Origin of the sequence: Streptomyces sp. NPDC050560 (assembly GCF_044457285.1) — a bacterium.
Lineage (GTDB): Bacteria > Actinomycetota > Actinomycetes > Streptomycetales > Streptomycetaceae > Streptomyces.
This window is the reverse complement of the sequence record NZ_JBITGT010000001.1, coordinates 682,608-797,413: the sequence shown is the minus strand read 5'-3', so window position 1 is coordinate 797,413 and position 114,806 is coordinate 682,608. Positions and strand designations below refer to the sequence as shown.

Here is a 114,806-nt window from a genome sequence, read left to right as displayed (position 1 = left end):
TTCCTCCGGACGGATCGGCTCCATAGGCTGGGCCATGTCAACGACCACGGCGGGGGATGGGAATTCGCATGCAGGGCCTGCTCCTCGCGGGCCGCTACCGGCTCGGTGAGTCCATCGGGCGGGGCGGCATGGGCCGGGTGTGGCGCGCACACGACGAAGTGCTGAACCGCGCGGTGGCGGTCAAGGAGCTGACCGCGGCACAGTTCGTCTCCGACAGCGACCGCAGCGTCATGCTCGCCCGCACCCAGACCGAGGCGCGCGCCGCCGCCCGGGTCAACCACCCCGCCGTCGTCACCGTCCACGACGTACTGGAGCACGACGACCGCCCCTGGATCGTCATGGAGCTGGTCCAGGGCCGCTCCCTCGCCGACGCGGTCAAGGAGTCGGGCCGTATCGACATCCGCTACGCCGCCCACGCGGGCCTCTGGGTGCTGCGCGCGCTGCGCGCCGCCCACGCCGCGGGGGTGCTGCACCGCGACGTCAAGCCGGGCAACGTCCTGCTCGCCGACGACGGCAGGGTGCTGCTCACCGACTTCGGCATCGCCCAGGTCGAGGGCGACACCACGCTCACCAAGACGGGCGAGGTCGTCGGTTCCGTCGACTACCTGGCCCCGGAGCGGGTACGGGGCGCCGACCCGGGCCCCGCCTCCGACCTCTGGGCGCTCGGCGCGACGCTGTACACCGCCGTCGAGGGCCGCTCGCCGTTCCGCCGCACCACGCCCCTCATCACCATGCAGGCGGTCGTCGACGAGGAGCCCGCGCCGCCCGACGCCGGTGTCCTCACCCCCGTCATCATGGCGCTGCTGCGCAAGGACCCGCTCCAGCGGCCCACCGCCGACGCCGCGGAGCACATGCTCCTTGAGGCCGCGGAGGGCCGGGCGCCGACCGGCGCCGCACCCCACGCGCCCACCGCCACCTACCCGTTCGCCCCCGGCACCCCCGGCTACGGAGGCACCGCCACCCACCCCGCGCCCCCCTACGAGCCGCCCAGGGAACAGCCCTACGGGTCCCCGTACCACCACGCCGCGTACACCCACCCCGCGCAGCACCCGGCCGACACCGCCGCCCCGTCCGGCATCCCCACCGGGGCCACCACCCACGAGCACCGCCGCACCGGGCGCCGTGGGCGCGGGCGCCGCGGGCTCATAGCCGCGATAGCCCTCGCCGCCGCGCTCGTCGGCGGCGGCACCGCGGTCGCGCTCCTGCACTTCACCGCGGACGGCGGCGAATCCAGGTCGAGCGGCCCCACCGACGACCCCACAGCCGACGACCCCACCCGGTCCCCGACCGGGTCGCCCACCCACAAGCCCTCGCCGCGCCCCTCCGACGTGCCCGACGGCTGGCACCGCGTCCACGACGCCACCGGATTCACCCTCGTCGTCCCCAAGGGCTGGAAGCGCCAGGTCAGCGGCTCCCAGGTGGACTACACCCCCGACAACGGCGACCACTTCGTGCGCATAGCCGTCGACAAGTCGCCGGACTGGGACACCCCCAACGAGCACCAACTCGACCTGGAGTCCCAGCTCAAGGACAGGCTCCCCGAATACCGGCGCGTCGGTCTTGAGGCCAACACCTACCGCGACCGCAGCGGCTCCCGCTGGGAGTTCACCTGGACCGCCAAGGGCGGCGACGACGACTTCCCCGGGCCGCGGCGTGCGGTGGAGGAGACGTACTACGACCACAACGGCGCCGAGTACGCGATCTACATGTCGTCCTCGGCGGACGACTGGCCCACCACGCGCGAGCAGTTCGACACCGTGCTGCGCGGCTGGCGGGCCCCCGCCGACTGACCCCGCGCCCCGCCGCCCCCGGCCCTCTCGGCCCGCCGCCACCGCCCCGTCAGACCCGCTTGCCGTCCCGCGCGTTGCCCGAAGGTTACGGATGGTAAGGACAACCGCGGGTTGATGTTTGGACAAAAAACTTGTGTCGGTGCAGAAATGCCCGTTCAGGCGCGGGGCTGAGTGGGAATCAAGGAGGCATGGTTAGTAACGCAGCGTATGGATCGGGTGGGGCCCCGGAGCGCCCCCCGGTGTCGGCGCTGCCCGAGTTTCTCCCGGCCGTGTCGTCCGGTGCCTCCTCGGGGCGCCTCCTGATGGGGCGTTACCACCTTGAGGAGCGGCTCGGGCGCGGTGGCATGGGAATCGTGTGGCGGGCGACCGACCAGCTCCTCGGGCGGCAGGTCGCCGTGAAGGAACTGGACCTCGAAGAGGGCCTGGACAGGGACGAGATCCGGCTCAGGCGGGAGCGGCTGCTCCGCGAGGGGCGGGCCGTCGCCGGGCTCGGGCACCAGCACATCGTCGTGGTGCACGACATCGTGCCCTGGGGCGAGCGGCCGTACATCGTCATGGAGTTGGTGGAGGGAGGCTCGCTCGCCGACCTCATCGCGCGGCGCGGGCCCGTGGAGGTGCGGGAGGCGGCGCGCATCGGGGCCGCGCTGCTCGACGCGTTGCACGCCGCGCACTCGGCCGGGGTGCTGCACCGTGACCTGAAGCCGGCGAACGTCCTGCTGGAGGCGGACACGGGCCGCGTGGTGCTCACCGACTTCGGCATCGCCCAGGTCGCCGGGGCCGCCACGCTGACCGAGACGGGCTCCTTCGTCGGGTCGCCCGAGTACACGGCCCCCGAGCGGATGTCGGGCGAGATCAGCGGCCCCTCGTCCGACCTGTGGTCGCTCGGCGCGCTGCTGTGCGCGGCGACGAGCGGCACGTCCCCCTTCCACCGGGACTCACTCGGCGGGGTGCTGCTCGCCGTCGTCTCCGGCGAGATACGCGTGCCCGAGCAGGCCGCACCGCTGTTCCCCGTGATCCAGGGCCTGCTGGAGCGCGACCCGGCGCGGCGCCTCGGGGCCGAGACCGCGGAGCGGATGTTACGGACCTTCGCCGAGACCGGGCGGATGCCCTCGACCCCCTCGGACCGCACACCCCGCGGCGGGCGCCCAGGAGGCCGGCTGCGCGGCCGGGTGCGGGCGCTGCGCAGGGTGTGCGGGGCCGGGCGCTCCAAGGCCCCCGCGGACACCGGGGCGACCCACCGGCTGCGGGGCGCGCGCCGCCTGGCGGCCCGGCGCCCGGGGCGGTTCGCGGCGCCCGCGGCCTGCGCCTCGTATCCGGTGGGCGCCCTGGCGAGGACCGTCCGCGGGCCCCAGCACGCGCTGCGGCGCGCCGCAGCCCGGCCGGTGCGGGCGGCACTGGTCGCGGGCGCGCTCGTGGTGGCGCTTGTCGCCGCCGGGGTGTCGTCGTCGATGCTGCTGCGCGGCCAGGGCGGCGGCCTGCCGCCCGCCACGCCTGGCGCGGTGACGGTCACGCTGCTTCCCTGAGCCGGAGTTCCTGAAGCAAAGCGGAGAGCAACGGTTCGCGCCGAACTGCTTGGCGCTCGGGGCGAGCCGTCCCCTAGGCTTCCGGGGACAGTTCGGCGTGTCGCGCCGATGCGAGCCGTCAGGGGAGGGCTTTGTCACGGTGTTGCATCCGCTTATGAACGGCTGTGGCAGGCAGGGCCCCAGGTAGCCAGGATGTGAACATGACGAACCACGGGGGAGAGCCTTCCGAACCGACCAGCTACGAGCTGCGGCCGCCGCAGGTGCCGCCGCAGGCGGCCCACGGAGCGCCGGGGCCGAGCGGGTACGGCCCTGCCGAGTCCGCCCAGCCGGCCGCCCCGGGCTCCCAGGGGCAGGGGGCGCCGGAGGGCGGCCGGCACGTGCCGCCGCCCCCGGCGGCCCCTGCCGGCGGCTACGGCCCCCCGTCCCACGCGCCCGCCCCCACCCAGGTGGCGTCCCCCTCGGGGACCGGCGCGGGTGACGGCACGGGACGGGTCGTCGGGGACCGCTACGAGCTGCTGGCACGGCTCGGCCACGGCGGCATGGGCACCGTGTGGCGGGCGAAGGACCGGGTGGTCCAGCGCGAGGTGGCGGTCAAGGAGCCGCGGCTGCCCGAGCATCTGAGCGAAGCCGAGCGGCAGACCGCGTACCAGCGCATGGAGCGCGAGGCGCGGGCCGCCGCGCGGATCGACCACCCCTCGGTGGTGACCGTGCACGACGTGGTCGTCGAGGGCGGCAGGCCCTGGGTGGTGATGGAGCTGGTGCGGGGCCAGTCGCTCGCCGACCGGCTCCAGGAGGGCACGCTCGACCCGCGCGAGGCGGCGGGCATCGGGCTCGCGGTCCTCGGGGCGCTCCAGGCCGCCCACGAGGCGGGGGTGCTGCACCGCGACGTCAAGCCGGACAACGTCCTGCTGGGCCGGAGCGACCGGGTGGTGCTGACGGACTTCGGCATCGCCCAGGTCGAGGGCGAGGCGCAGCTCACGGAGACGGGGGCGTTCGTCGGCTCGCCCGAGTTCATCGCGCCCGAGCGGGTGCTCGGACAGCGCCCGGGCTCGGCCTCCGACCTGTGGTCGCTCGGCGTGGTGCTGTACGCGGCGGTGGAGGGCATGTCGCCGTTCAGGCGCTCGCACACCCCCGCCACCCTCCAGGCCGTGCTGTCGGCGGAGCCCGCGAGCCCCAGCAGGGCCGAGGGCCCGCTGGCCATGGTCATCATGCAACTGCTGCGCAAGGACCCGCTGGCCAGGCCCGGGGTCGCCGAGGTGCGCGACGGGCTCAAGGCGGTGGCGGCGCCGACGGTACCGCGCACGGCCGTGCTGCCCCAGCCGCCGCGCAGCTCCCGCTGGCTGCCGCCCGCGCTCAAGGAGAGCCGCCGCGCCCGGTACGGGACGGGTGCGGGGGTGCTGGTCGTGGTGATCGCGCTGGTGCTGCTGCTGACCGATCCGTTCAGCTCGGAGCCGACGCTGCCGCACGGCTGGGAGACCCACCCCGAGAACGAGGCCGTGTCCGCCTCCCTGGGAATGCCGTCGGACTACCACAGGAGCGCGGACGAGGACAGCGGGATCGTCACCTTCACCGACCCCAGCGGCGTCTTCACCGTCTACCTGTCGCAGACGGACAACGCGGAACTCACCGACGACGACAACCCGGTCGCACCGACCGGCGCGGCGTGGGAGAAGTACTACAACGACGGCGGCGACATGGGCACCGACTTCAACGACGTCACCGCCAAGTCCCACAAGGTCACGCACCAGGGCCACACCGCCTGGGACATCACCGCCGACTACGTGTCCGGCTCCGACACCAGTGACGACAACCCGATCAGGCACCGCGACCACCTGCTGGTGATCCCGAAGGACCCGACGGGCAAGAAGAGCAAGGTGTACTGGAAGCTGGAGGTCGACATGCCCGCGAAGGGCTGGGCCAACAAGGACGGCGAGGAGCTGTTCGAGCACGCCGTCGACAACCTGGAGATCCAGGGCTTCTGACGCGGGCGCGCCGACAGTGCGCCGTGCTGAGCCGGACGGCCCCGTGCCGTCCGGCTCACGCCGTTCCGCGCCCCGCCTGCCCCCGGCCCGCCCGCGCCCCGCGTGCGGGGTGCTCGCGCGGGGTGTGCGGGGGGCGCGGGGGCATCACGGTTCATTCACACGTTCGGGGGAGCTTTCCGCTGCCCCTCGCTCCCCGCAATGTTGGGACAATGCGCTGATCAGCTTATTTGCTGCCAGTGGTCACTGGCGGGGTGTAAGTGGATGGTGAAGTCTGTTACCGCCGGGTACCCAAAAGCCCGGACCGGGCCTACTCTCACGCTCATGACGGACTCGCAGGCCACCGCAGCCGCCCGGGGCGCCACCGCGGGCGCACCCGGCGCACGGGATGTGAAGAGCGCCGCCAGGAATCCCGTCGCGCCCTCCCCCCGGGGCGCCCGTACCGCAGAAGACGTCGTCACGCCAGAACTGCTGGTCAGGCTCTCCCGCGGTGCCACCGGCTCCGAGCGCGTCACGAGCCTCGCCCCGCTCACCGGGGAGCCCCTGGCAGAGCTGCCCGCGGCCACCGCGCGCGACGTCGCGGACGCCTTCGCCGCGGCCCGCGCGGCGCAGCGCCCGTGGGCGGGAAGGACGCTGCGGGAGCGGGCCGCCGTCCTGCTGCGCTTCCACGACCTGGTGCTCGCCCGCCAGGCCGAGGTGCTCGACCTGATCCAACTGGAGACCGGCAAGGCGCGCGCGCACGCGCACGAGGAGGTGCAGGCCGTCGCCGTCACGGCCCGCCACTACGGGCGCTCCGCGGGCGCCTACCTGCGCCCCCGCCGCCGCCTCGGCGCCATCCCGCTGCTCACCCGCGTCACCGAACTGCGCCGTCCCCGCGGCGTGATAGGACAGGTGGCACCCTGGAACTACCCCCTCGAACTGTCCGTCGGCGACGCCCTGCCCGCCCTCGTCGCGGGCAACGCGGTCGTACTGAAGCCGGACAGCCAGACCGCGCTCACGCCCCTGTGGGCCAGGGACCTCCTGGTGGAGGCCGGGCTCCCGGAGGACGCGCTGCGCGTCGTCCTCGGCGAGGGCCCCGTGATCGGCCCCGAACTGCTGCGCCACGCCGACTACATCTCGTTCACCGGCTCCACCCGCACAGGCCGGGAGATCGCCACCGCAGCCGCGGCCAGGCTCACCGGCGTCAGCCTGGAACTGGGCGGGAAGAACGCCATGCTGGTGCTGCGCGACGCCGACCTCGACAAGGCCGCCGCGGGCGCCGTGCGCGCCTGCTTCTCCTCGGCGGGGCAGCTCTGCATCTCCATGGAGCGGCTGTACGTGCACGAGTCGGTCGCCGAGCGCTTCCTGGAGAGGTTCGTCGCACGCACCCGCGCCATGCGGCTCGGCCCCGCCCTCGCCTACGGCGCCGACATGGGCTCCCTCGCCGGGCCCCGGCAGCTCGACGCCGTCGTACGGCACGTGGACGACGCGGTCGCCAAGGGCGCCACGGTGCTCACGGGCGGCGCCGCGCGGCCCGACGTCGGCCCGTACTTCTACGAGCCGACCGTCCTCGACGGCGTCACCGACGCCATGGCGGTCTGCGCCGAGGAGACCTTCGGGCCGGTGGTCTCCGTCTACCGCTTCCGCGACGAGAGCGAGGCCGTCGCGCGCGCGAACGACTCCGCCTACGGGCTCAACGCCTCCGTCTGGTCACGGGACCCGGTACGCGCCCGCGCCGTCGCCACCCGGCTGCGCAGCGGCAGCGTCAACGTCAACGAGGGCTACGCCGCCGCCTACGGCAGCGTGGCGGCCCCGATGGGCGGTATGAAGGACTCCGGGCTCGGCCGCAGGCACGGGGCCGAGGGAATCCTCAAGTACACCGAGACGCAGACCGTGGCGCAGCAGCGGCTCATCCCCCTCGCCCCCGCCTTCGGGCTCGACGACGAGGGGTACGCGGCGTTCATGAGCACGAGTCTGCGCGTGATGAAGTCCCTGCGGCTGCGTTAGACAGGGCGGCGCCCCCGCCGCCGCCCCGCGGGACGGCGGCCCCCGGGGCCCGCCGGGCGGCGCCGTACCGGGTCAAGCACTGCTCAGCACGCCTTCAGCGAGGAGAGAGCCGGTGTCACAGGAGAACTCCGTCCGCAGGGCGCCCGATCGGGAACCCGGCCACCCCGACTACGACGTCATCGTCGTCGGCTCGGGATTCGGCGGCGCGGTGGCGGCGCTGCGCCTGAGCGAGAAGGGCTACCGCGTCGGTGTCCTTGAGGCCGGGCGCCGCTTCGCGCGCGGATCGCTGCCCAGGAACTCCTGGGACACCAAGAACTACCTCTGGGCGCCCTTCCTCGGCCTCTACGGCATGCAGCGCATCCATCTGCTCGGCAAGGTCATGGTGCTCGCGGGCGCGGGCGTCGGCGGCGGCTCGCTGATCTACGCCAACACCCTCTACGTGCCGCCGGCCGCGTTCTTCCAGGACCCGCAGTGGAAGGACATCACCGACTGGCAGGACGAACTCGCGCCCTACTACGACCAGGCACGCCGCATGCTCGGCGCCCGCCTCAACCCCACCATGACCCCCTCCGACGTCCATCTGAAGGCCACGGCGCGCGCGATGGGCGTCGGCGACACGTTCCACATGGCGCCCGTCGGGGTGTTCTTCGGCGACGGCAAGGACTCCGACGGCGCGGCGCGGGCCAAGCCGGGCGCGGAGGCCGACGACCCGTACTTCGGCGGGGCCGGACCCCGCCGCCGCGCCTGCATCGAGTGCGGCGAGTGCATGACAGGCTGCCGGCACGGCGCCAAGAACACCCTCTGCGAGAACTACCTGTACCTCGCCGAGCGCGCGGGCGCCGTCATCCACGCCATGACGTCCGTGGTCGCCGTCACCGAGGACGCCCGCGGCGGCTACGCCGTCAGGACGCTGCCGACCGACGACAAGCGCCGCGGCAGGGGGCGTACGTTCCGCGCCCGCCGGGTCGTCCTCGCGGCCGGCACCTACGGCACCCAGACCCTGCTGCACCGCATGCGCAGCAGCGGGCTGCTGCCGCGGGTCTCCGAGCGCCTGGGGGAGCTGACCCGTACCAACTCGGAGGCGCTGGTCGGCGCGGGCACCAGCGACCGGCGCTACCGCAAGCGGCACGGCGCGCGCCGCGCCGACTTCACCCGGGGCGTCGCGATCACCTCGTCGATACACCCCAACGAGAACACCCATATCGAGCCGGTCCGCTACGGCAAGGGCTCCAACGCGATGGGCGGCCTCACCGCGTCCCAGGTGCCCTACCGGGAGCGGCGCAGGATCGCGGGCTGGCTCGGGCACATCGCGCGGCACCCGTGGGCCGCGGTGCTCGCCCTCTCCAACCGGCGCTGGTCGGAGCGGACGATCATCTTCCTGGTGATGCAGTCCCTCGACAACTCCCTGACGACGTATCTGCGCACCCAAGGACCCGGCAAGGGGCTGCTCACCGCCCGGCAGGGGCACGGGGCGCCCAACCCCGGGCAGATACCCGAGGCCACGAGGGCCGCCACCCTGCTCGCGGAGGAGATCAACGGCTTCGCGGGCTCCAACGTCGGCGAGCTGCTCGGCACCCCGCTCACGGCGCACTTCCTCGGCGGCTGCCCCATCGGGGACTCCCCGCGCACCGGGGTGATCGACCCGTATCTGCGGCTGTACGGGCATCCGGGCATCTCGGTGGTGGACGGCTCAGCGGTGACCGCGAACCTCGGGGTCAACCCGTCGCTGACGATCACCGCCCAGGCGGAGCGGGCGATGGCGCTCTGGCCCAACAAGGGCGACGAGGACCCGCGCCCCCCGCAGGGCACCTACCGTCGGCTGCCGCCGGTGCCGCCCCGTTCCCCCGCGGTCCCCGAGGGCGCCTTCGCGGCCCTGCGGCTCGGCCCGCCGCGCGGGCGCGCCGCGAAGCCTGCGGAGGGCGCGGAGGGCGAAGAGGGCGCGGGCGCGGCGGGCTGACGGGCACGCGCGCATGTCGGCGGATGAGCGCTGCCCTTACAAGGCAGATGTCGGCGGGACGCGCACGCGCGCGTGGCGGCGAACGGCTTCACGCGCGCGTGCGCTTCGGGACGTACGGGGCAGACAGGGGGAGGGACCTGCACCCCCCTCCGAGCGCAGGTCCCTCCGTGTGGCCGCCGCGTCGTGCGCGGCGGGGTCTCAGCCGCGGCGGCGGCGTGCTCCGAACACCGCGGCGCCGCCCAGCGCCACCGCCAGGCCGCCGCAGACGCCCAGGGCGGGCAGCGCCGCCGGAGTGCCGGTCGCGGCGAGGCTGCCGCCGTCGGCGGCGTCGGACAGCGGCACGGGCCCGGCCGCGGACTTCGGGGTCGGGGAGACGGCGCCCGAGGGGCCCGCCGCGCTCGCGCCGCCGCCCTGGTGGCCGGGGGGCTGCTGGGTGCCGGGCCTGCCCACCGCGAAGCCGTGGGTGTCGCCGCCCGCGCGGCAGTCGCCGTCGGCGCCCGCGTACACGGCGCTCGTCAGCACGAACGACGCGCCGGGCGGCGCCTCGGCGGCGACCCTCACCCGCAGTGCCAGGGCCGCGGTGGCGCCCGCGTCGACATGGGGGAGGAACGAGACGAAGGTGCCGGGGAAGGTGTGCCGGTCGCCCCGGTCCTCGTACCAGTCCTGGAACGCGTCGGTCCAGGTGCCGTCGGCGGGGTTCCTGAACTGCATCTCGGCGAGGTCGAGTTGCAGGGACGCGCGCTCGTTCACCCCGTCCTCGTACTCCGTGATCGCCTGTACGTAGACGTCGTCCAGGGCGTGGCCCGTCCTGTTGTGGACGGAGAACGTGAACGGGTGCCAGCCGGAGCCCGCGGCGATGGTGCGCGGCAGCCCCTCGACGGCGACGGACAGCAGCGGGTCGACGGAGATGCCGGTGCAGTCGCCGGTGTCCCACGCGCGCGGGGAGCTGTCCGTTCCCGGGTCGGTCCTGCCGCGGGTGGGCGTGGGCGTGACGGTGACCGTCGGGTCGTCCTCGCCGCCGGGGCCGGGGGACGCCGCGTCCGAGGGCGTGCCCGGGGTGGTGGGGCTCGGGGAGCCGGTGCCCGGCGTGTCCGAGTCCGTGGGTGCCGTGGACGGCGTCGCCGGGGGAGTGTCCCCCGCCCCTTCCGCCTCTTCGCCCGCCCCCGGCCCTGCGTCGCCCTTTCCCGTCGGGAGGCTCGCCGTGCCCGACGCCGTGGGCGCCGCGAGCGCGCCGGGGGCCGTGAAGAGCACGACCGCGCCCAGCACGGACGCCGCCATGGCGGCGGTCGCGGCGCGGCGTGGATTCATCGGGACCTCGGGAATGTCCGGTGTACTGCGGTTGCGCGGTACGGGGATGGCCGTCGGGTGCGTTCTCGGGGTCATGCATGGGTGTGGTTTCGCCATGCATGACCTGCGCTTCCCGGCAATGGTTGCCCTGCACCCGGCACTTTTCGGGTGTGAGGTGCGTCACCTCGATGCGCCGGGGGCCGATCCGGAAATGGCCGAAAACATTCGATGGCCGTGTCGTCGGCGGTGGGGCGGCAGCGCCCGGCGAGCGCACGCGCGGGTGCCCTTCGGCGCCGACACGTGTGCGTGGAGGGGGTGTTGGGGAGGAAGCGGGCCGTCGGCCGGCCCCGGGCGTCCCCGGGGCCGGCCGCTCTCCTGGCCGACCGGAAGGCTGTCCCCTGCCGTCCGGTCGAGGGCCGGGGCGACGTCCCACGGCGCACGGCACGACCCGTGCGCCTCATCGCCCCGGACGTGGATCACGCCCGGTTCGTCCGGCCCGCCGCGCGTGGCGCGGGCGGCGCGGACACCGGGACCAACGAAGCCCGCCCGCGCCGGTCACGCTCCTTCCGGGTGAGTCCTGGACCGAACTCAGATGCGGCCGCGGCCCAGTTCGAGCAACGTCATCGCGAGCGTGGTGCCCGGCCTGCCCAGCTCCCGCGTGTAGCGGCCGACGATCTGCGTCTCGCGCGACAGGTTCACCCGGCGCCCGCCCGAGGCGATGCGCGACTGCTGCACGGCGGCCGAGGCCGCGGTGCGCTCCCGCACCAGCGCGATGATGCGTTCGTCGAGTTCGTCGATGCGGCTTCTGGTCGTCGTGATCGCCGCGGCGGCGGCCTCGGTGTGCGCGCCGGTGTCCGCGGGCCGCGTGCCCCCGGCCGCATCGGCGGTGCGCGGGGCGGCGGGGGAGTCCGGCGTGCCGGGGGCGTCGGGGGTGTGCTGGTTGCTCCGGGTGTCGTTCATGGTGGGCTCCTCGGGGGCGCTCGGTACGGGTGCGCGCTCCGGGACGGCCGGGTCCGGACAACGGCAGGCGCCCCGGACCGTGGTGGCCCGGGGCGCCTGGGGAATCGCTCGTCAGTGGTTCAGACGGCACGACCATGGCAGCCGGGGGGCCGGTTGCCATAGGTAAACCTGAAGGTTCGTGACGCGAACATGGGCCCATTATGCGCGGCGCCCACGGCGGCACGTCCCGCGGCCCGCATCGTGAGACACCGCGGGCGCCCGGCGGGCCCGGGGGAGTTATCCACAGGCCGGACGGGGTGCGGGCACGCCCCGTTAAACTCGACGCCGAGAGCGCGGGCCCCGCAGCATCCGGGACGCCCGCCCCCCCCAGCCCACCGCCGGAAGGCCGCCCGTGCCCGCAGCACCACCCGCCACCCACGACCCCGACACCGTCATCGTTGTCGACTTCGGCGCGCAGTACGCCCAGCTCATCGCCCGTCGCGTCCGCGAGGCCCGGGTGTACAGCGAGATCGTGCCGCACACCATGCCGGTCGCCGAGATCCTGGCCAGGAAGCCCGCCGCGATCATCCTCTCCGGGGGCCCCTCGTCGGTGTACGAGGACGGCGCCCCCGGCATCGACCCCGCCCTGTTCCACGCCGGGGTCCCGGTCTTCGGCATGTGCTACGGCTTCCAGCTCATGGCCACGACCCTCGGCGGCACCGTCGACAACAGCGGCGCGCGCGAGTACGGCGGCACCGCCCTCCGGGTCTCCCTGCCGGGCTCCACCCTCTTCGAGGGCACCCCCGCAGAGCAGTCGGTGTGGATGTCGCACGGCGACGCGTGCAGCGCCGCCCCCGAGGGCTTCGCCGTCACCGCCGCCACCGCGACCGTCCCGGTGGCCGCCTTCGAGGACGACGAGCGGCGGCTGTACGGGGTGCAGTACCACCCCGAGGTGATGCACACCACCCACGGCCAGCAGGTCCTGGAGCACTTCCTGTACCGCGGCGCGGGCATCGAGCCGACGTGGACGACGGGCAGCGTCATCGAGGAGCAGACCGAGGCGATCCGCGCCAGGATCGGCGGCAGCAGGGCGATCTGCGGGCTGTCGGGCGGGGTCGACTCCGCGGTCGCGGCCGCCCTGGTGCAGCGTGCCATCGGCCCCCGCCTGACCTGTGTGTACGTCGACCACGGCCTGATGCGCAAGGGCGAGACCGAGCAGGTCGAGAAGGACTTCGTGGCGGCCACCGGCGTCCGGCTGAAGATCGTCGACGCCTCGGAGCGCTTCCTGGCCGCGCTCAAGGGCGTCAGCGACCCCGAGGAGAAGCGGAAGATCATCGGCCGGGAGTTCATCCGGGTCTTCGAGCAGGCCCAGGCCGAGATCGTCGCCGCGGCCCCCGACGACGAGCCCGTCGAGTTCCTGGTCCAGGGCACCCTGTACCCCGACGTGGTCGAGTCCGGCGGCGGCACGGGCACGGCCAACATCAAGTCCCACCACAACGTCGGCGGCCTCCCCGACGACCTGGAGTTCCAGCTCGTGGAGCCGCTGCGGCAGCTCTTCAAGGACGAGGTCCGGATGGTCGGCGCCCAGCTCGGGCTGCCCGAGGAGATCGTCCAGCGGCAGCCGTTCCCCGGCCCGGGGCTCGGCATCCGCATCATCGGGGAGATCACCCGCGACCGCCTCGACCTGCTGCGCGAGGCCGACGCCATCGCGCGCGAGGAGCTGACGGCGGCGGGGCTCGACCGGGACATCTGGCAGTGCCCCGTGGTGCTGCTCGCCGACGTCCGCAGCGTCGGGGTCCAGGGCGACGGCCGCACCTACGGCCACCCCGTGGTCCTGCGCCCCGTCTCCTCCGAGGACGCCATGACGGCCGACTGGTCCCGGCTGCCGTACGACGTCCTGGCCCGGATCTCGACCCGTATCACCAACGAGGTCGCCGAGGTCAACAGGGTCGTGCTCGACGTGACAAGCAAGCCGCCGGGCACCATCGAGTGGGAGTGACGCCCGCGCGCGGCTGAGCCCCGGCGCGCGCGTCACCACGCGCCCCCGGGGCCCGCCCGCGTGCGCGGCGCGCGGTCACTCGGACGCGCTGCGCCCCCGGTCGGTCAGCAGCGACCAGATCACGAACAGCGCGATGCCGATGGACACGATCGCCCACACCGGCTGGTACGGCAGCCACATGAAGTTCGCGATCAGCGCGAGGGACGCGAAGAACACCGCGACCGCGCGCGCCCAGGGCGCCCGGGAGAGCACCCCGAGGCCGGTGACGGCCAGGGCGATACCGAGGGCCAGATGGACCCAGCCCCACGAGGACACGTCGAACTTGAAGGTGTACGTGCCCAGGCGCGTCCACACGTCGTCCTTGAAGATGCCCACGAAGCCGTTGAGGATGCCGATCACACCCTCGACCAGGAGCATCACCCCCGCGAACACGGTCCCGCCGGTCGCCCAGGCGCTGCGGGACGGGTGGGACCGGTGCGGGGGGTGCCGGGAAGTCGATACCTGAGCCATGAGTGCTCCTTCGACGGGGTGCGCGCGCATGGCGACGGGATGCACCCGTGCGTGCTGCCACCCGATTGAGTGTTAAGTGCGAGGTACCGCATTTCCGGCATTCAAACCATCTCGCCCATATCGGATGGGTGCCCCACTCCGGCGACAGCCGGGCCGCGGCCCCCGGCCCCCGGCGGCACTCCCGACCGGGTCCCACCTCACCACTACGGTGCACGATCTCCCCGGCACGGGCCGCGATCTTCCCGGCTCCTCGGCACTACGGCGCTCCGCCCCGGCACCCCGGGCCTCCGGCCCGTAACTCACCGAGGCCGGTCCCTCGGCTCCTCGCGCCCGCCCCCCGCGGCCGTACCGCCGGGGCCCCGCGCGCCGCCGCCCCCTTCGCCGTCCCTGAAGCCCCGCAGCACCACGGCCTTGACGTCGGCGAACTCCTCGTCGGTCAGCACGCCCTCGCGGTGGAGCTGCCCCAGCTCGCGCAGCCTGCGCAGCAGCACGTCATGGTGGTCGTCGCGGGGCGGGGCCGCGGGCCGCGCCGCGTCCAGCAGCATCTGTGCGAGCCCGGGCCGCGCGGTCGCCTGGGGCCGCAGCGTGGGGTGCGGGAGCCGTGCCACCACGGCCGCGGCCACCAGCGCCGTCAGCAGGTCGCGGCGGGCGCTGCCCCACAGGTCGAGCGCCCAGGGGTCCTCCTTGGGCGACCGCTTGATCAGCGACGACTCCGCCGTCACGAACCGCAGCACGCCGTTGTCGAGCCCCCGCTTCGGCAGCCACTCCACCGACAGCAGATCGGCGAGGTCGACGAGCCGCGGGTTCTCCTCCTTCTTGCTCCCGGAACTGGTGGACGCCCAGTCGATCCGCACCCGGGACCCGTCGAACGACACCGCCCCGTCGCTCGCCTGCACCGTCAGCGGCACCGCGGGCCCCGGCAGCAGATACCCGTCCGTGCGCCCCTTGGGCACCTGGTCGAGCAGCAGCGCCTGCCGTATCTCCTCCAGCACGTACTCCGCGGCCCCGGTGTGCTGCCTGTCCACCGGCAGCCGGTACGGATCGGAGTCCACGGGCAGCATGCCCCCGGTCGCCTGGAGCAGCGGGTCCGAGCCCTCCCGCAGGGTCAGCCTGAGCCTGCCCCGCTTGCCCTCCTGCTCGAAGGACACCCCGGAAACAGCCTCGATCGGTACGGTGACTTCCCCGTAGGTCTGCCGGAACAGCCCCGCGGAGCGGTGCGCCCCGGGAGCGATCCGTATGGTGGACCCGTCGAAGGCCCAGACGCCGCCCCGTTGGATGATCTCGGCCATACCGCGATTGTCCCAGCCCCCGCTCCGGACCGGTCCGGCTCTGCCGCCGCCGGACCTCCCGCGTGGCGCCGCCGTGCAGTACGGCACAATGCGGGATCGGCCACGGGGTGTTGGCGGAGCGGTCCGGGACGGGGCCACCAGGGCGCGCAGGGCGCGGAAGGCGGAGTTGACGCGTGGCAGTGCAGGAAGCTGAGCAGAGTACCCACGAGGGCGGCTGCACCTGCGGCGACTGCCCCCACGGGGTGCGGGAGGGGCACAGGCGCGCCGTCGCCGCGTTCGTCGCCAAGCGTGACGCGTTCGCCCGCGGCAAGGGGCTGCCGGGCGCGGTCGCGCACTCCACCGGCGCCTCCCGGCAGTGGGTGTCCGACGAACTCACCCAGTCCGCGGGCGAGGTCGCCGCGCGCAGCCGCGCCGAGAGCGACGCGTGGACCGCCGCCCTGCTGCCGCGGACCGTCTACACGGTGTGGGGCGCCACCCTGCTGCTGCTCCTTGTGCAGGCGCTCACCGCGATCGGCGCGGGCTGGACCAGCGCGCGCACCGCGGGGCTGCTCGCCGCCGCGGTCACCGCGGGCGCGCTGACCGCCGCCGCCTGGGTGCACCGCGCCAAGGGCGGCATCCTCGCCCCCCTGACCGGCGAGGACAACCGGCTGTCCACCTCGCGGGCCGTCGCCGCCTGCTGGGTGTTCCTCGCGGTCTTCTCGGTGCTCGTCCTCGCCGGTGAACTCGCCGGGGCGTCGGACCACGCCAGGCGCGACGACCTCATCGACGGGCTCGAACTCTCCCGGGGCGCCGGGGTGGTGACCGTGCTCGCGGTGGTCTGCGCGGTCGCGGTGCTGGTGCGGCGGGTGGTCGGCACCCGGCTGCGCACCGGGCGGCTCCAGAAGGTGCCTGCCGACCGGCCGCGCACCGCCGACCTGCTCACCGACGACTCCGGCGGCGCCGACTTCGCGGACACCCAGTACGTGCTGGTGAGCACGGTCGCGGTGGTCTTCGCCGCGGTGCGGCTCGCGCGCCGCCCGGAACAACTCCCCGACCTGCCGTGGGGCCTCGCACTGCTGGTGCTGGTGTCCGCCGCCACCTACCTCGTGGGCAAGTACGCGGAGGGCGGCCGTGCGGTGATCCTCTCCGTGGTCCGCGCCAGGGAGGCGGGCGACCTCGACGGGCCCATCCGCAACGGCGACGACATCGAGATCCGCGGCACCGGCTTCGTACCGCCTGGCGCCGAGCGCGCCGACCGGCTCGCCAGGACCGTGGTGCGGATCGGCACCGTCCACGTCCATGTGCCGCTGGTCCCGGTCGCGGGCGGCTTCTCCAACCCCACCGACACCGTGCTGACCGTGCCGGTGCCCGTCGAGGTGGAGCCGGGACGCGTCGACGTCCAGGTCGTCACCGCCGCGGGCACCGAGACCAACACCTGCGCGATCGACGTCACCAGCGACTGAACCCCTGCCCGGGGCCCGCGCCCGCGGCGGTGAGCGACCGCCCGCAGTGGCGGTGAGCGCCCCGCCGCCCGCATCCGTATGGTCCGGTGACGGCACTCGGCACGGGCAGGGAAGGCGGCGCGGGGCATGGCGCTCGGACGGAACGTGGACAATGAGAACACCTATCCCGACCGGCTCGACGGCGGCGGCCGGCGCCGCGGTGGCGGCACCGGGACACGCGCGCTGCTCGCGAGGCCGGGGGCCGCGCTGCTGCCGCTGCGGATCTTCCTCGGCGTCACCTTCGTCTACGCGGGCCTCGACAAGCTGACCGACAGCACCTTCCTCTCGGCGACCGGCTCGGGCTCACTCGGCGAGATGATGCACGCCGTACGGGACTCGGCTGCCGTCCCCGGCCTGGTGGACCTGGCGCTCAAGAGCCCGGAGGGCTTCGGCTACGCGATCGCCTTCGGGGAGCTTGCCGTGGGCCTCGGCGCGCTCTTCGGCCTGCTCACACGGATCGCGGCCGCGGGCGGCGCGCTGATCTCGCTGAGCCTGTGGCTGACCGTGAGCTGGTCGACAGAGCCGTACTACTACGGGAACGACCTGGTGTACCTGATGGCATGGCTGCCGCTGGTGCTCGCGGGCGCCCCGCTGCTCTCCCTCGACGCCGTCATCGCGGGCCGCCGCCGCACGCCGGGCGCCCTGGGCTGACGCCCCGCCCGGCTCCCGACGGCGCAGGACGCCCGGCCGGGAGCGCGCGCGAGTCACCACCCCTCGGCTGTGTCCTCCGCGTTGTTCGCGTTCTCCGCGTTCTCCGCGTTGTTCGCGCGTCGGCGCGCGCGCCGTATCCGATGCCGTATGGCGCCGGTCACCATGCCCACCACGGCGGCCAGGCACAGGCCCCCGATCACGGTCGGCAGCGCGGCGAACCAGAGGGTGTCCCACCAGCCCGCGGCGTCGCCCGCGTACGCGAGCGCGACGCCGATCAGGAACAGGCCCGCCACCAGCCTCCCCGGCTGGAACTCATGACGCATCGCGGGTCACCTCCGCTTGTCCGATGCCGACGTCCACCCGCAGGGACACCGTGCCGTGGCTCTTCATCCCGGCCGGAGGGGACAGCTCCAGCCGCTTCTCCTTGCCCGGCGCCACGTCCACGTCCTTGCTGTCGTCGCCGGGCAGTTGGATGTCCCCCACGCCCACATGGACGTAGAGCCGTACGGCCATGTCCTTCGGTATGACGATCTTCGCCCGCCCGACGCCGACCTTCACCTCCGAGGTCAGCGTGGCGCCGTCCTGCGGCTTGAGGCGGCGCAGGTCGAGGGTGCCGACTCCGGTGCCCAGGTCGTAGTGGCGGTGCAGGCCCGAGGCGGAGGACGGGGACCAGGTGGTGCGCATCCAGTCCGTGGTCACGTTGTCCGGGAGCGCCGCGGCGCCCGTGAGCAGCCCCGCCGTGATCACCGCGAGCACGATGGAACCGCCGCCGGTCCTGCCCAGCATCGCGCTCAGCGCGATCCCGACGCCGAACGCGCCCAGCGCGCAGGCCAGTCCCGTCTCCAGGCTGGTGCCGAGCGGCTCGCGGTCCCAGGTAAGACCGGTGCCGAGCGCCGCGCCCGCCACCGCGAGCAGGAACACGAGGCCGCCGATCCAGCGCGGCCCGCGGGTCTCCGCCGGGGCCCGCTCGGGCCGCCCGGGGGGCCGCCTGCCGCGCGCGATGTTCATCGCCGCCGCCACGTCACGCGCCGTCGAGGGCCCCCACAGATAGCCCGTGCCCCCCACGTGCGTACCGTCCTTGACGATCGGGCCGCGCCACCACGAGGCCGCCGACGCCACCACGGGCGGCGCCTGCGCCTCCGGCGGGGCGTCGGCCGCGGCCTGGGCCGCCAGCGGATCGGGGTCGGGGGCGCTGCGCTGCCGCGACCAGTAGCCGGCCCCCGCGAGCAGGAGGGCGAGGGTGGCGCCGAAGGAGAGGACGGCCGCGTTGTTCAGCATCGACAGCAGCAGCCCGCAGCCGACGAGGGCGCACAGCACCGCCGTGAGCGCCGGGCCGTCCACCCGCCCGGACAGCAGCCTGCGCGCCTCGTTCTCGTCGTCGTCCGCGTACGGCAGCGCCAGCCAGGCGACGCCGTAGAAGATCAGCCCGAGCCCGCCGGTGACGGACAGCACGGCGAGCACGACGCGGAAGATGACCGGGTCGATGTCGCAGTGCCGCCCGAGACCGGCGCACACGCCCGCGACCACCTTCTGCTCCCGGTCGCGCCGGATGCCCAGCAGCGCCTGGGCGGCACGCCTGCCGCCGCCGCCCGGTGGCATGTCCGAGGGCGGCGCGTCGGATGGCCCCCGGGCCGCGCCGGGACCCTGGGCCGCCGCGGGGGGCTGCTGATCCGTCATACGTCCATGGTGACGGCCGCGGCCGCCCCGCGGCATGCGGGACTACCCTGGCCCGACCCTGAGATCTCCCGGAGCCGCCCACAGGACATGCCGGGGCCACGGTCCGTGACAGCACCGGGGCGCCGCGGCGGCGAACACGACCGTCCGCCGCGGCGGCGAACACGACCGTCCGCCGCGGCGGCGACCACGACCGCCGTACGAGATCACGCTCCGGGAGGTCTAGGGGTTCAACCCTGATGCCCGGTCCGCCGCGGCCATGTGACGATCGGACCATGCCGGATGCCGCGACCGTGACCACCGAGGACCCGCGGCCCCCGCGCAAGCTCTACCGCAGCGGCGACGGCCGTTGGCTCGGCGGGGTCGCGCGGGGGCTTGCGGGCCATCTGGGCCTGCCCGTGATGTGGGTCCGGATCATCTTCGTCGGACTCGTCACCGCCGACGGCCTCGGTGCCCTGCTCTACGCCGCCTTCTGGTTCTTCGTACCGCTCGGCGTCGGCGGCGTCGGCGGCCAGCGGCCCGCCGCGCTCTTCACCGAGACCGCGCCCGACGGCCGCCGCAGACTCGTCGCGCGCAGGCCCGACAAGGGCCAGATCGTCGCCCTGCTCGCCATGATCGTGGTGGCGGGCGTCTTCGTCGGCAACGTCAACATCGGCGGCCCCGCCAAGGCGTACCTGTGGCCCACCATCCTGGTCGGCGCGGGCGTCGCCCTCGTCTGGCGGCAGGCGGACAACGCCAGGCGCGCCCGCTGGATGGAGGTCGGCCGCAGGCGCAGGACGCTCACCTTCGCGCGCACGGCGGCCGGGGTGCTCCTCGTCGGCACCGGGGTCTCCGGCATCTTCGTCCTCCAGGGCTCCGCCGAGCACCTCGGCGCCGTCCTCCAGGCGTCGCTCGCGGTGTTCGTCGGCATCGCCCTGCTCGCCGGGCCGTATCTGGTGCGGATGACACAGGACCTGTCCACGGAGCGGCTGATGCGCATCAGGGCGCAGGAGCGCGCCGAGGTCGCCGCGCACGTCCACGACTCCGTCCTGCACACCCTCACCCTGATCCAGCGCAACGCCGACAGCGCCGGGGAGGTGCGCCGCCTCGCCCGCGCCCAGGAGCGCGAGCTGCGGGCCTGGCTCTACAAGCCGGAGGGATCGGGCGCCTCGGAGGAGGAGGGCCCCAGCACCCTCGGCGAGGCGGTGCGCCGCCATGCCGCCGAGGTCGAGGACAAGCACGGCGTGCCGATCGAGGTGGTCGTCGTGGGAGACTGCCCGCTCGACGAGAAACTGGTGGCGCAGACCCAGGCCGCGCGGGAGGCGATGGTCAACGCGGCCAAGTACGGTGGCGAGGGCGGCGCGGTGCAGGTCTTCGCCGAGGTCGAGGGGGACACGGTCTTCGTCTCCGTAAGGGACCACGGGCCCGGCTTCGACCTGGGCTCGGTGCCGGCCGACCGCATGGGCGTACGGGAGTCGATCATCGGCCGCATGGAGCGCAACGGCGGCAGGGCGCACCTGAGGGCCGCCCCGGGCGGCGGCACGGAGGTCGAGCTGACGATGGAGAGAGCGGAGAAGACGGGATGAGCGACGCGACCGAGGCGGGCGGCGGCGCACGGGGCGAGCAGCCGGGGGACGGCGCCGGGCGGCGGGTGCGGGTCGTCCTCGTCGACGACCACCGCATGTTCCGTACGGGGGTGCGGGCCGAGATCGGCGTGACCGAGCGCACCGGAGTCGAGGTGGTCGGCGAGGCCGCCGACGTCGACCAGGCGGTCACCGTGATCAAGTCGAGCCGCCCCGAGGTGGTGCTCCTCGACGTGCACCTGCCGGGCGGCGGCGGTGTCGAGGTGCTGCGCCGCTGCGCCCCGCTGATGTCCGACGCGCAGGACCCGGTGCGCTTCCTCGCGCTGTCCGTGTCCGACGCCGCCGAGGACGTCATCGGCGTCATCAGGGGCGGCGCCCGCGGCTACGTCACCAAGACCATCACCGGCACCGACCTCGTCGCGTCGATCTTCCGGGTGCAGGAGGGCGACGCGGTGTTCTCGCCGCGGCTCGCCGGGTTCGTGCTGGACGCGTTCGCCTCCACCGACGCCCCGCCCGTGGACGAGGACCTGGACCGGCTCACTCAGCGCGAGCGCGAGGTGCTGCGGCTGATCGCGCGCGGTTACGCGTACAAGGAGATCGCCAAGCAGCTCTTCATCTCGGTGAAGACGGTCGAGTCGCATGTCTCCGCGGTGCTGCGCAAGCTCCAGCTCTCCAACCGGCACGAGTTGACCCGCTGGGCGACCGCGCGCCGCCTCGTCTGACCCGGCGCGGTACGGGCCCCGGGTGACGGGCGCGCGCTCCGGCGCACTCGAAAACTTTCGGGGTGGGGCCTATGCTTGCTCGTCGTGCGTGATGACGAGGGGACGGGGCGCGTCACTCTGGCTCAAGTGGCGGCGCAAGCGGGGGTTTCGATCTCCACCGTGTCAAAAGTGCTCAACGGCCGTCAGGATGTGTCGCCGCCGACTCGTCAGAAGGTGGAGCGCCTCCTGGAGAGCCATGCGTACCGACGTACGCCGCGCTCCGCGTGGGAGGCCCCGCTCATCGAGATCGTCTTCCACGAGCTGGACAGCATCTGGGGCATGGAGCTGATCCGCGGTGTGGAGAACGTGGCGAAGGCGAACAACGCGAGCGTGGTGCTGACCGAGTCGGGCACCCGCCACTCGCCGGGCGCCGACTGGGTCGCCGGGGTGGTACAGCGCCGTCCGGTGGGCGTGGTGCTGGTGTTCTCCTCACTGCCGCCCGCGCTGAAGAAGCAACTGCGCTCCCGCTCCATCCCGTTCGTGATAGTCGACCCGGCGGGCGACCCCGACCCCGACGTGCCCTCGGTGGGCTCGGCCAACTGGTCGGGGGGCCTCGCCGCCACCCGGCACCTCATCGAGTGCGGGCACCGCCGCATCGGCATCATCACCGGCCCCCGCGACATGCTCTGCTCCATGGCCAGGCTGGACGGCTACCGCTCGGCCCTCAGCATGGCCGGGATCGAGGCCGACCCCTCGCTTGTCGCCTTCGGCGACTTCCACGTCGAGGGCGGCCGGGCCCGCGCGGTGGAGATGCTCAGCCGCCCCGACCGGCCCACCGCGCTCTTCGCGGGCAGCGACCTCCAGGCGCTCGGGGTGCTTGAGGCGGCCAGGGTCGCGGGCCTCCGCGTCCCCCACGACCTGTCCGTGGTCGGCTACGACGACGTGCCGCTCGCCCAGTGGTCGAGCCCCGCGCTCACCACCGTGCACCAGCCGCTGCGGCAGATGGCCGAGGAGGCGGCCCAGATGCTCGTACGGCTGCGCACCGACGAGAGCGTCAACACCCGCCTCGAACTGAACACCAGACTCGTCGTCCGCAAGAGCACCGCGCCCCCGGCCGAGACCGCCGGCTGAGCGTTCCGCGGGGGCGGACGCGCGGACCGGGCGCGGCGGGCCGGGACGGGACCGACGCCCGATCGGCCGCCACGCGCGCGCACGCGCGTAGGAGCGCGACCGGGTACACGCGCGCGTGCCCGCGCCGGGCCATACGCGTGTGTGTCGGCGCAGGGTCATACACGCGCGTGTCGGCTGCCCCCCGCCCCCACCACGACCAGCACCTTCCCGACCGTGGCTTCGAAATTTTCGATAGCAGCCATATTCATGGAAGCGCTTCCGGTTCCAGCGGCCTCCGAAAGATCCCAAGTATCCGCAGTTCAAGAGAGCCTTAAGAGGCGACGGGCGACCTAAAGTCTCCGAAAGATTTCCGGTACGTAACGTTGACCGTGTCGACCGAGGCCGGGCATACTCCGATCGGTCGTTACTCAGCGCCACAGCACCATCGCACTCGGGCCGGATGCGCGGCGGCACCCCACGTACCGCGGCGGAATCCCCGCTCGACGGCCCGCCCATGCCATCCGCCGGGCCGCCCCGCGCCCGGCCCTCATGGACGCCCCTCACGGACGCCCCCACGGACGAAGGGACAGCAATGACCGAGCAACCCCCCTCAGGGCGCAGACGCCTGTCCATACGGGCCCTGCGCGGCGCGCTGGGCGTCGGCCTCGCGAGCGTGCTCGCCTCGGCCGGGCTCGTGGCGCTCTCCGCCCCCGCCCAGGCGGCCGACAATCTCGGCGACGCCGCCGCGGCCTCGGGCCGCTACTTCGGCACCGCCCTGGCCACCGGCCACCTCGGCGAGCAGGACTACGCCGCCACCGCCGACCGCGAGTTCAACATGGCGACCCCCGAGAACGAGATGAAGTGGGACGCCACCGAGAGCAGCCGCGGCAGCTTCAACTTCTCCGGCGGCGACCAGATCGTCCAGCACGCCACGGCCGCGGGCATGCAGGTGCGCGGCCACACCCTGGTCTGGTACTCGCAGCTCCCCGGCTGGGTCAGCGGCCTCGGCGCCACCGACCTCCAGTCGGCCATGGACAACCACATCACCACGCTGATGCAGCACTACGCGGGCGAGATCTACGCGTGGGACGTCGTCAACGAGGCGTTCCAGGACGGCGGCAGCGGCGCCCGGCGCCCCTCGCCCTTCCAGGACAAGCTCGGCGACGGCTACATCGAGCACGCCTTCAGGACCGCGCGCGCCGCCGACCCCGGCGCCAAGCTCTGCTACAACGACTACAACATCGACGGCGTCAACGCGAAGAGCACCGCCGTCTACAACATGGTCAAGGACTTCAAGTCCCGCGGCGTGCCCATCGACTGCGTCGGGTTCCAGGGCCACTTCAACCCGCAGTCCCCCGTCACCTCCGACTACCAGCAGAACCTGGAGCGCTTCGCCGCGCTCGGCGTCGACGTCCAGATCACCGAGCTGGACATCGAGGGCTCGGGCAGCGCCCAGGCCGACAGCTACCGCAAGGTCGTCACCGCGTGCATGGCCGTCGAGCGCTGCAACGGCATCACCGTCTGGGGCGTCACCGACAAGTACTCGTGGCGCAGCGGCGGCACCCCCCTGCTGTTCGACGGCAACTACCAGAAGAAGCCCGTGTACGACGCCGTGCTCCAGGCGCTCGGCGGCACCCCGGGCGGCGACCCCGGTGACCCCGGCGACGACCCGGGCGACCCGGGCAGCGCCGCATGCACCGCCACCTACGCCGAGACCCAGCGCTGGGGCGACCGCTTCAACGGGCAGATCACGGTGCGCGCGGGGGACTCGGCGATCAGCGACTGGACGGTCCGCGTCACCCTGCACTCCCCGCAGACGGTGCCGACCACCTGGAACGGACAGGCGAGCTACGACGGCTCGGTGCTGACCATGAGGGCCAACGGCAACGGCAGCCTGGGCGCCGGGCAGTCGACGACCTTCGGCTTCACGGTCATGGCCAACGGCAACTGGTCGGCCCCGGCGGTCGCCTCCTGCACGGCGACCTGACCCCTGGGGCGCCCGCCGGTACTCCCCTGCCGGCCGGCGAGGAGCGCGGCGCGACGGCAGCCACCGCCGCGCCCGCACCGCTTCGCGACCGGCGCGGCGCGCGCCGCCATCCCGCGCGCCGCGCCGGTTTCAGGCCACCCGGGCGGCACCGGCGAACGGCATCGAGTCGACCGGCGCGAAGCTCACCGTGGAGCCGGGGCTCGGCGCGTGGATGACCCTGCCGCCGCCCACGTAGATCCCCACGTGGCTGACGCCCGAGTAGTAGAACACCAGGTCGCCCGGGGCGAGCTGGGAGCGCGGGACGCGGTGGCCCGCGTTGATCTGGGCGTAGGTCGTGCGCGGCAGCGCGACGCCCGCCGCGCGGTACGCGGCCTGGGTGAGCCCCGAGCAGTCGTACGCGTGCGGGCCCGAGGCGCCCCAGACGTAGGGGCTGCCGACCGCGCGGTAGGCGTAGGCGACGGCGGCGGAGGCCCGTGAGCTGCCCGCGGCGGGCGCGCCGCCCTCCCGCGCCGCGGCGGGGACGCCCTCGGCGGCGGGGGCGTCGGCGCCCCGGCCGCGGCCGACACGGTTGCGTTCCCTGGCCGTCAGCCGGGACAGCAGCTCCCTGGCCTCGGTCAGCTTGCCGCCGATGGTCTTCTTGCGGCGCTTCAGCTCGCCCTGGCGCTTCCTGAGCGTGCTTGTCTGCTTCTTCGCCTCGCTGCGCAGCCCGTCCACGGCGGCCTGCTCGCGGGCGAGTGAGCGCAGCTTCCCCGCCTGGCCGCGCCCGGCGCGCTCGGCGAGCGAGGTGCGCTCCAGATAGCGGTCGGGGTCGGGCGACAACGCCAGGCGCACATAGGGCGCGAGGGTGCCCTCGCGGTACTGCGCGGCGGCGGTGGAACCGAGGTCGTCGCGCAGCGAGTTGACCCGGTCCGTCCTGCGGGCCGCCTCGTCGCGGAGGTCGTCGAGGCGCGCCTCGGCCTTGTCGGCCTTCTCCTTGGCGCCGTTGTAGCGTTCTGTCGCCGCCTCGGCGTCGTGGTAGAGCGACGCGACGCGCGCCCTCACCTCGGCGGGCGAGGCGGGCGCGGCCTGCGCGGGCTCGTCGAGGGCGGCGGCGGCCGCCGCCCCGGCGAGGGCCAGGGTGACGGCGGCGCGCAGTGTCCGGCCGCTGACGTGGCGCTGTTTTCGTTTGCGGTGCGCTGCCAAAGGGGCTGCACGTCCTCTCGTCCTCCCGGGCGGCCTCGTACGGCCTCGGCCTCGGCCCGCCCGTGCGGCGGCCGGTCGCCGCCCCGTGCGGACGGCAGTGGGCATCCGGTCGCCCGACACAGGACCGTAGGACGGACCGTGACGCCACTGTTACCCGGTGTGTGCAAATGACCGCAGGAGATCAGGACATGAGCGGGGTTGATGGGTTCGATGGAGTGAAGTGGTGCCTTTATTCGGCCGGGTGACCGAAGCGACCCTCGGTAACAGCGGGTGTCCGGGCCGGGCGCCGCCGCGGCGGGGGCCCTCGAAGGGGTCCTGAAGCGGGCGTTTAGGCTCCGGATATGGACGTACTCATCCACCTCTTCGTCGGCCTGCACATCATCGGCATCGCCTCGCTCCTCGGCGGCTTCCTCACGCAGATGAAGGCCATGCGGGAGGGTACGGCCCGCTTCAACGCCGCCATGCTGCACGGTGCGCTCACCATGCTCGTCACCGGCGCCGTGCTGGTCGGCCTCAACCAGGCCGACGACAGCCCCGTGAACAACGTCAAGATCGGCGTCAAGCTCGCGGTGCTGATCGTCATCCTCGGCCTCGTCTATGTGAAGCGCGACGACGAGAAGGCCGAAACCCCCCTCTTCGGCCTCGTGGGCCTGCTCACGACGGCCAACATCTTCATCGCCGTGCTGTGGACCTGACCCACGCCCCCGGCCCGTGGCGGTGCCGACGGATCAGCTCCCCGGGCCCGCGTACGAGAACCGGTACCCGGCGAAGTCGCCGACACGGACATAGCCGAGCCGCCGGTAGAGGGCATTGCTGGTGGCGTTGGCCGGGTCCGTGAACAGGACGACGTCCGTCGCGCCCGCGGCCCGCGCGGCACGGCTCACCTCGACCGTCACGGCGCCCGCGTAGCCGCGGCCCCGCAGGGGGGCCGGGGTGTAGACGGGGTCCACCCGGATCATCCCGCCGACCATCGAGGTCACGGCGGCCATGGAGACGGGAGCGTCGTCCGGGGTCTCCCAGAACGTGAAGTGCCGGTCGCCGAAGCGCGAGTCGGCCCAGGAACCGGCGTCGATCAGGTCGAGGGAGGGCTGCTCGCCGACCTCGACGCAGAACGCGCGACACCAGCGCACGACGCGCTCACGGTCTTCCTCGCCCGCCCCGCGGCCCCGGCCCTCCGGAAGCGGGTCCTGCGGCGTGAGGGTGCCGAGACGGTGGAGACACGTACGCGAGAAGAGGGCCGGCACCGCACCGGTGCACCGCCGCCACGCCCGGGCGAACGCGGTGGCGGTGCCGTGGTCCGCGAGGACCTGGGAAGGGAAGTGGCCGAGGGCGGCGAGGCCGGTGGCGAGGGTGTCGACCTGCCCGGCGGAGAGTGCGGTGAGGCCGAGACGGCCGCGCGGGGTCCGGTAGAAGACGGCGCGGACCTCGCCCCCCGACTCCAGCAGGCCGAAGGCGGCCGCCCCGGCACCGGGCGCGCCCGCCCCGCGCGTGCGGATTCTCTCGATGTCGGTCAGCGGCGTGGTGTGCAGGGCAGGCCGCGAGCGCAGGAAGTCCCCGGCCCGGGCCAGGAAGCCGTCGACGTCATCCGTGAGTTGCCAGTCGTCCGAAAGCATGCTCCATGATCCCGGGCCCAGGGACGGTGGGACACCGTGGGACGGCCACCACGCGCGCGTGCCGACCGTCCCACCGCCCTACGCCGGCCGCACCACGCTGTGGATCGGCATGTAGTAGATCGACTCGACGCGGACACTCGCGCCCGGCTTCGGGGCGTGGATCATCTGGCCGTTGCCGATGTACATGCCGACATGGCTGATGTCGTCGTAGAAGAACACCAGGTCGCCCGGCTGGGCGTCGTCGACCGACACCGTGGTGCCGACCTCGACCTGGTCCCAGGTGGTGCGCGGCAGGGAGATGCCCGCCGCCTTCCACGCCGCCTGGGTGAGCCCCGAGCAGTCGTACGAGTCCGGGCCCGTCGCACCCCACACGTACGGCTTGCCGATCTGCGCGCGGGCGAAGTCGAGCGCCTTCTGCGCCTTGGCCGCGTACCCGGTGGAGCTGCCCGAGCCGCCCGAGCCCGGCTGGCCCGAGCCGCCGTCCGACCCCGCCGCCTGCTCCTGCTCCTGCTTGCGCTTCTTCTCCTCCGCGGCCTGCTTCTTCGCCAGCTCGGCGGCCTTGCGCTCGGCCTCCTCCTGCTTCTTCTTCTCGATCGCGGCGAGCCTGGCCTTCTCCTCGGCCGTGAGCTTGGACAGCAGTGTGCGCGCGCTGCCCAGCTTCTTCTGGACCGTGTCCTTGGTGGTCTTCAGCTCGGTCTGCGAGTCGGTCAGGCCGACCAGGCCCTCGCTCGCCTCGGTGCGCTTCTTCGCGGTGGCGGCCTGCTGCTTCTGGTAGTCGTCGACCGCGGCCTTCTGGCGGGTGGTGAGCCGGTCCATCAGGTGGTCCTGGTCGAAGTACGCCTGCGGGCTGTCCGCGAGCAGCAGCGTGGCGGTGTCCCCGAGGCCGCCGGTGCGGTACTGCGCGGCGGCGAAGGAGCCCAGCGCGCGGCGGGCGTCGTTGAGCTTCTCGGTGCGCGACGCCACGTCGTCGAGGAGCTTGTCGACGCGCTTGCGTTGCTTCGCCGCGTCCTCCTTGGCGGCGTTGTACTTCTGGGTGGCCGTGCCCGCCTGCCGGTACAGGTCGTCGACCTGCTTCTGCACCTCTTCGAGCGTGGGCTTCGGCTTCGCGGGGGCGGCCTGCGCGCTGCCCGACAGGAGCGCCACGGAGGTGAGCGCGGCGGTGGTGATGCCAATCGCGGGCGCGGTGCGGACGGGGGTCCGCGGCTTGCGGTGCGACGCCAAGGGGCGACTCCTTCCGTGGGCCGCCTACCGGGTTAGCTGTCGGGTTCGGGCGGGTGGTCCGGAAGGCTGCCCTACGGCCCCTGGGCTCGCCGCACGCGCGCGTGCGGCCGTCCCACGGGCCGATTCACCCCGGGGTCCATGGGTCCCCGGCTCAGGCCGCCCACGGGGGACGGCACACGACTCGGCGGGGGCCACCCGTCCCGGCGTGATCGCCGGTGGGGGTACGGGTCGCCCGCCGGGCACGGTAGCCAACTCGTGTGAGCGCTGTGAAGGTTGGTGTTCCATTTGCCCGATACATTTTTGTGATGTTCGCACTGTGTGAGCGGTGCGTCGCGGTGTGCTCGCGTCTTGGGCCCGTTCCGGTTGCCGGTACGGGCTGTCCGGGGGCCGCCCCGGATGTCAGTGGGGGCGCCTAGACTCGGGGACGATGAGCAGCCTCTTCGACGACAGCTTCCTGGCGCACCTCAAGCCCGCCGCGGCCGCGGGCGAGGAGCCCCCGCCGCCCGAGGACGGGCCCCCGGAGGACATCCCGGCGGACCTGTTCGGCGGGAAGTTCGACGCGCCCCCGCCCGGGGCCGCGTACTACCGCGACGGCGCCAGACGCCCCGCGGCGGACCCGGACGCCCTCCTCGCGGGGCTGAACGACCCGCAGCGCGCCGCCGTCACGCACAGCGGCTCCCCGCTGCTCATCGTCGCGGGCGCGGGCTCCGGCAAGACCCGGGTGCTCACCCATCGCATCGCCCACCTCCTCGCGGCCCGCTCCGTCCACCCCGGGCAGATCCTCGCGATCACCTTCACCAACAAGGCCGCGGGCGAGATGAGGGAGCGCGTCGAGCAGCTCGTCGGGCCGCGCGCCGCCGCGATGTGGGTCATGACGTTCCACAGCGCGTGCGTGCGCATACTGCGCCGCGAGTCGAAGCGGCTCGGCTTCACCTCCTCCTTCTCGATCTACGACGCGGCCGACTCCAAGCGGCTGATGGCCCTCGTCTGCCACGACCTGGAGCTGGACCCCAAGCGCTACCCGCCCAAGGCGTTCAGCGCCAAGATCTCCAACTTGAAGAACGAGCTGATCGACGAGGAGGACTTCGCCGCGCAGGCGGCCGGGGGCGCCGCCCAGGGGTCCGACACGGGCGGCAGCTTCGAGCGGACCCTCGCGCAGGCGTACGCGCTCTACCAGTCGCGGCTGCGCGAGGCCAACGCCCTCGACTTCGACGACCTCATCATGACGACGGTCCACCTGCTGCGCGCCTTCCCCGACGTCGCCGAGCACTACCGCCGCCGCTTCCGGCACGTCCTCGTCGACGAGTACCAGGACACCAACCACGCGCAGTACGCCCTCGTCCGCGAGCTGGTCGGCACCCCGCCCGCGCCCGACGCGCAGGAGGACCCCGCGGCGAGCCCTGCGACGGACGACGACGCGGTGCCGCCCGCCGAGCTGTGCGTGGTGGGCGACGCCGACCAGTCGATCTACGCCTTCCGCGGCGCCACCATCCGCAACATCCTCCAGTTCGAGGAGGACTACCCGAACGCGACGACGATCCTCCTCGAACAGAACTACCGCTCCACGCAGACGATCCTCACCGCCGCCAACGCGGTCATCGAGCGCAACGAGAGCCGCCGCCCCAAGAACCTGTGGACCAACGCGGGCGCGGGCGCGCGCATCACCGGCTACGTCGCCGACACCGAGCACGACGAGGCCCAGTTCGTCGCCGACGAGATCGACAGGCTCACCGACGCCGGGGACGCGAAGGCGGGCGACGTCGCCGTCTTCTACCGGACCAACGCGCAGTCCCGTGTCTTCGAAGAGATCTTCATCCGGGTCGGGCTGCCGTACAAGGTCGTCGGCGGCGTCCGCTTCTACGAGCGGCGCGAGGTCAGGGACGTCCTCGCCTATCTGCGCGTCCTCGCCAACGCGGAGGACTCGGTGCCGCTGCGCCGCATCCTCAACGTGCCCAAGCGCGGCATCGGAGACCGCGCCGAGGCCATGATCGACGCCCTCGCGCAGCGCGAGAAGATCACGTTCCCCGCCGCCCTGCGCCGCGTCGACGAGGCGTACGGCATGGCGGCGCGCTCCGCGAACGCGGTCAAGCGCTTCAACACCCTCATGGAGGGCCTGCGCACGGTCGTCGAGTCCGGCGCCGGCCCCGCCACGGTCCTCGAAGCCGTCCTCGAACAGACCGGCTACCTCGCCGAACTCCAGGCGTCCACCGACCCCCAGGACGAGACCCGTATCGAGAACTTGCAGGAACTCGCCGCCGTCGCCCTGGAGTTCGAGCAGGCGCGCGGCGAGGAGGACGCGGGCACCCTCGCCGACTTCCTCGAACAGGTCGCCCTCGTCGCCGACTCCGACCAGATCCCCGACGAGGACGAGGAGGGCGCGGGCGTCATCACGCTGATGACGCTGCACACCGCCAAGGGCCTGGAGTTCCCCGTGGTGTTCCTGACCGGCATGGAGGACGGCGTCTTCCCGCACATGCGCGCCCTCGGCCAGGCCAAGGAGCTTGAGGAGGAGCGCCGGCTCGCCTACGTGGGCATCACCCGCGCCCGCGAGCGGCTGTACGTGACCAGGTCCACCCTGCGCAGCGCGTGGGGCCAGCCCTCGTACAACCCCCCGTCGCGCTTCCTGGAGGAGATCCCCGGCGAGCACGTGGACTGGAAGCGCACCGGGGCCGCCCAGCCGACGGCCACCGCGGGTTCGGTCGCCGCCGCCCTGTCGTCGTCCCGCTCGCGCGGCTCCGGCGTGCCGGGCTTCGCGACCCGCAGGGCGACCGAGAAGCCCGCCATCTCGCTGGCGGTGGGCGACCGCGTCACCCACGACCAGTTCGGCCTCGGCACGGTCGTCGGAGTGAAGGGCACGGGGGGCAACGCGGAAGCGACCATCGACTTCGGCGACCCCAAGCCGAAGCGGCTGCTGCTGCGGTACGCACCGGTCGAGAAGCTGTAGTCGCCGGTCGCCGGTGGCCCGTTCGCCGCCCGTGCCCGCGGGCGGCAGGCGGTGTGCCCTGGCCGGGTCAGGTGGGGTCGAGGCCGTGGCTGCGCAGCCACGGCAGCGGGTCGACGGCGGCGCCGCCGCCCGGGCGCACCTCGAAGTGCATGTGCGGGCCCGTGGAGTTGCCGGAGCTGCCGGACAGCGCGATCTGGTCGCCCGCCTGGACGACGGTGCCGCTGGGCACCGAGTACCCCGACAGATGGCAGTACCAGGTCTCGGTGCCGTCCTTGGCGGTGACGATCGCCATGTTGCCGTAGGCCGAGTTGTACTGCGTGCGCACGGTCCCGTCGATCGCGGAGAACACCGCCGTGCCGTACTGCACGGGGAAGTCGATGCCGGTGTGCACCGACATCCAGTTGACGCCCGCCTGCCCGAAGTAGGCGCTGAGGCCGTGCTGCTTGACCGGCAGCACGAACTTGGGGCGCAGCCGCTCCTTGCGCGCCTCCTCCTCCTGCTCCTTCTTCTTCTCCGCCTCCTTCTTGGCCGCCAGGTCCATGCGCTCCTGGGTGCGGCTCGCCCGGTCGGCGAAGTCGCCCGCGTCGGCCGAGAGGTGTTCGAGCTGGGTGTCGAGCTTGTTGTTGGCCGCTGCGGGCCGCACAGAACCCGGGTCGGGCGCGGTCGCCGTGGTCTCCTTGGCGTCGCCGCCGAGCCCGTCCACGGAGGCGGCGGCGATGCCCGCGACACCCATCACACACGCGGAGGGCACCGCCACGGTCAGCAGCGCCGAACGCTTCGCGGGCCCCTTGCGCCGTGCTCGCGAACGCGGCGCCTGCCGGGCCGCGGCCCGGCCGCCCGCCGGAGCGCCCACGGGTGACAGCCGCTCACCCTCGTCAGCCGGGTCGTGGGCGTCGTACGCGTCGGGGGACTCGTACGCGTCGAGGTCCGCGGGGTCGTAGGCGTCGGGGTCCGCGGGGTCGTACCCGTCGTGGCCCGCCGTGGCGTCCGTGCCGTCGAGCGGGGGCAGTTCGCCGGTGTCCCGCAGCCCGTCACCGTACTCCGCGTCCCCGGCGCCGCCGTGGGACCGCGCGCCGTCGGGGTCGGCGGCGGTCGGCTGGGCGAAGGCGTGCTGGAAGGTCTGGGTGGCCGCGGCGGCGAACTCCTCCGCCGTCGCGGGCGCCGCGGCCCAGGTCTGGGTGGCCGCCGCGCCGTAGGGCGCCTGCGGGTCCACCGTCCCGAAGGTGCTCGTGGTGAACGTCTGCCCGTCGAATACCTGCGTCGCCGCCTGGGCCTCGTAGGCGCTCGTCTCGAAGACCTGCGTCTCGTACGCGCCCGCCTCGGGGCCCGCCGCGTAGGGGTGCTGCGCGGGGGCGCCGTAGCCGTCGTAGGACTGGTCGCCGTAGTCGCCGTAGGGGAGTTGGCCGTCGGCGTAGGTGGCCGACGCGTTCCACGCGGTGGAGTCCCACTGGCCCGAGTCGCCGTGGCCCGTCTGTCCCGGGATGCCCCAGGCGCCCGTCAGGTCCTGGCCGCCGTAGGAGGCGTCGGGCCCCGGTGCGGCGTACGGGTCGTACGCGGTGCCCGCGCCGTCGGTGCCCCAGGCGGCGCCCGGCGCGGCCTCGCCCGGCATGTCGCCGAAGAGGGGGTCGGCCTCGAAGGAGCCGGTCGCCGTGGCGGTCGCGGTGGCGCCCTGATAGCCCGCGGAGGCGGCGTCGTATGCCTGGTAGCCGGAATAATCCGTATGGCCATAGGCGTTGGTGCCGTTACCGTCATACCCGGCGTAGTCGCCGTACTGAGCGCTCTGCGGGTCATACGACCCATAAGGCGCGTAGTCGGCGTTCGGAGCCGGTGCCGGGGGATACGCGGTCCCCGGCGGGTGACGGTCTTCCACCAACTTCTCTTTCGCCTCGACAGCAGGGGCTGGGGAGCCAGGTCGGCGGCGGAGCCGTCGACGTCACCGCCCCCCAGAGGCAGAGCAGTGCGGCGACTGTACCCGCCGGTATGAGGGCGCGACAATCTTCGCCGGGTTTCCGGGCCGCGAGAACCGGGCATTCAGCCGCCTTTCGGCGGATCACTTGCGCGGCCTTGATCTTTCGTTCGACAACCGTTCGAATCCGGGGCGCGTCTCCTCTTCTTCGCCGCACTCTGCTCGACCGCGCTTGCGGGCCGCCGAAGGCCCCCTCCGGTTCACCCGAACGGCGCAACGGCAGCGCCCGCTGGTGTCGCTCGGGGGGCTTACGCCACGGTCAGGCCGCCGGTGGCGGAACCGGGGCCTCCGGCCGCGTCGGACACCCCGCCCTCGTCGAGCACCTGCCGTACCCGCGCGGTGACCGTGGGATGGACGGGAAGCGCGAGATGACCGATTCCGGTGACACGTACGTTGTGCGTCAGAAGGTCCGGATGGTCGAGGGCGGCCGATTCCGGCGGGTCCATGATCTCGTCGAGGGTGCTCCAGAAGCTCACGAAGCGGGTACGGCAGCCCGGCGCAGGCTCGCCCAACTCGTCCAGCAGATCGGAGCCTGGCCGCATCTGGCGCACGATCGGCAGCGCCGTCAGCGCGGGCACCGCCCTGGTCCCCGAGTGCGGGGTGCCCAGCGTGACCAGCGTGCGCACCCGGTCGTCGCCGCCGAGGCGCTGGACGTAGTAGCGCGCGATGAGACCGCCCAGGCTGTGGCCCACGATGTCCACCTCGGGGCTGCCGGTGCGCGCCCTGATCTCCTCGATACGGTCCGCGAGGCGCAGCGCCGCCCAGCGGACGTCGCCGGTCACGGGGGAGTGGTTGAACGACTCCACGTGCCGCCTGCCGTGCTCGGCGAGCAGATGCCGCAGCAGCACGAACACCGAGCGGTTGTCGATGAAGCCGTGCAGCAGCACCACTGGGGGGCCGCCGCTGCGGACGAACGCGCTCGTGCCGGACGGCGCGGCGGTGCGCGGCCTGCGCTCCTGGAGGATGCCCGAGGGGTAGAGGAGCAGGTGCCCGGTCAGGATTGCCAGTTCGAGCGCCGCCGACTTCAGCAGGTCCACCGGGAGCGCGGGGGCGGCGGGCGCGAGCCGCGGCAGCGGCAGTACGGGCCACGCGGGCAGCGGCGGCCGGGGCAGCCTGGCGACGAGGGACAGCGGGAGACGCGGCAGGAGCGAGAGGGGGCCGCCCGGAGGGGCGAGGGAGGAGAGCGCCGGAAGCGGCGGCAGGAACGGAAGAATCCTGGTGGTCTCCATGGTCGACCTCCCGTCGGCGCACGGAGGACCGCTCTGTCCCCTGGCGCCTTCATGGACCGCGGGCCGCCGCCCCGGTCGGGAGGGCCGTCCACGGCTGCGCGTGCGCCCGGCGGTGGTCCCCGCGTCGTCCCGCACGCCCGCGCTGCACTTGTCTGTTCCCTTCTGTGATTTCCCCCTCTGTCCGAGGCGTAAAACTGCGGGGTGCGGGATGCTGGCGATAACGTTCGTTCACTCGCGCCCGGCGGCGCGGGTGAGGATCGCCGTGCCCGGCAGCGGCCGGGCGCACCGGACAGGGTGGGTACGCGGTACTGCTCGGTACCGGCCGGTACGAGGGAGGCATTCATGGATGTGGCAGCCGGTCCGCTCCGCGTGGTGGTCGCCAAGCCGGGACTCGACGGCCACGACCGGGGGGCCAAGGTCATCGCACGCGCGCTGCGCGACGCCGGTATGGAGGTCATCTACACCGGCCTGCACCAGACGCCCGAGCAGGTCGTCGACACCGCGATCCAGGAGGACGCCGACGCGATCGGCCTCTCGATACTCTCCGGCGCGCACAACACCCTCTTCGCCCGCGTGATCGAGCTTCTCGAAGAGCGTGACGCCGCCGACATCAAGGTCTTCGGCGGCGGCATCATCCCCGAGGCCGACATCCCCCCGCTCAAGGAGAAGGGCGTCGCGGAGATCTTCACCCCCGGCGCCACCACCGCCTCCATCGTGGAGTGGGTGCGCGCCAACGTGCGCCAGCCCGCCGGGGCCTGACCACCCGCGTGCACCGGACCCCTGCCGCGGGCCCGGCGCCGCCCCCGCGCGCCGCCGCCTCCGCGCCTCGCGCCGCCGCTTCCGCGCCCCGCGCGGGTGCTCACCCCGTGCCCGCGCCCCCCTCCGCCCCGCCGGGCGCGGCCAGTTCCGCGTGCATCGCCGCCCGCAGCCGCAGCGTGCTCGCCAGCCGCTGGAACGCCTCGGCCCAGTAGGCACCCGCGCCCGGCGAGGAGTCCTCGCCGTCCTCGGGCACCGCCGTGAGCGCTTCGAGGCGCGGCGCCTGCGACGGGTCGAGGCACCGCTCGGCCAGGCCCATCACCCCGCTGAAGCTCCAGGGGTAACTGCCCGAGTCACGCGCGATGTTCAGCGCGTCCACGACGACCCCGCCGAGCGGTTCCGCCCACGGCACCGCGCACCCGCCGAGCAGTTGGAACGCCTCGGACAGGCCGTGCGCGGCGATGAAGCCCGCCACCCACTCGGCGCGCGCCCGCGCGGGCAGCGCCGCCAGCAGCTTCGACCGCTCGGCCAGCGACACCACCGGCGGCTCGGGGTCCGTGCCGAGCGCCGCGGGCTCGTCGAGCAGCGCCCGTGACCACTCGGCGTCCCGCTGGCGCACCGCGGCCCTGCACCACGCGCCGTGCAACTCGTGCGCCCAGTCGACCGCGCCGTCGTCGACCGCGAGACCCACAAGATCCGACGGCGTCCTGCCGCCGAACCGCTCGCCCCACACCCGAAGCGGCGTCGCCTCCACCACCTGCCCGAACCACCAGGCACGCTCGCCACGCCCCGACGGCGGCTTCTGCACCACCCCGTCGCGCTCCATCGCCGCGTCACACCCGCGCGGGGGCTCGACCACGAGCGCCTGCCTGGTCTCGTCGAGCGACACGCACGCGAAGGCGCGCTCGGCCATCCGCGCGGCAAGCGCCGAGCCGGGCAGCGCGGAAAGCAGCTCCGCCGCCACCGCGCGTACGTTGCGGCTGCGGTCGGCCAGTGCCCGTTCGAGGAACGGCTCGTCGTCCGCTTCGAGGCCGAAGCGCAGCGAGTCCAGGAACATCAGCCGGTCCTCCGCCCGCTCCTTCGCCCATGTCCCCGCCAGCAACTCCCGCGCCAGCGCGCGGTCCTGGGACCGCAGCGCGGACAGCAGCGCCACCCGCTCCGCGAACAGCCCCTCGTCCCACAGCAGCACCGCGCGCTCCCGCGGCACGGGCGCGCCGTCCCCCGCGGGGGACCCGGCGGCGCGCAGCGCGAACTTCCAGTCGGGATTGAGCCCGGCGAGCCAGCGGGCGCGCGCGCCCGTGAACGCCAGCACCTGGGGCCGCAGATCGGTGCGCCCGCGCGCGGCGTCGAGCAGCGCGGGCACCAGCTCGGGCGGCGCGGCGAAGCCACCGGCGTTGGCCGCCGCGAGCCACTGCGGAAGCAGCTCCTTCAGATCCGGCGTCGTACCCCGCCTGCCGCTCGTGGCCTGGCGGTCGGCGAGCAGCGTCGCCAGCCGGTCGGCCGCTGCGGGCGGCAGCGCGGGCCGCGGGTCGGGCGCCACCGCCCCGGGCCCCTGCCGCGCGGGCGCGGGCCGCAGCCCCGCCCGCCGCCACACCGTCCGTACGGCGGCGGCGTCGAGCAGCGCCACCGGCGCGGGGCGGCCCGCGGGCGGCACCGGCGGCCTGCGCCGCTCCGTGCCGAGCAGCGCCGCCGTCACCAACTCCTCCCAGGGCACCCCGAGCCCCGCCCTCGCCCCTTCGGCCTCCGTGGTGCCGTTCCCCGTCGTCATCGCGTGCTTCCTCCCCTGTCCGCGTCCCCACCCGATGCCGTACGGCGCGTGCCGCGCGCGGCGCCGCCGCACCCCGCCGCCGCACGGCGGCCGTACCGCCTCAGCACAGCGTCACCAACGCGCGCGTGCCGTCCGCCTCCCGCGCGCCCGCGGGCCAGACCGCCAGCGGCAGGAAGCCGCGGTGGCCGCACTCGCCGAACACGGTGACGGGCTCGCCGCCCGAGACCGACGCGAGCCGCCAAAGACCCGCGGCCGAGGCGCCGCGCGCCACCGGGAGCGCGGTGCCCGCGGCCGGGTCCGCCAACTGCCAGCCGTCGTCCCCCGGCACCGGGACCACCGGGCCGAGCGCCACCGGCACCGCGTCGAGCCAGGGGTCGTCGCGCAGCGCCGCCCCGTACTCCGCGAGCGCCCGCTCCATGGCGACGCCCGGCGGGCGCACCGCCTCGTGCACCGTGTCGAACTGCTCGCCCAGCTCGGCGCGCTGCCGCACCGGGCCCTCCCGCCAGGAAACCTCCGCGTCCAGGGTCAGCCCCACCGGCAGCGCGAGCGTCGGCGCGCGGCCCGCGGCACCGAACGAGAGCAGCAGCGCCGTACGGCCCGAGGCGGCCCCGTACAGCCACGACTTGCGTGTCGTCAGATGGCCCGCGGCCGAGTCGGACTGGGACAGCACCAGCCAGCGGTCGCGCTCGGGCTCCCCGGCCACCGGCGGCGTCAGACCGATCCTGGAGCGCACCGACGCGGCCTGGCCCTCGGGCAGTTCGTCCCTGCGCTGCCACGCGCGGTCCAGCAGGTGCAGCAGCGCGCACTCCTCAAGGAGCCGCACCGGCCAGCCGGGGCCCGAGGCCGCGACCGCCCCCAACTCGCGCACCCGGGAGGCGAGCCCGGGCGCCTGCGCGTCGACCATCCTGGCCGCCGTCTCGTCCCACCAGCCGTACCCCGCCTGCTCCGCCGAGGCGATGCCGCCGCGCAGCAGGTCGGACAGCCGCTCCTCCAACTCCTCGACGCCCGCGGTGATCCGGTCGGCGCGCCTGGCCGCCCGGCTCTGTGCCTTGCGCCTCGTCGCCTCCTCGGCCTCCGGCGTGGCGGCCGCGGGCGCCGCCCGCTGCCCGGCGCGCTCCCGCCGCCCGGAGAGCCACTGCCCCGCCCAGTCGGGCACCTCGTCGGAGCCCGGCACCCCGGACTCGCCCGAGGACCAGAGCAGCAGCAGCCCCAGCGCGTGCTTGCACGGGAACTTCCTGCTCGGACAACTGCACTTGAACGCGGGCCCCGAGGAGCCCGCGAAGTCCACGACGGTCTGGTACGGATTCTTGCCGCTGCCCTTGCACAGGCCCCACAGCGCCCTCTCGCCCGCGCCCGTCCGCGACCACGGCCCGGCCTCGCCGAGCCTGCTTCCCGCCTTGCGCGACGAGGCGTCAGGAGCAAGTGCCAGCACCTGATCCGCCGTCCAGCGCACCCCCTGCTGAGTCATGTCACCGACCGTAGGACCCGGCACTGACAATGCCGGGTGCCGAGGAAGTCGCCGCAGGTCAGGGCGGATTGTCAGTGCCATGCGGCACGGTGGCACCATTCACAGCCCACGCTGGAGGGGGACCGCTCCATGTCTGCACCCATGCCCGCACCCACGGCCGCACCCACCGAGGCGGCGCCGCCCGCCGAGGCCGGCTCCGAAGGGGCGCCAGGCCAGGAGCAGGGCGTTCTGCGGGCGCACGCCGAGGACGCGTTCGCCGCGGAGCTGGCCGCGCTCGCCGCGCAGGACGACCGGCCGCGCCCGGCCCGCTGGCGGCTCTCCCCGTGGGCCGTCGCCACGTACCTCCTCGGCGGCACCCTCCCCGACGGCACGGTGATCACACCCAAGTACGTGGGCCCCAGGCGCATCGTCGAGGTCGCCGTCACCACCCTCGCCACCGACCGCGCCCTGCTGCTGCTCGGCGTGCCCGGCACGGCGAAGACCTGGGTGTCCGAGCACCTGGCGGCGGCCGTGAGCGGCGACTCGACGCTGCTGGTGCAGGGCACCGCGGGCACGCCCGAGGAGGCCATCCGCTACGGGTGGAACTACGCGCAGCTCCTCGCGCACGGCCCCAGCCGCGACGCCCTGGTGCCGAGCCCCGTGATGCGCGCCATGTCCGACGGGATGACCGCCAGGGTCGAGGAGCTGACCCGTATCCCGGCCGACGTCCAGGACACCCTGATCACCATCCTGTCGGAGAAGACCCTGCCGATCCCCGAGCTGGGCCAGGAGGTCCAGGCGGTCCGCGGCTTCAACCTGATCGCCACGGCCAACGACCGCGACCGCGGTGTCAACGACCTCTCCAGCGCCCTGCGCCGCCGCTTCAACACGGTGGTGCTGCCGCTGCCGGAGAGCCCGGACGCGGAGGTGGAGATCGTGTCCCGGCGGGTCGACCAGATCGGCCGCTCGCTCGACCTGCCCGCGGCGCCCGAGGGCATGGACGAGATCCGCCGCGTCGTCACGGTCTTCAGGGAGCTGCGCGACGGTGTCACCACCGACGGGCGCACCAAGGTGAAGTCGCCGAGCGGCACCCTGTCCACGGCGGAGGCGATCTCCGTCGTCACCAACGGCCTCGCGCTCGCCGCCCACTTCGGCGACGGGGTGCTGCGGCCCGCCGACGTCGCCGCCGGAATCCTCGGCGCCGTCGTCCGCGACCCGGCCGCCGACCGCGTCGTCTGGCAGGAGTACCTGGAGGCCGTCGTGCGCGAGCGGGACGGCTGGAAGGACTTCTACCGCGCCTGCCGGGAGGTCAGCGCATGACATCCGCTGCCACGGCGCCCTCCGCGGGCCCGGTCGGCGGGCCGCTGCTGCTCGGTGTGCGGCACCACGGCCCCGGCTCGGCGCGCGCGGTGCGCGCCGCGCTGGACGCGGCGCGGCCGCCCGCCGTGCTGATCGAGGGCCCGCCCGAGGCGGACGCGCTGATCGCGCTGGCGGGGGACCCCGCGATGCGCCCGCCGGTCGCGCTCCTCGCGCACGTGGTGGACGAGCCGGGACGCTCCGCGTTCTGGCCGTTCGCCGAGTTCTCCCCCGAGTGGACCGCCCTCACCTGGGCCGCCGAGCACGGCGTGCAGGCCCGCTTCATCGACCTGCCCGCCGCCCACAGCCTCGCCTGGCGCGAAGGGCCTGCCGCCGCAGAGGCGCCCGCGCCCGACGACGACGCCCCGCACACCGACGGTGACGGCGACCACGGGGACGGCGGCAGCGACGACGGGGACGGCGGGGACGGGCGGGACGACGGCGAGACCGCCGAGACCGCGCGCGTGGACCCCATCGCCGTCCTGGCGAGGACCGCGGGCTACGAGGACCCCGAGCGCTGGTGGGAGGACGTCGTCGAGCACCGCGGTGCGGGCGCCGACGCGTTCGCCCCCTTCGCGGCGCTCGCCGACGCCATGGGCGCGCTCCGTGAGGCGTACGGGGAGCACGACAGCGAGCGCGACCTGGTGCGCGAGGCCCATATGCGGCTCAAGGCGCGCGCGTACGCGAAGGAGTTCGGCGACGGCCTCGCGGTGGTCTGCGGCGCCTGGCACGTGCCCGCGCTGCGCCGCCGTACCACCGTCGCGGCGGACAAGGCGCTTCTGAAGGGCCTGCCCAAGGTGAAGGCCGACCTGACCTGGGTGCCCTGGACGCACCGCAGGCTGGCCCGCGGCAGCGGCTACGGCGCGGGCATCGAATCCCCCGGCTGGTACGGGCACCTGTTCCACAGCCAGGACCGCCCGGTGGAGCGCTGGATGACCAAGGTCGCGGGGCTGCTGCGGGACGAGGACCGCATCGTGTCCTCCGCCCATGTCATCGAGGCCGTCAGGCTCGCGGAGACCCTGGCGGTCATGCGCGGGCGCCCGTTGGCCGGGCTCGGCGAGACCACCGACGCCATACGGGCCGTGATGTGCGAGGGCTCCGAGGTCCCGCTCGCGCTCATCCAGGACCGGCTCGTCGTCGGCGACGTGCTGGGCGAGGTGCCCGACGCGGCACCCGCCGTCCCGCTCCAGCGCGACCTGGCCCGCCTCCAGCGCTCGCTGCGCCTCAAGCCCGAGGCCCTCGACCGCGACCTCGACCTGGACCTGCGCGGTGACAACGACGCCGCCCGCAGCAGGCTGCTGCACCGGCTGCGGCTGCTCGGCGTCGAGTGGGGCGAGCCCGTGGCGAGCCGCGGCACCGGCACCTTCCGCGAGTCCTGGCGGCTGCACTGGGAGCCCGAGCTGTCCGTGCGTGTGGCCGAGGCCGGCATCTGGGGCACCACGGTGCTCGGCGCCGCCACCGCGAGGGCCGCGGCCGACGCCGTGGCGGCGGACAGCCTCGGGGAGGTCACGGCGCTCGCCGAGCGCTGCCTGCTCGCGGAGCTGCCCGACGCGCTGCCCGTCGTGATGCGCGTCCTCGCCGACCGCGCCGCGGTCGACGCCGACATCGGCCAGCTCGCCCAGGCCCTGCCCGCCCTGGTCCGCTCGCTGCGCTACGGCGACGTACGCGGCACCGACGTGCACGCGCTCGCCGAGGTCGCCGAGGGCCTCGCCGAACGCGTCTTCGTCGGCCTGCCACCCGCCTGCTCGTCCCTGGACGCGGACGCCGCCGCCGGAATGCGCCGCCATGTCGACGCCGTGCACACGGCCGTCGGCCTGCTGGCGGGCGCGACGGCCGCACCGGACGCGCCCGCCGCCGAGGCGCCCGGCGCCCCCCGTCCCACCGGGATGCGCCACCGCTGGCACGCGGTGCTGCGCAACCTCACGGGCCGTGACTCCGTACCCGGGGTGCTGCGCGGGCGGGCCGCGCGGCTGCTGCTCGACGAGGGCGAGACCACCGAGGACGAGGCGGCGCGCCTGATGGGCCTCGCGCTGTCCCCCGGCACCCCGCCGCCCGAGGCCGCCGCCTGGATCGACGGCTTCGTCGGCGGCGCGGCGGGCGGCGGCATGCTCCTCGTCCACGACGAGCGGCTGCTCGCCCTCGTCGACGGCTGGCTCGCGGCCGTGCCCGACGCCGCGTTCACCGACGTACTGCCGCTGCTGCGGCGCACGTTCTCCGCCTACGAGCCCGGCGTGCGCCGCACCCTGGGGGAGCTGGTGCGGCGCGGCCCCGCGGGCGGGCACGCGCCCGCGGCGGGCGACGGCGCGGTGCCCGGCTTCGGCGCCGAGCCCGACCTGGCCCGCGCGGACGCCGTGGTGCCCGTGCTCGCCCTGATGCTCGGCATCGGCGCCACGCCCGCGGCGGACACGGCCGCGGCGGGCGCCGAGCACGACGACGACAGTGGCAGGAACCGGACAGCGGCGGGAGTGGCGTGATGGGCGCGGCGGACACGGCAGAGCGGGAGCAGGCACCCGCAGAGGCGGGCGCCGACCCGGCGGCGGAGCGGCTGCGGCGCTGGCGCCTGGTACTCGGCGGCGGCGAGGCCGACGGCACCGGCGCCTGCCTCGGCGGCACGGACACGGCGATGGACGGCGCGCTCGCCGCGCTCTACGGCTCGGGCGGCGGCGGACAGCAGCGCGGCAGGGAGCGCTCCGCGGGGCTCGGGGGCTCCGCGCCGTCCGTCGCCCGCTGGCTCGGCGACATCAGGACGTACTTCCCGTCCTCCGTCGTCCAGGTCATGCAGCGCGACGCGATCGACAGGCTCGGCCTGTCCACGCTGCTGCTCGAACCGGAGATGCTGGAGGCGGTGGAACCCGACGTGCACCTCGTCGGCACCCTGCTCTCGCTGAACAAGGCGCTGCCCGAGACCACAAGGGAGACCGCGCGGGCCGTGGTCCGCAAGGTCGTCCAGGACCTGGAGCGGCGCCTCGCCACCCGGACGAGGGCCACGCTCACCGGCGCCCTCGACCGCAGCGCCAGGATCAACCGCCCCCGCCACCGCGACATCGACTGGAACCGCACCATCGCGGCCAACCTCAAGAACTACCTGCCCGAGTACCGCACGGTCGTCCCCGAGCGGCTGATCGGCTACGGGCGCGCGGCGCAGTCCGTCAAGAAGGAGGTCGTCCTCTGTATCGACCAGTCGGGCTCGATGGCGGCGTCCGTGGTGTACGCGTCGGTGTTCGGGGCGGTGCTCGCGTCGATGCGGTCCATCGCGACCCGTCTCGTGGTGTTCGACACGAACGTCGTCGACCTCACCGACGACCTCGACGACCCGGTGGACGTCCTCTTCGGCACCCAGCTCGGCGGCGGCACGGACATCAACCGCGCGCTCGCGTACTGCCAGTCGCGGATCACCCGCCCCTCGGAGACCGTCGTCGTCCTGATATCCGACCTGTACGAGGGCGGGATACGCGACGAGATGCTGAAGCGGGTGGCCGCGATGAAGGCCGCCGGAGTGCAGTTCGTCACGTTGCTCGCGCTCTCCGACGAGGGCGCCCCCGCCTACGACCGGGAGCACGCGTCCGCGCTCGCGGCACTCGGTGCCCCCGCCTTCGCCTGCACCCCCGACCTCTTCCCCGAGGTGATGGCCGCCGCGATCGAGAAGCGCCCTGTGCCCGTGCCCGACGCCGGTGCCTGACCGGGCACGGCGCCGGGGTGGCACTCTGTGACCCGTATCACCGCTCAGGTGTGACCTGCGATTTAGGGAGGTGTAGCGACCGGCGATAACCTGCCATGCGGACATGCCGCGTACCGGTACGGGTGGTACGCCTGCCCCGCGGGACACGCGCCTCGGCGCCCTCACGTCGCCCTCCGCGGCACGCCCAGCAGTTAAGCCAACCGCAGAGCGGCGAGACCACTGATAGGGACGGACGCGCGTGGACCTGTTCGAGTACCAGGCGAGGGACCTCTTCGCCAAGCACGGTGTGCCGGTGCTGGCCGGTGAAGTCATCGAAACGCCTGAGGCAGCGCGCGAGGTGACCGAGCGACTCGGCGGCCGCGCGGTCGTCAAGGCGCAGGTCAAGACCGGCGGCCGGGGCAAGGCTGGCGGCGTCAAGCTGGCCGCGGACCCGGCCGACGCGGTCGAGAAGGCCGGGCAGATCCTGGGCATGGACATCAAGGGGCACACCGTGCACCGCGTGATGCTCGCCCAGACCGCGGACATCGCGGAGGAGTACTACGTCTCCTTCCTGCTCGACCGCACCAACCGCACCTTCCTCGCCATGGCGTCCGTCGAGGGCGGCATGGAGATCGAGGAGGTCGCGGCCACCAAGCCCGAGGCCCTGGCCAAGATCCCGGTCGACGCCATCGACGGCGTCACCGACGAGAAGGCCCGGGAGATCGTCGCCGCGGCGAAGTTCCCCGCCGAACTCGCCGACCAGATCACCCACGTCCTCAAGACCCTGTGGACCGTCTTCATCAAGGAGGACGCCCTCCTCGTCGAGGTCAACCCGCTGGTGAAGACCGCCGAAGGCAAGGTCATCGCCCTCGACGGCAAGGTCTCCCTCGACGACAACGCCGCCTTCCGCCAGCCGGAGCACGAGGCCCTTGAGGACAAGGCCGCCGCGAACCCGCTGGAGGCCGCGGCCAAGGCCAAGAACCTCAACTACGTCAAGCTCGACGGCGAGGTCGGCATCATCGGCAACGGCGCCGGGCTCGTCATGTCCACCCTCGACGTGGTCGCGTACGCGGGCGAGAAGCACGGCGACGTGAAGCCCGCCAACTTCCTCGACATCGGCGGCGGCGCCTCGGCGCAGGTCATGGCCGACGGCCTGGAGATCATCCTGGGCGACCAGGACGTCAAGTCCGTCTTCGTGAACGTCTTCGGCGGCATCACCGCCTGCGACGAGGTCGCCAACGGCATCGTGCAGGCCCTCGCGCTCCTCAAGGACAAGGGCGAGGACGTCACCAAGCCGCTCGTCGTGCGCCTCGACGGCAACAACGCGGAGCTGGGTCGCAAGATCCTGTCCGACGCCAACCACCCGCTGGTCCAGCGGGTGGACACCATGGACGGCGCGGCGGACAAGGCCGCAGAGCTGGCCGCCGCGCGTTGACCGTGCGCGTTCGAGACACGACTAGGGACTAGGTACACCAAGCCATGGCTATCTTCCTCACCAAGGACAGCAAGGTCATCGTCCAGGGCATGACCGGCTCCACCGGGATGAAGCACACCCGCCTCATGCTCGGCGACGGCACCAACATCGTCGGCGGCGTCAACCCGCGCAAGGCGGGCACCTCGGTCGACATCGACGGCTCCAGCATCCCGGTCTTCGGCTCCGTCAAGGAGGCCATCGAGAAGACCGGCGCCAATGTCAGCGTGATCTTCGTACCGGAGAAGTTCACCAAGAGCGCCGTCGTCGAGGCCATCGACGCCGAGATCCCGCTCGCCGTCGTGATCACCGAGGGCATCGCGGTGCACGACTCCGCCTCGTTCTGGGCGTACGCGGGCAAGAAGGGCAACAAGACCCGCATCATCGGTCCGAACTGCCCCGGCATCATCACCCCGGGCCAGTCGAACGCGGGCATCATCCCCGGCGACATCACCAAGCCGGGCCGTATCGGCCTGGTGTCCAAGTCGGGCACCCTGACCTACCAGATGATGTACGAGCTGCGGGACATCGGCTTCTCGACCGCGATCGGCATCGGTGGCGACCCGGTCATCGGCACCACTCACATCGACGCACTCGAAGCGTTCCAGGCGGACCCCGACACCGATCTGATCGTGATGATCGGTGAGATCGGCGGCGACGCCGAGGAGCGCGCCGCGGACTACATCAAGGCGCACGTGACCAAGCCGGTCGTCGGCTACGTCGCCGGGTTCACCGCGCCCGAGGGCAAGACGATGGGCCACGCGGGCGCCATCGTCTCCGGCTCCTCCGGCACCGCCCAGGCGAAGAAGGAGGCCCTTGAGGCCGCCGGGGTGAAGGTCGGCAAGACCCCCACCGAGACCGCGGGCCTCGCCCGCCAGCTCCTCGGCTGACGTCCGGGCCACGCCCCCGGGCCCGTACCCCCGCCGGGGTGCGGGCCCGGCGCCGTCATCCGGCCCGTGGCGCCAGCCGGTACGGGTCCTCGGGGCGCGGCCCCGGCGCGGGGCGGCCCAGGGCGGGGGGACCTGACAGCGCGGGAACCCCCTCGATCGGCGTTCCTGGCGCCGTCGGCCACACATGGTGGGTGGGCGCCGTCGCGAGGGTGAGGCCGGTGAGCGCCAGGATCACCCCGGTGAACGTCAGCGCCGCCCCGGTACGCAGACCGGCCCGCCGCTCGGCCCCTGTCCGCACCGCCGCCGGGGGCCGCGGCTCAAGGCGCTCGCCGTCCGCGAGGCGTACCAGGGCCGCATGCAGCTCCGCCGGGTCCGCGAGCGCCGGCAGCGCCTCGGCCACCGCCTGCCGGGCGTGCCCGACCCGGTTCGCGGTGGCGGCCGTGGTCGCCTCGGTCTCCGCGGCCGTCTCCGGCACCCCGACACCGACGCCGTCGTGCAGCAGCAGCGCCCTGCGGTACGACGGGGGCAGCGCGAGCAGCGCGGCGAGCAGCGCGCGGCCCTCGGCACGCGCCGGGGGCGCCTCCCGCGCGCGGAACGGGCGCGGCCACGGCGACAGCGCGTACTCATGACAGGCCGCCCGCACCCAGCTCCCCGGGTCCGGGTCCACGGCCACCTCGGGCCAGCGCTGCCAGGCGAGATGGAACGCCCGCTCCACCACGTCATGCGCCGCGGCACGGCGCCCCGTCAGCAGATACGCCTGCCGCAGCAGCGCGGGCCCGGTGCGCGCGCAGAGCGCGTCGAACGCCTCGGCGGGGGTCGGCGCGGGTTTCGACGGCGGGGCGGGGGCAGCGGGCGCGGGTGATGCCTCGGGGGCGGCCTCCTCGGGGGGACCCGGCGCGGGCTCGGCTGCCTGCTCCGGCGCGGGTTCCGGCGCGGGCTGGGGCGTGCGCTCCGGCGCAGGCGCGTCCGGGGGGTCCGCGAGGCGGGCGAGCACGCGCGCGTACACCTCGCGCCTGCGGCCCGAGGGCGTCTGACGGCCGGTCTCCCAGCGCCGCACCGTGGCGGCGGTGACGCCGACCTGTCCCGCCAGCGCCTCGACCGTCAGCAACCTCGCCTCGCGCAGCCGTCTGCGCTCCTTGGGCGACGGCAGCGGGGGCGGCGCGGCCCCCGGTGTCAGCGGCATGGCGAACTCCCCGCGCCGCGCCCCGTGTCCATGCCGCCGCGGCGGGCGGCGCCCCTGCCGTCCCGTACGAAGAAACGCATAAATGTATCTTGTGCGACACATCCGTAATTCTCCTCTTACGACGAGAAGGTGCGTGTCGGGGGCAGCATGTCCGCATGGCGAGGACCCCGCAGCACGACAAGCCCCTGCCGCCGTTGCTCTCCGAGCTGTCCAGACCCCGTACCAGGCCCGCGGGTCCCCTGCTGTGCGCGCTGCGCGGCGCCGCCGCGGCCGGGGCCGGGTTCTGCGCGCTCGCGGTACTGGTGACCCTGCTCTGGGTCGGCTCCCCGTACCCGGACAGCGGACTCGGCGGCGCCTTCCATGTCGCCGCGTCGCTCTGGCTGCTCGGACACGGCGCGGGGCTCGTCAGGACGGACACGCTGTCCGGGGCGCCCGTGCCGGTCGACGTGGTGCCGCTGCTGCTGCTCGCGGGGCCGCTCTGGCTCGTCTTCAGGGCGGCGCGCGGCGCGGCGGAGCGCTCCGCGGAGAGCCCGCGCGGGGGCTCCGCCGCCTGGTGGGGCGTCGCCCTCGGCTATCTGCTGGTCGGCGCGGGGTTGGTGGCATACGCGCGCGGCGGGGCGCTGCGGCCCGGGTGGCCCGGTAGCGCGGTGCGCCCGCCGCTGCTCGTCCTGGGCGCGGCGCTGGCCGGTGCCTGGCGGGGGTACGGGGCGCGGGGCACGAGGCGGCGGCTGTGGCGGGTGCTTCCCGGCCGGGTGACGTCCCCCGGCGCCACCGGCGCGCGCCGATGGGCGGCGGCGGTCGCGCGCGCGGGCGCGGCCGGGACGCTGGCGCTGCTGGGCGGCGGCGCGGTGGTCGCCGGGCTCTCGCTCGTCTGGCACGGTGAGCCGGCCAGGGCGTCGTTCACCCAGCTCACCGCCGGTCTCTCGGGGCGCTTCGCGGTACTGCTGCTGGCGGCCGCGCTGGTGCCGAACGCGGCGGTGTGGGCGGCTGCCTATGCGCTCGGCCCCGGGTTCCCGCTGGGCGCCGGGCACATCGTGGCGCCGTTCGGGGTGGACGCGGCGCCGCCGCTGCCGCCGTTCCCGCTGCTCGCGGCCGTCCCGGAAGGGGCTTCCCCGGTGGGCTTCGCGGCGGTGGCGGTGCCGGTGGTGGCCGGGGCGACGGTGGCGTGGTTCGTGGTGACGGGGGTACGGGGCGCCAGGCGCGCGCTGCTCGCGCTCCCCGCCGCCGCGCTCTGCTGCGGGGTGTGCGTGGCGGTGCTGGCGTCGCTCGCGGGGGGACCGCTCGGCGCCTCGGTCCTCGCGGACTTCGGCCCCGTGTGGTGGCAGACGGGCGGGGCGGCGTTCGGCTGGGTCGTCGCCGTGGGCACCCTGGGGGCGGCGGTCGCGCTGGTGCCCTGGGCTACGGCGGGCGCGGCGCTGCGGCGGGTCCCACGGATGCCGCGGGTACGGCTGCCGTGGCGCGGGGAGCCGGTGCGGCAGCGGCGGCGGGAACCCGCCGTGGAGCCCTATGACTTCCTCTCGGAACCGGGCTTCCTGCCGGACCCAGGAGACGAGCCCGGCGCGCCCTTCGGCCCCGGGACGGGCGCCGGGGCAGGCCCGGGGCCAAGCACCGGGACAGGCACCGGAACCGGCCGGGGAACCGGCGCCGGTACGGGGCTCGGCGGCTCCGCCGCCTCCCTCGCCCCCGGTGCCGCCGGAGCGACCGGTGGCCCCGGAGCGACCGGTGCCGCGGGTACCCGGGACCGCGCCGCCGGGCCGCCTTCCGGCGCCCCGGCCGAACCGCCCGCAGGACCCGGGCAGTCGACCGCCGCCGACCGGCGGGACGAGGGCGCGGCGGCCACCGGGGCCGAGCAGCCCCCTGCCGCCGGGCCCCCGGAGCCGGACGGCTCGCAGGAGCAGGACGCCGCCTCCGACGAGGGTCCGTCGGCCGCCTCCTGACGGGGGCTTACGGCTCGCCGAGGACCGAGCGGAGCTGCGAGGGGAGGTGCTGCTCGCAGGAGTGCTTGGCGCTGTTGGTCAGGGCGTCGTTCACACAGGTGTAGTAGTCGCGGTAGACCAGTTGGGCCGCGAAGGTGGCCGCCACGATGGCCAGTGCGAGCGCCGCGGTGACGAGCCCGCTGACCGCCGCCGTGGTCTGCGGCTTCGCGCCGGAGCCGGGCGCCCCCGGCGGCTGGGCGGCCGGTCCCGGGGCGCCGGGGGCCCGGGCGGCGGGCGTCTGGGCCTGCGCGTCCGCACCGGAGGCGGTGCCGTCGCCCGGCGGGGGCGCGACGCCCGGGCGCGGGTCCTGCTGAGGGGCCGTCGGATCGGGGGTGCGGGGCGCCGCCCGCAGGGAGCTGATGCTCCAGTAGAGCGCGAGCGCGCCGAGCAGCAGCGCCGGATAGCGCCAGCCGAACAGCGCGAAGAAGAACGCCCACATGCCGCCGAGGAGCGCGTAGCGCGCGCGCCGCTGGGCCGGGTCCTTCGGGTCCCAGCGCGGTCCGCCGCGCTGCCCCTGCGGCCCCTCGGGACCGCCCCCGGGACCGCCCTGCGGGCGCCGGCCTGGGCGGTCGCCGAAGCCGCCGCCGGGCGCCCTGCCGGGCTGGTTGTCGCTCCACTGGCTGCCCCAGGGGGAACTGCCCCGTCCCCGCGCGTCCTCCCCGTCGTCTCCCCGGCCCCCCTCGCCGCGGCCTCCGGGAGGGGTACGGGGCTCCCAGGGCCGGTCGGGGGCGCCCTCGGGGGGCGGTGCGAAGGGGTTGTCGTCCTCGGGCGCGGTGCCGTCGGCGCCCGGTGCGGAGTCCCCGCCGTCCCGCCCGCCGCGCGGGGGTGCGGGGCGGCGCTCCCGCGGCAGACTCACGCCGCCGCGTGCGCCGGTGGCCGCCGCGGACGCCACGGGCATGGGGCCGAGCGGAAGCGGGCGGAGGCTTGGGTCGGGCATCTGGTGTGCTTCTTCTCCTCGGTCGCGCCCGCTGCGGGGCTGGGGGTCGGCGGGCGCTGAACCCGCGGGCGCGGGAACCGCACGGCGCGTGCTGGTATGAGGCTCGTCTCTGCCGGGAGAACGACCGGAGATCCCCTGCCGTTCCCACGCGATCCCCGCACGACGCTACCTTCCGGCCACACACCCGTCCCACGGGGGCCGTCAGCCGTGCCGGTATCGTTGCCGACGGTCCACCGCTTCGTAGGGTTCCCCAGATCCGGGAGCGCGAAGCCTTCGTAGGACCGTACAAAAGACGGCGGGCGCCCTCACACGGCCGCCGGTTCAAGACCGCCACCGCCGCCCACGTCCCCGTACCGGAACGGCTCACGCCCCGACGCCACGCCGCGCCCGCGGCAGGGCGGCCGCGGCGCGGGCCGCCGGGCGGGCCCGTCGTGTGCGGCCCCCGTCCGAACCATCCGTGCGGGCGCCAGGACCCGGGCGCTCCTCGCGAGAAAGGGCCCCGCCTGTGGCCGCCAAGCGCCTCGTCGTCCTGGTCTCCGGATCGGGTACGAACCTCCAGGCACTGCTCGACGCCATCGCCGGGCGCGGGGCGGAGGACTACGGCGCGCGCGTCGTCGCCGTCGGCGCCGACCGGGCCTCGGCGGGCGGCCTCGCCCGCGCCCGCGCGGCGGGCCTGCCCACGTTCGTGTGCCGGGTGGGGGACCACCCGAGCCGCGCCGACTGGGACCGCGCGCTGACCGAGGCCGTCGCCGCGCACGGGCCCGACCTCGTGGTGTCCGCCGGGTTCATGAAGATCCTCGGCAAGGAGTTCCTGGCCCGCTTCGGGGGGCGGACCGTCAACACGCACCCCGCGCTGCTGCCCAGCTTCCCCGGGGCGCACGGGGTGCGCGACGCGCTCGCCTACGGCGCCAGGGTCACCGGGTGCACCGTCCACTTCGTCGACGACGGCGTCGACACCGGGCCGATCATCGCCCAGGGCGTGGTCGAGGTGGTGGAGGAGGACACCGAGGAGGGCGAGGCCGCCCTCCACGAGCGCATCAAGGACGTCGAGCGACGGCTGCTCGTCGATGTCGTGGGGCGACTGGCCCGCAACGGCTACCGCATTGAGGGACGAAAGGTAAGAATCCCGTGAACGCCGAAGGCATCCAGCAGGCAGAGGGAACGAGGCGGCCCATCCGCCGCGCCCTCGTCAGCGTCTATGACAAGACCGGTCTTGAGGACCTCGCGCGTGGGCTGCACGAGGCCGGGGTGGAGCTGGTGTCGACCGGGTCCACGGCCGCCAGGATCGCCGCCGCGGGCGTCCCGGTCACCCCGGTCGAGGAGCTGACCGGCTTCCCCGAGTGCCTCGACGGCCGGGTGAAGACGCTGCACCCGCGCGTGCACGCCGGGCTCCTCGCAGACCTGCGCCTCGAAAGCCACCGCAGCCAGCTCGCCGATCTTGACGTCCTCCCCTTCGACCTGCTGGTCTCCAACCTGTACCCGTTCCAGCAGACCGTCGCGTCCGGCGCCACCCCCGACGAGTGCGTCGAGCAGATCGACATCGGCGGCCCCGCCATGGTCCGCTCCGCCGCCAAGAACCACCCCTCCGTCGCCGTCGTCACCAGCCCCGCGCGCTACGGCGACCTGCTCGCGGCGGTCAGGGACGGCGGTTTCGACCTCGCGGTGCGCAGGCGGCTGGCGGCCGAGGCGTTCCAGCACACCGCCGCCTACGACGTGGCCGTCGCCTCCTGGTTCGCCGAGGACTACGCGGCCCTCGACGACAGCGGCCACCCGGACTTCATCGGCGCCACCTACCGGCGCAAGAACGTGCTGCGCTACGGCGAGAACCCGCACCAGGCCGCCGCCCTCTACACCGCGCCCGGCGCCACGTCGGGCGAGACCCTGGCGGACGCCGAGCAGTTGCACGGCAAGGAGATGTCGTACAACAACTACACCGACACGGATGCCGCGCGCCGTGCCGCGTACGACCACGCCGAGCCCTGTGTCGCGATCATCAAGCACGCCAACCCCTGCGGTATCGCCGTCGCCGACGACGTCGCCGAGGCGCACCGCAAGGCGCACGCCTGCGACCCGGTCTCTGCCTACGGCGGCGTCATCGCCGTCAACAGGCCGGTGACCAGGCAGCTCGCGGAGCAGGTCGCGGAGATCTTCACCGAGGTCATCGTGGCCCCCGGCTACGAGGACGGTGCGCTGGAAGTCCTCACCAAGCGCAAGACCCTGCGGGTGCTGCGGGCGGCGAAGGCCCCGGAGAACAGCACCGAGGTGCGCGCCATCGACGGCGGCGCGCTGCTCCAGGTCACCGACAGGCTCCAGGCGGAGGGCGACGACCCGGCGTCGTGGACCCTCGCGAGCGGCGCGGCGCTGCCCGCCGCCGACCTGGCCGCGCTCGCCTTCGCGTGGAAGGCGTGCCGCGCGGTGAAGTCCAACGCGATCCTGCTCGCGAAGGACGGCGCCTCCGTCGGTATCGGCATGGGGCAGGTCAACCGGGTCGACTCGTGCCGGCTCGCCGTGGAGCGCGCGGGGCAGGAGCGCGCCCAGGGCTCGTTCGCGGCGTCCGATGCCTTCTTCCCGTTCCCCGACGGGCCCGAGGTGCTGATCGCCGCCGGGGTCAGGGCGATCGTGCAGCCCGGCGGCTCCATCCGGGACAACCAGGCGGTGGAGGCGGCCGAGAAGGCGGGCGTCACCATGTACTTCACCGGGACACGGCACTTCTACCACTGACACACGGCCGAAGGCCGGTGCGCGCCCGCCGCCCCCGCCCGGGGCGCGGCCGGCGCGCACCGGCCCCGGGACGGCGTCAGTACCGCGGGCGGTTGAACCAGGCGGCGCCCGCGCGTGTGATCATCGCCGCGGCGATGAGGCCGCCGAACGCGATCCACAGTAGGGACCACACCAGCGCCACGGAGGAGCCGGAGTCCGCCGCGCCGACCAGCGCGAGCACGCCGAGCACCGTGCCGAGAATGCCGTACACCAGCGTCGTGATGCGCACGCCCTGCGCGCCCCGGCCGAACTTCGCGCCCAGCGTGATGGAGAGCGCGCAGAACGCCAGGAAGACGAGGCCGATCACGAGGATGATGCCCGCCGACTCGTGGCCGATGTCGGCGAAGTCGTTGCCGAAATCGTTGTCGAAGGTGCTGTCGGCGGCGTTGGAGGCGTCGTTCACGGTGGCGGCCGCGAACACCATGAAGATCCCGGCGATCACCTGCACCGCGGCGATGATGAAGAGCAGCACGCGCGCGGTGGTCACCAGCCCCGGCATCACCGGCTGCATCATGGTGCCGCCCGGGTAGCCGGGGTACATCGGCTGCTGCGGGTAGCCGTAGCCGTAACCCGGCGGGCCCATCGGCTGCTGGTACGGCGGGTGTTGCGGCGGCGGCTGCTGGGGCGGCTGGCCCCAGGGGTTGTTGGGATCGCCGAAGCTCATCGGGTTCCTCCGTCGGGGAATGCGGGGACGGCACGGCACGCACGGAGGGTCTGGAGTTCGACAGCGGCCCGCCCCCCTCGGGCTATGCCCGCGACACCGTATCGTTCATCGTTCTAAAACATGGGTGCATTTGTCCAGTCGCCCTCCGGTCCTTGTCCCATCGCGGTCCTGGCGGGACGCGCGGGGCGCCCGGGGAGCGGAGGCGGGGACTCCATGGACCTTCCCGGGCTCTCATGGGACGTCATGGGACGCCGCGGGACGGTATGGGACGGTATGGGCCACGCGGCGCGGCGCCGGGGGGCGCCGGTAGGGGCCTGGATTGGAACCGGTCGCGGTTCATCCGGGAGTATGGGGGCATGACCGCCCAGATTCTCGATGGCAAGGCCACCGCAGCCGCGATCAAGTCCGATCTGACCGTCCGCGTGGCGGCCCTCAAGGAGAAGGGGACCGTGCCCGGGCTCGGCACGCTCCTCGTCGGCGACGACCCGGGCAGTCAGAAGTACGTCGCGGGCAAGCACCGCGACTGCGCCCAGGTGGGCATCGCCTCCCTCCAGCACGAGCTGCCCGCCTCCGCGAGCCAGGACGACATCGAGGCCGTCGTACGGGAGCTGAATGCCGACCCGGCCTGCACCGGCTATATCGTCCAACTGCCGCTTCCCAAGGGCATCGACGAGAACCGCGTGCTCGAACTCATGGACCCGGACAAGGACGCCGACGGCCTGCACCCCATGAACCTGGGCCGCCTGGTCCTGGGCGAGCCGGGCCCGCTGCCCTGCACGCCCTACGGCATCGTGCGGCTGCTGCGCCGGCACGGCGTCGAGATCGCGGGCGCCGAGGTCGTCGTGGTGGGCCGCGGCGTCACCATCGGCAGGCCCATGCCGCTGCTGCTCACCCGCCGCTCGGAGAACGCGACCGTGACCCAGTGCCACACCGGCACCCGCGACCTGGCCGCGCACCTCTCCCGCGCCGACATCATCGTCGCGGCGGCCGGGGTGCCGCACCTCGTCAAGCCGGAGCACGTCAAGGCGGGCGCCGCGGTGCTCGACGTCGGTGTCTCCCGGGACGAGAACGGCAAGATCGTCGGCGATGTGCACCCGGGCGTCGCCGAGGTGGCGGGCTGGCTCTCTCCGAACCCGGGCGGCGTGGGCCCCATGACCCGCGCCCAACTCCTGGTCAACGTCGTCGAGGCGGCGGAGCGCGGGAGCGGTCATGGCGGCTGAGCCGGACGAACACGCCACGGCGGGCACGGCCGCCAAGCCGCGCGGGCGGCGCTTCCCGCTGTTCACCAGGGACACCGCACGGCCCGAGGGCGGCGGGCGCGCGGCCTCCCCGAACGCCCCCGCCCCCGCCAGGCAGTGGCCGATGCTCACGGTGGTCGCGGGCACCGCCGCAGGGCTGCTGCTGACCGCGCTCGACGCGTTCAGGGTCGGCACGCTGCTCGTCGGCCTCGCGCTGCTCGCCGGGGCGGTGCTGCGCTGGGCGATCCCCTCCGTCGGCATGCTCGCGGTGCGCTCCCGCTTCACCGACATGCTCACGTACGGGGGTCTGGGGCTCGCCATAGCGCTGCTTGCGCTGATGGCCCAGCCGAACCCCTGGCTCGAAATCCCGTTCCTCGACGACACCTTGCACTTCACGATCAGCTAGGCGCTGTCCCACGCCCCTGGTCAGGACAGGCGCCCCCCAGTCGGGCCAGGCCGTGAGGCGTCCCTCCGCCGGTCTCCGCCCCTCCCTGACGCGGCTGCCCGGCGCGGTGCCCCCCGGCAGCTCCGCGGGTGTGTGACGTTTCACCTGAGGGTGTTCCCGGGCGCCGGCGACCGTCCCCATCCCCCGAGGGGGGCGGTCGCCGTTCGCCCGGAGGCCGCCGTTCGGACTCCGCGCCACGGCGTCGAACCAGAGGCCGGAACCGCCACAGAACCGTTCCGGCACTGGCGGGCCGTTCCGGCGACGGCCTGTGCCAACAGATTCGTGGCCATGAGTTTGCGGATCAAGGGGCATGGGACCGCCGTGGCATGGAGGTATCCATTCCGATACCGTGTCCGCGCCTCGCAACGGGGTCGTCGTGATCTTGGTGTCGGGGCGCCGTGGGCGCCGGGCCGCCGCAGACAGGCGAGTCGGCTTCCCGCGGGCGGAATCGCGGGAAGCCTCCCTCTGACGCGGCCCGGACCCGTGCAGGCCCCCGTGCACTGCCTGGGCCCGGTACCGCCGACCGCGATACGTGCCGCGGTCCCTCTTCCCCCGTGGACGGCGCGGAGGCGGCGCGGGGTGGACCGCGCCGCCTTGCTGCACCGCCGTGGTGCACCTAGGACTGTTCCACGTCACCTTCCGCCCGGCCAGATCCGCCGGTTTCGACGGGGCTTTCTGGTACGCGTACGGCTGCGACCTGCTGGGACGTCACAGCCCATGGGACAGCGTGGGACGGTGGGCGGCCCGTGACGGGGGCGCGGGCGCTGACCTGAACTTGACGGGCCTGGTAACCCGTTGGTGTGAAGTCCGGAACTGAGTGCGCACTGTGTGACGTATCACAAGTGTCGGTGTCGACGGCGCACCGGCGGTGAGCACGCATGGGGTGGAACATGCCACGTTGGAAGGAACTGCCATCGGAGCTGGGGGAGCGCGAGCGTCAACTGGTGGTCCAGTTGAGGAGGTTGAAGGACCACAACGGCCTGAGCCTCACCGGCCTCGCCGCCAAGACCGAGTACAGCAGCTCGTCCTGGGAGCGGTATCTCAACGGCAAGCTCCCGGTGCCGCGCGGCGCCGTCGAGCAACTGGCGCGCGCCTGCGCCACGGACCCGACACGCCTGCTGGTCCTGCATGAAGTAGCCGCGCACGAACGGGAGTCCGGCGGCCGGGGCGACGCGGACGCGGCGGCCACCGGCGCGCCCGCCCCGGGCGCGCGTGGCGAGCCCGCGCCCCCGGGCGGCGCCCCCGGCGGCCCCGGCGCCCGAGGGGCCTCGGACGCCGGTACGGAGGACCCCGAGGCACCGGAGGGCCGGGGCGGGGCGCGGGCCTCAGGGGGCGCGGCCGGTGCGGCCGAACCCGGCGGCGGCGAAGGCGGCGCAGCGGGCGAGGACGCGACGGCGGGCGCCCGCGGCGCCCCCGCCCCCGCGCGGTCCCCGGACGGCTCGGCCCCCGCCGCGGACGCCGCGCCCCCCGGTGCCGCCGAGGGCCCGGGACCGTGGCCTGCCGAGGGCGAGGAGGACCCGTACGCCGCTCCCGCGCGGGTGCGCCGTACGGTCCCGCTGTGGGCCGCGCTCACGGGTGTCGTCGCCGCCCTGGCGCTCGCGTTCACCGCGGGCTTCCTGACGGGGGGCGGGACGGACGGCGACAGCGCGGGCTCGAAGCCCCCGACGGCCACGCCCTCAAGCCCCGCGGCGGGCGCGGGAGACCCCGGCTCGCTCTACGGCGGCGGGCACAGCTTCACCTGCAAGAGCGGCACCGAGGGCGGCGTCGCGTACGCGGGCCACTCCACCACCGACGAGGCCATACTCCAGTTGAACAGCTACGGCCAGGACGTCGTGGAGGCCCAGTGCCTGCTCAAGCGGTACGGTTTCGACCCCGGTGTCCCCGACGGCGTCTACGGGCCCGCCACCCGCTCGGCGGCGATGAAGTTCCAGCGGGCGCGCGGGCTCGTGGTGGACGGCCTCGTGGGGCCCGACACCTGGAAGGAGCTGCGGGCAGGTGACCGGTGAAGGGGCCGACGCGGGCGCGGCGCGCCACCCGGAGTGCGAGCGTCTCGCGGCCGAGCTGCGCGCCATGCGGGAGCGCACCGGGCTGAGCCTCGCGGGCCTCGCGGAGCGCACCCCGTACAGCAAGTCGTCCTGGCAGCGCTATCTCGGCGGGCGCGGCGCGATCCCCAGGGACGCGGTGGCGAGCCTGTGTTCGCTCGCGGGGGAGCCGCCGGGGAGGCTGCTTGCGCTGTGGGAGCTGGCCGACGCGGTCTGGAGCGGCCGGGCGCGCGCCGCGGGCGGCCCGGCGCCCCGGCCGCGGCCCCGGGACGCCGCGCCCCCCGCGCCGCCCGTCGCGCCCGCGCGCCCGCGTCGGCGCCGTCCCGCCGTGCTGACGGCCGCGGTGGTGCTGGCGGCGGGTTTGGCGGTGGCGCTGTGGCTCGCGCTGACGCCGGGTTCCGGCGCGGGCGGCGGCGCGGGGACGGCCACGGGGGCGGCGCTGCCCGACACCGACACGATCACCGCGGGCTGTGAGGGCGCCTCGTGCGAGGGGCGCAATCCGATGGTGATGGGCTGCGGCCCGCAGGGCATGATCGAGACGCTCGGCACCTACCACGGTCCCCAGGGCCAGCGCCTCGAAGTGCGCTACGGACGCGCGTGCCACACGGTGTGGATACGCGCGACGGGGCTGCGCCTCGGCGACCGCGTACGGCTCGCGGTGCCCGGGGGCCCCTCGCCCGAGGTGGCGGCGCACACCCGCGCGGACACCGAGAGGTATCTGGCGACGCCCATGTCGGCGGCCGACCCCGACACCACCAGGGCCTGTCTTTACCACCCGGGGGTGAAGAAGCCGACGTGCTGGCACGGTGACAGCACCGAGCGGTGACACCGGCGCCCCCACCCTGGCATATGACTGATGTGGCCGCGTCAAAAAACTTGGGGTGAAGGGGGAATGGGACCGCCGGGTGTGGGAAGGCGAAGGGGTACCCCCACGGGAGTGGTCGCACCCCCAGACGGCGGTCGCTCCTGCCCCTCTCTCCCGAGCAGGAGCGACCGCCGTCCTCTGCGCGGGCGCCGGCCGCCCGGCAACGGCCGCCGGTCCGTGCGCCGTTCGGCCCCGGACCGGCCGCCGCCGTGCCCGCGCCGCCCGCGGCGTGGGCCTTCGTGAGGGCGGGCACGGGGGCTGGCGGCCCCCTGTGGGCCGGGCCACACGGCCCGGCACCCTGTGCCACGGGCGGAGCGCGATAGCCTGACGGCCATGTCTCTTGACGCCGAGAGACCGATCACCGGGGTGCCCGGGACGGTCCTCGCGGCGAGGCCCTGCCCCGCCGGTCGTCGCGGCCCCGCGAAGATCGACAGGACGGGACCTGGGGGGACGGATCTTCCCGCACCAGGGGCAACCGCCCCACCGCCAGCAGTCCTACGGAGAACGCCATGACCCGCACTCCCGTGAACGTCACCGTCACCGGCGCGGCCGGACAGATCGGCTACGCACTGCTCTTCCGCATCGCCTCCGGACAACTGCTCGGCGCGGACGTGCCGGTCAGGCTGCGGCTGCTGGAGATCACCCCGGCGCTGAAGGCGGCCGAGGGCACCGCCATGGAGCTGGACGACTCGGCGTTCCCGCTGCTGCGGGGCATCGACATCACCGACGACCCGAACGTCGCCTTCGACGGCGCCAACGTCGCCCTGCTCGTCGGCGCCCGCCCGCGCACCAAGGGCATGGAGCGCGGCGACCTGCTGGAGGCCAACGGCGGCATCTTCAAGCCGCAGGGCAAGGCGATCAACGACCACGCGGCCGACGACGTCAAGGTCCTGGTGGTCGGCAACCCCGCCAACACCAACGCCCTCATCGCCAAGGCCGCCGCGCCCGACGTACCGGCCGAGCGCTTCACCGCGATGACCCGCCTCGACCACAACCGCGCCCTGACCCAGCTCGCCAAGAAGACCGGCTCCGCGGTCTCCGACATCAGGCGCCTGACGATCTGGGGCAACCACTCCGCCACCCAGTACCCGGACATCTTCCACGCGGAGATCGCGGGCAAGAACGCCGCCGAGGCCGTGAGCGACGAGGCGTGGCTCGCCGATACCTTCATCCCGACCGTCGCCAAGCGCGGCGCCGCCATCATCGAGGCCCGCGGCGCCTCCTCGGCGGCCTCCGCGGCCAACGCCGCCATCGACCACGTGTACACGTGGGTCAACGGCACCGCCGAGGGCGACTGGACCTCCATGGGCGTACCGTCCGACGGCTCCTACGGCGTCCCGGAGGGCCTGATCTCCTCGTTCCCCGTCACCACCGCGAACGGCGCGTACGAGATCGTCAAGGGCCTCGACATCAACGAGTTCTCCAGGCCCCGTATCGACGCCTCGGTGCGGGAGCTGTCGGAGGAGCGTGACGCGGTGAGCGGCCTCGGCCTGATCTGACCCCCGGGACCGCGCGGTCCCCGGCCGCCGACCCCACCCTGAAGCCCCCGGCACGCGACGCGTCCGGGGGCTTCCGCGCCCCTGCGCCCGGCGGCGCCCCGGTGAGTGCTACGCGTGCTCGCCCGGCTGGTAGTGGCCCGGGACGAGGCGGGTGCTCACGCCGAACCTGTTCCAGGCGTTGATCACCGTGATCAGCGCGATGAGCTGGGCGAGTTCGGACTCGTCGAACTCCTTGGCGGCGCGGTCGAAGACCTCGTCGGGCACGAAGCCGTCGGTCAGGACCGTGATCGCCTCGGTGAGTTCGAGCGCGGCGGCCTCCTTGGCGGTGTAGAAGTGCTTGGACTCCTCCCAGGCCGCGAGCTGGATGATCCGCTCCACCGACTCCCCGGCCGCGAGGGCGTCCTTGGAGTGCATGTCGAGGCAGTAGGCGCAGTGGTTGATCTGGGAGGCGCGGATCTTGACCAGCTCGGCGAGCCTGGGGTCGAGGCCCTGCCGCGCCGCGGTGTCGAGCCGCAGCATCGCCTTCATGACGTCCGGCGCGAGACCGCGCATATTGAGTCGGGGGGTGTGCTCGGGGAGGTACTGCTCGGCCGAGGGGCTTGTGGCGCTGGTGTCGTTCGCAGTCATGCCTCGACCCTAGGACGGCCAAGACCCGCCCGAGCGGACCACTTGGCCGACGAATTCCTGGGGCAATACACTCCCGCGCGCGCGTGCAGCTCGACCGGTGGCCGCCCGGGCGGCAGCCGCCCGACACCGAAGAGGACCAGTTCGCGTGCGTCGGCGTGGGGCGTCCGCGCCATCTTCCGTACCTCCTCGTCCTCCGAGTCCGCTCCCGTCCCGCAACCGGGCGCGGGACGGGGCGGGCGCGGGGGTCAGCCAGCGAGAACGTCCCGTAGCTGCCCGAGGCCCCAGTCCAGGTCCTCCTTGCCGATCACCAGCGGCGGCGCGATCCGGATCGTCGAGCCGTGCGTGTCCTTCACGAGCACACCCCGCGCCATCAGCCGCTCCGAGATCTCCCGGCCGGTGCCGCGCGCGGGATCGACGTCGACCCCGGCCCACAGGCCGCGCCCGCGCACCGCGCGCACGCCCGAGCCCGGGGCCTGCGCCAACAGCGCCAGTTCCCGGTGGAGATGGTCGCCAAGCTCCGCGGCACGCTGCTGGTACTCGCCCCCGCGCAGCATCTCGATGACCTCAAGGCCCACCGCGCACGCCAGCGGATTGCCGCCGAACGTGGAGCCGTGCTCGCCCGGCGCGAACACCCCGAGCACCGCCCGCGACGACACCACGGCCGACACCGGCACCACCCCGCCGCCCAGCGCCTTGCCGAGGACGTACACGTCCGGCACCACACCCTCGTGCTCACACGCGAAGGTGCGCCCGGTGCGGCCGAGCCCCGACTGGATCTCGTCCGCGACGAACAGCACGTCGCGCTCCCGGGTCAGCTCCCGCACCCCCGCGAGATAGCCGGGCGGCGGCACCAGCACGCCCGCCTCGCCCTGGATCGGTTCGAGCAGCACCGCCACTGTGTCCTCGGCGTTCTCGTCGAGCGCCGCCGACATCGCGTCCAGGTCGCCGTACGGGACGACGGTGAACCCGGGCGTGTACGGGCCGAAGTCCGCGCGGGCCTCCGGGTCCGTGGAGAAGCTGATGACCGTGGTCGTACGGCCGTGGAAGTTGTCGCCCGCGACGATGATCCTGGCGCGCCCCTCCGGCACCCCCTTGACCCGGTAGCCCCACGCGCGTGCCGTCTTCACCGCGGTCTCCACCGCCTCCGCGCCCGTGTTCATCGGCAGCACCATCTCCATGCCGCACAGCTCGGCGAGGCGGGCGCAGAAGTCCGCGAACCGGTCGTGGTGGAACGCCCTGGACGTCAGCGTCACCCGGCCGAGCTGGGCCCGCGCGGCGTCCAGCAGCCGCGGGTTGCCGTGGCCGAAGTTCAGCGCCGAGTACCCGGCGAGCATGTCGAGGTAGCGGTTGCCCTCGACGTCCGTCATCCAGGCGCCCTCGGCCGTGGCCACCACGACCGGCAGCGGGTGGTAGTTGTGCGCGCTGTGCTCCTCGGCCGACGCGATGAGCGCTTCCGTAGCGGTCACGGGATCTCCGTTTCTTCGGCGGCGGATGGCCATACGGCTCAATTCCTATCGTCGCTCGCCCAGCAGGAAAAGAAACAGCGTCCGAGGGGTGGATCGGCGAAGGGATTTCCGGTTCGCCACCCGTGAGCCGGCGCCCGCGGCCGCGCCCCGGGGGGCCTGGCGGGCCCCGGCCGCCCGCGAGCCCTGCCCAAGGCTCCGGAGAGCCCGAAGAACACCCAGGTCAGAAGGGCGGGCAGGGAGTTGTCCACAGGTATCGACATGGACTGCCGCGCGGCCCGTGACACCTGAGAGAATGAGCGGCATGGCAACCGATCACCCACAGTCGGCTCCGGGCACCGCCGCCGCGGCGGCCCCGGGCCGCGCGCACGGCACCCGCCCCCGGGTCCTCTCCGGCATCCAGCCCACCGCGGGCTCGTTCCACCTGGGCAACTACCTCGGTGCCGTTCGCCAGTGGGTGGCGCTCCAGGAGTCGCACGACGCGTTCTACATGGTCGTCGACCTGCACGCGATCACCGTCCCGCAGGACCCGGCCGAGCTGCGCGCCAACACCAGGCTCGCCGCCTCGCAGCTCCTCGCCGCCGGGCTCGACCCCGACCGCTGCACCCTGTTCGTGCAGAGCCATGTGCCCGAGCACGCCCAGCTCGCCTGGGTGATGAACTGCCTCACCGGCTTCGGCGAGGCGAGCCGCATGACGCAGTTCAAGGACAAGTCGGCCAAGCAGGGCGCCGACCGCACCAGCGTCGGCCTGTTCACGTACCCGATCCTCCAGGTCGCCGACATCCTGCTGTACCAGGCCGACCAGGTCCCGGTCGGCGAGGACCAGCGCCAGCACGTCGAGCTGACCCGCGACCTGGCCGAGCGGTTCAACGGCCGCTTCGGCCGCACCTTCACCCTCCCCGCGGCGTACATCGTCCGCGAGACGGCGAAGATCTACGACCTCCAGGACCCGGCCGCCAAGATGAGCAAGTCCGCGGCCACGCCCAAGGGCGTGATCAGCCTCCTTGACGACCCCCGGGCCACCGCGAAGAAGATCCGCGGCGCGGTCACCGACACGGACACGGTGATCCGCTTCGACCGCGAGACCAAGCCGGGCGTCAGCAATCTCCTCACGATCTACTCGACCCTCACCAAGGAGCCCGTCGCCGACATCGAGCGGAAGTACGAGGGCAAGGGGTACGGCGCGCTGAAGACGGACCTCAGCGAGATCGTCGTCGACTTCGTCACACCCTTCAGGGAGCGCACCCAGGAGTATCTGGACGACCCGGAGACTTTGGACGGCATCCTCGCCAAGGGCGCGGAGAAGGCGCGCGCGATCGCGGCGGAGACCCTGGAGCGCACCTACGAGCGCGTCGGATTCCTGACCGCCAAGCACTGACGGCGGGCGCCGTACAGTCATAGAGGCGGTACGGGCGGCCCGCACCGCGCCGGAAGACCGCCAAGGACACGAGAAGACCACCCCTGACACGACGGGAGTACGACGTGGGGACCGTAACGATCGGTGTCTCGATCGCGGTCCCGGAGCCCCACGGCAGCCTGCTTCAGCAGCGGCGCGCGGGCTTCGGTGACCGCGCGGCCCACGGCATCCCCACCCATGTCACCCTGCTGCCGCCCACCGAGGTGGACCGCGCCCTGCTGCCCGGCACCGAGGCCCACCTCGGGGCGGTCGCCGACGCGGCCCGCCCGTTCCCGATGCGCCTGTGCGGCACGGGCACGTTCCGCCCGCTCTCGCCCGTCGTGTACGTCCGCGTGGTCGAGGGCGACCAGGACTGCGCCCGGTTGCAGAAGGCGGTCCGTGACGCCTCGGGGCCGCTTGAGCGTGCCCTCCAGTTCCCGTATCACCCGCATGTGACGGTGGCGCACGGGATCGACGAGGCGGCGATGGACCGCGCCTTCGAGGAACTCGCCGGTTACGAGGCCGAGTGGTCCTGCACCGGCTTCGCGCTCTACGAGCAGGGGTCGGACGGCGTCTGGCGCAAGCTGCGCTCCTTCGTCTTCGGCGGCCCGACCGTCCCCCCGCAGTCCCGGGTCGCGGCCGAGGAGCAGTACCGCTAGGGAGTGTCGTCCGGATCAGGTCGGTTCGCGGGGGTCACACCGGCAGCCGGCGGAAGACCGTGCGCGGCAGATGCCGCAGCGCCGACATCACCACCCGCAGCGACCCCGGCACCCACACCGTCGCCGCGCCCCTGCGCAGCCCCGCCTCGATCGCCGTGGCCACTGCCTCCGGGGTCGTGGCCAGCGGCTCCTCGCGGCGCTCCGCGGTCGCCGCGGTCCGCACGAAACCGGGGCGTACGACCATCACCCGGGCGCCCGTGCCGTGGAGCGCGTCCCCGAGCCCCTGGGCGAACGCGTCGAGGCCCGCCTTGCTCGACCCGTAGATGAAGTCCGACCGCCTGGCGCGCTCGCCCGCCACCGAGGAGAGGATCACCAGCGAGCCGTGCCGCTGCTCCTGGAGCGCGCTCGCGCACAGCAGGCCCGCGGAGACCGCGCCCGTGTAGTTGGTCTGCGCGATCCGCACCGCCGCCGCGGGGTCGCTCTCGTCCCTGGCCTGGTCGCCGAGGACGCCGAAGGCGAGCAGCACCATGTCGACGGGGCCTTCGCCTTCGGCGAACACCTCCCCGAGCACCGCGCGGTGCGAGGCGCAGTTCAGCGCGTCGAAGCCGACCGTGCCCACCTGGGCGCCGAGCCCGCGCAGCTCGTCGGCGGCCGCGTCGAGCGCGGCGGAGGGGCGCCCGGCCAGCCACACCCTGCGGGTGCGGCGGGCGATGAGCCGTCGCGCGGTGGCCAGGGCGATCTCGGAGGTGCCCCCGAGGATGAGCAGGGAGCGCGGCGGTGCGGTGCCGGGACCGGCGTCGAGGAGCATGCTTGCGACCGTATCGCCCCGGAATGCGGTGACCGGAAACGCGTGTCGGCGGCTTCACCGAAACGGCGGGATCAACCGACTTCCGTCCCGTCGGACGGTCTGATCATCGACGGGGGGTGTACGGGGACCGAGGCGGGGCACGGTCGGGCATACGACCACGGTACGGGCGCGGACCGGGGCACATGGCGCGGCGGAAGCAGGGAAGGAACGGAAGGAATAAGTTTCATATAACGTGCACATCCCAGCGAAAGGTGCGGGGGAGCGGACCGTATGGACTGGCTGAAAAGAATCCCTGGCATCGGGCCCTGGGTGGAGCGTCTGATGGCCACCCACCTCTGGCGGGCCTACGAGCGCATGGACCGGGCCAAGTGGTCGCGGCTCGCCGCGGCTATGACGTTCATCAGCTTCCTCGCGCTCTTCCCGCTGATCACGGTGGCCGCCGCGATCGCCGCCGCCACGCTCGACGAGAAGGGCCAGCACAAGCTGGAGAAGACCCTCAGCGACCAGGTGCCCGGCATCTCCGACCAGTTGGACATCGGCGGGCTGGTGCAGAACGCGGGCACCGTCGGGCTCATCGCGGGCGCGGCGCTGCTGTTCACCGGCATCGGCTGGGTCGGCTCGATAAGGGAGTGCCTGCGGGACGTGTGGGAGCTGCCCGACAGCGAGGAGAACTTCGCGCTGAGCAAGGCCAAGGACGCGGTCATCCTCGCCGGGCTCGGCGGCGCGGGGCTGCTCTCCCTCGCCGCCTCCGGGTTCGCCTCCACCGCCGTCGACAGGACCGCGCGGCTGCTGGGCATCGAGCAGGGCGGCTGGGGCAGCGTGCTGTTGCAGATCCTGGCGTTCGCGGTCGCGGTGCTCGCGGACTTCCTGCTGCTGCTCTACGTGCTGACGCTGCTGCCCGGTGTGCAGCCGCCCAGGCGCGCGCTGCTGACCGCCGCGCTGATCGGCGCCGTGGGCTTCGAGCTGCTGAAGCTGCTGCTCGGCGGCTATATGCGCGGCGTGGCGTCGAAGAACATGTACGGGGCCTTCGGGGTGCCGGTGGCGCTGCTGCTGTGGATCAACTTCACGGCCAAGCTGCTGATCTTCTGCGCGGCCTGGACGGCCACCGCGCCCCAGGACGACGGCTCCGCCCCCAAGCGGGCGGCCCCGGCGCTCTGACCTGGGCCCCGCCACCGGCTCCGTAGCGCCGCCGCCTACTCCTTGGCGCCACCCTCTTTGCCGCCTCCGGCGGCCCCGGGCTTCGGGTCGGCTTCGCTCTTCGGGTCGGCCTCGGGCTTCGGCTCGGCTTCGGGCTTCGGGTCGGCCTCGGGCTCCGGCTTGGCCTCCGGGGTGGCTTCAGACTCTGCGGGGGCCTCGGTTTCCGAGTCGGCCTCGGGCTCCGGCCTGCTCTTGGGGTCGGCCTCGGGCTTCGGACCGGCCGCGCCTTCCGTACCCGCCTCGGCGGTCTTCGTCGCGGCCTCGCTCCCGGGACCGGCCTCGCCCCCCGGGCCGCCCCCGCCCGCCAGGGCTGTCGCTGGGCGGCGCAGGGGCCAGCGGCGGTTGATCAGGAAGACGGCCGCGGCCAGGACGACCACGGCGCCGCCCGCGATGCCCAGCGCGGTGCCGACGCCGCTCGACCCGCCGGTGCTCTCCGACGCGCTGCCCCGCGCCCCGCCGTCCGCGCCCTTGCCGGGCGCGCCCGCCTTGCCGTCGCCGCCGCCCGCCTCGGAGCCGCCGGTGCTCGCGCTGCGCGGCGGGACCAGCGTGCCCACCGGGGAAACCTTGCCCGCGGCCGAGAAGCCCCAGTCGAGCAGCCGCGCCGACTCCTTGTAGACGGCCTGGCTCTCGGTGGAGTCCGGGTTCATCACGGTCACGAGCAGCACCCTGCCGTCCCGCTCCGCGACCCCGGTGAAGGTGGCGCCCGCGTTGGTGGTGTTGCCGTTCTTCACCCCGGCCATGCCCTGGTAGGGGGTGACCCCGTCGGCGCCGGTGAGCAGCCGGTTGGTGTTCTGTATCTGGAAGGACTCCCGCTTGGTGCCCTTCTTGGTCTTCTTCGTCTCGCCGGGGAACTCGGCCGACACCGTGGAGCAGTAGTCCCTGAAGTCCTTGTTCTGGAGCCCGGCGCGGGCGAACAGCGTCAGGTCGTACGCGGAGGAGAGCTGGTGCGGCTCGTCGTAGCCGTCGGGGCTGACCACCGTGGTGTCGCCGGCCTGGAGGTCGTCGGCCTTCGCCTGCATGTCCTTCACGGTCGCCGACACACCGCCGTTCATGGCGGACAGCACGTGCACCGCGTCGTTGCCCGAGCGCAGGAAGACCCCGAGCCACAGGTCGTGGACGGTGTACGTCTCCTTCTCCTTGATGCCGACCAGGCTCGACCCCTCGCCCATCCCCGCCAGGTCGGAGGGCGCGACCTTGTGCTTCCGGGTCTTCGGGAACTCGGGCAGCAGCGTGTCCGCGAGCAGCATCTTCAGGGTGCTGGCAGGGGGCAGCCGCCAGTGCGCGTTGTGCGCGGCCAGCACATCGCCGGACTCGGCGTCGGCGACGATCCAGGAGCGGCCCGAGAGGTCCTTCGGCAGCACGGGGGCGCCGCCCTCAAGACCCACCTGGGTGCCCGGCCGCCCCAGCTTCGCGCCGCCCGTCGTCGACATGTCGGCCGGGGGCTTCGGCCCGTCGGGCTTGTCCGCCGCGGCGGCGGGCGCGCTGAGCGGGAGCGAGACGAGAGCGGCGGAGACGGCCAGGAGGCTGGTCTTCTTCAAGGCATGCACGGTCGAGAACGTACAGGGTGCGCGGCGGCGCGTCGCCAGGAGGTGACCCTTTAACGCCCTGCCTCGACGCCCCGCCTCAATCCCCCGCCGCCGCACGGTCCCGCGCCGGGCCCGCCGCCTCAGGCGCCTCAGGAGTGGCCGAGGACGCGGTGCGGCCGGTACGGCGCCTCAAGGGCCGCGCACTGCGCGGCGTCGAGCGTGACGTCGAGCGCGGCCACCGCGTCGTCGACGTGGTGCGGCTTCGTCGCGCCGACGACGGGGGCGGTCACCCCCGGCCTGGAGAGCAGCCAGGCCAGGGCGGTCTGCGCGGGCGGCCCGCCCAGCTCGGCCGCCACCGCGCGGACCGCGTCCACCACGTCGAAGTCGCCCTCCCCGTACATCTCGTCCGCCAGTGGGTCGCCGCCCGCGCGCGCACTGCCCGCGCCGCCCGCGCCCCCGGCGCGCGCCCTGCCGCCCGCGAGCAGCCCGCGGGCCAGCGGGCTGTACGGCAGGACGCCCACGCCCTGGTCCGCGCAGAGCGGCAGCATCTCCCGCTCCTCCTCCCGGTAGACCAGGTTGTAGTGGTTCTGCATGCTGACGAAGCGGGTCAGGCCCGCGGCCCGCGCGACGTGCTGCGCCTTGGCGAACTGCCACGCGTACATGCTGGACGCGCCGATGTAGCGGGCCTTGCCCGAGCGCACCACGTCGTCGAGCGCCCGCATGGTCTCCTCCACCGGGGTCTCGTCGTCCCAGCGGTGCACCTGGTAGAGGTCCACGTGGTCGGTGCCGAGCCGGGTCAGGGACGCGTCGATCGCGGCGAGGACGTGACGGCGCGACAGACCGCGGTCGCCGGGCCCGGGGCCGGTCGGGAAGTACACCTTCGTGGCCAGGACGTAGTCCTCGCGGCGCGGGAAGAGCCGGGCGAGCAGGGCGCCCGTGACGCGCTCGCACGCCCCCTGGGAGTAGGAGTCGGCCGTGTCGAAGAACGTCACCCCCGCCTCGACCGCCCGCCGCACGATCGCCTCCGCGGCCTCCCCCTCCAGATGCCAGCCGCGCCAGGAGGGGTGCCCGGGCGCGGGGTTGCCGTAGCTCATCATGCCGAGGGCGATCCTGGAGACCTTCATGCCGCTGTCGCCGAGCCGTGCGTAGCGCACTCAACCGCTCCGTTCCTTGTGCAGGGCGACGCCCGCGATCACCAGGGCGACGCCGAGGGCTTCCAGGGGCCCGGGCACCTGGCCTAGCACGACGACGCCCACCACGAGCGCCGTCGCCGGGAGCAGCGCGAGCATCAGCGCGAAGCCCGACCTGGCGACCCTGGCCATGGCCAACTGGTCGCAGACATAGGGGATGACCGAGGAGCAGACGCCGACTCCGACGGCGGCCGCGAGCAGGACGGGATCGGTGAAGGCGACGGTCGCGTCGCCGAACCCGACCGGGGCCACCACGGCCATCGCGATCAGCATCGAAGCACCGAGCCTGTCGATGCCGGACGCGCCCCCGTCCTGCGCGAGACGGTGCCCGAGGACGACGTAGAGGACGAACAGCGCGCAGTTGGCGAAGGCGAGGGCGAAGCCGAGCGGCTGCCTCGCGAGGTGCACGTCGGCCAGCAGCCCGACCCCGGACACGGCGAGCGCGAAGGCACCGAGGTTGCGCCGCGACCTGATGCCGACGGCCGCGAGCACCACCGGCCCGAGGAACTCGACGGCGCCCACGGTGCCGAGCGGCAGCCGGTCGAGGGCCAGGTAGAAGACGCTGTTCATCGCCCCGAGGACGGCGCCGAGGCCGAGCAGCGCCCATCTGCGGCCCCGGTCGGCGTCGCGCCACACCCGCCAGGGGCGGCGCCAGAGGCAGAACACGACGGCGGCGGAGGCGATCCGCAGCCACGCCACGCCCAGCACGTCGACACGGGCGAAGAGCAGGACGGCGAAGGCGGGGCCGAGATAGTGGAAGACGGCGCTGACGACGAGGAACGACGACGGCGGCAGGCGCTCCGCCGCCCGCCGCGGCCAGGGCGGCGGACGGCGCGCGGCGGGCGTGCCATCGGGTGGCGCCGGGCGGGTGTCCATGGGGCGATTCACCATGCGACGTATGCTGACAAGGGAAAACGCCCCTGGCCATGTGCGATCGGCAAGGCGGCCCCGGTTCTTCTTTACGGTCCGCGGCCCACCGCCCGCTCCCCTTTACGGTGCGGGAAAACGGGCTCGGCGAATGGCCGTGGGCGGCCGGGGAGCGGGGCGGGGCCGTGCGGAGACGGAAGGTGGACGAGCCCGGTGGATGATCCCCGTGGATGAGACGGACCGCGGCATCCTGGTGGAGCTGGACGGCGACCCCCGGGTGCCGATGGCGGAGCTGGCGCGCCGCGTGGGGGTGTCGGTGCCGACGGCGCGTGATCGCGTGCGGCGGCTGACGGAGTCGGGCGTCATCCGCGGCTTCCGGCTCGACGTGGACCCGGCGGCGCTCGGCTACCCGGTCGCCGCCTTCGTGCGCATCCGCCCAGGACCCGGGCAACTGCCCAGGATCATCGAGCTGGCCCGCAGACTGCCGCAGGTCAGCGAGTGCCACCGGATCACCGGCGAGGACTGCTTCCTGCTCAAGGTGCACGCGCCGGACGTCGGCGCCTTCGAGGAGACCCTGGACCGCTTCCTGCTGTACGGGCAGACCACCACGTCCATCATCCAGTCCACGGCGGTGCCGCCCCGCACGCCCGGCCTCGGCTGAGAGCGGGGGCGGCGGCCCTCACCCCCGCAGGAACGGCAGGAGCGCGTCGAGCAGGGCGGCCGGGCGGTGCAGCGGGATGATGTGGCCGCAGTCCTCGATGAGACGCCCGGTCAGCTCGTCGGCGACCGGGCGCAGTTGCCGGTGCAGCGCGTCGCCCACCGGCCGGGCGCCGACGGCCAGGACCGGCACGGTCAGCCGCCCCTCGCCGGTGGCCCGCGCCAACTGGCGGGCGCTGCGCGGCATGGCGCGGTAGTACGAGAAGGCGCAGCGCAGCGACTCGGCCCCGGTGTAGGCGGCCACGAACGCGTCGCGCACCTCGCGGGGCACCCCCTCGCCCAGGGTGCCCGCGTCGAGGAACCAGTCCACGTACGCCCCCTCGTGCCCCGTCAGCACGGACTCCCCGAGGCCGTCAGCCGCGTGGAACCCGAACCACCAGGGCGGCCCCCCGGCCAGGAACTCCTCGGCGCCCGGCAGCGTCCCGAGCAGCGACTCCATCAGCACGAGCCGCCGTACGAGCGCGGGGCGGCGCAGCGCGAGCAGGAACGCCGGGGGCACCCCCGCGTCGATGGCGACCACCGCCGCCGAGCGCTCTCCGAGCGCGTCGAGCAGCGCCCCGGCGTCCCCGGCGAGGGTGTCCGCGTCATAGCCGTCCGCGGCGCGGGTGCTGGCGCCGAGGCCGCGCAGGTCGGGCGCGATCACCCGGTACCGCTCCGCGAGCGGCCCGAGTACGGCGCTCCACAGCCGCCAGGTGTGGGGGAAGCCGTGCAGCAGCAGTACCGCGGGGCCCTCGCCCGCGACCGCCGTGTGCAGGGTGACGCCCCCGCCGACCGGCACCTCGTGCAGCGTGACGTCGGACGGTGCTGTGGCCATACCGGCCCTCCCCGGGTGGTTACCAATGGTGACAAGCCGAACGTAGGTGACTACCGTGGGGGTGCCAAGAACGCACATCGGGGACAGGTGGTGACGCCGTGGTGACCTCCCCCACGGGACGTAAGGCCGCGGGCGCCCGCGGCGACCTCTTCGACCCCGCCTGCCCGACCCGCCGCCTGCTCGACCGGATCGGCACCAAGTGGGTCTCGATGGCCGTCAAGGTGCTCGCGGAGGCGGCGCCTGGCGAGGTCCGCTTCGCGGAGCTGCGCCGCAGGATGGCCGGGATCTCGCAGAAGATGCTGGCCGGCACGTTGCGCGGTCTTGTCAGGGACGGCCTCGTGGCCCGCAGGGTCGAGCCGGCGGTGCCGCCCCGTGTGCACTACCGGCTGACCCCGCTCGGCCTGTCCCTCGCGGAGCCGCTCGCCGCCGTCAGGGCCTGGGCCGAGGAGCACATGGCGGAGATCGACGCCGCGGGCGCCCGCCACGACCGGGAGACGGCCCGCGGGAGCGGGGCCGCGGGCGCCGCCGCCGACTGACCCGGCGCGCCGTGCTCAGAGCCTGCGGGTGATCAGCGCCCGTTTGACCTCCTGGATGGCCTTGGTGACCTCGATGCCGCGCGGGCACGCCTCCGTGCAGTTGAAGACGGTGCGGCAGCGCCACACCCCGTCCCGGTCGTTCAGGATCTCCAGGCGCCGCTCGGCGGCCTCGTCGCGGGAGTCGAAGATGAAGCGGTGCGCGCCCACGATCGCGGCCGGGCCGAAGTACTGCCCGTCCGACCAGTACACGGGGCAGGACGAGGTGCACGCGGCGCACAGGATGCACTTGGTGGTGTCGTCGTAGCGCGCCCGCTCCCGCGGGGACTGGAGGCGTTCCCTGGTGGGCTCGTTGCCGCCGGTGACGAGGAACGGCAGCACGTCGCGGTACGCCTGGAAGAACGGCTCCATGTCGACCACCAGGTCCTTGAGGACCGCGAGGCCCTGCATGGGCTCGACGCTGATCGGGCGCTCCGGGCGGATGTCCTTGATGAGGGTCTTGCAGGCGAGCCGGTTGCGGCCGTTGATCCGCATCGCGTCGGAGCCGCAGATGCCGTGCGCGCAGGAGCGGCGGAAGGTGAGCGTGCCGTCGAGGTCCCACTTGATCCGGTGCAGCGCGTCGAGCACCCGCTCCCGGGGGTCGATGTCGAGCCTGAACTCCTCCCAGCGGGCCTCGTCGGACTCCTCCGGGTTGAACCTGCGGATGCGGAAGGTGGCGGTGATCAGGTGCGAGGCGGCGGGCGGCGCGTCCGCGGTCTCGGGCGTGTCCAGGGTCGGCGTTGCCATCAGTACGTACGCTCCATCGGCTGGTAGCGGGTCACCACGACGGGCTTGTAGTCGAGCCTGACCGACTCGGTGCCGTCGTCCGCGACCTCCCGGTACGCCATCGTGTGGCGCATGAAGGCGGCGTCGTCGCGGTTCGGGAAGTCCTCGCGGTAGTGGCCGCCGCGCGACTCCCTGCGGGCCAGCGCGGACTGCGCCATGACCTCGGCGAGGTCGAGGAGGTTGCCCAGCTCCACGGCCTCCAGCAGATCGGTGTTGAAGCGCCGCCCCTTGTCCTGCACGGACACGCCGCGGTAGCGCACCCGCAGCTCGGCGATCTTCTCCACGGCCGTCTTGATGGTGGCCTCGGTGCGGAACACCATCACGTTGGCGTCCAGGCACTCCTGCAACTGGGTGCGCAGCGTGCTGACGCGCTCGGTGCCCGTGCCGGAGAGCAGCCGCTCGATCTGCTCACTGACCTGCCGCTCGGGGTCCGCGGGCAGCTCCACCAGCGGGTGGGCGGCGGCGTACTCGGCGGCGGCGATCCCGGCCCTGCGGCCGAAGACGTTGATGTCGAGCAGGGAGTTGGTGCCGAGCCGGTTGGCGCCGTGCACCGACACACAGGCCACCTCGCCCGCCGCGTAGAGCCCGGGCACGACGGTGGTGTTGTCCGACAGCACCTCCCCGTGGACGTTGGTGGGGATGCCGCCCATGGCGTAGTGGGCGGTGGGCTGGATCGGCACGGGGTCGGTGTAGGGCTCGATGCCCAGGTAGGTGCGGGCGAACTCGGTGATGTCGGGCAGCTTGGCGTCGAGCTGCTCGCGCGGCAGGTGCGTCAGGTCGAGGTACACGTGGTCGCCGTCGGGCCCGCAGCCGCGGCCCTCGCGGATCTCCGTGTAGATGGAGCGCGAGACGACGTCGCGGGAGGCGAGGTCCTTCATCACGGGCGCGTAGCGCTCCATGAAGCGCTCGCCGTCCTTGTTGCGCAGGATGCCGCCCTCGCCGCGGGCGCCCTCGGTGAGCAGGATGCCCATGCGCCAGATGCCGGTCGGGTGGAACTGGAAGAACTCCATGTCCTCAAGCGGCAGTCCGCGCCGGTAGACGGCCGCCTGCCCGTCCCCCGTGAGGGTGTGCGCGTTGGAGGTGACCTTGAAGAACTTGCCGGTGCCGCCGGACGCGTAGATCACCGCCTTGGCGCGGAAGACGTGCAGTTGACCGGTGGCCAGCTCGTACGCGACGACGCCCGCGGAGTGCCGCACCCCGTCGACCTCGGTGAGGAGCTGGTCGAGCACGTAGAACTCGTTGAAGAACTCCACGCCCGCCTTGACACAGTTCTGGTAGAGCGTCTGGAGGATCATGTGCCCGGTGCGGTCGGCCGCGTAGCAGGACCTGCGGACCGGGGCCTCGCCGTGGCCGCGGGTGTGGCCGCCGAAGCGGCGCTGGTCGATAGTGCCCTCGGGGGTGCGGTTGAACGGCAGGCCCATCTTCTCCAGGTCGAGGACCGCGTCGATGGCCTCCTTGGCCAGGATCTCGGCGGCGTCCTGGTCGACGAGGTAGTCACCGCCCTTGACGGTGTCGAAGGTGTGCCACTCCCAGTTGTCCTCCTCCACGTTGGCGAGCGCGGCGGCCATGCCGCCCTGCGCGGCGCCGGTGTGGGAGCGGGTCGGGTAGAGCTTGGTGAGGACCGCGGTGCGGCTGCGGTCCGTGGCCTCGATCGCGGCGCGCATCCCGGCGCCGCCCGCGCCGACGATGACGGTGTCGTACGTGTGGATCTTCATGTGGTTCCTCGGTCCCGGCGGCCCAGGCGGGCGGCGTTCAGCGGATGTTCGGGTCGAAGGTGAAGATCACCAGCGTGCCCAGCAGCACGGTGAAGACCGTGGCCAGGTACAGCAGCCCCTTCAGCCAGAGCCGGGTGGCGGGCTGCTCCGCGTAGTCGTTGACGACGGTGCGAAGACCGTTGGCGCCGTGCAGCATGGCGAGCCAGAGCATCGCCAGGTCCCACAGTTGCCACCAGGGCGAGGCCCAGCGGCCCGCGACGAACGCGAAGCCGATGCGCGACACCCCGCCGTCCACCACGAGTTGGATGATCAGGTGCCCGACGACGAGCACCACGAGCGCGATCCCGGACAGCCGCATGAACAGCCAGCCGTACATCTCGAAGTTGCCGCGGGTGGACTTCGGGGTGCGCGCGGTGCGGGCGCGCGGGGGCTCGATGACGGGCGCCGGGTGGTCGGCGTCGTAGCGCGGGGCGCCCTCCACGGGGCCTACGGGGTCGCCGGGGGCCTGGGTGATCTCGGTGGACACGGTGCTCAGCTCCCGAAGACGTCGCGGGCGGCGTGCGCCAGGACCGGGTAGACCGCGCCGAGCATCAGCAGCAGCCAGATGCCGAGGGCGCCCCAGAGCATCTGCTTCTGGTAGCGGGCGCCCCGCGACCAGAAGTCGACGGCGATGACCCGCAGGCCGTTCAGCGCGTGGAAGAGGACGGCGGCCACGAGCGCGTACTCGAGGACCGCCACGACGGGCGTCTTGTACGTGGACACGACCCGGTCGTAGTCCTCGGGGGAGACGCGCACCAGCGCGGTGTCGAGGACGTGGACGAACAGGAAGAAGAAGATGAGGACACCGGTGACTCGGTGAGCCACCCAGGACCACATGCCCTCCTCGCCGCGGTACAGCGTTCCACGCTGCACTGTCGGCACCGTCGGCACTGTCGGCACGGAAGAACCCTCCGGGTGCGGGGAGCGGGACCGCGCCGACGCGGGGGTCGGTGGGCCACGGCCGGGTGATCGTCCACCGGCCCCGGCCATCGTAGTCATCTATGGGGCTTTTGCCCGTTATGGGGCCGACCGTGTGATCTCAAACCGACGCGTACGGGCTACCGGTCGGCCCGTCCCGGTCGGCCGCCGCCGGTTGCAGGGGTACGCAGGCCCCGGCGAGGGGCGCGGGCAGGCCGGGCGCGTCGCGCAGCAGCCGGGAGAGCCGCCCGCGGGCGAGCAGGCGCAGCTCGTCGGCGGCGACCACGCGCTCCTCCTCGGGGTCGTTGCCGAGCCTGGCGCGGATCTGGGTGAGCACGTGGTTGAGCGCCTCACGCGGCGCCACCGCGTCCAGGCAGACTACGAAGGCGTGCCCGAAGCGGCTGCGGTACGCGGCGTGGGCGGCGCTCAGCGCGGTGTACGCGGCGCCGCGCCCGGTGCCAGGCGGCAGCGCGAGGGACTCCTGGGTGAGCGCCCACACCAGGTCGGCGGGGCCGAGGTCGTAGGCCGCCTCGTCGGCGGCGGCGAGCAGCGCGTCCACGGTCGGGTACGGCCGGTGGGCGAGCAGCCGGCGCCCCCAGCGGGGGCTGGCGCAGCAGCGCAGCAGCACCCCGGCGGCGGCGTCGGGGTCCGCGGCGTTGAACCGCGCGAGGCGGGTGGCCCGGGAGGTGCGGGCGCCCGGCCGCGGGGCTTCGGGGTCCGCGCGGTGCGCGGACGGCTGTGCGGGCAGCGGGACTCCTCGGCGGTGACGGCGCCATCGGCGGTCGGCCGGTCGGCGGGGCGGGCGAGGGTGAGCTTCCTGGCATCGGTACGCCGATGCGAGGCGGCGCGCGGTCCGCGCTCCCCCGGGGCGGACGGCCACGCGCCGTGGGGTTGGCGAGGTTACAGCGTGGCTGGTGTGGCGTCACGCTAGCGACGCCGGGGGACCGGCATCCGAAAGGCTCATGAGATTCACTCGTACGGGAGGGTTTCCGGGGGTTAAGGCAATTCATTGGACAAGCCGACAAGCCCCACAACCCTTAGGGTCGGGCGTGGTATTCCACCCGCCGTCGGCCGACCCCCGGCAGCAGGCGGGGGACGTGGGAGGAGGTGGGCCGTGGCTCCGGCAACCAGAAGGCGCCGCTCGGGCGGGCGCCGCCCCGCGCGGGGCGGCGCGGTGGCGGCGGGCGCGGTCGTGCTCGCGGTCGCGGCCGTCGCGGTCTCCGTCACGCTCGGCCCCGACAACAGGGCCGCGACCGAGGGCGGCGACGGCACCGCGTCGGCGTCCCCGTCGTCCCCGTCGTCTCCGTCGTCCCGGGCCGCGGGCCACGAGGCCCCTTCCCCGTCACCCACCCGGTCGTATCCGCTCTCGAAGACGCCGGAGACGATCCCCGCCGTGCGCCGCCACACACCCGCGCACGGCCCCGGCTGGAAGCCGGGGAGCGGCGAGCGGGTGGTCGTCGGCGACGACAAGCTCGCCGACGAGGGCAGGCTGATCGCCGACGAGCTGAAGCTGTCGTACGGCGGCAGGGCGAAGGCGGGCGACGGCGACGTGGAGCTTGCGCTCGCCCCGGGCGACGGCGGCTCCGAGTCGTACACCATGCGGGTCTCCGGCGGCCGGGTCCGCATCACGGGCCCCACCGACGCCGGGGTCTTCTACGGCACCCGCACCCTCAAGCAGGAGGTCGCGGGCGGCACCGCGGCCCCCGAGGGCGAGGTGAGCGACGCGCCCGCGAAGCCGCAGCGCGGCTTCATGCTGGACATCGCCCGCAAGACGTACAGCGTGGACTGGATCGAGGACCGGATCAGGGAGCTTGGCGACCTCAAGTTCAACCAGCTCGGGCTGCACTTCTCCGACGACCAGGGCTTCCGTATCGAGTCCGCCACGCACCCCGAGATCGTCTCGAAGGACCACCTGAGCAAGGACCAGGTCCGCGCCCTCGTGAAGCTCGCCGCCAGCCGGCACATCCAGGTCGTGCCCGAGCTGGACTCCCCTGGCCACCTCGGCGCCGTCACCGACGCCCACCCGGACCTGCAACTGCGCAACGCGAGCGGCCAGACCCTCCAGGGCACCCTCGACATCTCCAAGCCGGGCGCCGCGAAGATCGTCGACGACCTCCTCAAGGAGTACGCGCCGCTCTTCCCCGGCCGCTACTGGCACCTGGGCGGCGACGAGTACCTGGCCCTGATGTCCAGCGACCCCACCGCGTCCTACCCCCAGCTCGCCGAGGCGGCCAGGGACAAGTACGGCGCGAAGGGCACCATCGAGGACCTCACCACCGCCTGGCTCAACGGCCGCGCGGCCGTGGTGCGCCCCACGCACGAGTCCCCGAAGGCGTGGAACGACGGCTTCTACGACGGCGGCTCCGTCAGCCCCGACAAGGACCTGGAGGTCGCGTACTGGACGGGCAAGGAGGCGGGCAGGCGCGACCCGCAGGAGTTCCTCGCCGAGGGCAGGAAGCTGACCAACTACAACGACGAGTACCTGTACTACGTCCTCGGCCAGCCCAACGACTTCACCTACCCGACGGGCGAGCGCATCTACGCGGACTGGACGCCGAGGGTGATCCGCGGCACCGAGCCGGTCCCGGCCAAGTACGACGACCAGATCCTGGGCGGCTCGTTCGCCGTATGGGGCGACCAGCCGCAGGCGCAGACCGCCGACCAGGTCGCCGCGGGCATCAAGCTCCCGCTGTGCGCGACGTCCCAGAAACTCTGGGACGCGGGGAAGCCGCCTTTGAGCTGGGCCGCGTTCAAGGGGCTTGCGGGCAAGGTCGTCTGAGGGCCGGCGTGGCCTCGGGCCGCTTGTGCGTGTGCCGGTGCGTCGCGGTTGCTCTGGAAGCGGCCCGCCCAGCCCGGCCGTCGCATCACCCCTGTGGGGCGCCGGTCTCCCATGTCGCCGTCTTCCAGAGTCCGGCCCGGTTCAGGGACTGCGGGCAGTGCAGGTAGATCTCGTCGATGTCCAGCAGGAGGGCGAGGCCGGGCCGCACCCCCTTGACGGCCATGGCGTCGAAGAAGGGGGCGTCGGTGAGAATGCGGGCGCGTCCGTTGACGCGCAGGACGTCCTTGCCGCCGGGTATGAGGAAGAGCAGCCCCGCGTGCGGGTTCTGCATGATGTTGTGGAAGCTGTCGCCGCGGCGATTGCCCGGGCGGTCCGGCAGGGCGATCTGCCCCGCGTGAAGGACGTGCACGAAGCCCGGCCCGCCCCCGCGGGGCGAGGCGTCACAGTTTCCCCGCGCGTCCGCGGTGGCGAGCATGCAGAACGGGGAGCGCCGGATCAGATCCCGGTCTCGCTCGTCGAGCCGGTGGTGGACCTTGTCGACGACGACGGGGTGCGGCTCGCCCAGCAACTCCCGCAACTGCTCGGGCGACCGTAGTTCCGCGAAGCAGGACTCCTCCGCCTCGCCAGGCGGCTGCGTCGCGAGGGTCTGTGTGTCGTGCCGCAAAGCCACTCCTGCCGTCGCGCGGTCGATGAGGTCGCCCTCGGCCCCCTCCGGCGAGGGTGCCCGTATTCCACCCTACCCAGAGCAGGTTAGCCTTACCTAACAAACAGGAGTCCGGCGTTCCGGACTCCGCTGCCGTGTCGGCCGTCGGCGAAGGAATGTTTCTGTGCACCCCTCATGGTGGGCCCTGCGCCCCGCCGCATCATGACCGCATCCGAGCAGTCGAAGACGCTGCTGCCCACCGCCGTCGTCATGCCGCGCAGGCGTGCCGGACGACTTGCCCTCGGTCTTGTCGTGCTGGGCGCGGGGCTCGCGGTCGCGGCGCTGCTCAGCCTCGCCGTCGGGTCGGGCCACGCGTCCCTCTCCGACGTGGTTGCGGGGCTGGTCCATCCCGACCGCGGCGACCCCGCCCAGTTGATCGTGCGGGAGGTGCGCGTCCCCCGCACCGTCGCCGGGCTGCTGGCCGGTGCCGCGCTGGGGCTCGCCGGGACCGTGATGCAGGGTGTGGCCAGAAACCCGCTGGCTGATCCGGGGCTGTTGGGGGTGAACGCCGGGGCGTCCGTCTTCGTCGTCTTCGCCATCAGCGTGCTCGCCGTGACGAGTCCGCAGCAGTACATCTGGTTCGGGTTCCTCGGCGCGTGCCTGGCCGCCACGCTGGTGTACGGGGTGGGAAGCCTCGGCCGCGAAGGGGCCACGCCGGTCAAGCTCGCTCTGTCCGGTGCGGCCGTGGCGGCCGCCCTCGGCTCTTTGACCAGCGCGATGCTGCTGACGGACAGCAGGACCTTCGACCAGTTCCGGTTCTGGCAGGTGGGTTCCCTGGGCGGCCGGGAGCCCGAGGTGCTGTGGCAGGCACTGCCGTTCATCGCCGTCGGCGTGCTCGTCGCCCTCACCCTGGGCCCGCAACTGAACACGCTCGCGCTGGGCGACGACACGGCACGCGGCCTCGGCCAGCGCGTCGTCCTCGCCCGGCTGGCCGGTGCCGTATGCGTGGTGCTGCTGTGCGGGGCCGCGACGGTCGTCGCCGGGCCGATCGCCTTCGTGGGCCTGGCCGTACCGCACGCCGTGCGGCTCTTCACCGGACCCGACTACCGGTGGGTCCTGCCGTACAGCGCGCTGCTCGCCCCGGCCGCACTGCTGTTGGCCGACGTCCTGGGACGGGTCGTCGCGCGCCCCGGCGAGGTGCAGGTCGGTGTGGTGACGGCCGCGCTCGGCGCGATCCCCTTCGTGCTGCTCGTACGACGCAGAAAGACGGTGGCGCTGTGAGCCGGTCCTTCATACCCGGCGCACGGCTCGACGCGGGGGGTCTGAAGGAGGCTTCCGCCCGGGTCGCGGCGGCCCGGCGCCGCGGGCGCCTTCGGTTCACTGCCGTGAGTGCCGGTCTGCTGCTTGCCATGGCCGCCGCCCTGTGCGTCTCGCTCTCCTACGGCGACTATCCGCTGCCGCTGCCCGATGTGGCCGCCACCCTGCTCGGCGGCGGTGACAGCGGCACCCGGGTCGTCGTCCTCGAACTCCGGCTTCCCAGAGCCCTGCTGGCGCCGCTGGTCGGCTGTTGTTTCGGCATGTCGGGTGCGGTCTTCCAGACGCTGTTGCGCAATCCGCTGGCGAGCCCCGACATCATCGGTGTCAGTTCGGGTGCCGGGGCCGCCGTCGTCCTGGCCGGTGGAATCGCGGGCCTCAGCGGCACTCCGCTGTCCTTCTTCGCACTGGCGGGAGCCCTGCTCACGGGCGCGGCCGTCTATCTGCTCGCCTGGCGCAGGGGCATCAGCGGATACCGGCTCGTCCTGATCGGCCTGGGGGTGAGTACGGGCCTGTCCAGCCTCATGTCGTACCAGATGACCCGCGCGGACGTCACCGATGCGCAGGCGGCGTTCCTGTGGCTGGCCGGCAGCCTCAACGGCCGTTCGTGGCCGCAGTTCTGGCCGCTGCTCTTCGGTGCCGCCGTGCTGGTGCCGCTGACCGCCGTCGCGGCCCGGGCGCTGCCCGCGCTGCAACTCGGCGACGAGGCGGCAGGCGGGCTCGGGGCCCGCGTCGAGCGGAGCAGGCTCGCGCTGCTTGCCTGCGCCACCGGCCTCGCCGGTATCGCCACGGCCGCCGCGGGCCCGGTCGGGTTCATCGCCTTCCTGTCCCCGCCCATCGCCCGCCGTCTCCTGCCCGGCCAGGGCGCCGTCCTGCTGCCGTCGGCCGCGGTCGGCGCGCTGCTCGTGTCCGTCGCGGACTTCGCCGGCCAGCACCTGCTGAGCGGCACCCAACTACCCGTCGGCATCGTCACCAGCGTGATCGGCGCCCCCTACCTGCTGTGGCTGCTCGCGCGGGCCAACCGCGTGGGACAGGGCGGCTGACCATGCACACGACCCGCCCTGCGTCTTCCCACCCCGTCGCCCAGGAGAAGCCCGTGGCATCCCCGCACACTCTGCAAGCCCGTGGCCTCGAACTCGGCTACGGCGAACGCCGGATCATCTCCGGCCTCGACATCGATGTCCCGCCCGGGCGGATCACCGTGGTCGTGGGGCCGAACGCGTGCGGCAAGTCCACTTTGCTGCGGTCGATGGCCCGGCTGCTGCACCCGGCGAACGGTGCGGTGCTCCTCGACGGGGCCAGCGTGCACGAGATGTCCACCAAGGAGGTGGCCACGGTGCTGGGGGTGCTGCCGCAGACCCCGGTGGCACCCGAGTCGATCACCGTCGCGGACCTGGTGAGCCGTGGCCGCTACCCCCACCAGGGCTGGATACGGCGCTGGAGCCCGGCCGACGACGAAGCGGTCGCCGCCGCGCTGCACGCCACCGATGTGCTGGACCTGGCCGAGCGGCCGATCGACGAACTGTCGGGCGGCCAGCGCCAGCGGGTGTGGATCGCCATGGCCCTCGCGCAGCAGACAGACGTGCTTCTCCTCGACGAGCCGACGACCTACCTCGACATCAGCCACCAGCTCGACGTGCTTGACCTGCTCACCGATCTCAACCGGCAACGCGGCGTGACGCTTGTCGTGGTCCTGCACGACCTCAACCTGGCCTGCCGCTACGCGGACCACCTCGTCGCGATGAAGGACGGCCGTGTCGTCGCCGAGGGCGCCCCCGCCAAGGTCGTCACCGAAAGCCTCGTGGCCGACGTCTTCGGCCTGCGCAGCATCGTCGTCCCCGATCCGGCCTCCGGCACACCGCTGATCGTCCCGATGGGACGGCACCACATCGACACCACCCTCACCGGGTGACCTCCAACCGGACCTCTACCGTGAAACGAGCACCTCTCATGCCCCTTCGCCGATCCGTCCAGGCATGCGCTCTCGCCGTCGCCCTCATCGGTTCACTGGCGGCCTGCGGCTCCCAGGACGACGACACCCCCGCCGACACCGGACAAGCCTCCTCGGGCAGTTTCCCCGCCCGGGTCCCCACCAAATTCGGCACCGTGACGGTCAAGTCACAGCCCAAGCGGGTGGTCGCCCTGGGCTGGGGGGATGCCGAGACGGCGCTCGCACTCGGCGTTCAGCCCGTCGGCCAGAGCGACTGGCTCGCCTTCGGCGGCGACGGTGTCGGGCCCTGGGCCAAGGGCTCCTACGACAAGTCCCCGCAGAAGATCGGCACGCTGGAGCCCGAGTACGAGAAGATCGCCGCGCTCAAGCCGGACCTGATCCTCGACACCAAGTCCAGCGGCGACCAGACCCGGTACGACACCCTCAGCAAGCTCGCACCGACCATCGGCGTGCCCGAGGGAGGCGACCAGTACAAGACCACCTGGGAGAAGCAGACCACCATGGTCGCCAAGGCACTCGGCGTACCCGGCAAGGGCGAGGACCTGATCGACAGGACCGACCGGCAGTTCACCGACGAGAAGAAGGCCCACCCCGAGTTCCAGGGCAGGACCATCACCCTCGCCTCCCGTACGGCCTCGGGCTGGGGCGCCTACGTACACGGCACGGGCCGCCTCGACTTCGTCGAGCGGCTCGGCTTCAAGAACAACCCGGCCGTGGAGAAGAAGGCCGGCAGTGCCTTCTCCGTGCCGGTGTCGGAAGAGAATCTCCAGATGCTCGACGCCGACCTGCTGGTGATCGCGCCGATCGGCACCACCGCCCGGAAAATCGAGTCCGACTCCCTCTACAAGGCGATCCCGGCCGTGCGGAAGGGGCACTCGCTCGTCTTCGACGACCAGAACCTCAGCCAGGCGTTCGCCACCGAGTCCGTCCTGTCCGTGCGGTACGCCCTCAAGCACGTGGTTCCGCTGCTCGCGGACCGCGTGCGGTGACCTGCGGTGAAGGTGACCTGCGGTTGAAGGGTACGAGGCACGACACGGCCGCGGCCCCATCCGGTCCGGCACCGCATCCGTGATCAGGTGACGCCCCTCAGCATCCCAGGACAGAGACGCCGGCATCGGGCGAACGGCCGGAGCCGCCACCCCCCACAGGAGAGGCTCCGGCCGTCGCACGGCACGGGCCGCGCCGCGGCCCGTACTTCTCTCAGCGTCGGAACGCCCTTTTGTGTCACACCCCACGATGACCCTCACTAGTTGTCCGTTGTACAAACATGGACGCGGGCCGATTCAGTCCGTACCGTGCATTTCGCGCCAGGAGGAGAACAGCCGTCGGCCGTCATGCCTGCGACGGACCGCACGGGGCGACCGCAACCGACAATCGAGGCACCGCGGCGCCGAGCGGACACGCTCGCGCGGGCTGTGCCTCGCGAGGCGCGAAGAGGGGCGTAGTGCTGGGGGACGACGCGGAGTTGACCGCCGCGGTGCTTGCGGCACAGGACGGGGACGAGCACGCCTTCCGTACTGTGTACCGCTCGGTGCACCCACGGCTGCTCGGGTATGTGCGCACGCTGGTGGGGGACTCCGACGCCGAGGACGTGACCTCGGAGTCGTGGTTGCAGATCGCCCGCGATCTGCACCGTTTCGATGGGGACGCGGACCGCTTCAGGGGCTGGGCGGCGCGTATCGCGCGCAACCGCGCGCTTGACCACATACGCATGCGGGGCCGCAGGCCCACGGTCGGCGGTGACGAGAGCGAGCTGACCGCGCGCCCCGCCGCGTCCGACACGGCCGTCGAGGCGCTTGAATCGCTCGGCACGCGCCGCGCCCTGGGGCTGATAGCCGAGTTGCCGCAGGACCAGGCGGAGGCGGTGGTGCTGCGGGTGGTGATGGGGCTCGACGCGAAGACGGCCGCGACGACGCTCGGCAAGCGGCCCGGGGCGGTGCGCACCGCGGCCCACCGCGGTCTGAAGCGGCTCGCCGAGCTGCTGGCCGACGGGGGTTCCGGCAGGGTCGGGCCGGTCGCGGAAGGGGAGGAACTGGACGCTCTGCCTCAGCCACGGTCACGCACGGGTAGCGTGACGTCCGCCGGTGTGACGCAAACTCCCGCGCGTACGCAGAAGGACATGTGATGGCCGACGAGAGCTGTGATTTTCCGGGGGAGCCCTCCCGGTCCCCCGGCCCGAGGCTGGATCGTGACACGGCGGAGCGTCTGCTGTCCGGTGCGGACGTGGCGGACGGGGCCGGCGTCGCGGAAGACCTGGCGTATGTGCTGCGCGCGCTCGGCGGCGCCGGCCGTCCCGCCGGTGTCCTGCCGGGCGAGGAGGCGGCGGTGGCCGCGTTCCGCGCGGTGCGGGAGGCCAGGGGCGAGGCGGTGCGCAGGGAGCGGGTCGGCAGCGCCGTCGGCGCGGGGTCCGGGTACGGCTCCCCGGGGGCGCCCGCGCCCGACGAGGAGCCGGGGACAATACGGCTCGGCAGCGCGGCGCAGACCCGTCAGGGTGTGCCGCGCTGGGGGAGACCCGTCAGATTCGGGCTCGCCGCCGCGCTGGCGGGCTGCATGATCGGCGGGGTCGCGATGGCCGCGGGCGCCGGGATCCTGCCGTTCGGCGGGACCCGTGAGCCGGGCCCCGCGGTGTCGGTGTCGGGCGCGGCGACGCCCGAGCGCCCGCTCGCCTCCCACGCCCCGCGCTCCTCTACGTCCGGCTCCCCTTCCGCGGACGACTCCGACGGCGGCGGCGCCTCGCACGGCGCGGCGGGCGGCTCGCACCAGCCCGAGACCTCGGGCCCCGGCGGCGAGGGCGGGCACGGCAAGGGCAAGGCCAAGGGCGCCACGAAGGGCAGCGGCCGGCAGGGCGAGCCCCAGCAGGGCGGGCAGCACGACGACGACTGGTGGCAGCGCCTCGTGTCCTCCTGCGAGGACTACCGCGGCGGCAAGCCCCTCGACGACGACCGCCGCGCGGGCCTGGAGAGCGCGGCGCACGGCCCCTCCGGTGTCCAGCACCTCTGCGACACGGTCCTCGGCGCCGCGGGCGGCCACGACTCCCCCTCGCCCGGCCCCGGCGACACCTCGGGGGCCGAGGACCCGCACCACGGCGGTTCGGGTTCCGCGGGCGACGACGAGCAGGACGGCGGCGCGGGGCAGGGCAAGCCCCAGGACAGCCCGCCCGACAAGGACCTCAACAACGCGCCGGGCAAGGACGCGTCGGGCTCGGCCGACACGCCCTCGCCGTCGGACACCGCGTCGGGCTCGCCCGGGGTGTGACACTTTTTGCCGCCAGGGCGCAGTAACAAGTAAGCCGACTGGTCATCGGCAAAGGCACCAGCCAGGGTTCCCCCCGTACCCGTGGCTCGTGCTATCGCGCGGGCGGGACACGTTCCCCCGGTCCCGCCCGCGCGCAATCCTCGTGAGCCTCAAGTTCCTCGTGAGCCTCAAGTAATGAATCAAGTAAGCGACCTGCGGTCGCTTAGTAGACGACCACCTTGTCCCCCGTGTGCACCGCGGCGTAGAGCGCGGCGATCTTCTTCTCGTCCCGTACGTTCACACATCCGTGCGAGGCGCCCGCGTAGCCCCTCGCGGCGAAGTCGGACGAGTAGTGGACGGCCTCGCCGCCGCTGAAGAACATCGCGTACGGCATGGGGGAGTCGTAGAGCGTCGAGACGTGGTGGCGGTGCTTCCAGAAGACCTTGAACAGGCCCTCGCGGGTGGGGTCGCCCTCGGAGCCGAAGCGTACGTCCATCGCGGAGACGATCTTTCCGTCCACCATCCAGGCGAGCGTCCTGCTCTTCTTGCTGATGCACATGGCGCGGCCCGTCGTACAGCGCGGGTCCGGCTTGCTGACCGGCAGGGTGGTGGGCGGGTACAGCTCGTCGTGCGACGGGGTGTCGGTGCGGTCGAGCAGCCGCTGCCAGGTGGTGCGGTCGGTGCTGCCGGTGCGCGGCAGGCCGCGTGACTTCTGGAACGCGGAGACGGACGCCGAGGTGATGGTGCCGTAGTACCCGGTCGGGTTCTGGCCGAAGAGCTTCAGCGACCGCAGCCTCGCCTGCAACTCCCGCACCTGTGCGCTGCTCGTGCCGACGGCCATCAGCGGTGGCGGGGGTGCGGGGCGGGTGGGGGAGTGCGAGGGGCGGACGGTCGCGCGGGCGGCCTCCGGGTCCTTGCTCGGCGCGGGCGCGCTGCTGCTCGGCGCCGAGGGCGACGGGGCCTTCGCCGGGGGCCGTGCGGCGGGCGGCGCGGCCGTCGTGCGGTGCACGCGCAGTGGCTGGGCGGCGTCGCCCGAGCCCTGCACGGTGCACGCGCCGAGCGCGGTGCCCGCCACGGCCATGGCGCACACCGTGGACGCGATACGAATGCGGCGCATGATCCCCCCCGGGTCTGTGTGGGACGCCGTTCTGCCCCCCTTCTGCCCACTCCCGCCGTCACCCATGCGGGTCAACGCCTCACGTTCGGTGCGCTTTTCACATCCGGAGGGACAGCCGGTGGTTCTCAGGAGAGGCACGAGCAGGGCGTGCGAGTCGGAGTCCGGGCTGCCCATCGCGCCGGTCTACGGTCCCGGGGCACCGGCCGGCGAGGTCTGCGACACGCTCCGTGGGGTCTGGTGGCGCCTACGTGCCGACGAGCGCCTTCTGAACAGGGCGAACACCACCGAACCACCCTTACGGGTGATCATGGGTGCGATCGTGCTACCTCTGCTTATTCTTCTAGTTGAGTACCCCTGAAAGGAGGATGCCGTGGCCGTTATAGAGCACGAGCGGACTATTGGTTTGACCATGGGTGACGTCGCCGACCAGATCTCCCGTGCGATGCCTGGGCACCGTGTGGAGATTCTTCAGGGGAGGCTTACTGTGGCACCGCCAGCAGATGGGGAGCATGCTGTCGCGCTGTCGTGGCTGATGCGTCAGTTCGACAGGGCGGGCGCCTGGGAAGCCGGACTGCGATTTGTGCAGGGCATCGGGGTCTCGCTGCCCACGGGCCCCCAGGACTACGCGATTCCCGACCTCTCGGTGGTCGACAAGGACTTCCGGGAGGCGGGCACCTATGCGAACTGCTACGCCCCGCGGGCGTTCCGCCTGGTGGTGGAGGTGACGTCGCCGTCGAACCGGTCCGATGACCTCGGTATCAAGGCGGAAGCCTACGCGCGCGCCGGAATCCCGGTGTACGTCGTGGTCGACCGTCGGCAGGACGAGGTGCTGGTCCACACCGATCCCCGCCGCGCCAAGTACCGCTCCGTGGAGCGGTACAAGCGGGGGATGGACGTCCCCGTCCCGGAGTCCGTGGGAATCGAGCTGTCCCTGTCCGCCGACCAGATGCTTGAGGTCGACTGACGTCGGGCGCGCCCCGGGCGCCGGTCTCCCCGAGGGGCCGTGCGCCCGGCGCCGCGCCGTTCACAGGGTGCCGCGCCGTGCCGCCCTGCTCCTGCGTACCGCCCGCGTGACCACGGGGGGCAGTACGTCGACCGCGATACGGGCCGCGCGCGAGCGCCCCGGCTTCGCGGGGACGGGCGCCGCCGGGGCGGCGGGGGCCGGGGACGGGGCAGGCGGCGGGGTCCAGTGCCTGGAGGGGGGGAACTCGGGCGCGGCCATGCCCTTCGACTTCAGCCGTACCAGCCGGTTGCCCGCGGCGTCCTGCACGCTGAGGTGGCAGTCGGAGCGCTCCTTGATCATCGCGATCAGCTCGTCCTGGACCGGCCCGGGGTCGTCCCAGGTGCCGTACAGCTTCTGGGTGGTCAGGCAGATCGGGTGCAGGCCCCGGTTGAGTACGGCCTCCCACGCGGCGACCGAGACCCCCGGGGTGTGCTCGGAGCGGAAGTCGTCGAGGACGACCACGCCGCCGGGCTTCAGCACCTCGCGGGCGGTGCGGATGTCGCCCTCGACATGCTCGTAGAGGTGCGAGGCGTCGACGTGCACGAAGCGGCACGAGTCCGGCTTCACACGGTCGCCCGCGAGGGAGCTGGGGCCCTGGAGCACGGTGGGCAGCGCGTCGTGGAAGGAGAGGTAGTTCTCCTCGAAGGCGGCCCTGGTCAGGGTCGCGTACGACTTGCTCGTCTCGGCGTTGTTGGCCTGGTCGGGCGCGTCCGACTCGAACAGGTCGCAGACCGTGAACGCCTCTCCCGGCCGGACGTGGCGCCCCACGAAGATGGCGCTCTTGCCCAGGTAGACCCCGAGTTCCAGCAGGTCGCCGTGGTCGCCCCCGGCCTCCTGGCGGGTCAGGACCCACTCGAAGAGGAGCTGGTCGAGCGCGGGGAACCAGCCGCGCACGTCGCCCAGTTCACGCGGAAGCCGTTCGGTGTCGTGCACAGCTGTCATGGGACGAACCCTCGCGATACAGACGTATGGACGGATGGTCTTGACGTGTTCGGGGCGCCGCCTCCTCAGTATGCGGGCGCCCCGGTGGCTCCCGCCGCCGGAGGCGGGGCGGACGGGTGAGCGCGGGGCCGCGTGCCCTCACGCCCGCACCGTCAGCAGCCTGTCGCGCAGCAGCGGGGTCGCCCACCGCTCCACGTACCGGTTGAGCAGCCAGGCGAGCAGCAGCATCCCGGCGAGGCTCGCCGCCAGGGTCGCGCCGGGCGGCAGCCCGAGCGAGCGGTGCAGGGTGCCGACGGACACCCAGCCCAGGTGCTCGTGCACCAGATAGAACGGGTACGTCAGCGCGCCGAGTGTGGTCAGCCGCAGTCGGTTGGCCCAGCCGAGGTATCCGAGCGCGATCGCGCCGACGAGGACGAAGCCCGCCGTGACCACCAGCATGATGGCCCATCCTGAGCGATATGAGAAGAATTTCGGACTGTCAGTGTGCCAGAGGTCCGCCACCGCGTAGTGCTGCCCGGTCAGCCAGCTCACCACGACGATTCCCCAGGCCATGGCGTCATGGCGGTTGCGGTGCAGCAGGTAGAGGCCCATGCCGCCGATGAAGTACGGGGCGTACTCGGGCATCAGCACCAGCTCGGCGGTCGTCCCTCCGGACGCCTGCCCGATCGCGGCGGCGAGCGTCCACGCCACGCAGAACAGCACCACCCGGCGCCGGGTCACCCCCGGCAGCACCAGGCAGACCGCGAACAGCGCGTAGAAGCGGATCTCCACCCAGAGCGTCCAGTCCACGCCGAGCACCCGGGGGGCGCCGAGCGGCTCCTGGAGCAGGGTGAGGTTCAGCAGCGTGTCGCTCGGCGAGGTCGCGTCCCAGGCGACGGACGGCAGCGCGAAGACCAGCGTGACCAGCAGGATCGCCACCCAGTACGCGGGCATGAGCCGGGAGACCCGGGAGGCGAGGAAGCTGCGCGCGGTGCGGCCCCAGCCGCTCATGCAGATGACGAAGCCGCTGATCACGAAGAAGATCTGCACACCGAGGCAGCCGTAGGCGAACAGGGAGTGCAGGGCGGGGAAGAGCTGTGCGGGGGAGGCGTCCCAGGCGCGGGAGATGTCGCCGCCGCGGCCCCCGTAGTGGTAGCAGGCCACCATCAGCGCGGCGATCAGCCTGAGCCCGTCGAGCGCCCCGAGCCTGCCGCGCCGCGCGGGGGCCTTCCCGGGCTTCGGCTGCCCGGCGGGCGGCCGGGGCCGGGGCCGGGTGACGGTGGCGGTCCTGATCCCGGTGGGGACGGTGGCGGACCCGGGGGCGGCGGCCTCCGTCCCCGTGGGGCCCGGAGCACTGGGCGGCGGTGCCGCGAAGGTCACGGTACGGGGCCCCTTTCCTGGCGCGCCGATCGGGCGGCACGGAACACGCGGTCTTTCGGCCTGTCCGCCGGGGCCGAGGGCCCGGGCGGCGGCTGTCCACACTAGGGGCGGGTAAGCAGGAAGAAACCGGCGAAGCGGCACACTTTGCCCGCTCCGTACGCCGAGTTCATCCGATGGTCGGTTTCTCTTCCCCTGAGTGGCGGCCCTGTGCCCTTGGCGGGGCCGGGCGCGGTGGCCGCGTCCCGGGCACGCCGAAGGCCGCCCGCCCCCTGGCGAACGGCCTCCGGCACCGCTCGGGCCCGCGCCCCCTGAGGGGCGGGGCGGCTACTCCTTTACTCCTTTGCCGACTACTCCTTTGCCGACTGCTCCCGCACCGGCTACTTCCGTACCGACCGCTTCAGCGACCTCGCGCGCCGTGCGACGCGGCGCAGCCGGGGGCTGCGGGGGATGAACGCGAGCTGCGAGGGGATCGCCCCCGGCAGCGCCAGCGAGGTCAGCCTGCGCCGCTTGAAGTAGCGCCAGGTGCCGCTGCCGAGGTGCTTGCTCAGATAGCGCTCGGCGGCCGGCCGCAGCTCCGGGTAGATCTGCGCCTGCATCGCGTAGCCGACCGCCTGGACGAGGCCGGCCAGCTTCGCGTCCGCGACCTCCTCGGGCCCGACCCGCTGGCTCTCCACCGCGGCGCGGTCCGCCAGGTCGGGCAGCAGCGCGTCGACCAGGGTGACCGGGACGCGGTTGCTGTTCTGATACGGCGTCAGCCGTTCGAGCAGCAGCCCGGTGCCGGTGCGCGCGACCGGGATCGAGTAGAGCGCGGCGGCGGTGAGCAGCGCGGTGGAGAAGCAGCCGACCACCAGCGCGGGCGCCATCCGCTGGTACAGCACCTCGGCGAGCACCGGCTCGTCGAAGACGGCCAGCTCGACGCCGAGGCGCTCCGCCTCCTCTTCGAGCAGCCGCGACCAGCGCGGCGGGGCGGTGGGGTGCGGTTTGAAGACGACCCTGCGGTGGCCGAGCGCCACCGTGCCGCGCAGCATCCGCAGATGGAGGTCTTCCTCCTCCTCGGGCGTGAGGATGCCGAGCGCGGAGAGGTACTGCCCGAGCAGCAGCGCGGCGCCGCGCTCGGCGGGCAGGTGCTCGGTCTCGTCGGCCAGCTCCGCGAGCACCTTCAGGAAGATCTGGGTGGGCACGATCTCCGGCTCGACCTCGAACTCGGTCAGCAGCAGCGGCTTGAGGCCGGGGACCAGGTCCAGGTGGAGCAGCCGGGCGATACGGGAGCCGACCAGCGGGTCGAGCTTGTTGCGGGTGGGCCCGTAGCTCATCAGCCCGTCCGCGTAGACCTCGACGCGGGCGTCGGTGAAGATCTGCGCGATCGCCATCGCCGGGTTGACCTGGATGGACTCGACGACCAGCTCGATGTCGTCGTCGCCGAGGTTCCACAGCAGCCGCAGATGCCGCTCCCACAGCGGGGTGTCGTCGGGGCGCGGCCCCCAGTCGCCCGGGTGGAACGGGTAGATCGTCTCGTTCCAGGAGAGCACGTCATCGAAGCGGGCGCGCAGCCGCTTGAAGCCGGTCATCCGGTCGAGCGGGGGGGAGGTCTCCGGGGTGGCCGCGTTGTTGGCGACCAGCAGGATGCTGCGGTCCACGGGGGGCAGGCAGCCCGCCTCGATCGCCGCGGCCAGGGTGGCGGCCCCGTACAGCGTCGAGGAGAGATGAATCCGGGTGGTGCGCCGGACCCTGTGGGGGGTGCTGCCGTCGTTCACGCCGCGACCTCCTGGGCCGGGACGGAGCGCCTGCGCAGCCGCCGCAGCCTGGTCGCGCGCTCGATGTCGATGGAGTCGAGCGCCTCTTCGAGGATGTCCTGCGGCATCCGTTTGAGCGCTGCCGCGCCCATCGCCTTCAGTTTGCGCGCCACGGGTGGTTCGAACCTTTCGATGGAACCGAGATGATGGCTAATGATGGCGCAGTAGGTGCGGACCGCCTTCGGCAGGAGCTGGTCCGCGTCCGCGTCAACCGCCGTCTCCTCGATCACCTGATCAAAGGCCCGGATAAAGTCCAGTTGACGGACGTCACCGATCTGGGTGAGGGAGGAGGCCACGCCGCGCCGGTAGAAGACCCCGAGCAGGCCCGCCACGGCGAAGGATTCCGCCTCCCGGTGCAGCCGCCAGATCCAGGGCCTGTCCTCCGCGGTGCGCAGTCCGTCCCGGAAATGCAGCAGGCCCTGTTCGACGAGGCGCCGGTGGTAGACCCCGGCCCAGGCGTACGCGTAGTCGACCGAGGTGGAGCGGGTGGACGGCAGGATCGCGTCCCTGGGGCGCATGACGACGCCGCGCGGGCCGTGCGGGACCCGGCTGACGGTGCGGGAGCGCCCGGTGCACTGGACGTGGTCGACGCGGAGGAAGTCGCATCCGAAGTCCTCGATGGTGTCGACCAGTTGGGGCAGGTATCCGGGCGCGAGCCAGTCGTCGCCGTCCAGGAACGTGAGGTATTCGCCGCGTGCCGCGTCGATACCCGTGTTCCGCGCGGTCGCCAGGCCGCCGTTCTGCTCGTGCGTGAGGTGGACGGCCCCCGGCATGTCGCGGGCCGCCTGTTCGAGGATGCCGGGTGTGCCGTCCTTCGAGCAGTCGTCCACGAAAATGAATTCGAAGTCGTCGCGCGCATTCGAGCGCAGACTTCTCAGTGTGTCAGGGGCATATTGCTGCACGTTGTAGAACGGCACAATGACGGAGAGCTTAACCACGTAGGTGACGTTAAGGCCCCGTTCGGCATTAGTCTTTACCCGTGGATAGATTCAAGGTGAACGACGCGTGGCGAGTTCGTGAACGTAGAGGATTTTCATATCATCGGGCAGCTCGATTGCCATTCGGCGACGTGCTGTTAACCTTTTGTTGCCCTGGGGTTGGGGCCTGGCTACCAATGTCTTCCTAGCGTCGACGACGTGCCAGCAAGTACCACGAAGCCCCCCCGGGTCGCCGTACTCGCGGACTCGGACACCCGGTGGAAATGGGGCGCGCTCACCGCGCACCGCACCGTGCCCGGCGCCCGCCTCGACGGCTTCCTGCTGCGCGGGCGCGCGACCCCCACCCCCCGCCAGCTCCAGGAGGTCGGCGTGCACGCCGACTCGCTCCGGGAGGTCACGGCCGTCGAGTTCCTGCGCGAGATGGGCGCCGCGGGCGAGTCCGACACGGGCCCCGCCACCTTCACCGAGGAGTACGACGTCATCGTCCTCGCCCTGGTCGGCGGCGCCGTCCAGGCGCTGCTGCACGGCCTGGCGCGCGCCTGGCGCGGCCGGGTGCGCCGCCCCGTCGTCGTCACCGGCTACGTCGGCGTCGTCTACGAGAAGCTCGCCGACGGCCTGCTGCTGCGCCACGGCGCCGACGTCGTGCTGGCCAACTCCCGCCAGGACGCCGAGCGCTTCCGCGGCGTCTACGAGGGCGTGGGCGCCGACGCGTCCTGCGTGGTCGAGGCGGCGCTGCCGTTCCTCGGCGGCGATCCTTACGGGGAGCCCCACGACCCGTACACCGTCGTCTTCGCCGCCCAGCCCTCCGTGCCCGCCACCCGCGCCGAGCGCATGTACCTGCTCGGCCGGATGGTCCAGCACGCCCGCAGCCACCCCGGCCGCGAGGTGCTGCTCAAGCTGCGCAGCAAGCCGGGTGAGCACACCACGCACATCGAGGAGCTGCCCTACCAGCGGCTCGCCCAGCGGCTGCCCGGCGGCCTGCCGGACAACTTCCGCACCGTCTACGGGCACATGGGCGACGTGCTCGACCGCACCGACCTGCTGGTCACCGTCTCCTCCACGGCCGCCCTCGAGTCCCTGCACCGGCGCATCCCCACCGCGGTCCTCACCGACTTCGGGGTCCGCGAAGTGCTCGGCAACCACCACTTCACCGGCTCCGGCTGCCTCACCTCCTGGGACCGCCTCGACGCCGGCGCGCTGCCGAAGGCCGACCGGGGCTGGCTCGCCCGCCAGGGCGTCGCGGCCGACGGCGGCTACGAGACCGCCTTCGACACGGCCCGCGACCGCATCGCCCGGCTCAGGGGGCGCCCCCAACTGCCCCCGCTCGACCCCTACTACACGTCGATCACCGCCTCCGGCTATCTGCCCGGCATCCTCGCCCGCCACCACCTGGCGCTCGACGGCAGCCCGCTGCCCGGCGCCCCCGGCGCGGACCGGGCACCGGGCCCGGTGCGCCAGGTGGTGCGGCGCGCCGCGCGCGGCGCCTACCGCCACGGAGTGCAGCGGGTGGCACCGGTCATCCGGCGGATGGGGGAGCTGTGACCGCCCGCCCCACCGCCCCCTTACCGACCCTGCCCGCCTCTCGAAGGAGTTACCCCATGCCAGACCCGGAAGCGGGAGCCCCGGCGCCGGTACGCCGCGTCCTCGCCGTGATCCCCGCACGCGGCGGTTCCAAGGGCGTCCCCGCCAAGAACCTCGCGCCGGTCGGCGGCACCCCCCTCGTCGCCCGCGCCGTGCGCGAGTGCGTCGCCGCCCGTGAGGTCACCGACGTCGTCGTCTCCACCGACGACTCCGCCATCGCCGCCGCCGCCCGCGAGGCCGGAGCCGAGGTCGTGCTGCGGCCCGCCGCCATCGCCAGCGACACCGCGAGCAGCGAGGCCGCGGTGCTGCACGCCATGGACGCCCACGAGGCCATGCACGGCGCCCGGGTCGACGTGGTGCTGCTCGTCCAGTGCACCAGCCCGTTCCTGCTGCGCGAGGACGTCGACCGGGTGGTCGCCGCGGTCGCCGACAACGGCGCCGACAGCGCGCTCACCGTCGCCCCGTTCCACGGCTTCGTCTGGCGCGACGCCGCCGACGAGCCCGAGACCGTCATCGACACCAAGCGCACCGGGGCCGTCGGCAGCACCACCACCGCCGTCGCCGACTCCACCGCCACCCGCGGCGGCTACGGCGTCAACCACGACAAGTCGTTCCGCCCCCGCCGCCAGGACCGCCCGCAGGACCTGCTGGAGACCGGCGCCGTCTACGGGATGGACGCGACCGCGTTCCGCCGCCACAGGCACCGCTTCTTCGGTCACACCGAACTCGTGCGCACCGACCCCGCCCGGGTGATCGAGATCGACGACCCGCACGACCTCGCCAGGGCCCGCGCGCTCGCCCCCCACTTCGACGCGGGACGCCCGGGCGCCCTGCCGCGCCGCGACGACATCGACGCGGTGGTACTCGACTTCGACGGCACCCAGACCGACGACAGGGTGCTGATCGACTCCGAGGGACACGAACTCGTCTCCGTGCACCGCGGGGACGGCCTCGGCATCGCCGCCCTGCGCAGGTCGGGCCTCTCCATGCTGATCCTGTCCACGGAGCAGAACCCGGTCGTCGCCGCCCGCGCACACAAGCTCAAGATCCCCGTGCTGCACGGCGTCGACCGCAAGGATCTCGCACTCAAGCGCTGGTGCGAGGAGCAGGGCATCGCGCCGGAGCGCGTGCTCTACGTCGGCAACGACGCCAACGACCTCGGCTGCTTCGCCCTCGTGGGCTGGCCCGTCGCGGTCGCTAGCGCCCATGACGCCGTTCGCGGCGCCGCCCGCGCCATCACCACCACACCCGGTGGCGACGGTGCGATCCGAGAGATCGCCCAGTGGGTCCTCGGCCCCTCTCTCGACTCCCCCGACAAGTAAGGACAGCTCCCACATGAGCACCAACTCCCGTTTGCGCACCCTCGGTTCCAGGACCGCAGGACCGGGCCGGCCCGTCTACGTCACCGGCGAGATCGGCATCAACCACAACGGCGAACTCGACAACGCCATCGCGCTCATCGACGTGGCGGCCGAAGCAGGCTGTGACGCCGTGAAGTTCCAGAAGCGCACGCCGGAGATCTGCACCCCGCGCGACCAGTGGGACATCGAGCGCGACACCCCCTGGGGCCGGATGACGTACATCGACTACCGGCACCGCGTCGAGTTCGGCGAGGACGAGTACCGCGCCATCGACGAGCACTGCAAGGAGAAGGGCATCGCCTGGTTCGCCTCCCCGTGGGACACCGAGGCCGTCGCCTTCCTGGAGAAGTTCGACGTCCCCGCCCACAAGGTGGCCTCCGCCTCCCTCACCGACGACGAGCTGCTGCGCACCCTGCGCGCCACGGGACGCACCGTCATCCTCTCCACCGGCATGTCCACGCCGCGCCAGATCCGGCACGCCGTCGAGGTCCTGGGCTCGGACGGCATCCTGCTGTGCCACGCCACGTCCACCTACCCGGCCAAGGCCGAGGAGCTGAACCTGCGCGTGATCAACACCCTCCAGGCCGAGTACCCGAACGTCCCGATCGGCTACTCGGGCCACGAGACCGGCTTGCAGACCACGCTCGCCGCGGTCGCCCTCGGCGCCGTCTTCGTCGAGCGCCACATCACCCTGGACCGCGCCATGTGGGGCTCCGACCAGGCCGCCTCCGTGGAGCCGCAGGGCCTGACCCGTCTCGTCCGCGACATCCGCACCATCGAGGCGTCCCTCGGCGACGGCGTCAAGAAGGTGTACGAGTCCGAGCTGGGCCCGATGAAGAAGCTGCGCAGGGTCCCCGGTGTCGTCGCCGAGGCCGAGACGGCCGCGGGCGCCGAAACGGCCTCCGCCTGATCAGCGGACCACGGTCGCGCACATGAGCCCCCACGCCGGGCCGAAGGCACCGCCCTCCGCCCTCATCCCCGACCCCGCCCTGCTGCCCTCCCTCGCGTTCGTCGAAAGCCCCGTACAGCTCCTCAACGTGCTGGAGTGGGCCCACCGGACCGCCGCCGCGGCGGCGGGGGAGCAGCCGGGCGCCACCGCGGCCGGGAGCCTGGGCGGGCCCCGGCGTGGGGAGCACGACGCCGTCGGCGCCGTTCACGGGCCGCTCACCATCGTCGTGCTCTCGCCGAAGGACCCGATGACCCGCGGCCAACTGCGCAGGATGGCCGAGCTGGCGCGCGGCGAGGGCCACACGGTCCGCTGGGAGGACGCGCGCGGCGGCGCGAGCGCCCCGCTGACCACGGTCGGCGGGCTCGCGCCGCTGCTGCGCGCCGCCCGCCGCATCGTCATCGGCGACCCCTTCTCGCGCTACGTCCAGCTCCTGCTGACGATCACCCGCGCCCGGGACCTCGTCGTCGTCGACGACGGGACCGCGACCATGGAGTTCATCGGCCAGATCGCGGGCGGTGAGCGCCTGGTGCGCTGGCACCGCAGGGGCGGCCGCCCGGGACCGCGCGACCTGGTGTTCGCACCGGTCTCCGCGAACGCCAGGCGCCGCCTCACGCCCGGCGGCAGGCGCCGTGTGGAGGTGTTCTCCTCCATGCCCATCGACCAGGCGCCCGAGGGCATCACCGTCACCGCCAACGACTTCGCCTGGACCAGAGCCCGCTTCGGGCCGCCCACCATCACACCGGGCGCCGACCTCGTCGGCACCTCGCTGGTCGAGACCGGCGTCGTCGACCCCGACCGCTACCTCAGGGCCGTCCGCGACCTGGCGGCGGCGCACGGCGCCACCCGCTACTTCGCACACCGCCGCGAGGACGCGGACAAGCTCCACAAGCTCTCCGTCTTCACCGGGCTCGAAATCGTCAGGCCCGACCTGCCGCTGGAGCTGATCGCCCGCAGGGGCCCCATCGGCCGCACCATCCTGAGCTTCCCCTCCACGGTCGTGCACACCCTGCCGCTCGCCCTCACCGGCACCGGCGTCGCGGTCGCCGTCTGCGACATCGACCCGGCGTGGCTGACCGACCGCGCCTCGCCGCGCGCCCAGGGCTTCCTCGCCGGGGTCACGGACACGGCACGCGACGTCCGGCGGGTCGGGGCCGCGAGGGACATCCCGGGCCCCGGAGGCGAGCCCGAGGCGGCGGGCGACCAGGACCGCGACGGCGCACAGCGGCAGCCGAAGCCCCCGCCCCCCGGCCCCTACGACCCGCCCCCGCCCCGCGAGGGCACCCCGAAGAGCAGGTCCGCACCGGCGTAGGCGGCCGTCCGCAGCGGCACAGGCAGGAGCCAGGAGTACGGGGCCCGGGGGCGCAGGGCGGCGGGATGGCGCCGCGGGCCGCGGGCCGCCGTCCGTACCGCCCCGGTCCCGGGCTCAGTCGCGGCCGGGCTGACTGCGGCGTGCCCTGCGCAGTCGGCGCCGGGTGCGGGCCGCCAGCACGTTCACCAGCTCCCGCGACGTCACCTCCCGCACCATCCGGCCGTCGCCCGCCGCCGGGGTGCCCGTGGCCGTCATGAGCTGGCCCCCGCCGGCCCTGACCGCGCCGAACAGCGCCTCGGCGGCCACCGCCGGGGACAGCGTGGGCGGCCCACCCGTGGCGCCCACGGACCCGCCCGCCGTGGCGATGACCGCGGGGTCGCCCACCACCCGCACACCGAGTTCCGCGACCCGCCCGGCGACCTCCTCGCCGATTTCGGCGGCGCGCCGTCCCGCCCACTCGGGGGTGATGATCCTCGGGGTGTCCTCGGTGGGCTGCCACCGCGTCTTCATCCCGGGCACCGCCCCGTACCGTATGAGGCGCGAGTACAGCCGCTCCGGCAGGTCGCTCGCCCTGAAGAGGATGTTGAACTCCCTGACCAGCTCGGCCTCGCCGAGCGTCAGGGACCTGTTGGCCGCGTCCGTCACCGGTTCCAGCAGCCCGGCGGGCAGGTCGAGCAGCCGCTCGAAGACCCGCGCCAGCATGTCGCGCTCCCGGTCGTCGACCATGATCACCGTGACCCGGTCGGGCCCCACGACCCCGCTCCAGCGCTCGATCAGCTCCGCGTGCCGGTGGCGGCGCCAGAAGCTCGGGGTGGGCTGCTCGTACGGCGCCTTGCGCAGCATGTGCCGCAGCCAGTCCTCGTAGCCCATGCGCAGCCCGTTCTGCACGTACTGCTGCCACTGCGACGGCAGGATCTTCGCCAGCGGGCGCAGCGTCACCACGATCCTGACCCGGTCGCCGCCGAGGTCGCGCACCACCCGCTCGACGGCCGCCTCGTCGGCGTCGGCGAAGAACTCGCTGCTGATCACGGTGCGGCGGTCGCCGCCGTCCTCGACCTGGCGCAGCAGCCGCAGCCAGTGCGCCTCCTTCGGCGCGGCGTCGCCCATCATCGAGGGCCGCGCGGTCGCGGCCAGTGCCGCGTGCATGGGGTGCCTGTCGTCGCCGGGGAAGTGGACGCCGTGCCCGGCCAGTTCGTCCCGTTTCTCGAACAGCGCCCCCTGGATCGACGTCGTTCCCGTCTTGTGGGGTCCGATGTGGACGAGCCTCGTGCCTTCCGGAAGGGGAGGAACGTCGGGGACAGGGGGTGGGTTTTGCGAGCTGTTCATGAACACGTAACAGTAAAAGGCGGGTCTGGGAACCGTAAGGGGGCGCTTTTGAGAAAGCGATGAGAATCCAAGCCAGGCAAACGGAACCCCGGCCGGAACGGGGGGTGTGTCCTGGTTCCTCCGCGGGTCAGCCGACGCGCGACGCCCGCTGCATGGTCTCCGCGGCGAGCCGCAGCGCCGCGTCGCCGCTCGCCGTCCCCAGCAACTCGCCGCGGATCGGCCCGCCCTGGGCCAGATGCCGGTCGTACGGCAGGTACACCACGGGCACCCCGCTCTGGCGCAGGTGCGCCATCGCGGCCTCGGCGTCCAGCGTCATGTCGGGGGACTGCGCCGTCAGCACCACCATCGTGCTCGCCAGCGCCGCCTGCGGCAGGCCCGCGAGCCAGTCGAGCACCACCCGGGTGCCGCTCACGCCCTCCGCCGTCATCGGGGCGACCACCACCCTGGCGTGCGCGGTGTCCATCGCGGTGCGCGCCACCTCGCCCGGCAGGGTCTCGCAGTCCACCACCGTCACCGCGAAGTAGCGGCGCATCGACAGCGTCACCCTGCGGTACGTCGGCACGTCGAGCGGGGCGCCCAGCAGCCCCTGGCTCGCGGGCAGCAGCCAGCCGCCGTCGGTCACCGGGATCAGATAGCCCGTCACGTCCATCAGCCGCATCCGGGGGTTGAGCAACTGCGCGAGGTCGGGGCAGGACCAGCGCACCGACTCGGCGCCCATCCGCACGGCGAGCGTCCCGAGCGCGGAGTCCGCCTCCAGGGTCAGCACCGGGTCCTGCCGGTAGTGGTTGTACGTGCGGCCGAGCAGCGCGGCCACCGTGGTCTTGCCGCCGCCGCCCCTGATCGACGTCACCGCCACCACCCGCCCGGTCTGCACGGGCAGTTGGACATCGCGCGCCAGGGCCGCGGTGTCGCCGCTCCTGCCCCTGCGCAGCAGGGAGTGCGCGGTGCGCCTGGCGAGCGAGTCGGCGCGCTGCGGCCTGCCGACGGCGCCCGCGAGCCGGGGGTCGACGGTCGGCACGGACTCCGGCGTCGGCACCCCCGGCAGCCGCTGCGGCGCGGGCGCGGGCTGCGGCGCGAGCGGCCGTACGGGGCCGTGGCCCGCGGCGACGGGGCGCGGCTCGCTCGGCACGAAGTCGAGCGTGGGGTGCGTGGAGTGGGTGGGCAGCGTGGACACGGCGGGGCCCCCGGAGGTGCCTGGGCCGCCGGGCGCGGGGCGCGGCGGCGCGAACACGGTCGTGGTGGTGTCGGGCAGCCCCGCGGTGGCCACCGGCGCGGCGGGGGCGGGGGACTGCGGCTCGGCGGGGCCTTGGGCGGTGATGTGCGCCGGGACCGCGGCGGCCTGCGCCGGGACGGGCGCCGCGGGAGCGGGGGACTGCGGGGGAGCGGCGGGCGGTGCGAGCCAGGGCTCGGGCGGCGCCGCGGGGGCGGGGACCACCTTGGCGAGCGGGACACCCCGCCTGGGCTCCGCGTCATGCGGGGCGGCGTCGGGGGGAGGGGCGTCGTGGGGTTCGGTGGGGCCGGGGGTGTCGGCGGGCTCGGCAGGTTGGGCGGCGTCGGCCGGCTCGGTGGGCTGCGCGGGCCCGGGGGTGTCGGCCGTGGGGGCGCCGGGTGCCTCGTCCTCGGGCGCGCCGGCCTCCGCCGTGCCGTCCTCGGGGGCCTCTTCCTCGGGGGCGTCTTCCTCGGGGGTTTCGTGCCCTGGTGCCTCGTCCTCGGGCGCGGCGGCAGCCGCCGGTGTGGCGTCGTCCTGGCCCTCCGCGCCGTCAGGGCCGCCCTCGCCATCCGTGCCGCCCGGGACACCCGGCACCGCGTGCGCCGCGTCCCGTGCCGGGTCCTTCGCCTCGACGGCCTCGTCCCGTACGGGTGTTGACGCGTCGTCAGACATCGACCGCTCCCCCGTGCGACGCCCATCAGCCGTACGCTCCATGCCGACCCCTGCCGCCGTCTCCAATGCCCAGGGCCCCGGGCCCCGCCCCGCGGCCCGGCCCACCCAACGGTTTACGGTAGCGGACGCGGCCCCCCGCACCCAGGCGCCGACCCCGCCGCGGGAGCCCGCCGCGCTACGACCCCGCCCAGGCGAAGACGGTGAACACGACGCCGAACAAGGCCATCACCGCCGCCACGACGAGTTCCACTGCGCCTGCCCCGAACAGCGCGGCCCTGACGAAGAGGACCACGGGGACGCTCAGCCAGAGCCACCCGAAGGTGCCGATGTTGAACAGCATCGCGAGGCGCCCGCCGCACGCCGCCCACAGCGCGGCGCCGAGTACCAGCCAGAGGCCCGCCGCCCACCAGCCCGTGCTCTCCTCGGACGGCGGCCGGTAGGTCTCCGTATGCCCGGCGACCACCATGCGCACCACGGAGCCGCGCCAGAGGTGCAGGTCCACGGCGTCGCCCCGGTGGGTGTCGCGGTACGTGCGGGAGCCGACGCCGATCCACTGCGTGCGGTGCGGCCGCTCGACCCGCAGCCGGTAGTGCCAGGTGCACGTCCGCACGCCGTTGCTGTCGGTCGTGCACGTCTCGTACTTGTCCAGGGCGCGCACCACGCCGGTGTCCAGCTCCACGCAGTCGCGCGCGGCCCGCCCGGCGCAGACGGGCGCGCGCCGGTACGCCATCGCGTCGTCGTACGCGTGCGACGCCTGCTGCCAGAGCGGCACCGCGCCCGCCACACAGCAGAGCAGCAGCAGCGCCCGCAGCCAGAGCGGCGCGCGCCGCGGCGACCACCCCCCGCGCCCCGCCCGGCCCTTCCGGTACGCGCCGCGTCCCCGGCCCACCGCCATGGCGCCTCCCCCCCAGGACGACCCCGGCACCGGAACCTCGCGGGCCCCCGGAATCCGGTGGCCCCAGCATCCCAGGGCCCAGCGTGCCGCGTCCCGTACGGGAGCCCTCCCGGCGGGACCCGGTTCCGCCCGCGCGGCCTCGCCGGGGCCCCGGCGGGCGGACGGCTCCGCGGGCCGCCGCCGCGGTGGCCTACCCTTCGGAGGGTGAGCCCCCAGCCGTTCGCGCCCCGCGCTCCCCGCACCGCCACCGTCGCCCCCGCCCTGCCAGGGGGGCCGCAAGGGGCCGCGCTGCCCGGCCGGGTCTCCGCGGAGCTGCGGCGCGAGCTTGTCGCCTTCCGCCGGGACCTGCACGCCCACCCGGAGCTGGGCAACGAGGAGTTCCGCACCACCGAGGCGCTGCGCGCCCGGCTCGCCGCGGCGGGCCTGCGCCCCCGGGTGCTCTCGATGGGCACCGGGCTGATCTGCGACATCGGCGTCGAGCCCGCCGCCGGGGCCCCCGGCGATACGGCCGCGGGCGGCGGCAGGCTGCTCGCGCTGCGCGCCGACATCGACGCGCTGCCGGTGCCCGACACCAAGACGGGGCGCCCCTACCGCTCCACCGTCCCCGGGCTCGCCCACGCCTGCGGCCACGACGTGCACACCTCGGTGGTGCTCGGCGCGGGCCTCGTGCTGGCCGCGCTGCACCGGGAGGGCGGGCTGCGCCGCCCGGTGCGGCTGGTGTTCCAGCCCGCGGAGGAGGTGCTGCCCGGGGGAGCGCCCGACGCCATCGAGTCCGGGGTGCTCGACGGGGTGGCGGCCATCCTCGGGGTGCACTGCGACCCCAAGGTCGACACCGGGCGCATCGGGCTCGCCGCGGGCGCGATCACCTCCGCCTGCGACCGGCTCGACCTCGTGCTCGAAGGCCCCGGCGGGCACACCGCGCGCCCCCACCTCACCACCGACCTGGTGACCGCGGCGGCCCGGGTCGCCACCGACGTGCCCGCGCTGCTCGCCCGCCGCGTCGACACCCGCGCCGGGCTCGCGGTGACCTGGGGCCGTATCGAGGCGGGCCACGCCTGCAACGTGATCCCGCGCCGCGCCGAACTCTCCGGTACCGTGCGCTGCCTCGACCTGGCGGCCTGGCGGCAGGCGCCCGACCTGGTCACCGCCGCGGTGGACGAGGTGGCACGGCTGCACGGCGCCAAGACCGCGGTGAGCTATGTGCGCGGGGTGCCGCCGGTGGTCAACGACGCCCCGATGGTGCGGCTGCTGCACGACGCGATGACCGCGCGGCACGGCGCGGACGCGGTGGAGGACACCGCGCAGAGCCTCGGCGGCGAGGACTTCTCCTGGTACCTGGAGCGGGTGCCGGGCGCGATGGCGCGGCTCGGGGTGCGCAGGCCCGGCGTCACGGACGCGGGCGACCTGCACCAGGGCGACTTCGACCCGGACGAGAACGCGATCGTGGTCGGCGCCGAGCTGCTCACGGCCGCCGCCCTGCTGACGACATGAGCCACCCCGCCGCCGCCCCCGCGCGCCCCCCGGGCCCCCCGCACGCGCCCGCCCCGGCCGCCGTGCACCACCCGCCCCAGGTGCCCCCGCGTCACCTCATGTCATCCCCCCGTAACCCTGCTTATCCCACTGTTAACGGCGGCTTCGCGTCGATCCGATAACGGCTTAGGGGAGCGGCTTTATCTGACATCTACGCGCGTTACGATGCGGCGAAAACAGGGCGCCGAAGCGGCGCTTCAGGCCAGGTTTGAAGGAGCCCCCCTTGCGCCGGGTAGCCAAGCTCTCCGCTGCGTGTCTCGTGTCCGCAGCCCTCGCACTCTCCGTCACCGCGTGCGGCAGTACGTCCTCCGAGAAGGACTCGGGATCGAGCGGTTCGTCGTCGGACGGCGACAAGAGCGGCCTGAAGATCGGTCTCGCCTTCGACGTCGGCGGCCGCGGCGACCACTCCTTCAACGACTCGGCCGCCCGCGGCGCCGACAAGGCCAAGAAGGAACTCGGCGCCCAGATGAAGGAGCTGACCGCGAAGACCTCGGACACCGAGGCCGACCGCGAGCAGCGCCTCGGCGACCTGGCGGACGCGGGCTACAACCCCATCGTCGGCGTCGGCTACGCGTACGCGAGCAGCATGCAGAAGGTCGCCAAGCAGTACCCGAAGACCACGTTCGGCATCGTGGACTCCCAGGTGCCCGGCAGCAACGTCGACAGCATCGTCTTCACCGAGGAGCAGGGCTCCTACCTGGCCGGTGTCGCGGCGGCGCTGAAGTCGAAGGCCCACCACGTCGGCTTCATCGGCGGTGTCGACGTCCCGCTGATCAAGAAGTTCGAGGCGGGCTTCGTCCAGGGTGTCACCGACACCGACAAGAAGATCAAGGTCGAGCGGCAGTACCTGAGCCACGGCTCCGACACCTCAGGATTCGCCAGCCCCGACAAGGGCAAGGAAGCCGCCCAGGGCATGCTCGACAAGGGCGCCGACGTCGTCTACGCCGCCGCGGGCTCCTCTGGCAACGGCGCGATCGAGGCCGTCGCCGGCACCAAGGGCGCCTGGGCCATCGGCGTCGACTCCGACCAGTACCAGATCCCGGGCCTGGCCAAGTACAAGAAGGCGATCCTCACCTCCGTGGTGAAGAACGTCGACATCGGCGTGTTCGACCTGATCAAGTCCGTCAAGGACGGCAAGCCGAAGACCGGCACCTCCACCTACGCGCTCGCCCAGGGCGGTGTCTCCCTCGCCACCAGCGGCGGCAACCTCGACGACATCAAGACCCAGCTCGACGCCGCCAAGAAGAAGATCACGGACGGCGCCGTGAAGGTCAAGACGACCCCCTGACGCCCGCCGCGCGCCCGGTCCGCCGGGCGCGCACGGCCCGGCACCGGCGTCCACCGCGGGGCACGCCACGCCCCGCCTCCCGGGGCGCCCGGCGTACGAGGGGAAGACGGCGCGGCGCCGCCGACCCGACCACCGGGCCATGACAATGTGTCAACTGCACGCGTGTAGTGGGGGGTTGACGCGCCAGCGTCACCGACGCCGCCCGCCACCGCCTCCCCCGCAGTCCCTTTCCCCCCGAGGAGAGTGCGCCATCAACGCGTCAAGCCCGCCCGCCGCCGTCGAACTGCGCGGCATCACCAAGCGGTTCCCCGGCGTCGTCGCCAACCGCGACATCGACATCACCGTGCGCCGCGGCACCGTACACGCCCTGTGCGGGGAGAACGGCGCAGGCAAGTCCACCCTGATGAAGATCCTCTACGGGATGCAGAAGCCCGACGAGGGCACCATCACCGTGGACGGCGAGCGGGCTTCCTTCGCCACGCCCGCCGACGCCATCGCCCGCGGCATCGGCATGGTCCACCAGCACTTCATGCTCGCCGAGAACCTGACCGTGCTGGAGAACGTGGTCCTCGGCGCCGAGAAGCTGCACGGCATCGGGGCCCGCGCCCGCGCCCGCATCATGGAGCTGTCCGACGCGTACGGCCTCGGGGTACGCCCCGACGTGCTGGTGGAGGACCTGGGCGTCGCCGACCGGCAGCGGGTGGAGATCGTCAAGGTGCTCTATCGCGGCGCCCGCACCCTGATCCTCGACGAGCCCACGGCCGTCCTGGTGCCGCAGGAGGTGGAGGGCCTCTTCGCCAACCTGCGGGAGCTGAAGTCCGAGGGCCTGACCGTCATCTTCATCTCCCACAAGCTGGGCGAGGTGCTGTCGGTCGCCGACGAGATCACCGTGATCAGGCGCGGCACCACCGTCGGCACCGCCGACCCGCGCGCCACCACCGCCAAGCAGCTCGCCGAGCTGATGGTCGGCAGCGAGCTGCCCTCGCCGCAGACCGAGGAGTCCACCGTCACCGACACCCCGATGCTCACGGTGGCGGGCCTCAGGCTCGCCCAGGAGGATCTGGACGGGGTGCAGCGGATCATCCTCGACGACATCTCCTTCACCATCCACCACGGCGAGGTGCTGGGCATCGCGGGCGTGGAGGGCAACGGCCAGTCGGAGCTGGTGGAGGCCGTGATGGGCATCAGGCCCCCGGACTCGGGCACCGTCGTCCTTGACGGCGCCGACATCTCCACCGCGCCCACCAGGCGCCGCCGCGAGCGCGGCATCGGCTACGTCCCCGAGGACCGCCACCGCCACGGCCTGCTGCTCGAAGCCCCGCTGTGGGAGAACCGCATCCTCGGCCATGTCACCGAGCGCCCGAACTCCCGCGGCGGCCTGCTCGACCCCCGCGCCGCGCGCGCCGACACCGAGCGCATCGTCCGCGACTACGACGTCCGCACCCCCGGCATCGAGGTCACCGCGGCGTCGCTGTCCGGCGGCAACCAGCAGAAGCTGATCGTCGGCCGCGAGATGAGCCACCACCCCAAGCTGCTGATCGCCGCCCACCCCACCCGGGGCGTCGACGTGGGCGCGCAGGCGCAGATCTGGGACCAGATCCGCGAGGCCCGCCGCGAGGGCCTGGCGGTGCTGCTGATCTCCGCCGACCTCGACGAGCTGATCGGCCTCTCCGACACGCTGCGGGTGATGTACCGGGGCCGCCTGGTCGCCGACGCCGACCCCGCCACCATCACCCCCGAGGAACTGGGCTCCGCGATGACCGGCGCCGCCTCGGGGCACCTGGAGCACACGGCGGTCCCGCCGCAGCCGTCGGGCACCCCGCAGGAGCCGCCCGCGGCCCCGGACGCGGAACCCGCGCCCCCCGACGGCACCACCCCCACCGGCGGCGAGAACAGTGAGGACGCCCCGCGATGAAGTCACTGCTCTCCCGCATCGACAGGGAACGGCTCTTCCTGGCGCTCGCGGCCCCGGTCCTCGCGATCGTCGCGGCCCTGGTCGTCACCGCCCTGGTGATCCTCGCCACCGGCAAGGACCCCTCCGCCGCCTTCAGCGACATGCTCTCGTACGGCTCCGCGAGCGACAGCCAGGTCTACATCCTCAACAAGGCGACCACGTACTACCTGGCGGGCGTGGCGGTCGCCGTCGGCTTCCGGATGAACCTGTTCAACATCGGGGTCGACGGCCAGTACCGGCTCGCGGCGTTCGTCGCCGCCGTCCTCGGCGGCGCGCTCACCCTGCCGGGCCCTGTCAACATCGTCCTGATCATCCTCTGCGCGATGGCGACCGGCGCCCTGTGGGCGGCGATCGCGGGCGTGCTCAAGGTGACCAGGGGCGTCAGCGAGGTCATCGCGACCATCATGCTGAACTCCATCGCCACCGCCGTCATCGCCTACCTGCTCCAGCCCGAGCAACTGGGCCAGCTCGACCAGGCGGGCACCCTCGTCTCCACCAAGCCGCTCCCGAAAAGCTCGTACTTCTTCTCCTTCGACACCGGGGCCGCGGGCGAGCTGTGGGGCTTCCTCGTGGTCGCGGTGCTCGTCGGCGTCGCGTACTGGTTCGTGCTCGGCAGGACCCGCTTCGGCTTCGACCTGCGCACCGTGGGCCGCTCCGAGTCGGCCGCGGCGGCCAGCGGCGTCAGCGTCAAGAAGATGGTCGCGGGCAGCATGGTCATCTCCGGCGCCGTCGCGGGCCTCATCGGCATGCCGACGCTGCTCAACGACAGCCACCAGTTCAGCAACGACTTCCCCACCGGCATCGGCTTCACCGGTATCGCGATCGCCCTGCTCGGCCGCAACCACCCCGTCGGCATCGCGCTCGGCGCCCTGCTCTGGGGCTTCCTCGAACGCACCACCAACCACCTGGAGTTCCAGGGCTACGACAAGGAGATCCTGGGCGTCATCCAGGGCGTGATCGTGCTCTGCGTCGTCATCGCCTACGAGGTCGTGCGCCGCTACGGCCTCAAACGCCAGCAACAGCGGGTCGGCGCCGAACTGGCGGCGAAGGCCGCGGCCACCGCGGCCGTCCCCACCGAGGAGCAGGAGGTGGCGCGATGACCGCCACGACGACCGACGCGCCGCCGCCCGCCGCCCCCGCGGCCGGCGGCCCACGCTCCCGGGCGCCGCGCCTCACCGGCGCGCGGACCGCCGTGATCATCGCGGCGGCGCTCGTCCTGGTCTCCCTGGTACGCATCGTCACCGGCGCCGAGCAGCTCACCTCCGAGGGCCAGATCGGGGCGGCGCTCGGGCTCGCCGTGCCGATCGGGCTCGCCGGGCTCGCGGGCCTGTGGTCGGAGCGGGCCGGGGTGGTCAACATCGGCCTCGAAGGCATGATGATCCTCGGCACCTTCGGCGCGGGCTGGCTCGGCTGGCAGACCAGCCCCTGGCTCGGGCTGCTCTGCGGCATCGGCTTCGGCGTCGTCGGCGGGCTCATCCACGCCGTCGCCACCATCACGTTCGGCGTCGACCACATCGTGTCGGGTGTCGCGATCAACCTGCTCGCGCTCGGCGCCACCCAGTACCTCGCCAAGGTCTTCTTCACCGGCGGGGATGCCGAGGCCAAGGGCGGCAACCCCAAGACCTCGCCGCCCGTGGACTCCCTCACCGACGTCACCGTCCCCGGCCTGTCCCCGGGGCTCGCGTCCATCGAGAAGCACCACTGGTTCCTGGTCTCCGACCTCGCGGGCATCCTCGGCGGCCTGGTCACCCACCTCTCGGTGGTGACGATCATCGCGGCGCTGCTGTTCGCCGGGAGCTGGTGGCTGCTGTGGCACACCCCGTTCGGCCTCAGGCTGCGCTCCTGCGGGGAGAACCCGGTGGCCGCCGAGTCGCTCGGCGTGCCCGTGTACTCGTACAAATACGCGGCCGTCGCCGTCTCCGGCGGCCTCGCCGGGCTCGGCGGCGCCTTCCTCGCGCTGGTCACCTCGCACATCTACGCCGAGGGCCAGACCGGCGGGCGCGGCTACATCGGCCTCGCCGCGATGATCTTCGGCAACTGGCGTCCCGGCGGCCTCGCCATGGGCGCGGGGCTCTTCGGCTTCTCCGACGCGCTGCAACTGCGCAACGGCGGCGAGACCGTGCACGCGCTGCTGCTCCTGCTGGTCGTGCTGCTGGCGGTGCTCGCCGTCTGGAAGCTGTACCGCGGGGCGCTGTGGCAGGGCGTGACCAGCGCGGTCGTGGCGGCCGTGGTGCTGGTCTGGTACCTGTTGACGGACTCGGTGCCCGGCGACTTCGTCGGCGCCACCCCATATGTCATCACCCTGCTGGTGCTCTCGCTGTCCGCGCAGCGGCTGCGCATGCCGCGGGCGGACGGCATGCGCTACCGGAAGGGGCAGGGCACGTGACAGGCGAGAGGCCGGGCGGCGGCGCCGGGCCCGACGAGCAGGTGGTCCAGGAGCTGCGGGAGGCCGCACGCGCCGCGATGTCCCGCGCGTACGCGCCGTACTCCGGCTTCCCCGTCGGCGCCGCCGCCCGGGTGGACGACGGCCGCACGGTCACCGGCTGCAACGTCGAGAACGCCTCGTACGGGGTCGGCCTGTGCGCCGAGTGCGGCCTCGTCTCCCAGCTACTGCTGACCGGCGGCGGCCGGCTCACCCACTTCACCTGCGTGGACGGCAAGGGCGAGCTGTGCATGCCGTGCGGCCGCTGCCGCCAGCTCCTCTACGAGTTCGGCGGCCCCGCCCTGATCATGGAGACCGGGAGCGGTCTTCGCACGCTCGCCGAGATGCTTCCCGAGGCGTTCGGCCCCCAGGAGCTTCCCTGACTCCCTGACTCCCTGACCCACCGGACCCCGGGGCTTTTCCCACCCACGGCCCCGGGAGGCGCGCGTACGCCGCGCGCCCACGCACCGCCGTACGTATGCGCATGCCAGCAGGAGGCAGTTCATGGACGTCATCTCCGTCATCCGCGCCAAGCGGGACCGCGAGGAGCTGTCGGACGGGCAGATCGACTGGGTCGTCGACGCCTACACCCGCGGCGCCGTCGCCGACGAGCAGATGTCGGCGCTTGCCATGGCGATCCTCCTCAACGGCATGAACCGCCGCGAGATCGCCCGCTGGACCGCCGCGATGATCGCCTCGGGCGACCGGATGGACTTCTCCTCGCTGCCGCGGCCCACCGCCGACAAGCACTCCACGGGCGGCGTCGGCGACAAGATCACGCTGCCGCTCGCCCCGCTCGTCGCCGCCTGCGGCGCCGCCGTGCCGCAGCTCTCGGGGCGCGGCCTCGGGCACACCGGCGGCACCCTGGACAAGCTGGAGTCGATCCCGGGCTGGCGGGCGGGGCTGAGCACCGCCGAGATGCTGTCGGTGCTGGGCTCGGCCGGGTGCGTGGTCTGCGCGGCGGGCGACGGGCTCGCGCCCGCGGACCGCAAGCTGTACGCGCTGCGCGATGTCACGGGCACCGTGGAGTCCATCCCGCTGATCGCCTCGTCGATCATGTCGAAGAAGATCGCCGAGGGCACGGGGTCGCTGGTACTCGACGTCAAGGTGGGCTCGGGCGCTTTCATGAAGACCCTCGCCGATGCCCGGGAGCTGGCCTCGACCATGGTCGGCCTCGGCACCGACCACGGGGTGCGCACCGTCGCCCTGCTCACCGGCATGGACACCCCGCTCGGCCGCACCGCGGGCAACGCCCTCGAAGTGCGCGAGTCCCTCGACGTGCTCGCGGGCGGCGGGCCCGCCGACGTCGTCGACCTCACGCTGGCGCTGGCCCGGGAGATGCTGGCCGCGGCGGGACTGCCCGACGCCGACCCGGCCCGCGCCCTCGCCGACGGCTCCGCGATGGACGCCTGGCGGCGGATGATCGCCGCGCAGGGCGGCGACCCCGACGCGCCGCTGCCCACCGCACGCGAGCGGCACACCGTCACGGCGCCCGCCACCGGCGTCCTCACCCGCCTCGACGCGTACGCGGTCGGCGTCGCCGCGTGGCGGCTCGGCGCGGGCCGCGCCCGCAAGGAGGACCCGGTCCAGGCGGCGGCCGGCGTCGAACTCCACGCCAAGCCCGGCGACCGGGTCACCGAGGGCGCCCCGCTCCTCACCCTCCACACGGACACCCCCGACCGCATCCCGTCCGCCCTCGACGCCCTGACAGGCGCGTACGACACGGCCCCGGCGGACACCCCCTTCACCGCGCCGCCGGTCGTACTGGAACGGGTGGGCTGAGCCAGGCGCTGCGGCCTCTCCCGCGCGATGAGATCCCAAGCCCCGCGTGGTCTGCACATCGTGGAGATGCCGACACCGCACGTGATGGTCGTTCCTCCGGCGCCCGGGCCGCAGGAGGTGGTGGGGCTGTGCGAGCGGGCGGCGTGCGCGGCGGCGTCCCACGGGATCGCCGTCTGCGATGTGCGCGCGCTCGCCGGGCTCGATCTCGCCGCCGTGGACCTCCTCGCCCGGCTCCAGCTCGCCGCCGTACGGGCCGGGGGGCGCGTCCTGGTGCGCAACGCCTCCCCGGCGCTGCGGGGGCTGCTACAGCTCGTGGCCCTCCCGGTCGAGCTTGAGCGGGAGGTCGAACAGGGGGAACCAGCGCGCCGTGTCGAGGAACGAGGTCAGCCCGAAGATCCGGCCCTCTGATATCTCGATCACCTGGAGCGCCCAGGGGCTGTAGCCCTCGCCCGACGGGTCGGGGCGGTACTGGGCGAACGCCGGGGTGCCGTTGGCGACCGTCGGCAGCAGCCGTGAGCCGCGGCAGCCCGCGCCCTCGCCGAGCATCCACGCCGAGAACTCGGACGCGCCCCGCATCCACAGGTCGTACGGAGGCATGGACATGACCGCGTCCTCGTGCAGCAGCGCCGTCAGCGCCGCCATGTCATAGCCCTCGAACGCCCGCACATAGCGCTCAAGGAGCTGCTGCTGCTCCTCGTCCATCGGCGCCGCGGTGTCCGCCTCCCTGGTGCGCCGCTCGGCGAGCGTGGCCCGCGCCCGCTGGAGCGCGCTGTTCACCGACGCGACCGTGGTCCCCAGCAGCTCCGCGACCTCGCTCGCCCGCCAGGCCAGCACCTCCCGCAGGATCAGCACGGAGCGCTGCTTCGGCGGCAGGTGTTGCAGCGCCGCGATGAGGGCCAGCCGCACGGACTCGCGGGCCACCGCCGCCTCCGCGGGGTCGGCGACCGAGGGGAGCACCCGGGCGTCGGGGACCGGTTCGAGCCAGGTCGGCTCGGCCTGCTCGCGCAGCACCGCGGAGGCCGCCGTCTGCGGCTGCGACATGTCCATCGGGCGGGCCCTGCGATTGCCCGCGTTCAGCATGTCGAGGCAGACGTTCGTCGCGATGCGGTACAGCCACGAGCGCAGCGAGGAGCGGCCCTCGAACCGCTCGTACGCCCGCCAGGCACGCACCATGGTGTCCTGGACCGCGTCCTCCGCCTCGAAGGGGGAGCCGAGCATCCGGTAGCAGTAACCGGTCAGCTCGGTGCGGTACCGCTCGAATCCCGCTTCCGCCTGGGCGGCTGGGCCGGTCTCGCTCCGGTCCTCCACCGCCGGTGTCGTCGCACGCTCCATGCCCACCATCGCCTGTCCACCCCTGCTCGGCCGGTTCTCTGCCCCGGTTCCGAAGCTACATGCGGGGTGTGACAATGCAAGCTGATCAGGGCTTTTCCCCCGCGGATCGGATACGGCCGTGCTCCGCACGGGCGGGGCCCGCGGCGGGGCGGAAGGACCCGGGGCTACGAGGCTGCGGTCGCGGCCGCCCTGGTGCCGAGGAAGGTGACCGTCAGCGCGCCGAAGACCGCCACGAGGCCGAGTGCCACCGTCCCCGGCCAGCCCGAGCCGTGGAAGGCCGTCGCGCCCAGCGCGCTGCCCGCGCTCGACCCTATGTAGTACATGGACTGGTAGATCCCGGACGCCTGCGCCCTGCCGTGCTGCGCGGTGTGGCTGACCGCGGACGACGCCACCGCGTGGCCGAGGAAGAAGCCCGCCGTGATCAGCACGAGGCCGAGCAGCACGAGCGGCAGCGAGGCCACCAGGGTCACCAGCAGGCCCCCGGCGGTGGTGCCCGCCGCCAGGTACAGGGCGCCGCGCCTGCCGAGCCCGCGCACCAGGCGGCCCGCCGCGGCCGAGGTCCCGGTGCCCACCAGGTAGATCACGAAGACCGAGCCGACGACGCCCTGCGGCAGCGAGAAGGGCGCCTCGCTCAGCCGGAAGCCGATCACCGTGTACACCGCCCCGAACACCGTCATGAAGAGCGCCCCGAGCGCGTACAGCCGGCGCAGCAGCGGGTCGGAGAGGTGCCCGACGACGGTGCGGGCGAGCGCGGCCGGGCGCGGCGAGCCGGGGGCGAAGTGGCGCGGCGCGGGCAGCAGCACCCGGAACAGCACCGCGCACAGCACCGAGATCACCCCGATCGTGCCGACCGCCGCGCGCCAGCCCCACTCCTGTGCGATCCAGCCGCCCATGATCCGCCCGCTCATGCCGCCGATGCTGTTGCCGGCGACAAACAGCCCCACCGCGCTGACCAGTGCCTTCGCCCGTACCTCCTCGGCGAGGAAGGCCATCGCGGAGGCGGGGAGCCCGGCGAGCGCCGCGCCCTGGAGCGCGCGCAGCGCGATGAGCACGCCGATCGACGGCGCGAACGGCACCAGCAGCCCGAGCCCCACCGCCACCCCGAGCGAGGCGGTCATCAGGGTGCGGCGCCCGTAGCGCTCGGACAGGGCGCTCAGCGGCAGCACGCACAGCGCGAGGGCGCCCGTGGCCGCCGACACCGTCCAACTGGCCAGGCTCGCGCCCGCGTTCAGGTCGTCGGAGATCAGCGGCAGCAGCGCCTGCGTGGAGTAGAGGAGCGCGAAGGTCGCGACCCCGGCCAGGAACAGGGCGAGGCTCATACGGCGGTAGCCGGGGCCGCCTGGCGTCAGCCGCCCGTCGGCGGGCGCGACGGTGGCTTCGGACTCCGGTGGCTCCGTTCTGGCGGCAGGCATGCCTCTGAACGTAGGACCGTACGAATGATGCGTCCAATGCATGGCAGCGCGATAATTCATGTCATGACGCATGAGAGCAGGTCGCGGGGGTGGACTCCGCGCCGGAGTGATCCGAGGAACACCGAGGAGCCGGTGGACTCGGCCGACTCGGCAGGGGCGGGGGACCTAGGGGGTGTTGCGAAAGTCCCGTCTGCCGGGCGACGCCCGGCACGCACGCTCGCCGCGTTGTCGGGCACGCCCTCGTACGCCCAGTACGAGGGCGACCCTCCGCCTTGCGATCGCACGCACCGAACGCCGCCCGGCCCGCCCTCCGGGCGAACGACGCCACTTTCGCAACACCCCCTAGCGGGGGCCGCTTCGGGGGCGGCGGGCGAGGCGCGTGCTGTGGGAGGCGGTCTCCGTGGGGGTGACGAGCGTGACGGTGTGGCCGGGCTGCTGGCGCCCCGGCTCGCCCAGTTCGCGGCCGTGGCCCGCGCCGAGCACGTCACCAGGGCGGCGGCGGCGCTCGGCATGCCGCAGCCCACCCTCTCCCGTGCCCTCGTACGGCTTGAGGCGGACCTCGGGGTCCCGCTGTTCGCGCGCCGCGGGCGGGGCCTGGCGCTCACCCCGGCGGGGCGCTCCTTCCTGGGGGCGGTCGAGCGCGCGCTCGCCGAGGTGGGCAGGGGCGCCGAGGAGGTGAGGGCCGACGCCGACCCGGCCGCGGGCAAGGTCGCGTTCGGGTTCCTGCACACCATGGGCTCCGGCACGGTGCCCGAGTTGATCCGCGCCTTCCGCGTCGACCATCCGCGGGTCCGCTTCAGCCTGGTGCAGAACTACGCGGAGGCCATGCTCGACCGGCTGCGCGCGGGCGAACTCGACCTCTGTCTGACCGCCCCGCTGCCCGAGGCGCCGGGGCTCGTGGTGCGGCGGCTCGACGAGCAGCGGCTGCGGCTGGTCGTCCCCGAGGGGCACCGGCTCGCGGGCCGGCGCCGGGTGCGGCTCGCGGAGGCGGCCGACGAGGTGTTCGTGACCCTGGAGGAGGGGTACGGGCTGCGCCGCATCGTGGACGAACTCTGCGCCGAGGCCGGTTTCAGGCCCCGTATCGCCTTCGAGGGCGAGGAGATCGAGACGCTGCGGGGCTTCGTGGCGGCGGGCCTCGGCGTGGCCCTGCTGCCGCCGCCCCCGGTGCCGCGCCCCGGCGTCGCGGAACTCACGGTGACCGCCCCGCGCGCCGTCCGCGAGATCGGCGTGGCCTGGCTCGACGGGCGCACGGACGCGCCACCGGTGGCGGCGTTCAAGGCGTTCCTGCTCTCCCGCAGGGGGCGCCTGGTGTCACGGTGAGCCGACGGCCGCCTCCCGCCCCTGACCCGGGCGCCCGCCACGCGCCCCGGGGCGCGGCATCTGCCATGCCCGCCGGAGCGCACCACCCGCCACGCACGCCCACCACGCACGCCCACCCCGCGCGCCTGCCACGCCCGCCCGCCACACCCCCCGCGCCCAGCCCGCCACGCGCCCCGCCCCGTCGCACGGCCCATCGGCCACGCGGCCCCACCCGCGAGCAGCCGCGCCCCCGCCTCAGCGCCGTCCCGCCCCCGTGAACCCCGACGCCAGCGGCATGCGCAGGCCGAGCGGGGGCGGGGCGGCCAGCGCGTCCTGGACGGGGCGGGAGAAGTCGTGGTCGAAGAGGGAGCCCAGGGTGAAGTCGACGGAGAGCGCGACCACTTCTGAGCGGTACTGGCGCAACCCGTGCCGGTCCGAGTGGACTTCGAAGCGGCACACGGTGTGGTTGGCCTTCTTCGCCCGCGCCGCCAGCCGGAAGGACAGCTCGGGGTCGGAGCGCTCGTCGTTCGTGCCGTGCACGATCAGCACCTGACGCCCCGTCAACTGCTTGACGGGCTCGGG

The 114,806-nt window shown here is 73.7% G+C and carries 93 protein-coding genes, 1 pseudogene and 1 riboswitch (1 of these 95 only partly in view); of the genes and pseudogenes, 54 read left to right on the top strand and 40 right to left on the bottom strand.

What is annotated here, in order from left to right; all coding sequences use genetic code 11:
* Nucleotides 1–68: 68 nt before the first annotated feature.
* From ACIBIW_RS03350 to ACIBIW_RS03330, 5 genes are all read left to right on the top strand, one after another.
* Nucleotides 69–1,790 carry a protein kinase gene (locus tag ACIBIW_RS03350; protein ID WP_399331371.1) on the top strand — a complete coding sequence of 574 codons (1,722 nt, stop codon included), beginning with the start codon at nt 69–71 and terminating at the stop codon, nt 1,788–1,790.
* Nucleotides 1,791–2,092: 302 nt separating this feature from the next.
* On the top strand, nt 2,093–3,313 hold the full coding sequence (locus ACIBIW_RS03345) for a serine/threonine-protein kinase (protein WP_399331369.1): 1,221 nt from the start codon (nt 2,093–2,095) through the stop codon (nt 3,311–3,313).
* Nucleotides 3,314–3,513: 200 nt separating this feature from the next.
* Nucleotides 3,514–5,295 carry a serine/threonine-protein kinase gene (locus ACIBIW_RS03340; RefSeq protein ID WP_399331367.1) on the top strand — a complete coding sequence of 594 codons (1,782 nt, stop codon included), beginning with the start codon at nt 3,514–3,516 and terminating at the stop codon, nt 5,293–5,295.
* A 321-nt stretch (nt 5,296–5,616) separates the two neighbouring features.
* The gene (locus ACIBIW_RS03335; RefSeq protein ID WP_399331365.1) at nt 5,617–7,278 is read left to right on the top strand and encodes a succinic semialdehyde dehydrogenase; all 1,662 of its coding nucleotides are present in this window, start codon (nt 5,617–5,619) and stop codon (nt 7,276–7,278) included.
* 112 nt (nt 7,279–7,390) lie between these two features.
* Complete coding sequence (locus tag ACIBIW_RS03330; RefSeq protein WP_399331363.1) at nt 7,391–9,235, top strand: FAD-dependent oxidoreductase; 1,845 nt, start codon at nt 7,391–7,393, stop codon at nt 9,233–9,235.
* Nucleotides 9,236–9,433: 198 nt separating this feature from the next.
* On the opposite strand, the gene ACIBIW_RS03325 is transcribed toward ACIBIW_RS03330, so the two are convergent.
* Nucleotides 9,434–10,543, bottom strand: coding sequence for a hypothetical protein (locus tag ACIBIW_RS03325; protein ID WP_399331361.1), 1,110 nt, complete (start codon nt 10,541–10,543; stop codon nt 9,434–9,436).
* Between the two features lie 567 nt (nt 10,544–11,110).
* The gene (locus tag ACIBIW_RS03320; protein ID WP_399331359.1) at nt 11,111–11,482 is read right to left on the bottom strand and encodes a chorismate mutase; all 372 of its coding nucleotides are present in this window, start codon (nt 11,480–11,482) and stop codon (nt 11,111–11,113) included.
* A 391-nt stretch (nt 11,483–11,873) separates the two neighbouring features.
* Between ACIBIW_RS03320 and guaA the strand changes: the two genes are divergently transcribed.
* Nucleotides 11,874–13,460 carry a glutamine-hydrolyzing GMP synthase gene (gene guaA / locus ACIBIW_RS03315; protein WP_399331357.1) on the top strand — a complete coding sequence of 529 codons (1,587 nt, stop codon included), beginning with the start codon at nt 11,874–11,876 and terminating at the stop codon, nt 13,458–13,460.
* Between the two features lie 75 nt (nt 13,461–13,535).
* Here guaA and ACIBIW_RS03310 read toward each other — a convergent pair whose 3' ends face one another.
* Both ACIBIW_RS03310 and ACIBIW_RS03305 read right to left on the bottom strand, forming a co-directional pair.
* Nucleotides 13,536–13,970, bottom strand: coding sequence for a hypothetical protein (locus ACIBIW_RS03310; protein ID WP_399331355.1), 435 nt, complete (start codon nt 13,968–13,970; stop codon nt 13,536–13,538).
* A 299-nt stretch (nt 13,971–14,269) separates the two neighbouring features.
* Nucleotides 14,270–15,259, bottom strand: coding sequence for a DUF4429 domain-containing protein (locus ACIBIW_RS03305; RefSeq protein WP_399331353.1), 990 nt, complete (start codon nt 15,257–15,259; stop codon nt 14,270–14,272).
* A gap of 173 nt (nt 15,260–15,432) precedes the next feature.
* Here ACIBIW_RS03305 and ACIBIW_RS03300 point away from each other — a divergent pair, with 173 nt between their 5' ends.
* Both ACIBIW_RS03300 and ACIBIW_RS03295 read left to right on the top strand, forming a co-directional pair.
* Nucleotides 15,433–16,701, top strand: a complete 1,269-nt coding sequence (locus tag ACIBIW_RS03300) for a hypothetical protein (RefSeq protein ID WP_399331351.1) — start codon at nt 15,433–15,435, stop codon at nt 16,699–16,701.
* Between the two features lie 126 nt (nt 16,702–16,827).
* Nucleotides 16,828–17,391, top strand: coding sequence for a DoxX family protein (locus ACIBIW_RS03295; RefSeq protein WP_399331349.1), 564 nt, complete (start codon nt 16,828–16,830; stop codon nt 17,389–17,391).
* 53 nt (nt 17,392–17,444) lie between these two features.
* Here ACIBIW_RS03295 and ACIBIW_RS03290 read toward each other — a convergent pair whose 3' ends face one another.
* Both ACIBIW_RS03290 and ACIBIW_RS03285 read right to left on the bottom strand, forming a co-directional pair.
* On the bottom strand, nt 17,445–17,714 hold the full coding sequence (locus ACIBIW_RS03290; RefSeq protein WP_399331347.1) for a hypothetical protein: 270 nt from the start codon (nt 17,712–17,714) through the stop codon (nt 17,445–17,447).
* Nucleotides 17,704–19,068, bottom strand: a complete 1,365-nt coding sequence (locus tag ACIBIW_RS03285) for a PspC domain-containing protein (protein WP_399331345.1) — start codon at nt 19,066–19,068, stop codon at nt 17,704–17,706. Before ACIBIW_RS03285 ends, ACIBIW_RS03290 begins: the two co-directional genes overlap by 11 nt.
* A 272-nt stretch (nt 19,069–19,340) precedes the next feature.
* Between ACIBIW_RS03285 and ACIBIW_RS03280 the strand changes: the two genes are divergently transcribed.
* From ACIBIW_RS03280 to ACIBIW_RS03265, 4 genes and pseudogenes are all read left to right on the top strand, one after another.
* Nucleotides 19,341–20,630, top strand: coding sequence for a PspC domain-containing protein (locus ACIBIW_RS03280; RefSeq protein ID WP_399331343.1), 1,290 nt, complete (start codon nt 19,341–19,343; stop codon nt 20,628–20,630).
* Nucleotides 20,627–21,349, top strand: coding sequence for a LuxR C-terminal-related transcriptional regulator (locus tag ACIBIW_RS03275; protein WP_399331341.1), 723 nt, complete (start codon nt 20,627–20,629; stop codon nt 21,347–21,349). The genes ACIBIW_RS03280 and ACIBIW_RS03275 overlap by 4 nt, the downstream gene beginning before the upstream one ends.
* Nucleotides 21,350–21,388: 39 nt before the next feature.
* Nucleotides 21,389–22,459, top strand: a pseudogene (locus tag ACIBIW_RS03270) (LacI family DNA-binding transcriptional regulator); the annotation flags it as partial.
* 571 nt (nt 22,460–23,030) lie between these two features.
* Nucleotides 23,031–24,425 (top strand): endo-1,4-beta-xylanase, encoded by a 1,395-nt coding sequence (locus ACIBIW_RS03265; protein ID WP_399331339.1) that lies wholly within the window; start codon nt 23,031–23,033, stop codon nt 24,423–24,425.
* Between the two features lie 129 nt (nt 24,426–24,554).
* Here the strand turns inward: ACIBIW_RS03265 and ACIBIW_RS03260 are convergent, their stop codons facing one another.
* On the bottom strand, nt 24,555–25,607 hold the full coding sequence (locus ACIBIW_RS03260) for an NlpC/P60 family protein (RefSeq protein WP_399331337.1): 1,053 nt from the start codon (nt 25,605–25,607) through the stop codon (nt 24,555–24,557).
* Nucleotides 25,608–25,948: 341 nt separating this feature from the next.
* Here ACIBIW_RS03260 and ACIBIW_RS03255 point away from each other — a divergent pair, with 341 nt between their 5' ends.
* Complete coding sequence (locus ACIBIW_RS03255) at nt 25,949–26,302, top strand: hypothetical protein (protein WP_399331335.1); 354 nt, start codon at nt 25,949–25,951, stop codon at nt 26,300–26,302.
* A 33-nt stretch (nt 26,303–26,335) separates the two neighbouring features.
* Here the strand turns inward: ACIBIW_RS03255 and ACIBIW_RS03250 are convergent, their stop codons facing one another.
* Together ACIBIW_RS03250 and ACIBIW_RS03245 are read right to left on the bottom strand one after the other, a co-directional pair.
* The gene (locus tag ACIBIW_RS03250) at nt 26,336–27,220 is read right to left on the bottom strand and encodes a GNAT family N-acetyltransferase (RefSeq protein ID WP_399331333.1); all 885 of its coding nucleotides are present in this window, start codon (nt 27,218–27,220) and stop codon (nt 26,336–26,338) included.
* A gap of 78 nt (nt 27,221–27,298) precedes the next feature.
* Nucleotides 27,299–28,441, bottom strand: a complete 1,143-nt coding sequence (locus ACIBIW_RS03245; RefSeq protein WP_399331331.1) for an NlpC/P60 family protein — start codon at nt 28,439–28,441, stop codon at nt 27,299–27,301.
* Between the two features lie 5 nt (nt 28,442–28,446).
* Nucleotides 28,447–28,638, bottom strand: a riboswitch (cyclic di-AMP (ydaO/yuaA leader).
* 230 nt (nt 28,639–28,868) lie between these two features.
* Between ACIBIW_RS03245 and pcrA the strand changes: the two genes are divergently transcribed.
* Nucleotides 28,869–31,385, top strand: a complete 2,517-nt coding sequence (gene pcrA / locus ACIBIW_RS03240) for a DNA helicase PcrA (RefSeq protein ID WP_399331329.1) — start codon at nt 28,869–28,871, stop codon at nt 31,383–31,385.
* A gap of 67 nt (nt 31,386–31,452) precedes the next feature.
* Here the strand turns inward: pcrA and ACIBIW_RS03235 are convergent, their stop codons facing one another.
* Both ACIBIW_RS03235 and ACIBIW_RS03230 read right to left on the bottom strand, forming a co-directional pair.
* A complete protein-coding gene (locus ACIBIW_RS03235; RefSeq protein WP_399331327.1) occupies nt 31,453–33,255 on the bottom strand; it encodes a M23 family metallopeptidase in 1,803 nt (600 codons plus the stop codon).
* Nucleotides 33,256–33,599: 344 nt separating this feature from the next.
* Nucleotides 33,600–34,580 (bottom strand): esterase/lipase family protein, encoded by a 981-nt coding sequence (locus ACIBIW_RS03230; RefSeq protein WP_399331325.1) that lies wholly within the window; start codon nt 34,578–34,580, stop codon nt 33,600–33,602.
* 342 nt (nt 34,581–34,922) lie between these two features.
* Here ACIBIW_RS03230 and ACIBIW_RS03225 point away from each other — a divergent pair, with 342 nt between their 5' ends.
* The gene (locus tag ACIBIW_RS03225; protein WP_399331323.1) at nt 34,923–35,339 is read left to right on the top strand and encodes a cobalamin B12-binding domain-containing protein; all 417 of its coding nucleotides are present in this window, start codon (nt 34,923–34,925) and stop codon (nt 35,337–35,339) included.
* A gap of 100 nt (nt 35,340–35,439) precedes the next feature.
* Here the strand turns inward: ACIBIW_RS03225 and ACIBIW_RS03220 are convergent, their stop codons facing one another.
* Together ACIBIW_RS03220 and ACIBIW_RS03215 are read right to left on the bottom strand one after the other, a co-directional pair.
* Nucleotides 35,440–37,104, bottom strand: a complete 1,665-nt coding sequence (locus ACIBIW_RS03220) for a DUF5691 domain-containing protein (protein WP_399331321.1) — start codon at nt 37,102–37,104, stop codon at nt 35,440–35,442.
* Nucleotides 37,105–37,204: 100 nt separating this feature from the next.
* Nucleotides 37,205–38,572 carry an SWIM zinc finger family protein gene (locus ACIBIW_RS03215; RefSeq protein ID WP_399331319.1) on the bottom strand — a complete coding sequence of 456 codons (1,368 nt, stop codon included), beginning with the start codon at nt 38,570–38,572 and terminating at the stop codon, nt 37,205–37,207.
* A 129-nt stretch (nt 38,573–38,701) separates the two neighbouring features.
* Here ACIBIW_RS03215 and ACIBIW_RS03210 point away from each other — a divergent pair, with 129 nt between their 5' ends.
* The 5 genes from ACIBIW_RS03210 (at nt 38,702) to sucD (ending at nt 45,926) form a co-directional block, all read left to right on the top strand.
* The gene (locus ACIBIW_RS03210) at nt 38,702–39,871 is read left to right on the top strand and encodes an AAA family ATPase (RefSeq protein ID WP_399331317.1); all 1,170 of its coding nucleotides are present in this window, start codon (nt 38,702–38,704) and stop codon (nt 39,869–39,871) included.
* Complete coding sequence (locus ACIBIW_RS03205; RefSeq protein ID WP_399331315.1) at nt 39,868–42,381, top strand: DUF5682 family protein; 2,514 nt, start codon at nt 39,868–39,870, stop codon at nt 42,379–42,381. Before ACIBIW_RS03210 ends, ACIBIW_RS03205 begins: the two co-directional genes overlap by 4 nt.
* Complete coding sequence (locus tag ACIBIW_RS03200) at nt 42,381–43,586, top strand: VWA domain-containing protein (RefSeq protein WP_399331313.1); 1,206 nt, start codon at nt 42,381–42,383, stop codon at nt 43,584–43,586. The genes ACIBIW_RS03205 and ACIBIW_RS03200 overlap by 1 nt, the downstream gene beginning before the upstream one ends.
* A 238-nt stretch (nt 43,587–43,824) precedes the next feature.
* Nucleotides 43,825–45,000: an ADP-forming succinate--CoA ligase subunit beta gene (gene sucC / locus ACIBIW_RS03195; protein ID WP_399331311.1), complete on the top strand. Its 1,176-nt coding sequence runs from the start codon at nt 43,825–43,827 to the stop codon at nt 44,998–45,000.
* A gap of 44 nt (nt 45,001–45,044) precedes the next feature.
* A complete protein-coding gene (sucD, locus tag ACIBIW_RS03190) occupies nt 45,045–45,926 on the top strand; it encodes a succinate--CoA ligase subunit alpha (RefSeq protein WP_399331309.1) in 882 nt (293 codons plus the stop codon).
* A 55-nt stretch (nt 45,927–45,981) separates the two neighbouring features.
* On the opposite strand, the gene ACIBIW_RS03185 is transcribed toward sucD, so the two are convergent.
* Nucleotides 45,982–47,109, bottom strand: coding sequence for a helix-turn-helix domain-containing protein (locus ACIBIW_RS03185; protein ID WP_399331308.1), 1,128 nt, complete (start codon nt 47,107–47,109; stop codon nt 45,982–45,984).
* Nucleotides 47,110–47,264: 155 nt separating this feature from the next.
* On the opposite strand from ACIBIW_RS03185, the gene ACIBIW_RS03180 reads away from it, so the two are divergent.
* On the top strand, nt 47,265–49,046 hold the full coding sequence (locus ACIBIW_RS03180; RefSeq protein WP_399331306.1) for a DUF6350 family protein: 1,782 nt from the start codon (nt 47,265–47,267) through the stop codon (nt 49,044–49,046).
* Between the two features lie 7 nt (nt 49,047–49,053).
* Here the strand turns inward: ACIBIW_RS03180 and ACIBIW_RS03175 are convergent, their stop codons facing one another.
* Complete coding sequence (locus ACIBIW_RS03175; protein ID WP_399331304.1) at nt 49,054–50,022, bottom strand: hypothetical protein; 969 nt, start codon at nt 50,020–50,022, stop codon at nt 49,054–49,056.
* Nucleotides 50,023–50,479: 457 nt separating this feature from the next.
* Here ACIBIW_RS03175 and purN point away from each other — a divergent pair, with 457 nt between their 5' ends.
* On the top strand, nt 50,480–51,154 hold the full coding sequence (gene purN / locus ACIBIW_RS03170; protein WP_399331302.1) for a phosphoribosylglycinamide formyltransferase: 675 nt from the start codon (nt 50,480–50,482) through the stop codon (nt 51,152–51,154).
* Between the two features lie 11 nt (nt 51,155–51,165).
* Nucleotides 51,166–52,743, top strand: coding sequence for a bifunctional phosphoribosylaminoimidazolecarboxamide formyltransferase/IMP cyclohydrolase (gene purH, locus ACIBIW_RS03165; protein ID WP_399331907.1), 1,578 nt, complete (start codon nt 51,166–51,168; stop codon nt 52,741–52,743).
* Between the two features lie 76 nt (nt 52,744–52,819).
* On the opposite strand, the gene ACIBIW_RS03160 is transcribed toward purH, so the two are convergent.
* Nucleotides 52,820–53,446: a hypothetical protein gene (locus ACIBIW_RS03160; protein ID WP_399331300.1), complete on the bottom strand. Its 627-nt coding sequence runs from the start codon at nt 53,444–53,446 to the stop codon at nt 52,820–52,822.
* A gap of 356 nt (nt 53,447–53,802) precedes the next feature.
* Between ACIBIW_RS03160 and ACIBIW_RS03155 the strand changes: the two genes are divergently transcribed.
* The 5 genes from ACIBIW_RS03155 to ACIBIW_RS03135 all read left to right on the top strand — a co-directional run bounded on the left by ACIBIW_RS03155 (nt 53,803) and on the right by ACIBIW_RS03135 (nt 59,535).
* Complete coding sequence (locus ACIBIW_RS03155) at nt 53,803–54,666, top strand: bifunctional methylenetetrahydrofolate dehydrogenase/methenyltetrahydrofolate cyclohydrolase (protein ID WP_399331298.1); 864 nt, start codon at nt 53,803–53,805, stop codon at nt 54,664–54,666.
* Nucleotides 54,656–55,090: a DUF3017 domain-containing protein gene (locus tag ACIBIW_RS03150; protein ID WP_399331296.1), complete on the top strand. Its 435-nt coding sequence runs from the start codon at nt 54,656–54,658 to the stop codon at nt 55,088–55,090. Before ACIBIW_RS03155 ends, ACIBIW_RS03150 begins: the two co-directional genes overlap by 11 nt.
* Before the next feature lie 929 nt (nt 55,091–56,019).
* The gene (locus ACIBIW_RS03145) at nt 56,020–57,135 is read left to right on the top strand and encodes a peptidoglycan-binding protein (RefSeq protein WP_399331294.1); all 1,116 of its coding nucleotides are present in this window, start codon (nt 56,020–56,022) and stop codon (nt 57,133–57,135) included.
* Nucleotides 57,125–57,997: a helix-turn-helix domain-containing protein gene (locus ACIBIW_RS03140; protein WP_399331292.1), complete on the top strand. Its 873-nt coding sequence runs from the start codon at nt 57,125–57,127 to the stop codon at nt 57,995–57,997. The genes ACIBIW_RS03145 and ACIBIW_RS03140 overlap by 11 nt, the downstream gene beginning before the upstream one ends.
* Nucleotides 57,998–58,545: 548 nt before the next feature.
* The gene (locus ACIBIW_RS03135) at nt 58,546–59,535 is read left to right on the top strand and encodes a malate dehydrogenase (RefSeq protein ID WP_399331290.1); all 990 of its coding nucleotides are present in this window, start codon (nt 58,546–58,548) and stop codon (nt 59,533–59,535) included.
* 108 nt (nt 59,536–59,643) lie between these two features.
* Here the strand turns inward: ACIBIW_RS03135 and ACIBIW_RS03130 are convergent, their stop codons facing one another.
* Nucleotides 59,644–60,162, bottom strand: a complete 519-nt coding sequence (locus tag ACIBIW_RS03130; RefSeq protein WP_399331288.1) for a carboxymuconolactone decarboxylase family protein — start codon at nt 60,160–60,162, stop codon at nt 59,644–59,646.
* Between the two features lie 245 nt (nt 60,163–60,407).
* A complete protein-coding gene (rocD, locus tag ACIBIW_RS03125; RefSeq protein WP_399331286.1) occupies nt 60,408–61,661 on the bottom strand; it encodes an ornithine--oxo-acid transaminase in 1,254 nt (417 codons plus the stop codon).
* Between the two features lie 268 nt (nt 61,662–61,929).
* Between rocD and trpS the strand changes: the two genes are divergently transcribed.
* Both trpS and ACIBIW_RS03115 read left to right on the top strand, forming a co-directional pair.
* Nucleotides 61,930–63,003 (top strand): tryptophan--tRNA ligase, encoded by a 1,074-nt coding sequence (gene trpS, locus ACIBIW_RS03120; RefSeq protein ID WP_399331284.1) that lies wholly within the window; start codon nt 61,930–61,932, stop codon nt 63,001–63,003.
* 104 nt (nt 63,004–63,107) lie between these two features.
* Nucleotides 63,108–63,680, top strand: a complete 573-nt coding sequence (locus ACIBIW_RS03115) for a 2'-5' RNA ligase family protein (RefSeq protein ID WP_399331282.1) — start codon at nt 63,108–63,110, stop codon at nt 63,678–63,680.
* Between the two features lie 34 nt (nt 63,681–63,714).
* On the opposite strand, the gene ACIBIW_RS03110 is transcribed toward ACIBIW_RS03115, so the two are convergent.
* Nucleotides 63,715–64,488 (bottom strand): decaprenylphospho-beta-D-erythro-pentofuranosid-2-ulose 2-reductase, encoded by a 774-nt coding sequence (locus ACIBIW_RS03110; protein WP_399331280.1) that lies wholly within the window; start codon nt 64,486–64,488, stop codon nt 63,715–63,717.
* A gap of 270 nt (nt 64,489–64,758) precedes the next feature.
* Between ACIBIW_RS03110 and ACIBIW_RS03105 the strand changes: the two genes are divergently transcribed.
* Nucleotides 64,759–65,646: a YihY/virulence factor BrkB family protein gene (locus ACIBIW_RS03105; RefSeq protein WP_399331278.1), complete on the top strand. Its 888-nt coding sequence runs from the start codon at nt 64,759–64,761 to the stop codon at nt 65,644–65,646.
* Nucleotides 65,647–65,681: 35 nt separating this feature from the next.
* Here ACIBIW_RS03105 and ACIBIW_RS03100 read toward each other — a convergent pair whose 3' ends face one another.
* From ACIBIW_RS03100 to ACIBIW_RS03090, 3 genes are all read right to left on the bottom strand, one after another.
* Nucleotides 65,682–67,232, bottom strand: a complete 1,551-nt coding sequence (locus ACIBIW_RS03100; RefSeq protein WP_399331276.1) for a D-alanyl-D-alanine carboxypeptidase — start codon at nt 67,230–67,232, stop codon at nt 65,682–65,684.
* A 128-nt stretch (nt 67,233–67,360) separates the two neighbouring features.
* The gene (locus tag ACIBIW_RS03095) at nt 67,361–68,365 is read right to left on the bottom strand and encodes an aldo/keto reductase (RefSeq protein WP_399331274.1); all 1,005 of its coding nucleotides are present in this window, start codon (nt 68,363–68,365) and stop codon (nt 67,361–67,363) included.
* Nucleotides 68,366–69,292 carry an EamA family transporter gene (locus ACIBIW_RS03090; protein ID WP_399331272.1) on the bottom strand — a complete coding sequence of 309 codons (927 nt, stop codon included), beginning with the start codon at nt 69,290–69,292 and terminating at the stop codon, nt 68,366–68,368. It abuts the gene before it with no gap.
* Nucleotides 69,293–69,494: 202 nt separating this feature from the next.
* Between ACIBIW_RS03090 and ACIBIW_RS03085 the strand changes: the two genes are divergently transcribed.
* Nucleotides 69,495–69,929, top strand: coding sequence for an Lrp/AsnC family transcriptional regulator (locus ACIBIW_RS03085; protein WP_399331270.1), 435 nt, complete (start codon nt 69,495–69,497; stop codon nt 69,927–69,929).
* Between the two features lie 18 nt (nt 69,930–69,947).
* On the opposite strand, the gene ACIBIW_RS03080 is transcribed toward ACIBIW_RS03085, so the two are convergent.
* Nucleotides 69,948–70,799, bottom strand: a complete 852-nt coding sequence (locus ACIBIW_RS03080) for an alpha/beta fold hydrolase (protein ID WP_399331268.1) — start codon at nt 70,797–70,799, stop codon at nt 69,948–69,950.
* Nucleotides 70,800–70,900: 101 nt separating this feature from the next.
* On the opposite strand from ACIBIW_RS03080, the gene ACIBIW_RS03075 reads away from it, so the two are divergent.
* A complete protein-coding gene (locus tag ACIBIW_RS03075; protein WP_399331905.1) occupies nt 70,901–71,335 on the top strand; it encodes a winged helix-turn-helix transcriptional regulator in 435 nt (144 codons plus the stop codon).
* A gap of 15 nt (nt 71,336–71,350) precedes the next feature.
* Here ACIBIW_RS03075 and ACIBIW_RS03070 read toward each other — a convergent pair whose 3' ends face one another.
* The 5 genes from ACIBIW_RS03070 to ACIBIW_RS03050 form a co-directional block, all read right to left on the bottom strand.
* Complete coding sequence (locus tag ACIBIW_RS03070) at nt 71,351–72,118, bottom strand: succinate dehydrogenase iron-sulfur subunit (protein ID WP_399331266.1); 768 nt, start codon at nt 72,116–72,118, stop codon at nt 71,351–71,353.
* Nucleotides 72,118–73,872 (bottom strand): succinate dehydrogenase flavoprotein subunit, encoded by a 1,755-nt coding sequence (gene sdhA / locus ACIBIW_RS03065; RefSeq protein ID WP_399331264.1) that lies wholly within the window; start codon nt 73,870–73,872, stop codon nt 72,118–72,120. The genes ACIBIW_RS03070 and sdhA overlap by 1 nt, the downstream gene beginning before the upstream one ends.
* A gap of 37 nt (nt 73,873–73,909) precedes the next feature.
* Nucleotides 73,910–74,398: a succinate dehydrogenase hydrophobic membrane anchor subunit gene (locus ACIBIW_RS03060; protein ID WP_399331262.1), complete on the bottom strand. Its 489-nt coding sequence runs from the start codon at nt 74,396–74,398 to the stop codon at nt 73,910–73,912.
* A 5-nt stretch (nt 74,399–74,403) separates the two neighbouring features.
* Nucleotides 74,404–74,784: a succinate dehydrogenase, cytochrome b556 subunit gene (gene sdhC / locus ACIBIW_RS03055; protein ID WP_399331903.1), complete on the bottom strand. Its 381-nt coding sequence runs from the start codon at nt 74,782–74,784 to the stop codon at nt 74,404–74,406.
* 166 nt (nt 74,785–74,950) lie between these two features.
* Nucleotides 74,951–75,577, bottom strand: a complete 627-nt coding sequence (locus tag ACIBIW_RS03050) for a 2-oxo-4-hydroxy-4-carboxy-5-ureidoimidazoline decarboxylase (RefSeq protein WP_399331901.1) — start codon at nt 75,575–75,577, stop codon at nt 74,951–74,953.
* Nucleotides 75,578–75,943: 366 nt separating this feature from the next.
* Here ACIBIW_RS03050 and ACIBIW_RS03045 point away from each other — a divergent pair, with 366 nt between their 5' ends.
* Nucleotides 75,944–77,608 (top strand): glycoside hydrolase family 20 protein, encoded by a 1,665-nt coding sequence (locus tag ACIBIW_RS03045; RefSeq protein ID WP_399331260.1) that lies wholly within the window; start codon nt 75,944–75,946, stop codon nt 77,606–77,608.
* An 85-nt stretch (nt 77,609–77,693) separates the two neighbouring features.
* Here the strand turns inward: ACIBIW_RS03045 and ACIBIW_RS03040 are convergent, their stop codons facing one another.
* Nucleotides 77,694–78,272, bottom strand: coding sequence for an MSMEG_1061 family FMN-dependent PPOX-type flavoprotein (locus ACIBIW_RS03040; protein ID WP_399331258.1), 579 nt, complete (start codon nt 78,270–78,272; stop codon nt 77,694–77,696).
* Nucleotides 78,273–78,473: 201 nt separating this feature from the next.
* On the opposite strand from ACIBIW_RS03040, the gene ACIBIW_RS03035 reads away from it, so the two are divergent.
* The 6 genes from ACIBIW_RS03035 (at nt 78,474) to ACIBIW_RS03010 (ending at nt 84,771) form a co-directional block, all read left to right on the top strand.
* Nucleotides 78,474–79,532: a FecCD family ABC transporter permease gene (locus ACIBIW_RS03035; RefSeq protein ID WP_399331256.1), complete on the top strand. Its 1,059-nt coding sequence runs from the start codon at nt 78,474–78,476 to the stop codon at nt 79,530–79,532.
* An 11-nt stretch (nt 79,533–79,543) separates the two neighbouring features.
* Entirely contained in the window at nt 79,544–80,608 is a 1,065-nt protein-coding gene (locus tag ACIBIW_RS03030; protein ID WP_399331899.1) for a FecCD family ABC transporter permease, read from the top strand.
* Nucleotides 80,609–80,661: 53 nt separating this feature from the next.
* A complete protein-coding gene (locus tag ACIBIW_RS03025; RefSeq protein ID WP_399331254.1) occupies nt 80,662–81,477 on the top strand; it encodes an ABC transporter ATP-binding protein in 816 nt (271 codons plus the stop codon).
* A gap of 38 nt (nt 81,478–81,515) precedes the next feature.
* Nucleotides 81,516–82,505 carry an ABC transporter substrate-binding protein gene (locus ACIBIW_RS03020; protein WP_399331252.1) on the top strand — a complete coding sequence of 330 codons (990 nt, stop codon included), beginning with the start codon at nt 81,516–81,518 and terminating at the stop codon, nt 82,503–82,505.
* Nucleotides 82,506–82,960: 455 nt separating this feature from the next.
* Complete coding sequence (locus ACIBIW_RS03015; RefSeq protein ID WP_399331250.1) at nt 82,961–83,641, top strand: RNA polymerase sigma factor; 681 nt, start codon at nt 82,961–82,963, stop codon at nt 83,639–83,641.
* Nucleotides 83,642–83,739: 98 nt separating this feature from the next.
* Nucleotides 83,740–84,771, top strand: coding sequence for a hypothetical protein (locus tag ACIBIW_RS03010; RefSeq protein WP_399331248.1), 1,032 nt, complete (start codon nt 83,740–83,742; stop codon nt 84,769–84,771).
* Nucleotides 84,772–84,973: 202 nt separating this feature from the next.
* Here the strand turns inward: ACIBIW_RS03010 and ACIBIW_RS03005 are convergent, their stop codons facing one another.
* Nucleotides 84,974–85,867: a L,D-transpeptidase family protein gene (locus ACIBIW_RS03005; RefSeq protein ID WP_399331246.1), complete on the bottom strand. Its 894-nt coding sequence runs from the start codon at nt 85,865–85,867 to the stop codon at nt 84,974–84,976.
* A gap of 409 nt (nt 85,868–86,276) precedes the next feature.
* Here ACIBIW_RS03005 and ACIBIW_RS03000 point away from each other — a divergent pair, with 409 nt between their 5' ends.
* Nucleotides 86,277–86,831 (top strand): Uma2 family endonuclease, encoded by a 555-nt coding sequence (locus ACIBIW_RS03000; protein WP_399331897.1) that lies wholly within the window; start codon nt 86,277–86,279, stop codon nt 86,829–86,831.
* Between the two features lie 60 nt (nt 86,832–86,891).
* On the opposite strand, the gene ACIBIW_RS02995 is transcribed toward ACIBIW_RS03000, so the two are convergent.
* From ACIBIW_RS02995 to ACIBIW_RS02980, 4 genes are all read right to left on the bottom strand, one after another.
* A complete protein-coding gene (locus tag ACIBIW_RS02995; protein ID WP_399331245.1) occupies nt 86,892–87,812 on the bottom strand; it encodes a class I SAM-dependent methyltransferase in 921 nt (306 codons plus the stop codon).
* A 138-nt stretch (nt 87,813–87,950) separates the two neighbouring features.
* Complete coding sequence (locus ACIBIW_RS02990; RefSeq protein ID WP_399331243.1) at nt 87,951–89,171, bottom strand: acyltransferase family protein; 1,221 nt, start codon at nt 89,169–89,171, stop codon at nt 87,951–87,953.
* Between the two features lie 377 nt (nt 89,172–89,548).
* Nucleotides 89,549–90,925 carry a polysialyltransferase family glycosyltransferase gene (locus ACIBIW_RS02985; RefSeq protein WP_399331241.1) on the bottom strand — a complete coding sequence of 459 codons (1,377 nt, stop codon included), beginning with the start codon at nt 90,923–90,925 and terminating at the stop codon, nt 89,549–89,551.
* Nucleotides 90,922–91,902: a glycosyltransferase family 2 protein gene (locus tag ACIBIW_RS02980; protein ID WP_399331239.1), complete on the bottom strand. Its 981-nt coding sequence runs from the start codon at nt 91,900–91,902 to the stop codon at nt 90,922–90,924. The genes ACIBIW_RS02985 and ACIBIW_RS02980 overlap by 4 nt, the downstream gene beginning before the upstream one ends.
* Before the next feature lie 198 nt (nt 91,903–92,100).
* Here ACIBIW_RS02980 and ACIBIW_RS02975 point away from each other — a divergent pair, with 198 nt between their 5' ends.
* From ACIBIW_RS02975 to ACIBIW_RS02960, 4 genes are read left to right on the top strand one after another with little or no spacing between them, the layout of a single operon-like run.
* Nucleotides 92,101–93,444, top strand: coding sequence for a DUF6716 putative glycosyltransferase (locus ACIBIW_RS02975; RefSeq protein WP_399331237.1), 1,344 nt, complete (start codon nt 92,101–92,103; stop codon nt 93,442–93,444).
* Between the two features lie 56 nt (nt 93,445–93,500).
* Nucleotides 93,501–94,805, top strand: coding sequence for a cytidylyltransferase domain-containing protein (locus tag ACIBIW_RS02970; protein WP_399331235.1), 1,305 nt, complete (start codon nt 93,501–93,503; stop codon nt 94,803–94,805).
* A gap of 13 nt (nt 94,806–94,818) precedes the next feature.
* A complete protein-coding gene (locus ACIBIW_RS02965; RefSeq protein ID WP_399331233.1) occupies nt 94,819–95,754 on the top strand; it encodes an N-acetylneuraminate synthase family protein in 936 nt (311 codons plus the stop codon).
* A gap of 22 nt (nt 95,755–95,776) precedes the next feature.
* On the top strand, nt 95,777–97,102 hold the full coding sequence (locus ACIBIW_RS02960; RefSeq protein WP_399331231.1) for a hypothetical protein: 1,326 nt from the start codon (nt 95,777–95,779) through the stop codon (nt 97,100–97,102).
* Nucleotides 97,103–97,216: 114 nt separating this feature from the next.
* On the opposite strand, the gene ACIBIW_RS02955 is transcribed toward ACIBIW_RS02960, so the two are convergent.
* The 3 genes from ACIBIW_RS02955 to ACIBIW_RS02945 all read right to left on the bottom strand — a co-directional run bounded on the left by ACIBIW_RS02955 (nt 97,217) and on the right by ACIBIW_RS02945 (nt 101,205).
* On the bottom strand, nt 97,217–98,428 hold the full coding sequence (locus ACIBIW_RS02955) for a hypothetical protein (protein WP_399331229.1): 1,212 nt from the start codon (nt 98,426–98,428) through the stop codon (nt 97,217–97,219).
* Nucleotides 98,429–98,555: 127 nt separating this feature from the next.
* The gene (locus ACIBIW_RS02950) at nt 98,556–100,310 is read right to left on the bottom strand and encodes a hypothetical protein (protein WP_399331227.1); all 1,755 of its coding nucleotides are present in this window, start codon (nt 100,308–100,310) and stop codon (nt 98,556–98,558) included.
* A gap of 175 nt (nt 100,311–100,485) precedes the next feature.
* Nucleotides 100,486–101,205 (bottom strand): hypothetical protein, encoded by a 720-nt coding sequence (locus ACIBIW_RS02945; RefSeq protein ID WP_399331225.1) that lies wholly within the window; start codon nt 101,203–101,205, stop codon nt 100,486–100,488.
* A gap of 261 nt (nt 101,206–101,466) precedes the next feature.
* Between ACIBIW_RS02945 and ACIBIW_RS02940 the strand changes: the two genes are divergently transcribed.
* The 8 genes from ACIBIW_RS02940 to ACIBIW_RS02905 all read left to right on the top strand — a co-directional run bounded on the left by ACIBIW_RS02940 (nt 101,467) and on the right by ACIBIW_RS02905 (nt 110,589).
* Nucleotides 101,467–102,696 (top strand): amidohydrolase, encoded by a 1,230-nt coding sequence (locus tag ACIBIW_RS02940; RefSeq protein WP_399331895.1) that lies wholly within the window; start codon nt 101,467–101,469, stop codon nt 102,694–102,696.
* Nucleotides 102,697–102,958: 262 nt separating this feature from the next.
* Nucleotides 102,959–104,023, top strand: coding sequence for a BMP family protein (locus ACIBIW_RS02935; RefSeq protein WP_399331223.1), 1,065 nt, complete (start codon nt 102,959–102,961; stop codon nt 104,021–104,023).
* Between the two features lie 145 nt (nt 104,024–104,168).
* A complete protein-coding gene (locus ACIBIW_RS02930) occupies nt 104,169–105,938 on the top strand; it encodes an ABC transporter ATP-binding protein (protein ID WP_399331893.1) in 1,770 nt (589 codons plus the stop codon).
* Nucleotides 105,935–107,077 carry an ABC transporter permease gene (locus tag ACIBIW_RS02925; RefSeq protein WP_399331221.1) on the top strand — a complete coding sequence of 381 codons (1,143 nt, stop codon included), beginning with the start codon at nt 105,935–105,937 and terminating at the stop codon, nt 107,075–107,077. The genes ACIBIW_RS02930 and ACIBIW_RS02925 overlap by 4 nt, the downstream gene beginning before the upstream one ends.
* Nucleotides 107,074–108,363, top strand: coding sequence for an ABC transporter permease (locus ACIBIW_RS02920; RefSeq protein WP_399331219.1), 1,290 nt, complete (start codon nt 107,074–107,076; stop codon nt 108,361–108,363). Before ACIBIW_RS02925 ends, ACIBIW_RS02920 begins: the two co-directional genes overlap by 4 nt.
* Entirely contained in the window at nt 108,360–108,782 is a 423-nt protein-coding gene (locus ACIBIW_RS02915) for a cytidine deaminase (RefSeq protein ID WP_399331217.1), read from the top strand. Before ACIBIW_RS02920 ends, ACIBIW_RS02915 begins: the two co-directional genes overlap by 4 nt.
* Nucleotides 108,783–108,903: 121 nt before the next feature.
* Nucleotides 108,904–110,181, top strand: a complete 1,278-nt coding sequence (locus tag ACIBIW_RS02910) for a thymidine phosphorylase (RefSeq protein WP_399331215.1) — start codon at nt 108,904–108,906, stop codon at nt 110,179–110,181.
* Nucleotides 110,182–110,208: 27 nt separating this feature from the next.
* Nucleotides 110,209–110,589, top strand: a complete 381-nt coding sequence (locus ACIBIW_RS02905; RefSeq protein ID WP_399331213.1) for an STAS domain-containing protein — start codon at nt 110,209–110,211, stop codon at nt 110,587–110,589.
* Here ACIBIW_RS02905 and ACIBIW_RS02900 read toward each other — a convergent pair.
* Nucleotides 110,485–111,513 carry a sigma-70 family RNA polymerase sigma factor gene (locus ACIBIW_RS02900; protein WP_399331211.1) on the bottom strand — a complete coding sequence of 343 codons (1,029 nt, stop codon included), beginning with the start codon at nt 111,511–111,513 and terminating at the stop codon, nt 110,485–110,487. The two genes, ACIBIW_RS02905 and ACIBIW_RS02900, sit on opposite strands and share 105 nt — an antisense overlap.
* A 164-nt stretch (nt 111,514–111,677) precedes the next feature.
* A complete protein-coding gene (locus ACIBIW_RS02895; RefSeq protein ID WP_399331210.1) occupies nt 111,678–112,925 on the bottom strand; it encodes an MFS transporter in 1,248 nt (415 codons plus the stop codon).
* Nucleotides 112,926–113,348: 423 nt separating this feature from the next.
* Here ACIBIW_RS02895 and ACIBIW_RS02890 point away from each other — a divergent pair, with 423 nt between their 5' ends.
* A complete protein-coding gene (locus tag ACIBIW_RS02890; RefSeq protein ID WP_399331208.1) occupies nt 113,349–114,245 on the top strand; it encodes a LysR substrate-binding domain-containing protein in 897 nt (298 codons plus the stop codon).
* A 234-nt stretch (nt 114,246–114,479) separates the two neighbouring features.
* On the opposite strand, the gene ACIBIW_RS02885 is transcribed toward ACIBIW_RS02890, so the two are convergent.
* Nucleotides 114,480–114,806, bottom strand: the 3' end of a protein-coding gene (locus tag ACIBIW_RS02885) for an alpha/beta hydrolase (RefSeq protein WP_399331206.1). 432 nt of this gene lie beyond the right edge of the window; 327 of the gene's 759 nt are visible here — the last part of the coding sequence; its start codon lies off the right edge, out of view — the gene reads right to left on this strand; its stop codon occupies nt 114,480–114,482.

Excerpts from the sequence above, each read along its gene's own strand:
- ACIBIW_RS03350 (WP_399331371.1), top strand. The coding sequence starts at position 69 with ATGCAGGGCCTGCTCCTCGCGGGCCGCTACCGGCTCGGTGAGTCCATC.
- ACIBIW_RS03345 (WP_399331369.1), top strand. The coding sequence starts at position 2,093 with ATGGGGCGTTACCACCTTGAGGAGCGGCTCGGGCGCGGTGGCATGGGA.
- ACIBIW_RS03340 (WP_399331367.1), top strand. The coding sequence starts at position 3,514 with ATGACGAACCACGGGGGAGAGCCTTCCGAACCGACCAGCTACGAGCTG.
- ACIBIW_RS03335 (WP_399331365.1), top strand. The coding sequence starts at position 5,617 with ATGACGGACTCGCAGGCCACCGCAGCCGCCCGGGGCGCCACCGCGGGC.
- ACIBIW_RS03325 (WP_399331361.1), bottom strand. The coding sequence starts at position 10,543 with ATGAATCCACGCCGCGCCGCGACCGCCGCCATGGCGGCGTCCGTGCTG.
- ACIBIW_RS03320 (WP_399331359.1), bottom strand. The coding sequence starts at position 11,482 with ATGAACGACACCCGGAGCAACCAGCACACCCCCGACGCCCCCGGCACG.
- ACIBIW_RS03310 (WP_399331355.1), bottom strand. The coding sequence starts at position 13,970 with ATGGCTCAGGTATCGACTTCCCGGCACCCCCCGCACCGGTCCCACCCG.
- ACIBIW_RS03305 (WP_399331353.1), bottom strand. The coding sequence starts at position 15,259 with ATGGCCGAGATCATCCAACGGGGCGGCGTCTGGGCCTTCGACGGGTCC.
- ACIBIW_RS03295 (WP_399331349.1), top strand. The coding sequence starts at position 16,828 with ATGGCGCTCGGACGGAACGTGGACAATGAGAACACCTATCCCGACCGG.
- ACIBIW_RS03290 (WP_399331347.1), bottom strand. The coding sequence starts at position 17,714 with ATGCGTCATGAGTTCCAGCCGGGGAGGCTGGTGGCGGGCCTGTTCCTG.
- ACIBIW_RS03285 (WP_399331345.1), bottom strand. The coding sequence starts at position 19,068 with ATGACGGATCAGCAGCCCCCCGCGGCGGCCCAGGGTCCCGGCGCGGCC.
- ACIBIW_RS03280 (WP_399331343.1), top strand. The coding sequence starts at position 19,341 with ATGCCGGATGCCGCGACCGTGACCACCGAGGACCCGCGGCCCCCGCGC.
- ACIBIW_RS03275 (WP_399331341.1), top strand. The coding sequence starts at position 20,627 with ATGAGCGACGCGACCGAGGCGGGCGGCGGCGCACGGGGCGAGCAGCCG.
- ACIBIW_RS03265 (WP_399331339.1), top strand. The coding sequence starts at position 23,031 with ATGACCGAGCAACCCCCCTCAGGGCGCAGACGCCTGTCCATACGGGCC.
- ACIBIW_RS03255 (WP_399331335.1), top strand. The coding sequence starts at position 25,949 with ATGGACGTACTCATCCACCTCTTCGTCGGCCTGCACATCATCGGCATC.
- ACIBIW_RS03250 (WP_399331333.1), bottom strand. The coding sequence starts at position 27,220 with ATGCTTTCGGACGACTGGCAACTCACGGATGACGTCGACGGCTTCCTG.
- pcrA (WP_399331329.1), top strand. The coding sequence starts at position 28,869 with ATGAGCAGCCTCTTCGACGACAGCTTCCTGGCGCACCTCAAGCCCGCC.
- ACIBIW_RS03230 (WP_399331325.1), bottom strand. The coding sequence starts at position 34,580 with ATGGAGACCACCAGGATTCTTCCGTTCCTGCCGCCGCTTCCGGCGCTC.
- ACIBIW_RS03225 (WP_399331323.1), top strand. The coding sequence starts at position 34,923 with ATGGATGTGGCAGCCGGTCCGCTCCGCGTGGTGGTCGCCAAGCCGGGA.
- ACIBIW_RS03220 (WP_399331321.1), bottom strand. The coding sequence starts at position 37,104 with ATGACGACGGGGAACGGCACCACGGAGGCCGAAGGGGCGAGGGCGGGG.
- ACIBIW_RS03215 (WP_399331319.1), bottom strand. The coding sequence starts at position 38,572 with ATGACTCAGCAGGGGGTGCGCTGGACGGCGGATCAGGTGCTGGCACTT.
- ACIBIW_RS03210 (WP_399331317.1), top strand. The coding sequence starts at position 38,702 with ATGTCTGCACCCATGCCCGCACCCACGGCCGCACCCACCGAGGCGGCG.
- ACIBIW_RS03205 (WP_399331315.1), top strand. The coding sequence starts at position 39,868 with ATGACATCCGCTGCCACGGCGCCCTCCGCGGGCCCGGTCGGCGGGCCG.
- ACIBIW_RS03200 (WP_399331313.1), top strand. The coding sequence starts at position 42,381 with ATGGGCGCGGCGGACACGGCAGAGCGGGAGCAGGCACCCGCAGAGGCG.
- sucD (WP_399331309.1), top strand. The coding sequence starts at position 45,045 with ATGGCTATCTTCCTCACCAAGGACAGCAAGGTCATCGTCCAGGGCATG.
- ACIBIW_RS03185 (WP_399331308.1), bottom strand. The coding sequence starts at position 47,109 with ATGCCGCTGACACCGGGGGCCGCGCCGCCCCCGCTGCCGTCGCCCAAG.
- ACIBIW_RS03180 (WP_399331306.1), top strand. The coding sequence starts at position 47,265 with ATGGCGAGGACCCCGCAGCACGACAAGCCCCTGCCGCCGTTGCTCTCC.
- ACIBIW_RS03175 (WP_399331304.1), bottom strand. The coding sequence starts at position 50,022 with ATGCCCGACCCAAGCCTCCGCCCGCTTCCGCTCGGCCCCATGCCCGTG.
- ACIBIW_RS03160 (WP_399331300.1), bottom strand. The coding sequence starts at position 53,446 with ATGAGCTTCGGCGATCCCAACAACCCCTGGGGCCAGCCGCCCCAGCAG.
- ACIBIW_RS03155 (WP_399331298.1), top strand. The coding sequence starts at position 53,803 with ATGACCGCCCAGATTCTCGATGGCAAGGCCACCGCAGCCGCGATCAAG.
- ACIBIW_RS03150 (WP_399331296.1), top strand. The coding sequence starts at position 54,656 with ATGGCGGCTGAGCCGGACGAACACGCCACGGCGGGCACGGCCGCCAAG.
- ACIBIW_RS03145 (WP_399331294.1), top strand. The coding sequence starts at position 56,020 with ATGCCACGTTGGAAGGAACTGCCATCGGAGCTGGGGGAGCGCGAGCGT.
- ACIBIW_RS03135 (WP_399331290.1), top strand. The coding sequence starts at position 58,546 with ATGACCCGCACTCCCGTGAACGTCACCGTCACCGGCGCGGCCGGACAG.
- ACIBIW_RS03130 (WP_399331288.1), bottom strand. The coding sequence starts at position 60,162 with ATGACTGCGAACGACACCAGCGCCACAAGCCCCTCGGCCGAGCAGTAC.
- rocD (WP_399331286.1), bottom strand. The coding sequence starts at position 61,661 with ATGGCCATCCGCCGCCGAAGAAACGGAGATCCCGTGACCGCTACGGAA.
- trpS (WP_399331284.1), top strand. The coding sequence starts at position 61,930 with ATGGCAACCGATCACCCACAGTCGGCTCCGGGCACCGCCGCCGCGGCG.
- ACIBIW_RS03110 (WP_399331280.1), bottom strand. The coding sequence starts at position 64,488 with ATGCTCCTCGACGCCGGTCCCGGCACCGCACCGCCGCGCTCCCTGCTC.
- ACIBIW_RS03105 (WP_399331278.1), top strand. The coding sequence starts at position 64,759 with ATGGACTGGCTGAAAAGAATCCCTGGCATCGGGCCCTGGGTGGAGCGT.
- ACIBIW_RS03090 (WP_399331272.1), bottom strand. The coding sequence starts at position 69,292 with ATGGTGAATCGCCCCATGGACACCCGCCCGGCGCCACCCGATGGCACG.
- ACIBIW_RS03080 (WP_399331268.1), bottom strand. The coding sequence starts at position 70,799 with ATGGCCACAGCACCGTCCGACGTCACGCTGCACGAGGTGCCGGTCGGC.
- ACIBIW_RS03070 (WP_399331266.1), bottom strand. The coding sequence starts at position 72,118 with ATGGCAACGCCGACCCTGGACACGCCCGAGACCGCGGACGCGCCGCCC.
- sdhA (WP_399331264.1), bottom strand. The coding sequence starts at position 73,872 with ATGAAGATCCACACGTACGACACCGTCATCGTCGGCGCGGGCGGCGCC.
- ACIBIW_RS03035 (WP_399331256.1), top strand. The coding sequence starts at position 78,474 with ATGACCGCATCCGAGCAGTCGAAGACGCTGCTGCCCACCGCCGTCGTC.
- ACIBIW_RS03020 (WP_399331252.1), top strand. The coding sequence starts at position 81,516 with ATGCCCCTTCGCCGATCCGTCCAGGCATGCGCTCTCGCCGTCGCCCTC.
- ACIBIW_RS03005 (WP_399331246.1), bottom strand. The coding sequence starts at position 85,867 with ATGCGCCGCATTCGTATCGCGTCCACGGTGTGCGCCATGGCCGTGGCG.
- ACIBIW_RS03000 (WP_399331897.1), top strand. The coding sequence starts at position 86,277 with ATGGGTGACGTCGCCGACCAGATCTCCCGTGCGATGCCTGGGCACCGT.
- ACIBIW_RS02995 (WP_399331245.1), bottom strand. The coding sequence starts at position 87,812 with ATGACAGCTGTGCACGACACCGAACGGCTTCCGCGTGAACTGGGCGAC.
- ACIBIW_RS02970 (WP_399331235.1), top strand. The coding sequence starts at position 93,501 with ATGCCAGACCCGGAAGCGGGAGCCCCGGCGCCGGTACGCCGCGTCCTC.
- ACIBIW_RS02965 (WP_399331233.1), top strand. The coding sequence starts at position 94,819 with ATGAGCACCAACTCCCGTTTGCGCACCCTCGGTTCCAGGACCGCAGGA.
- ACIBIW_RS02960 (WP_399331231.1), top strand. The coding sequence starts at position 95,777 with ATGAGCCCCCACGCCGGGCCGAAGGCACCGCCCTCCGCCCTCATCCCC.
- ACIBIW_RS02955 (WP_399331229.1), bottom strand. The coding sequence starts at position 98,428 with ATGAACAGCTCGCAAAACCCACCCCCTGTCCCCGACGTTCCTCCCCTT.
- ACIBIW_RS02950 (WP_399331227.1), bottom strand. The coding sequence starts at position 100,310 with ATGTCTGACGACGCGTCAACACCCGTACGGGACGAGGCCGTCGAGGCG.
- ACIBIW_RS02945 (WP_399331225.1), bottom strand. The coding sequence starts at position 101,205 with ATGGCGGTGGGCCGGGGACGCGGCGCGTACCGGAAGGGCCGGGCGGGG.
- ACIBIW_RS02930 (WP_399331893.1), top strand. The coding sequence starts at position 104,169 with ATGTGTCAACTGCACGCGTGTAGTGGGGGGTTGACGCGCCAGCGTCAC.
- ACIBIW_RS02925 (WP_399331221.1), top strand. The coding sequence starts at position 105,935 with ATGAAGTCACTGCTCTCCCGCATCGACAGGGAACGGCTCTTCCTGGCG.
- ACIBIW_RS02920 (WP_399331219.1), top strand. The coding sequence starts at position 107,074 with ATGACCGCCACGACGACCGACGCGCCGCCGCCCGCCGCCCCCGCGGCC.
- ACIBIW_RS02910 (WP_399331215.1), top strand. The coding sequence starts at position 108,904 with ATGGACGTCATCTCCGTCATCCGCGCCAAGCGGGACCGCGAGGAGCTG.
- ACIBIW_RS02905 (WP_399331213.1), top strand. The coding sequence starts at position 110,209 with ATGAGATCCCAAGCCCCGCGTGGTCTGCACATCGTGGAGATGCCGACA.
- ACIBIW_RS02900 (WP_399331211.1), bottom strand. The coding sequence starts at position 111,513 with ATGGAGCGTGCGACGACACCGGCGGTGGAGGACCGGAGCGAGACCGGC.
- ACIBIW_RS02895 (WP_399331210.1), bottom strand. The coding sequence starts at position 112,925 with ATGCCTGCCGCCAGAACGGAGCCACCGGAGTCCGAAGCCACCGTCGCG.